Consider the following 115,343-nt stretch of genomic DNA (forward strand, 5'->3'; position numbering starts at 1 on the left):
TCCGAGCAGTGGCCAAGGTCGTCGAGCAGCGCGGCGACCATCTGCACACCGTCGTCGCCATCGACACCGCCACCGGCTCGATCGCCGGATTCACCGAACTCGTCATCCCGGGCGACGGCACGGGCGATGCCCAGCACTACGGCACCGGCGTACTGCCCGAACACCGCGGCCACGATCTCGGCCGCTGGATGAAGGCCGGGTCGATCCGACAGGCACACGGGAACTATCCGAACCTCGGCGGCCTCCTGACCGACACCGCCGACAGCAACACACACATGAGACGCATCAACGACGGCCTCGGCTACACACCCACGCACACAACCCACCAGCACCAACTCGACCTCTAGCGGCGCACCGACGGGCCGGACGAGGGAACGCCCTCGTCCGGCCCGTCAGACTCAGCCGGTGTGGTCCTCCACGGCATCGAGCAGTTCGGGCCAGAGCGCGCGCGGGCGGTCGTGGCCCATGTCGGGGACCAGGAGGAGTCGGGCGCCGGGCACCAGCTCTGCGGTGCGTCGCCCGCCGCTGGGGTCGATCAGTGTGTCGTCCAGGCCGTGGATCACCAGCGTGGGCACGCGGAGTTCGCGGAGCGCGTCCGCGCGCGAGCCGCTGAGGATCATCGCTCCGAGCTGTCGGCCGATGCCGGCGGGGTAGTAGGCGCGGTCGTAGCTGGCGGCCGCCAACTCACGCAGCACCGCGGCGTCGCCGTAGCGTTTGGAGGCCCACACCAGTTCGTTCTCGGCCGCCGCGATGTAGCCCTCGCGGTCTGCGGGCTTCGGGCCGAACAACACAGCCTGAGCTTCGGGGCTGGGCTGACCGTAATCGCTCTCGCCGGTCGAGGACATCATGGACGTCAGGGTCAGCACCCGCTCGGGGTGGGCGATGGCCATGGTCTGGGCGATCATTCCGCCCATCGAGGCGCCGACCACGTGAGCGCGTTCGACGCCGAGCGCGGTGAGCAGGCCGAGGGCGTCGTCGGCCATGTCCTGGAGCCGGTAGGGCACCATCGCGAGGGCGGCGGGAATGTCGCCCGAGCTCACGGCGGCGATGAACTTCCCCATGTCGACGGGGTGATCGTCGAACTTGGTGGACAACCCGCAGTCGCGGTTGTCGTACCGGATCACATAACGCCCACGGTCGGCCAACGCACGGCAGAAGTCCTCGTGCCAGGCGAGCATCTGGGCACCGAAGCCCATGACAAGCAGAACGGGGCTGTCTCCGGGGTCGCCAAAGGTCTCGTAGGCGATGGACACCCCGGGCGACACGTCAACGATCGGCATGCGGGGAGCATGCCATGATCGGCGTGCGGAGCACACTCGGATTTATCCCGTGTGACCTGCGACCTTCCTTCGGGGCACAGTAGTTGGAGAGCTCCCGGGCATGGTGCCGGTCTCGGCGATACGGTGGCGCCATGAGTGATCACTCCGAAGCGCCTGTCATGCCCATCGAGGCCTTTGAACCCCCTTACTACGTAGCCGTGTTCACCACAGTGCGAACCCAGGAACAGAGCGGCTACAGCGAGACCAATGCACGCATGGAAGAGCTGGTGAAGGACATCCCTGGGTACCTCGGGATGGACCACGCCCAGACTCCCGGCGGGCTGGGCATCACCGTCGGGTACTTCCGCGACGCCGAGGCTCTCACGGAGTGGCGGACCAACGCCGAGCACCGGGCGGCGCAAGAGCGTGGGCGAGCCGAGTGGTACCAGAGCTACACGCTGCACGTGGCCAAGGTGGAGCGTAGCCACGGGTTCCTGCGCGCGTAAATCAGGTGGGTCCCGGGCTGATCGGCGCGGCGGTGCTGTCACAGATGGGGAGGCTGTCTTGTCCTTGCTCTGAACAGTCCCTGTTTGGAGGCGAGAGATGAGTGCTGAGCATGTGCAGTTGCCGCCGGGCGTCGAGGTGGTCTCGACGCGGTCAGAGGCGGCGGCCTGGATCCCGGCGGGCGCTGAGGCCAGGACGATCCGGGTCACCCTGTCGCCCGGCGATCCCGGCGCGCCGCCGCACCGGCACCCCGGCCCGGTCTTCGGCTACGTCACCGAGGGCGAGATCCTCTTCGAGCTGGAGGGGCAGGAGCCCAGGGTGCTCAAGGCCGGCGACGCCCTGTTCGAGCCCGGGGGTGATGTGATCCATTACCAGGGCGCCAATAACCTCCCTGATGCGCAGTCACAACTGGTGGTGACGATGTTCGCGCCGCCCGGCACGCCGATTCTGACAGTGGTCGGCGCGCAGGAACTGGCGGAGCGACGGCATCTGCGGGTCACGCAATACTGAGCAGCGGAATCGCGCCGACGCCTGCTTCGCTCAGCCCGCACGGGCTGGGGGTTACTGCTGGTGTCGGCGCGGTCCTCTGCCTCGCTCGGATGGGAATTGACGCACAGGTGGTCAGTCCCCCTGATCCAGTGTCAGGAACGGAAGCCGATGACCCCGAACCCCGGTCGTTCCTGTGCGTGCCTCATCCAGCCGATGCACTGCATGACGGCGTCCACCACCTCGGGCTCCAACGGCGGTGCTTCGCCCGACTCGTCGACCGCCCGCTTGGTCGCCTCGAACTGCTCCAGAGCCTGGGCGATCTGACCGGGCGTCCACTCGCCGCAGCCCGGGGTGAAGGTGTACGGCAGTGGCGAGGGCAGGCCGCCGAAGCTGAACTCCTCGACGGACACCGCGGTGATGCCGAGAGCCTTCAGGCCCTGGTCGACGACCGAAAGCCAGTCCCCGCGATGCGGGGTGAAGCTGCTGTTGTCCAGGAACGAGCCGGTGAGGGAACACAGCCGCTTGTAGGCATAGCCGTACTGAAAGGCGTGGTCCTCGTCGCCGCTGAAGGGCCCGCCATGGACGACCGCCCGCAGTGCCTCGTACGCCTTGGGGGCACCCTGCTCGATCTCGTAGCTGAAGTAGTCGTCGTCGCGAGCCAGGTCCTCCCCGAACCTGTCGTTGATCACTTCCAGCAGCTGGTCGTCACGGGATCCGACCAGGGCACGCGTCGCGGCGACATCGAGCAAGTAGACACTCAGAGAAGAACTCATAGGACGAACCTACGGGATGCCACTGACAGCACCGTGGGAGCCAGTGAGGGGTTGGAGGCTGCCGCCTCCGCCACCCGCTCGTTGTTGTCGGTGAGGAGTTCCGCGATGACTGTCGGGGGCAGGTTCGGGTGGGTGGCGGCCAGGGGTCGGGCCCGCTCGTCGGTCAGGCAAGCCAGCAGCGCGGGTGCCGGGGTGTGCGGGTGCCGGGCGATTTCGCGGAAGGCCTTCCGCACCGGAGGCTGGTGCCGGGTCAGTTCCTCCAGCAGGGCGGGCGAGGCATCCGGGTTGGCCGCCGCTTTGGCCACCACCTGGACTCCGTGGCGGGCGACCATGGCGCGCAGGTGGGCGTCGGAGAGGCCCGGGTGGGGCGCGACGGACTTGGCCACCTTGGCGTCGGGGTCGGCGGCCAGCGCGTCGCGGATCGCGGCTGGCAGGTCACGCCGTTGCGCCACGAGCATCCGTACGGCCGGATCGGGTGATACGGCCAGCCGCGCCGTCTCATCCGGGGAGGCGGCCGCGATCCGCGGCAGCAGGGTTGAACCGATCCTGGTCGCTCGCGCCAGGTCGGCCAGCACGTCGAGCGGCACGTTCGGATTGTGGGCGAGTCGGCGCTGCACGTCGTGGCCGCGGTCGGCGGCCAGCGTACGGATGAGGGTGTCGTCGATCGCTGGATTCTCGGCGAGATCGGCCCGGACCCCGGGGATGGGGTCCTTGGCGAGTCGTGCCCCCACGCTCGGCGGCAGATCCGGTCGGATTGCGAGGGCGCTGCGCAGCAGCATGGAGGGGTGATCGGCGAAGCGGACGGCGGCGTCGATCGGGGTGGCAAGGTTGAGCAGCGCCATGCGCTGGATCTCGTGCACGGTCGACTGGTGAGAACCGTCGCAGGCGGCGCCCGCGAGTAGATCGCACTCAGGCCGTTGGCAGGACGACTCGTGCACGAACGGCGTTTCCTCGCGGTCGCAGACCAGGCACCGCTGCGCCGGTGGGATCCCTTCCCCGGTGATCAGCGTCTCCAGCACAGTCGGCGGCGTCGACTCGTTGGCCGCCGCCGAGCGGCGTACCTCTGCGTGGGGGTGGCGTGCGAGCCTGGCGGCCGTGTCGGAGGTGGTCCACAGTGCGAGTTCCGCGACCACCTGGATGTCCGGGTCGGCGGCGAGTGTCCGTATGACGTCGGGTGGTAGGTCGGGGCAGGCGGCGAGTTTCTCGCGGACCCGGGTGGCTGGGTGGGTTGCCAGGAAAGGAGTCCACTCCTGGCGGCCGGCTCCTTCGTCGAGGAGGGCGAGCGCGGCGTAGGGCTGGGCGGCGGGATCGATGTCGTCCGCGGTCAGCCTGCCCTCGTATGCCAGTTGGACGGCGATCTCGTCGCCGCGAGCGGCCAGCGTGGTCAGCTGCGCGGGAGTGAGGTCCGTGCGTGCGGCGAGCTCGCTGCTGAGGTCGGTGTCGGCGATGGTGATGAGCCGGTCGATCAGTTCGGGTGGCAGGGACGGGTTGGCGGCGAGTCCGTGCAGGACGTGGTTCACGGGCACATCCTGGTCGGACTTCCGCCGGATCGCTCGTGGATTTCGAGGTGAGGGCGCGCCTGCGCGGCCGCGCAGGCGCGCCCCTTCCTTGCCGCTGCTCATGGCTCAGCGACTCCACGCCGCTGCTCAGAGCTCAGCGGCTCCACCCGGCTTCTTGCCGATCCTCCTAACTCAGCGGCTCCACCCGGATGTTGCGGAACCGCACCTTGTTCCCGTGGTCCTGGAGGCGGATCGCGCCGGCTGACGGGCCTTCGGGTCGGCCGGCGCCGGTCGGGCCGTCGATCGTGATGTCGTCGTGGATCTTCTTGCCGTTCCAGACGACGGTGACCCGTGCGTCGGCCGTCTTGTTGCCGTCGGCGTCGAAGCGGGCCGCGCGGAAGGTGATGTCGTACGTCTGCCAGGTCTCCGGCGCTGTTGCGGCGTTGATGTCCGGAGCCTTCTTGAGATAGATCGCGCCGGCTTCGTTCGTGTCGAGCGTCGTGTCACCGAAGGAGTCGAGGATCTGGAGTTCGTACCGGTCCTGGAGGTAGACGCCGCTGTTGCCGCGGTCCTGGCCGGTCACGTCGTCCGGCAGGAGCGGGACGCGGAACTCCACGTGCAGCTTGAAGTCCTGGTAGGCGTCCTTCGTACGCAGGTCGCCGCAGCACACCTCCATCGACTGCTCCTCGGTGAGCGGCCATTCGACGGTACGTCCGTCCGTGTGCTGCCACTGACTCTGTGACGCGGCGGTGCCGTCGAAGAGGGAGACTCGGGCGCCGTGCGGGCGGACGGTGATCAGGTCCAGGTTGACGTGACCCGTGTCGCCGGAGTCGAAGCGGTAGGCGATGGTGTTCTTGCCTGCGCGCAGGGTGACCCGTTCGGCCTGGGTCGACCAGGTGTCCCAGTTGCTCGTCGACGCGAGCTCGGTCTGTCTCAGCTTCTTTCCGTTGGCGTACAGGGAGAGGGACTTGGTGCCCTGGAAGGGGTTGGGGCCGTTGGAGTAGCGCAGATTGACGTCGTAGTCGCCGGCCTTGGGGACGGTGACGTCGAAGGTGGTGGCGGCCTTGCCCTCGGTGCCGTAGCGATCGACGAAGCCGCTGCCCGAGTAGCCGGGGTGGTCGGTGTTGATTCCGGCCGTGCCGGTCAGCCGTGCCTCCTCGGCCTCGTACAGGGTCGCGGGCGGCGGCTGCTTGCCCGGCACGGCGTTGAGCGTGTACCAGGCCTCCGTGCTCCACAGTGCCTCGCCCGATGTGGACGCGAAGGGGCGGGGTGAGCGGACGTGGACGACATGGCCCGGCTTGAGGCCGTCAAGGCGCAGAGAGACCGTGCGGCCGTCGTCGGACAGGGTCGCCGAGCGGACGTCGAGCCGCTGCTCGCCGATCTTCGGTCCGCCGTAGTCCGATGTGGGGGTGTAGCGCCACTGCTCGGCCTGGTAGTGGGAAGCCAGCTTCTCCGCGGTGGCCTCGGACAGCGGCTGGGTGTACTCCAGGTCGAAGCCGCCCGGGACTGCGCGCATCTCCTTGATGTCGAAGGTGTTGCCGCCGTTGGGGGTCAGCTTCTGGAGGCCGAACTTCAGTTTTCCTTCCTGGCCCCAGTTGCCGTCCGCGCCGAGCCCGCCCGCGTAGACGACACCGTCCGGGCCCATGGTGATGCGGTTGACGCCGGCTTCGAGTCCCTGCGTGTAGCGGAACACGGCGCCCTGGTACTGGCCCTTCACCTTCTCCAGATAGGCGCGCTGGAGCCCGCCGTAGGTGACGTCGCCGAGGAGCATCTGCCCGGCGAAGCGGCCCTTGGTCAAGTACAGCGGTGTGCTGGGGGAGTTGGCGATCTCGTTCTGCGGCAGCCACAGCACCGGTTCGGTCACCGACCGGTCGTCGAAGGGGCCTGAGGGCTCGGTGTAGTGGTTGAAGAAGCGGTCCTGCTTGATGTGGACCAGCTTGGACGCCGGCAGCCAGCCGCCCTGGTTGTCGGTGGTGAAGATGTCGCCGCCGGGGCCCCAGCCGATGCCGTTGGGGGTGCGCAGACCGCCCGCGATCGGCTGGATCTTCCCTGTCTTCTTGCTGATCTTGTACGTGGTCCCACGGCCGGGGGCAGGCTGCGGGGTCGTGGTCGCGCCGCCGTAGTTGATGGCGACGGACAGGTTCACGTAGAAGTAGCCGTCGCGGTAGAGCAGACCGAAGGCGAACTCGTGGAAGTTGCCGCCGTAGGGCCAGGTGGCGACGGTCCGGTAGTCGTCGGCGACGAAGTCCCGGTTGGTGTCGACCAGTCGGGTCAGCTCGTGCTTCTGCGACACGTACAGCGAGCCGTCGACGTACTTGATGCCCATGGGCTCGCGCAGCCCGCTCGCGATCTTCTTCACCGTCACCTTGTCGCGACTGGTGTCGCCGGTGACGTTGTCGAGAAGGTACGCCTCGCCCGTGGTCGTCTGTGAGCCGCCCCAGGTGGTGATGGCCAGGCGTCCGTCGGGCAGCCAGTCCATGCCGGTGACCTGCGGCTCGAAGCCGTCCGGGCGCAGGTCGGTGAGGGTGAGGTCGGGGCGTACGTCGGCCAGCGGCAGACCGTCACCCGGGCTGTCCGCTCCGGACTCGCACTCCTTGCGTCCCGGGGCGGTCACCCGCACCACTCCGGCGTCGGTGCTCAGTGCCTCGCTCGGCACCGTGGTGAAGTCGTTCGCGGAGGGCGGCTTCCAGGCCAGTGCGAGGCGTTGCTCGCCGCCGCGTTCGAAGTAGTCGATGCGGAACGGGTGCGATCCGGCGGTGAGTTGGACGGATCCGTCCTTGGGCTCGGCGCCGTGCAGTCCGTCGTGGTCGATGACCGTCCGGTCGTCGATGGTGAGCCGGGATCCGTCGTCGCTGGTCAGACGGAACGTGTAGGACCCGTCGTCGGGTATGACGAGGTAGCCGGACACCTCGGCCGAGAAGTTGTCGGCGAAGCCGCCGAAGTCTCCGGTCGTGGACCAGTCCACGGTCGGCATCAGCTTGTCGTGGTTGGGGGTCTGACCCGGCTTGAGCTTGCACAGCTTGCTGAGCGGGACCTGGGTGTCGAACACCCGCAGGGTCACTCCCGGTTCCTGGGGCGGGATGTCATCGGGAGCCGCGGCGGACGGTGGCGCCGTCCACACGCCGCCGATGAGGAAGCTTCCGAGAAGCAGGGGGGTGAGGCGTCTTCGGGCATGGCGGAACCACCGTTGATGCATCGGTCCTCCAGAACGGACCGGAGGCCGCCGGATTGCACTCCGGTCGAGATACCCGCTGCGCGGGGGGTGCGCAGGAGGTGGTACTCGTGCGGTTGAGCGAAACCGTAGGGGACTTTCGCTGAGCACGTCCAGACTTTGTCATCAGCGAGTTCAAAGTCCCGTCGGGGATCCGGTACTGCACCGAACCGCGGCTCGATGCAGACTGTGCGTGCCGCTCGTGCGGTGGCCCTTGGACGTGCACAGACCCGACGGAGACCCGGATGGAACGACGTCAGCTGGAGTACTTCATCGCGGTCGTCGAGCATGGCGGTTTCACGGCCGCGGCCGCCGCGCTCCATGTCGCGCAGCCCTCGCTGTCGCACGCGATCCGCACCCTGGAGCGCGAATGCGGCGGGAAACTCTTCCACCGGCTCGCCCAGGGCGTCTGTCTCACCCCGGCCGGCGAGGCCCTGGTGCGGCCCGCCCGGCAGGTCCTGCGCGACCTGTCCACCGCGAGTTCCCTGGTGCGGGAGGTGCTCGGGCTCAGTGGCGGCCGGCTCGACATCGTTTCGCAGACGACGCTCTCGGTCGACCCGCTGGCCGACATGCTGGGCCGCTTCCACCGTGCGCATCCGAAGGTCAGCGTGCGTGTGGTCGATCCGGAGCGTGGGCCCGCCGTGGCGCAGATGGTCGCGGCAGGGGAGTGCGAGCTCGGTCTGGTGGACGCCTCCGTGCCCACGGCCGACCTGAGCGGGATCGACCTGCCGGAGCAGGAGATGCACGTAGTGCTGCCGGCCGACCATCCGCATCCAGCGGGCGACACCATCACCTCACCTCAACTGGCCGCGCTGGACCTGATCGTGACACCGCCGGGCACCGAGACCCGGGCGGCGGTCGACGACGTGTGCACCGCGCTCGGCGTCGCGCCACGCATCGCCGTCGAGACCGCGCACCGCGCGATGATCGTGCCGCTCGTTCTTTCCGGCGTCGGCGCCGCCGTACTGCCCGCCTCCATGGCCCGGGACGCCGCACTGCGCGGGGCGCGCATGCTGTCCCACCGACCGCGGCTGCTGCGCCACGGTCGACTGGTCTGGCGCTCGGGCCAACTCTCCCCGGCCGCCGAGGCGTTCGCGAACCTGGCGTCCGAACCCGCCCGGGACGGACGTACCCAGTAGGTATAGAAAATCTCTACCGCCGTCATTCAAAACCGGTTCACGTGAATTCAGGCGGCCTCGTTGACCCGCCGCGACGACGACTGACACCTTGGCTTCATCGCAGGCCGGGACGCCTTCAAAGGCCCCCAACAACGCCGTACGGAGCCGCTATTCAGGCTGCGAAAAGAGTCTGCGATTTCCCCGAAGAAGGTGTGAATTTTCCGCCGGGTCATCGAATCGGAGAATTGAATGAGTGAGTTCGACGCGGGACGGCACATACTTCCGCGGCCGGATGCCCGCAGCCCGCTGACGGCCGCCATGGACGTGCACGACCAGGAGACCGCCTTCACTCCCATCGGCCCGGTCCCGCCGCCCGACGGAGCACCGAACGTCGTGATCGTGCTCGTCGACGACCTCGGGTTCGGCACCTCCAGCGCGTTCGGCGGTCCGTGCGAGATGCCGGCCGCGGAACGACTCGCGGACGACGGGCTCCGCTACACCCGCTTCCACGTCACGGCCCTGTGCTCACCCACCCGCCAGGCCCTGCTGACCGGACGCAACCACCACTCGGTCGGCATGGGCGGCACCACCGAGATGACCACCGCGGCCCCCGGATACAACGGCTTCCGGCCGCGCAGCGCGGCGACCCTGGCCCAGATCCTCCAGGGCAACGGCTACAGCACGGCCGCCTTCGGCAAATGGCACCAGACCCCGCCGCGCGAGATCAGCCCGGTCGGCCCGTTCGACCGCTGGCCGACCGGCGAGGGGTTCGACACCTTCTACGGCTTCATGGGCGCCGAGATGAACCACTGGTACCCGCTGCTCTACCAGGGCACCACCCCCGTCGAGCCCGAGCGCCGGCCCGAGGACGGCTACCACCTCTCCGAGGACCTCGTCGACCACGCCATCGACTGGGTGCGCACCCAGCGCACACTGACTCCCGACCGACCGTTCTTCACCTACCTGGCGCTGGGCGCCGCGCACGCCCCGCTGCACGTCGGCCGCGCATGGCAGGAGAAGTACCGCGGACGGTTCGACCACGGCTGGGACCGGCAGCGCGAACTCACCCTGCAACGCCAGCGGGAACTCGGCGTCGTCCCCCCGGAGGCCGAACTCGCGCCCTGGGCCGAGGGCGTGCCCCACTGGGACGACCTCAGCGACAACCAGCGCCGGCTGTCGGCCAGGTTCATGGAGACGTTCGCCGCCTTCACCGAACACGCCGACGTCCAGGTCGGCAGGTTCGTCGACGCACTGGAGGAACTCGGCGAACTCGACAACACGCTCTTCCTCTACATCCTCGGCGACAACGGAGCCTCGGGCGAGGGCGGCATCGAGGGGACGATCGTCGAGCACCGGCTCGGACACGGCGTGGTGGACGACCCGGACGAGATGATCGACCACCTGGACGAGATCGGCGGCCCGCTCAGCTACCCGATCGCCCCGGCCGGATGGGCGCTGGCCCTGAACACCCCCTACCAGTGGACCAAGCAGGTCGCCTCGCACTTCGGCGGCACCCGCGACGGCATGATCCTGCACTGGCCACGCGGAGTCCCCGAGCGCGGCGGACTGCGCCACCAGTTCTCGCACGTCATCGACGTACTCCCGACCATCCTGGACTGTGCGGGCATCCCGGCGCCGTTCAGCGTGGACGGCGTGCCCCAGCAGCCCATCGAGGGCACGAGCATGCAGCACACCCTCACCGACCCCCAGGCGAGCGAGCACCGCCGGACCCAGTACTTCGAGATGTGCGGCAACCGGGGCATCTACCACAACGGCTGGATGGCGGTCACCCGGCACGGCATCCCCTGGGAGATGGTCCCGGACAAGGACCGGCGGTTCACCGACGACGTCTGGGAGCTCTACGACATCGACCACGACTGGAGCCAGGCGCGCGACCTCGCCGCCGAACACCCCGAGAAACTGCGCCGGTTGCAGGACCTGTTCCTCATCGAGGCGGCCAAGTACCAGGTCTTCCCCCTCGACGACCGGGTCACGGAACGCGAGAATCCCGCGATGGCAGGCCGTATCGACCTGCTCGGCGAGCGGACCTCCATCACCTACCGCGCGGGCATGCGACGGTTCACCGAGGAGACCACCCTCAACGTCAAGAACCGCTCGCACAGCATCACAGCGGACGTCGACCTGCCCGACACGGACACCCACGGCGTGATCATCTCCCAGGGCGGCCGATTCGGCGGCTGGAGCCTGTACGTCACCGACGGCAGGCCGGCCTACGCCTACAACTACTTCGGCATTAACCTGTACACCGTGCGCGGCGACGAACCCCTGACGCCCGGACGGCACGAGATCCGCCTCGAGTTCGACTACGACGGCGGAGGCCTCGGCAAGGGCGGCACCGCCGTGCTCCTCGTCAACGGCGAGAAGCACGCGAGCGGACGGGTGGCGCGGACCATCCCGTACTACTTCTCCTTCGACGAGACCCTCGACGTCGGAGTCGACCTGAGCACCCCGGTGACCGACGACTACCCCGCCCTCGACAACGAGTTCACCGGCACCATTCATACGGTCCGCATCGACCTGGACGACCGCAGCGCCGCGTCGTCCGAGTACGACGGAGGACTGCACCGGCGTGTGATGGGGGCGCAGTGAGCTGCTGCACGCCGTCCGGCGGCCGGGACGAGCAACGGGCTGCCCTCCTTACGGCGGCCGCCTCCCGGACGACGACCGAGGGCATGGTCGCCGTCCCCGCCGGCAGGTTCCTCATGGGCAGCCAGGACGAGCTCGCCTATCCGGCCGACGGCGAGGGCCCGGTCCGCACTGTGCACGTCGACGCCTTCTGGATCGACGCCCGCACGGTTACCAACGCGCAATTCGACGCGTTCGCCGCCGCGACCGGGTACCGCACCTCCGCCGAGCGCATCGGCTGGTCGTTCGTCTTCGCCGGGCTGCTCCCCGACGACTTCCCGCCCACCCGGGCGGTGGCGGCCGCCCCCTGGTGGCGCCAGGTCGAGGGCGCCGACTGGCGGCGTCCCGACGGACCGCAGTCCACCTGGGAGACCCGGCCCGACCACCCCGTCATCCACGTCGTCCGGGACGACGCCCGCGCCTACTGCGCCTGGGCCGGCAAACGCCTGCCCACCGAGGCGGAGTGGGAACGCGCTGCCCGAGGGGGACTGCACGCGAAGGTGTTCCCCTGGGGCGACGAGTTCGAGCCTGGCGGGCGCCCCCGCATGAACGTGTGGCAGGGCGACTTCCCCGACCGGCACCCCACCGTCGACGGCTGGTACGGCACCTGCCCCGTCGACGCCTTCGAACCCAACGGCTTCGGCCTGTACAACACCACCGGCAACGTCTGGGAATGGTGCGAGGACCGGTTCTCCCTCTCCCACGGCGAACGCCGGTACGTCACCAAGGGCGGCTCCTACCTCTGCCACGCCTCCTACTGCCGCCGCTACCGGGTCGCCGCCCGACAGGGCCTCTTCGCGGACTCGGCGACCGGAAACGTGGGATTCCGGTGCGCCCTGGACATGACCTGACCCCCCTTCACCCCACCCTCCCCACCATCCGCACGGCGCGAGACGCCCGGCGCACAAGGAGCAGGACCATGGCACAACGTGCAAGAAGGTGGCGCTCAGGCGCCGCGGCGACGGCCGCATTCGGCCTCGCCCTGACCGCGTGCAGCGGGGCGAAGGTCGGCGAGGACAACGCCGGGGCGGGCGGTGGTCCGGGGGAGTGCGGCACCTTCAACCTCGCTGTCAGCCCGTGGGTCGGCTACGAGGCGAACGCGGCCGTCATCGCCCACGTCGCGGAGAAGGAACTCGGCTGCAAGGTCGTCCAGAAGGACCTCAAGGCGGAGATCGGCTGGCAGGGCTTCGAGTCGGGCGAGGTCGACGCCATCGTGGAGAACTGGGGCCACGACGACCTGAAGAAGAAATACATCACCGAGCAGAAGACCGCCGTTAATCTCGGCCCGACCGGCAACAAGGGAATCATCGGCTGGTATATCCCGCCGTGGATCGCCAAGCAGTACCCGGACATCACCGACTGGCGGAACCTCGACAAGTACGCCGCGAAGTTCAAGACCTCCGAGTCGGGCAGCAAGGGCCAACTCCTCGACGGCGACCCGTCGTACCAGACCAATGACGAGGCCCTGGTGAAGAACCTGAAGCTGGACTTCAAGGTGGTGTACGCGGGCAGTGAGACCGCCCTGCTCCAGGCCTTCCGGGACGCCGAGAAGAACAAGAAGTGGGTGATCGGCTACTTCTACGAGCCGCAGTGGCTCTTCTCGGAGGTGCCGCTCGTCCACATCGACCTGCCCAAGCACACGGCGGGCTGTGACGCCGATCCCGCGAAGGTGGCCTGCGACTATCCCGTGTTCGACCTCGACAAGATCGTCAGCACCAGCTTCGCCAAGTCCGGCAGCCCGGGCTACGACCTGGTGAAGAACTTCACCTGGACCAACGACGACCAGAACACCGTCGCCAAATACATCGCGCTCGACAAGATGACACCGGAAGCGGCGGCGAAGAAGTGGGTCGAGGCGCACCCCGACAAGGTGAAGGCCTGGCTCGGATAACTACCGCTGCCGTGCGATGAGGGCCTGTGGCTACCGGTTGCGGGTGATCGTCTTGTGCTCGACATAACCGGTCAGGCCGACCTTGCCGTACTCACGGCCGATGCCGCTCGACTTGAAGCCGCCGAACGGACCGTCGAAGCTCATCGGGGCTCCGTTGAGGCTGACCGTGCCGGTGCGCAGCCGGCGTGCGACGGCGAGGGCCCAGTCGGGGTCCGTGGTCCAGATACCGCCGGACAGGCCGTACTCGGAGTCGTTGGCGATACGGACGGCGTCGTCCTCGTCGTCGTAGGCGATGACGGCCAGGACGGGGCCGAAGATCTCCTCCTGCGCGATCCGCATGGAGTTGTCCACGTCGGCGAACACGGTCGGGGTGACGTAGTTGCCCTGCTCCAGGCCCTCGGGGATCTCGGGACCGCCGGTCACCAGGCGGGCGCCTTCCTTGATGCCGATGCTGATGTAGTCGATGACGCGCTGCTGCTGGTCGCGGCGGATCATCGGGCCGATGAAGGTGTCGGGCGCGGACGGGTCGCCGACCTTCAGCGACTCCACCATCTCCTTCACCGCCGTGACGACCTCCTCGTAGCGGCTGCGCGGGGCGAGGATGCGGGTCTGAAGGATGCACGCCTCGCCGTTGTTGCCGAGCGCTCCGAAACGCAGGCCCTGCATGGCCGCTTCCAGGTCGGCGTCCTCCAGGACGAGGGCGGCGGACTTGCCGCCGAGCTCCAGGCCGACCCTCTTGAGGTGCTCACCGGCGATGGAGGCGATGCGCCGGCCGGCCCGGGTCGACCCGGTGAAGGAGATCTTGTCGACCCCGGGGTGCGAGACGAGGTACTCGCTGGTCTCCCGGTCCGCGGGAAGGATACTCAGCACGCCCTGCGGCAGGCCGGCCTCATGCCACAGCTCGGCCATGAGCGTCATGCTGAGGGAGTTCTCCGGGGACACCTTGAGCACGACGGTGTTGCCCGCGAGCAGCGCCGGGACGAGCTTGGCGATGGCGGCGGAGAACGGTGAGTTCCACGGGATGACCGCGGCGACCACGCCTATCGCCTCGCGCCGCACGATGGTGTCGAAGCCGACCGACGGATCGGCGGGCTCGACGATCTCCTCCCACCCGAACTCCTCGGCCGCCTTGAGGTAGCCGTTCACCTGCCGCGTCAGGAACGGCTGACCGGCCCTGGTGAACCAGCCTGCGGAACCGTTCTCCTTGGAGATCACCGCGGCGATCTCGTCGGCGCGTGCCGCCCGCAGGGCGTCGTAGCGGCGGACGATATCCATCCGCTCAGCGGGCGTGGTGTGCGGCCAGGGCCCCCGGTCGAAGGCCTCGCGGGCCGCGGTCACGGCCGCGTCCACGTCGGCGGGGGCGGCCTGCGCCACGCGGCCGAGGACGGACTGGTCGTGGGGCGAGAGGATGTCGAGCGGCAGCGCCGGGTCGCTGGGAGCGACCCACGAGCCACCGATGTAGAGCTTGTCGTGAACAGTCATGATCTCGATTCCTTGAGTGTGTGGACTGGCTGGGCGAGAGGGGTGAGGCGGCGGGGCGAGGGGAGTGACCGTCAGGCGGCCGGGTAGTCCGTGGAGCGGCTCACGTCGGCCCACTTCCTGGCCTCGGTCAGACGCGCTTCCTCCGACTCGACGGCGATGCCGAGGGCGTCGCTGCCGAGGAGGAGCCGGCGGGGCGGCTCGTCCGCTTCGACGGCGCGGATGATCGCTTCGGCCATACGGTCGGGGTCGCCGGGTTCGTTTCCGGCGTACTCGGCGAACCTGCGCTGCCAGGCGCCGACCGTCGACTCGTAGTCGGCGGTGACGGGCCCTGAGGGCTCCGCCGCTCCCTCCGCCCAGCCGGTACGGATGCCGCCGGGCTCCACGATGGTCACCTTCACGCCGAAGGGGGCGGCCTCGTTCGCCAGGACCTCGGAGAAGCCCTCGACCGCGAACTTGGCCGTCTGGTAGGCGCCGAGTCCGGGCGTACCACCCACTCGTCCGCCGATCGAGGAGATCTGCACGATGTGCCCGGACCGCTGGCGCCGCATGACCGGGAGCACCGCCCGCGTCACGTTGACGACGCCGTAGAGGTTGACCTCGACCTGTGCGCGGAACTCGTCCTCGTGAAAGTCCTCGATGGATCCGCTGGTGGCGTAGCCGGCGTTGTTGACCACGACGTCGATCGAACCGAATCGCTCGACCGCCGCGGCCACCACGTCCCGGACCTGCGACGGGGACGTGACATCCAGCGCGACTGTCTCGATCCGCTGCGGATACGCGGACCGCACGGACGCCAGCGCGTCCGGCTTGCGGGAGGTCACCACGACCCGGTCGCCGGCCTCCAGCGCCGCGAGGGCGAGGGCCTTGCCGAGGCCCTGCGATCCGCCGGTGATCAGCCAAGTTCGTGACATTGGGGATACCTCATCTCGTGGACTTGCCGCCCACTGGGCAGCGACTCCACTGTAGACGTTTTTTCCATAACTGCAACATCAATGTTGCAGTAACTGTATGTGATGCATCTCGACACAGGACGTTAGGTGGCCGAACGTCCACGATCCCGTAGAATCAGTCGATGATGAGAGCTGACGCCGCGCGCAATCTGAACGCCGTGCTCCGGGCCGGAGCCCGCCTTCTGGCGGAGGACCCGAGCACATCCATGGCGGCGATCGCCTCCGCCGCGGGCGTGGACCGCACTACGGTCCACCGCCGGTTCGCGAGCCGTGAAGCACTGCTCAGCGCGGTCTTCCAGGCCAAGCTCGACTCCGCGGAACGCGTACTCGACGAGGCGCGCCTCACGGAGGCGCCGGTCCCAGTGGCCCTGCACCGCTACGTGGAGGCGATCGTCCCCGTCAGCCGCGAGTGGCCGGTGGACACGCGCCGCATGATGCAGCAGGACCCGGAGGCGCGGGTCCGCCGTGAGGAGCAGAGCGCTCGGCTGGATGCGTTCATCCGCAGGGCGATCGACGAGGGCTGCATACGGGGGGAAGCCGACCCGACCTGGGCGCGCGCGGTCCTGGACCAGCTCGTCGACACTGTCGCCCACAAGTTCCACGACATGAAGCCCCCGCAGGCTGCCGACCTCGTGGTGGGGACGCTGTTGGGCGGGCTCGGGGCGGAGTCCTGATGACGGCTGTCGCCAGGGTGCGGCCCGGCGGACGACCGCACGTGACGCCGTTGCCGGCGGCCTGGAGTCTGGGTGGCATGCGCTTGAGGCTGTATCGAGTCGCGCCGGCCGTCGCATGCTTCACGTGGCCGGGCAGGTGACGATGATGTCCTCACTGCAGCAGAAGGTCCAAGGCGTCCTCGACGAACTCGTTGAGAGCGGGGCCGAGACGGGTCTGCAGATTGCCGTGTTCCACGAGGGTGCTCGTGTTGTCGACGCCGTGGCCGGCTTCGCCGACAGCCGGACCGGGCGCATGGCGACGCCCCGGACCCCCTTCTTCAGTTTCTCTGCCGGCAAGGTCATGACGTCGCTGATCGCTCACCTGCTGGTCAGGGACGGTGCCGTCGGATACGACACGCCAGTGGCCGACGTGTGGCCGGAGTTCGGTGCCCACGGCAAGGAGACGGCGACCCTTCGGCACGTGCTGACCCACTCGGTCGGCGTGCCGGCGATGCCTGGTGACATCGGCCCTGCCGACCTGACGGACTGGTCACGGGTCTGCGGCGCGATCGCCGACGCGGAACCGCGGTGGCGCCCTGGGACCGAGACGGGGTACCACGCATTCACCTACGGCTTCCTGGTCGGCGAGGTCGCACGCCGGGCCACCGGCAAACCGATGCGGCAGCTCCTGCACGAATGGATCGCCGTGCCCTTGGGCCTGGAAGGTGACCTGTACTTCGGTGTGCCCCGAGCCGACCTGGCCGGCCTGGCGCGACTCGAAGACGCCGTACCACCCCCGGTCGCCCCACCGGCCGGCGACGTCATTCTCGCGCCCTGGGAAATGCAGCCGACCGCGGCCATGGGCAATAGCGAGGAGATCCAGCTGGCGGACATCCCATCGGTCGGCACTTTCACCGCGCGAGGAATCGCCGCCATGAATGCTGCGATCCTCGACGGCCGCCTCATTGATCCACGCCAGCTCGACGAGTTGACGGCGGTGGCCTTCCAGGGCATCGACCAGGTCTTCGGCAACCAGGTGCGGCTGGCCCTGGGTTATCCACTCGGCCGTATCGGAACGCGGCCCGACGAGACGCCCACGACGTTCGGCTGGATCGGCGGTGGCGGCAGCTACGTGTATGCCGACACCGCCACCGGCACCTCCTTCGCCATGACCAAGACCCGTCTCACCCCGCACTTCAACACCGCACAACGACTCGCAGATCTGATCGCGGCTGAGACCAACCCACATGCTTGAGCACCGCCGAGCAGTCCCTACTCACCCAATTGCACATCGCCCAGCAAGACCTGCTGCCATTGGGCGTAGGGCGAGAGCGGGAAGAATCCGGTACATGCCCAGGCGGTGACGAACGGCTCCCACTCGTCCAGCGGTTCAGCGCTTACGTGCTTGATCCCGAGTGTCTCGCCGAGTGTGCCCTCTTTGGGCAGCTTCGCGGTGCGCGCATGCTGTATCCAGGGAACGGCTGTCGGCCCCTCGTCAAGCTCACCGGCCTGCGCTTCCCCCATCATGACTTGCTGCCACTGAGCGGTGGGGGAGAGGGAGAACGTCCCAGTGCACACCCAGGCCGTGACGAATCGCTCCCAAGCCGTAATGGGGTTGTGGTTCACGTGCTCAACCAAGCCTGAGGTGCCGAACGCGGCCGTCTTCGGGAGTTTTGCGGTGGGGGAGTGCTGGACCATCGGGAAGGTGGCGTCGTCCCCCGTCTCGCCTGGCTGTGTTTCCCCGAGCTGGAATTGCTGCCATTCGGCAATGTTGCCCACGAGACCGCCGTGGCCAGTGCACACCCAAATCGTCACGAAGGGTTCCCAGGCCGTAAGTGGATTGGGGTTCACGTGCCGGATGAAGAGGTGTTCACCCAGCTCGGCCACTCTGGGAAGCCTCGCGGTGTCTGAACCCTGAACCACAGTGTTGACCATCGCCACCTCCGCAGGTAGACGATTGTGTCCGCGGTGCGTAGCCGCACTGATAAGTGTTTCTCGGGCACTGCGGCTGTGCGAGTCGATCAGTGGCAGGGCACGGCAGCCGCGGCGCGGACCACGACGAGGCTGCCGCCCTACCACGTACGACGGCGCGCGGAGCCTGTTTTCGTCGGAACTCTCCCTCGTCGTCCCCGTTTGCGCATGATGGAGCGGCGCCTCAGTTGGTGCGATGAGGGGGATGGGGCGATGGGGAAGATTGGGCTGCTCTCGGACAATGCGATCTCCGGTGCATCCGGTGATGCGTTCGGGTTTCTGGCACATGCCCGTGTTCTGTGTGACGCGCTGGAAGGGACGGATGACCTTCCGCTCGCCGTGGGCATTTTCGGCCCATGGGGCATGGGCAAGTCGAGTTTCATGAATATCTGCCGCGACCTGCTGCGGCAGCGCGAGATTCCTGCCATCTGGTTCAACCCTTGGAAGTACGACCAGAAGGACGAGATCTGGCACGCGCTCATTCAGACCGTACTCACCGAAATGGCCATCGATCTGGAGAGGCGTCGGAGCGAGGCCGGCGAATCGAAGCGTGAGCGGTTGACCCAGACGCTGGCCACCGTACGGCAGTTGAGTCAGGCGGCTGCCTGGCTCCTCGCCCGGCGGGCCGCCGGTCCGCTGACCGGCGGCTTGCTCGCGGCCGATGACGTCGATCGTTTCCAAGACGCGATCACCGCCTCGGATGCCGCGGCATACCGCCATGTCAATCACTTCGAGGAGGACTTCAGGGAGGTCGTCCACCGGTACACCGACGGCGGTCGACTCGTCCTCTTCGTCGACGACCTCGACCGCTGTACCCAGGACGCGGCAATCACCGTACTGGACTCCCTGAAACTGTTTCTCGGCGAGGCGTCCTGCGTCTTCGTGCTGGCGATGGACCAACAGGTGATCACCGAGGCGGCCGGACGGAAGGCGGGCGGCGACGAACCGGACCTCGTCCGCGGCCAGCAGTACCTGGAAAAGCTGATCCACTTCCCCTACCACCTGCCCGGAGTGCCGTTCGAAGCGCTCTACCGGCAATTGCAGACGAAGCTCCGGCCACCGGAACTGGCCGGCTCGGGGGAACTCTGGGAACTGATCCAGTCCGCATTCGGCGCCAATCCCCGCCGGGTACGCAGATTCATCAATGGACTCAATCTCACCGCCGCGACCCTGGAGCTGCAACAGCCGCCGTCCGTACGGCGATTGCTGCACGCCGGTGTGCTGCTGGCATTACGGATGCTGTACCCGTCCTTCTTCCTCGTCCTCCAGGAAGATCCGGCCATCTGGTTCCGCTTCGACGAGGCCGAGGCCCGCAAGACACAACTCGGCGGCCGGGACGAAACGGTGGCCCAGGAGAATCCAGGCGTACGACGGCTCCTCGCGGACGTCTCCGCGCATCGCGCAGGGTTCGACTTCCCGCCACCGCCCAACGAGCAGGAGATCAGGCTGCTCACCGAGATCCTCACGGTGACGGGCGGTCTGCCCTCGGCTCCTGAGGAGCAGTCATGAGCAACGCCGCTTCGGAGCGGGACCTCTTCCAGGCCACCGGCCCCCGCCACGTCATCGGACTCGACATCGGGGATGGCGAGAGCGCCCTGTGCTGGGTGTCGACGGACCCGGCCACCATGCGGGACGAGCCGAAGGTCTTCGAACGGGACACGAACGAGAAGAGCATCATCACGGCGATCGCCTGGGAGTACGGGAAGAATGACGACGAGGGCGACGCCACCCGGTTTCTGATCGGCGAAGAGGCCGTGTTGTCCGAGGACTGCCTCCAGTTCAGCGTGAACTTCAAAACCGCCTTCGACTCCGAACACCAAGTCATGCCACGCCAGGTGCCGTTCTCCCAGGCGCTGCTCCGCGAGTTCTTCCACCGCCATCCCGAGGTCCGGGAGCACTGCGCCGTGTACGTGGGGCATCCCGCCGGATGGCCAATGGATGCCGTCGAGGCGTATGCGAAGCAGTTCGGACCTCTCGACGTACCCGTGCGACTCATGCCGGAGTCGCAGTCCGCGCTCGTCCACGTCCGGGACCGTCACACGGAGGACCGCGGCAACACAGTCGATCGCGACGCGCTGCGGGAAGTGCTCATCGTCGACGTCGGATCCTCGACGACCGACTTCACCTTCGTCGACGATCTCGAACCGCGCAATCTGCCGGTGGGAGCCTCACTCGGCTGCCGACGGATCGATGACGCACTGGCTGCCCTCCTGCGTGCGGAACTCGCCGAGGACAAGGAATTCACCGACGCCCTGGCGATGCCCGGCGGAGCACAGATGCTCCGGCTCGTGTGCCGCCGCGCCAAGGAGGCACAGTTCTCGTCCGGCAACGGGGGCCGGGACAACTTCCGCAGCATGCCGCAAGGGTGTGCCACCCGTTTCGCGCCGATCGTCCACAAGGGCGGCGGCCGACTGCGCGGAGTGGAGATTCCCCGGCTGGTTGCCGCCCCCGGAGGCTGGGCGGACGACTTCCGCGCCGTATTGGCCCAAGCGAAGCGAGAACTCGGCTCGTCCCGACCTCAGTTGATCATCGTGACCGGCGGCGGCTCACGTATGCCGGTCGTCCGGGAAGCCTGCGCCGAGGCCTTCCCGGACGCGGAGGTACGGAACGACCCGACCCCCTCGTTCACCGTGGCCCGAGGTCTGGCGAGCGCCGGCCGGCACCGGGTCGGCGTGGACCGCTTTCGGCGCGACATCCGAGCCCTGAAGGACCAGACCGACTTCAACAACGAAATCCGCGCCGCGCTCCTCGAATCGTTCGACGAAATGATCAGCCTGCTGCGGCAGCGCGTCGAGCTGGAAGCGGGGAACGGCGGCGCCCAGTCGTCCACACCGCTGGACGAGCAGATCCGTGAAGTGGCCGACCTCGACGCGGTGTTCCGGCGCCTGCAAGCGAGACTGGAGGCCTCGTTGACGCCGCTCGTCCTGGACATCTGCCGTGCCTACGGAATCCGGGACGACCGGTTTCGACTCGACCTGACGGTGCCGAACATCGTCAGCGTGAAGATGACGGCACGTATCCGTGGTGTCCTGCGGACGGCGGGGGCAGCACAGGGGATCCTGACGACCGCCGGAGGCGCGACCGTGGCCGGGCGCGTTCTCATGAACGGCGCGGTGCAGGCGTTCCGGAAGGGGGGCGCCGGCCCGCTCCTCTTCGCGGCCGGAGCGGTGGCCGCCGCCGGTGCAGTGGTCGTCGGCAGCGCCGCGGGAATCGAATACGCGGCACGGTGGCGACTGCAGAGGGCGCTGGAGACGGCCAGCCTGGAGCCGACCGAGATCACTCGCCTCGTGGAAGAGGTCGCCGAGTCGATCGCGGAGCAGATGGACGACCGGGCGAGGGAGGTCGAGCGCTTCGTTCTGTCAGCCGGGTGAGCGCTGAAGTCCGGGCCGTGCTCGCCTTACGAACTCACGGAAAAGGATTTGAGCGGGGCCGCGCCCCGTTGTTACTTTCGCGGTGGACCGTGAAGTCGTCGTATGGAGGTGAGCCCCGTGAACACAGCTACCCGTGGGTGCTCCCTCATCCCGTCACGGTCCGGCGGCTGACGTTCGGTGTCGCCAGGAGCGCCTGAGACAGAGGCACTCCTGGAGGAGATTCCGATGGACACGAAGCCCTGCACATCTGGCCTGAGCGAGAACGCGGTGATGATCACGCGCGTCGCGGACAGGCAATGGCATGCCCTGGAAGACGACCTGGTGGTCGGCCGCGGGTATGCGAAGCACCGGCCCGACGGACGCTTGTTCGTCAGCATCGACGCCTGGCACGACGCCGCCTTCGACCGGCTCGCCGAGGCGATGCTGGCGGCACTGCCGGCGCCGCTGTACACGGTGGTCGACGAAGCCGACGTCGAGCTGACGGCCGGCTGGCGGCGGGCCGGGTTCACGACCCGGCGCCGCGAGTGGGAGTACGCCGTGCCGACCGACCCACGGGTCACCGGGCTCGACGAAGTCCTGCCGCCCTCGGGCGTCACGATCCTGCCCGCCGGCCAGGCGGACTCGGGTCTCCTGCGGGCGGTGGACCGCGCGATCCGTGACGAAGTCGAAGCGACCGCCGGCTGGCAGTCGATGCCCGCGGAGGTGATTCCCCGCCCCGAAGGCGACACCATCGTCGACCCGTCGAAATACGCGGTGGCCGCGACGCCGGACCGCTACCTGGGCCTGATCCGGGTGGTGACGGTGAACCGGCCGCGCATCGGGATCGTCGCGGTCCGGGCCGGGGAGCAGCGCCGCGGCATCGCCCGTTCACTGCTGGCCCACGCACTGGGGACGCTCCACAACTCCGGCTTCACCGAGGCCTGGACGGAGGTCCACGAGTCCAACCGACCAGCCACGGCACTGTTCGAGGGCATCGGCGCCCGACCGATGAGCAGCAACCTGGAGCTGGTGCGATGACGAAGCACAAGAACGTCATCGAGGTCGAGGGCAAGGTCGTCGAGTGCCTGCGCAGCGCCATGTTCACCGTGGAGCTCGACAATGGCCACCAGGTGCTCGCGCACATCAGCGGCAAGATCCGCAAGAACTACATCAAGATCGTGCTGGAGGACCGCGTACTGGTGGAACTCCCGCCGTACGACCTGACGCGCGGCCGGATCGTGTTCCGGTACCGGAACTAGCGCCGGCCGGTAGCTGCCGCGGTGTCTGAGCCTCGGGCCTCGGTCATGGCATTTCCGTGACCGAGGCCCTGACGACGATCAGGCCTTGAGCCCCACACCGCCGAACATGGCCACCTCGGCCGGCAGATCCGTCTCGCTGTCGTCCGAGCGCCAGCGGTTGCAGGACACGACGCCCGGCTCGAGGAGTTCGAGGCCGTCGAAAAACCCGGCGATGTGTTCCGGTGTGCGCTGGGTCAGCTTGGGTGTGCCGTGTTCGTTCCAGAACGCCACCGCCGCGTCGACGTCCGGCATGTCCGGGCGCGTGATGGTGTGCGAGAGGGCGAGGTGGCTGCCCGCGGGCAGGCGGTCCATCAGACGGCGCACGATGCCGGACGCCTCGTCGTCGTCCTCGATGAAGATGACGACGCCGAGCAGCATGAGTGCCACGGGCCGGCTGAAGTCCAGGGTCTTTGCGGCCTGCTCCAGGATGGTGTCGACGTTGCGCAGGTCCTCGTCGAGATAGTCGGTGCGGCCCTCGGGCGTGCTGGTCAGCAGGGCTTCCGCGTGGGCCAGCACGATCGGGTCGTTGTCGACGTAGACGATGCGGGACTCCGGCGCGATGCGCTGGGCGACCTCGTGGGTGTTGTCGGCCGTCGGCAGGCCGGTGCCGATGTCGAGGAACTGCCGTATCCCGCGCTCGCCGGCGAGGTACTGCACGGCACGCCCGAGGAACTGCCGGTCGGCGAGGGCGTAGTCGCCGATGCCCGGGTGCAACGTACGGATCTGGTCGCCGGCGGCCTGGTCGACCTCGTAGTTGTCCTTGCCGCCCAGCCAGTAGTTCCAGATTCGGGCCGTGTGCGGCTGGTCGGTCTTGATTCGCTTGCGCGCCTCGGTCGAGGCGGCGGGAATCTCGGTCACGCGATGTCCTCCGGATCAGCCCGATTTGGGGTCAAGGAGCAACTTAGCGCCAGTAGTTGAGGGTGTGCGACTTCCAGCGAATACCTCTCGCTGCACCGCTCTTTACATCGATGTAATGACCGTGGTGCCATAGACAGCCGTCAGCTCATGCAGCGCTGTTCGCGAACCAAGCGAACCAAGCGGTCCAAGCCGTTCAAGCCGTTCAAGCCGCCCGCAGTCCAAGGCACTTCGAGAGATGTGGGGAGTCGCCGATGCGCGCTCGTTCCGTCACCACCTTGGTGACCGCCCTGTTCGCCCTGCTCGTCAGCCTGGTCTGGGTGCCGCAGGCCACCAGCGCCGCCACCGCCACTCAGCGGGTGGCCGACGCCGCACCGGTGGCAGCCGCGGCGGCAGGTACCTTCCGCAATCCGCTCAACACCGGACCCGACCCGTTCATGACGTACGCGAACGGGGCGTACCACCTCACCACCACGCAGGGCGACAGCATCAAGATGTGGCGCTCCTCCTCACTGAGCACTCTGCTCAAGGCCGACCCGATCACGGTGTGGAGAGACACCGACGCCTCACGCAACCAGCACATCTGGGCAGCCGAGTTCTACCGCTTCAACAACCGCTGGTACATGTACTACACGGCCGACGACGGAGTGGACGACCACCACCGGCTGTACGTCCTCGAATCGCAGGGCGACGATCCGGCCGGGCCGTACCACTTCAAGGCGAAGCTCACCCCGCCCAACCACACCAACGACTTCGCCATCGACCCCGGAATCCTCCAGCACAACGGCAAGCTGTACCTCGCCTACAGCGGCATCAACGCCTATCAGCACAACGGCCTCAACATCGCGCCCATGTCGAACCCCTACACCGTCTCCGGCAACGCCATCGCCCTGGACGGCGCCGGAGGTTGCCCCGAGGTCCGTGAAGGCCCCGAGTTCCTGTACCGCAACGGCCGCACCTGGATGACGTACTCGGCGTGCGACACCGGCAAGCCCGACTACCAGGTCTGGATGATGTCCCTGCCCAATGGCGCCGACCCCCTGGTGCCCGGCAACTGGACCCAGCACAGCGGGCCCGTCTTCTCGCGCAACGACGCCAGAGGCGTGTTCGGTCCCGGCCACCACGCCTTCTTCCGTTCCCCCGACGGAACCGAGGACTGGATCATCTACCACGCCAAGACCACGTCGGTCTTCACCTACAGCAACCGCACGACCCGTGCCCAGAAGATCGGCTGGCGTGCCGACGGCAGCCCCGACCTCGGTACCCCGCTCGCACTGGGCGCGACACAGGACCTGCCCTCCGGCGACCCCAGGTCGGGCAACTACTGGATCAACGACGACGGCCGTTCCAGCGGCAGCGGCACAGTGACTTACCAGGGTGCCTGGAATTCGGGCACCGGCTGCGCGGCGCAGTGCTTCTGGAGCGACGACCACTGGAGCGACCGGGCCGGCAACACCGCGACCTTCAGCTTCACCGGCACCAGGATCGCGCTGCTGTCCGTGAACGACACGGGCAACGGCATCGCGGGCATCCGCATCGACGGCGGCGCCGAACAACGCGTCGACTTCTACGGAGCGATCCGCACCGGTGAGACACTCCAGTACCTCAGCCCACGCCTGCCGTACGGCACGCACACGCTACAAGTCCGCGTCACCGGGGAACGCAACTCCTCCGCCGGGGCAGCGTTCGTGAGCGTGGACCGCGCCGAGGTCTACACCGACTGACAGTCCCCGCACCGGGGCGACGGCACCGAGCACGGGCCGCGCCCCGGCGGCGGGGCCGTCGTTCTCTGTGCGATGGCCTCGATGTCACATGCGCACGTACGTCTCGGTGTCCTCGGCGAAGTCCGTCAACGCCTGGTCGGTGAGAGTCGGTCGGGTCTTCTCGATGGCCCGCAGATAGTCCCCGGTGCCTGCGGGTGCGCCGTCCCCTTGAGTCACCTCGCGCTCGAAAGCGGTCTGGGCGCCCTTGCGAGCGGCGAACTCGATGTCTGCGGGCGTGAACATCGCGCTGGCCTCCACCAGGCGGTCGAGGTCGACGTGGATGGCCGCAGGTCCGAGGTAGCGGCGCCATACTGCCGATCGGGCTTCCGGATCCGGCGGGCCGACGGGGATGACGTAGTCGAAGCGCCCGGGGCGGAGGAACGCCGGATCGAGGCGGCGGACGGAATTCGTGGCGCAGATCAGGAGGCGGTCGTCGTGGTCGCGGAAGCCGGGGATGAGCTTGAGGAGTTCGTTGGTGACGCCGTGGCTGGGGTCGACGGCCGTTCCGGAGCGGGCGGCGGCGATCTCCTCCACCTCATCGATGAAGAGCACCACCGTCTCCAGTTCGGCGAGCTCGGTGAACGTCTCCCGCAGGGAGAGCGCCAGCCCGCCTTCGCGCGACGATGCGAGCCGGGAGGGGAAGAGTTCGACGAAGGGCCACTGCAGGCGTGAGGCGACCGCTCGGGCGAAGCTGGTCTTGCCGGTGCCGGGCGGCCCGAAGAGGATGACCGCCTTCGGTGGCCGCACTCCGTACTGCTCGGCCAGCGCGGGTCGGGCAAGCGGCAGGACGATCCGGCGCTCGATGGCTTCCTTCACGCTTTCCATGCCTGCGAGGCTCTCCCACAGACCGTCGGGAAGCATCCTCCCCCCGAGGTCCGCGAGGAGGCCCGCGTCGCTCGCGCCGAGCTGCTCCACCTTCTCGTAGAAGACGAGCCCCGCCCGGGAGCGGTAGCCGGAGTTCTCCAAGGCGGTGGTTCCGGTGACCCCTGGTGCGAGCAGCGCGCCGATCCGGCGGATCCCTTGTGCCCACAGGCGCCGCTCGATCTCGGCGATCAAGGCGCTCCCTATGCCGCGCCTACGCCAGGCCGAGGCCAGGGCCACCAGGACGATCCAGCCTCTCTCGCCATGGGCCTGTGCCACGGCGACGCCGACGAGTTCGTCGCCGACCACCGCCACCACCGCCGGGCCTCCGGACCTGGCCGAGGTCACGACTTCCGACAGAGGGAAGGCGCCGGTTGTCTCGTCCGCCTGCTGGTTCTGGTCCCAGATCTGGATGGCGCGGTCGAGGTCATCGTCGTGGAAGTCCCGCAAACGCCATGCCGGCATCGCCATCACCTTCGCGAAGTGCCATCACGGCTCCCCGGGGGTGGGGACGTGATGCTCCCAGCAACGGGACCTCGCCGAACAGCAGGCCGTCCGATTCACGGCTGACGACGGCCGGTCACGACGCCAGGAGCCTGCGCTTCTGCTCCTCGAACTCGGCCTCGGAAAGCACGCCTTGTTCCTTGAGGTCGCCGAGCTGCTTCAGCTGTTCGATCTTTGTGGTCATGTCGGGGGCCGGTGGCTCGGCGCTGGGCGCCGGCTGGGGTGCGGGGGCTGCCGCGTACGCATTCTGCTCCTGCGCCGCCCAGCGGCCCTGCTGGCGGCGGGAGACCCGGTTCGACACGGCGGTCGCCGTTCCGGCGACGACGGCGGTGCGAGCGACCCCGCGGAGGAGACCTGGCATGACCGTTTCCCTTCTCTGCGTCAACCGTGGCCGGCGTCAGCCGCGATCGACATCCGCCGCGAACGTCATCAGCCACGATCACTCGTTCAGCGAGCGGCCTCCGTCGCATCGAGCGCCGCGACGAACGCGTCCACCGGGATCCGACCGGACGCGACCAGCCTGGCACCGCCACGGCGCAGGGCAGCGGCGAAGGGCGCGGCCCACCGGTTCTCGTAGACGAGGATGCCCGCGGAGCTGCCCGGCTCCAGCGCGGTGGCCGCCTCCTCCAGGTCGTCCTGGCCCAGAAGGCCGGACGACGCGCCCTCGAAGACGGACAGGTCGAGCTCGCCGTCGCCGGTGAGGTCGGCGATCTCCATGCCGGTCACGGATCCGTCGGCGTCCTTCCGGACGAACATCAGGTCCAGGATCCGGATGATGCCGCGGTCCACGAGGTCGACCAGGAGGGGCAGGCCCTCGCCCGTCATCCGGTTGCCGGGGAACTCGACGACCAGGTAGTCGATCGGGCCAACGTCTTCAAGTTCGTCGCTCACGGTGTCACCTCTGGTGCTCGCGGCAGCCCCCAGTGACGCCCCGCGCCTCATCGGCAGCACCGGGCGGCCATCACCTCAATTGCAGCACCGGGCGGCGGCGACCGCACCTCGGTGTCCGTTCCAGGCCATGGCCGCAGGCGACGGGGTCAACCGGGCCAGGCCATGGCCGCGCGCGACCCGTGCAACCGTTCCAGGCCATCGCCGGGCATGATCGGTTCAACCGGTCACACGCCGCCGATCTTGCCCACCGCGTCACGGACGGAGTCGAGCGCGTCCACGAGGGCGTTGTTCCGCCTCCCGCGCGCCGCTCGGTCCTCCGGCACCAGCCGCGCGGCGACCTGCACGGCGTGGGCGTCCGGGTCGCCGAAAGCGGTCCGCGGGTCCTCTCCGGTCTCCTCGCAGTGCGTCGTGACCTCCTTGACCGCCTGGAGCACGATCGCCCGGTCCACACCCGGCTGCGTGACCAGCCGTACCTGGAAACGTGCCATCCACTTCTCGCGGTCCTTGTCCTTCGCCGCGTCCGTCGTCCGGTCCTTCTTCGCCACGTGCTCTCCCGGGTGATCGACAGCTGTCTGTCGTGAAGTTGGACGTTGAGATTCCGCAGCGGGTTGCGCGGGCGCGGGTAGTTGTCGGACTCCTGGCGCCCTGCGCTGTGCCACCCCCCGATCGGCGGGGCCCCGTCAGACCTCGGTATGACTTTCCGTCAGCACAGTGAACGCACAGCCACTCGTTTCACCTCTTGCACGGTGCACCCCCCCAACTGAGGAGGAACGCGCTGTGCGTTCACGCAGACGTATACGTACGAACCCTGCCGGGCCCATGGTCGTCGCGCTCGCCGCGGTCGGCACCGCGCTGGCCGTGCCGCTCTCACCCGCCTCGGCCGCCGAGCCGGCCGCACGGGCCGACCTCCGTGCCGACGTGAACCGCGACGGGCAGGTCGATGTCGGCGGCAGCACCGACACGACGGGAGAGGACACCTGGTCCTCGGGCAGGGGAGCGGTCTACCTGCCCAACATCGACGATGACACCAAGCGCTGCCCGGTCACCGGACCCGGCGGCAGGCCGCTGTCCGACGCCAAGCTGGCCGCGTGCAACGACGCCTCCGACACCAAGGTGAACGGCCCGGCCGACGCCGCCGACCTCGCCCGTATCCGCTCGGTACCGATGCGGGGCCTGCCGTCCGGCGCCAAGGGCAGATTCAAGGTCACCACCGGTGCCAAGCAGACCCGCGTCTACCTCAAGCGTGCGGGCAACTGGGTCATGATCACGCCGCAGACGAGCCTGTCGGCGGCCGAGCTGCGTTCCGGCGTGGAGTTCGGGGTCGAGGCCACCGACATCATCCGGGACACCCGGAAGTGGGACGGCAGGACGGTCATCCGTCTCACCGTGACGGCCGGCGGCCAGAGCACCTCCGACTCCGTCACCCTGCGCGTCGCTCCGCTCCTCACCCACCACCATCTGCAGAAGGCCCAGCAGATGATGGTCACCAAGCTGAATCGTGACGCGGACTGGAGCGGGCTCCAGGGCAAGTTCGTCACCGACCTGAAGAAGGAGGCGGAGAAGGCAGGCATCACCCGGCCGCTGGTGACGTTCGACAAGTATCAGGACCCCTGGGCGCAGGACTTCGTCGAGCCGGCGTACGTGAGCATGACCGGGACGAACGGGCGCCGGCACGTGATGCGTGTGATGCTGCGCTCCGCGCAACCGGACCGTGAGGCCGGGCGTGAGCTGTTCGAGAAGGTCCGCGGACGGGACATCGGGGTCGTGCAGGCCTTCGATGCGTCGGCACCGGCGGACTGGTCGCTCAACTCCATGGGGAACCTGGAGACCATCCCGCCGTACGCCCACAACGGCCGTTCGTTCCCGGCCGGACGGATCATCATGGGGTGGCGCAAGGACAGCGGCGAGCGGCCCTCGGCGACGATGCGCACCTTGCTGAAGTCCCAGGGATTCCAGGACCCGCTGCTCCTGGACACCTCCTGGCTGGAGGTCGGGCACGTCGACGAGTTCGTGCAGTTCCTGCCCGCCGACACCCCGCGCGGCTGGCGGATCGGCGTTGCCGACCCCGAGGCCGGGCTGCAGTTGCTGCGCGACGCCAAGCAGGCGGGCCATGGCGGCACCAAGATGTTCTCCGTCCCGGGCCTCGGCGGCTCGCCGCCGCTTCCGGACACCATCGACCAGGCACTGGCCTCGCGACACCTGGTGTCCGACAACAACATGGCGGCCCAGCGGATCGCGGCCAATCTGGAGATCCTCAAGCGTGAGACCGGCGTGACCGACGACGAGATCGTGCGCGTGCCGGCCCTTTACACCCGCGGGTCGATGGCCCGTACCGAGGGCGGCGACGACGTTCGCGTGCCGCGACTGACGCGCATGGGCGGGAACACGCCCCTGCCGGACGAGGTGAAGGAGCACGGCCAGCAGCGGTGGCTGTCCAGGGGCGGCAACGACTCCGCTCGGGCTGCACGGGCGACCGTCGCGACGAGCGCGTACGTGCCCGGAGCGGTCAACGGCATCCTGCTCAGCCGCGACCGCTACCTTGCGCCCCGCCAGTGGGGTCCCGTCATCGGCGGCAAGGACATCTTCACCCAGGCCGTCACGGCCGCCTATGTGAAGGCGGGCATGAAGGTGTCGTACATCGACGACTGGTACACGTACCACCTCGGCATGGGCGAGGTGCACTGCGGCACCAACACGCTGCGCGACGCGTCCGCCGCCTGGTGGAAGCAGTAGCGCCGGTTGCCTCGCCCTGCGGCCGGTGACGGCTGGGGCCGCTCGTCACTTCCGCGACTCGCGTGCGGGGGCGCCGAGCGGTCTCACCGGCCGAGGAGGCAGAGCGGAACGGCGCCTAGGACGGGCTGTCCGTCGCGTCCGCCATCGCCGGTTCTGCGGCCTTCTGACCCGGCAGCCTCCGGAGCCGTCCGACGAGGCCGCCGCCTGGTCCCCTGGTCCGGTGGCCCTCTACGCGCGGGTCGTCCGTGACGTCGTACCGCTTCACGTACGCCCCGAGGAACGCCTGCAACGTGGCGACCGCGGGGATGGCGATCAGGGCACCGACCGCGCCGAGGAGGGCCGTGCCGGCGATGACCGAGCCGAAGGCGACGGCCGGGTGGATGTCGACGGTCTTGGCGGTCAGCTTCGGCTGGAGCAGGTAGTTCTCGAACTGCTGGTAGACCACGACGAAGATCAGCACCCACAGCGCGTACCAGGGGTCGACCGTGAACGCGATCAGCATGGGCAGGGCGCCCGCGAGATACGTGCCGATCGTGGGGATGAACTGCGACACGAGCCCGACCCACATGGCCAGCACGGGCGCGTAGGGAACGCCCAGCGCTTCGAGCATGATGTAGTGCGCGACGCCGGAGACGAGCGCCATCAGGCCGCGCGAGTGGATGTAGCCGCCCGTCTTGGCGACGGCGATCTCCCACGCCCGCAGTACCTCGGCCTGCTTGGCGGGCGGCAGGACGGAGCAGATCGCGCGGCGCAGGCGGGGGCCGTCGGCGGCGAAGTAGAACGAGAACAGAGTGATCGTCAGCAGCCGGAAGAGGCCGCCGAGGACCTGGGCGGACACGTCCAGGACGCCGGTCGCGCTGTTCTCGACGTACTCGCGCAGCCACGCGGAGCGGAGCAGGCCTTCCTGGACGTCCACCCGCTTCAGGTCGGTCTTGAAGTGCGCGTTGACCCAGTTGATGACGGAGTCGAGGTACGCCGGGAAATCCTCGACGATCTTGATGACCTGCTCGGCGAGCACGGAGCCGAGCAGCGTGACGAAACCGGAGGTCGCGACCACGAGGCCGAGGAAGACCAGGAAGGCGGCAAGTCCTCTGCGCATGCCGCGCGCCGCCATCCGGCTCACCGCGGGCTCGATCGCGAGGGCCAGGAAGAACGCTATGAGGATGTTGATCAGCAGCCCGAGGAGCTGGTGGAAGGCCCAGCTGCCCAGCTGGAACACTCCGACCAGCAGCAGCGCGAGCACCATGGACCGCGGCAGCCAGCGCGGCATGCGGGCGCCGGGCCCGGTCGCCTGTCCGGCCTCTGGTCGGGGGTTCGGTGCCGGGTCGGATGCCGGCGCCTGCGGATAGGCCTGACCGGCCTCGTCTGTGCGTGCCACCGGGCAAGTCTCGCCCACCCCGCCTCGCGGCCGGACGGCGCCCCCGCGGTCGGCCCATCCGAGTACTCCCGTCGGCGTACGCGCACGGCCCTCCGCGCTCATACGGTGTTGTGGGTGACGACTCTCGACCGCCTCACCGGCCGGCTGCGCGGCCTCTCGCCCAGGTCCGTGGATTTCCTCGTCGTGGCCGTGGTCGCGTGGTTCACGGGCCTCGACGCCGCGTCGAACGACCCGGACTACCGGCAGGCGGACTGGCTCACCTGGCTGCTGCTCGCCATCTCGCTCCTCGCCCTGGTGTGGCGGCGGCGGTGGCCGGTGGCGGTCACGGTGGTGACGGGGGCGGCGTGCGCGGGCTGGGCGCTGTACGGGCACATCGGGGAACTGCTGAACCTCCCGGTGATCGTCGCGCTGTACACGGTCGCCGTACAAGGGGACCGGCGGCGCACGCTGTGGACCGGTCTGATCGCCTCCTTCACATCGGGCGCGATCGCACTGTGGGTCGGCAACGACGTGGTGAACCCGCAAGGGCTCGCGGTGCTGGAGATGCTGTGGCCGCTCGTCCCGCTCCTGCTGGGCGAAGTCGTGCGAACCCGACGGCAGTTGCAGACCGAGTACGCCGATCGGGCCGCCCGCGCGGAAGAGGACCGGGAGCGTGAGGCAACCCGGCGGGTGCACGAGGAACGCCTGCGGATCGCCCGCGACCTGCACGATGTCGTCGCGCATACAGTCACGGCGATGACCGTGCAGGCCGGCGTGGCACTGGACGCGTTCGACGTACGGCCCGAGGTGGCCCGGCACGCCATGCGGCAGGTGCGCGCGGCGGGCAAGGAGGCGGTCCGGGAGCTGCGGGCCACCGTCACCGTCCTGCGCGAGCCGGAGGGGGACCCGGTGGATCCGGTGCCCGGGATCGAGCGGCTCGCCGAGCTGGTCGACCGGTTCGCGGGCGGCACACTGGCGATCACACTCCGGCAGGAAAACCTTTCGGGCGGGGTGCGGCCGGTGGTGGGACTGGCCGCGTACCGGATCGTTCAGGAAGCTCTGACGAACGTCGTCAAACACTCCGGGGCCCGGCATGCCGTGGTTTCGGTCGTCGAGGACGGCGACCGGCTCATGGTCGAGGTCGTCGACGACGGCCCGTCAACCACTCCGTCGGCCTCCGGTGGCTTCGGGCTGGTCGGAATGCGGGAGCGCGCCGCGGCAGCCGGCGGCAGGATCGACTGCGGGCCCCTGGCCGGCGGCGGCTTCCGGGTACGGGCCGAACTCCCGGCCCGCGGCGGCGACGGCGGGAACAACGGAGGGAGCGATCGTGACGGTGCGCGTGGTGCTCGCGGATGACCAGACCGTCGTACGGGCGGGATTTCGGGCCCTGCTGGACCTGACCGACGACCTGGTCGTGGTCGCGGAGGCCGCCGACGGGCTCCAGGCCGTGGAGGTGGTGCGGCTGACCCGGCCCGACGTCGTCCTCATGGACGTCCGCATGCCAGGCGCCGACGGCATCGAGGCCACCCGCCGGATCGCCGCCGACCCCGCCCTCGACGGTGTCCGGGTGGTCATGCTCACCACGTACCGGGTCGACGCCTACGTCTTCGAGGCACTGCGACACGGGGCAGCCGGCTTCCTGCTCAAGGACCTCGAACCGGACGAGCTGCGCGCGGCGATCCGCACGGTCGCCGCCGGGCAGAGCCTCCTCGCCCCGGCCGTCACCCGATCGGTGGTGGAGGAGTTCGCCCGGCTCAAGGGCCCGGAGGCGACGGGCGCCGACCGGCTGGCCGTGCTCACCGAGCGGGAGCGCGAGGTGATGGCGCTGGTCGCGGGCGGACTGAGCAACGAAGAGATCGGGCGAGCACTGCTCATGAGCCCGCTGACCGCGAAGACCCACGTGTCCCGGGCGATGACCAAACTCGGGGCACGGGACCGCGCCCAACTGGTGGTGCTGGCGTACGAGACGGGACTGGTCAGGGCGGGGGAGGGCTGAGCGACCCGGCCAAGGGGCCGTGAGCTACTCCCGTGGGAGTAGCCGTCGACTCCCGGAGGCGGATGTCCGAATCTGCATGGCTTCCTACCGTCGACGGCATGATCGAAGCACGCGACCTCACGAAACGCTACGGCGACCGGTGCGCCGTCGACGGGCTGACGTTCACGGTCCGCCCCGGTCGGGTGACCGGCTTCCTCGGCCCCAACGGCGCCGGCAAATCCACCACCCTGCGGCTCGTCCTCGGCCTCGACGCACCGACCTCGGGCACCGTCACCGTGGCGGGGCGGCCGTACGCCGAGCTGCCCGCGCCCCTGCGCACGGTCGGCTCGCTGCTCGACGCCAAAGGCGTCCACGGCGGCCGCACCGCCCACCAGCACCTGACGGGCCTTGCGGCGAGCAACCGCCTCCCGCGGAGCCGCGTCGGCGACGTCCTCGACCGCACCGGGCTCACCGAGGTCGCCCACCACAGAGTCAAGGGCTTCTCGCTCGGCATGAGCCAGCGGCTCGGCATCGCCGCCGCACTGCTCGGCGACCCGCAGGTGCTGATCCTCGACGAGCCGGTCAACGGCCTGGACACCGAGGGCATCCGCTGGATCCGCACACTGCTCAAATCCCTGGCCGCACAAGGCCGTACGGTCTTCCTCTCCAGTCATCTGATGAGCGAGATGGAGCTGACCGCCGACCACCTGGTCGTCATCGGACGAGGGAGACTGCTCGCCGACACGACCGTGCGCGACTTCATCGAGACCAACTCCCGCGCCCATACGCTCGTCCGCTCCCCGGAACCGGAAAGGCTGCGCGAGCTGCTCCAGGCCAAGGGGGCGACCGTACGGCCGGAGTCCCGCGGCGGCTGGCGCGTGGACGGCCTCGACGCCCCGGTCATCGGCGACCTGGCCCGTGACCACGGACTCGCGGTCCACGAACTCACCCCCGCCCACTCCTCGTTGGAGGAGGTCTACACGGCCCTCTCCGAGGACTCGGCCGAGTACCGGACACCACCGGAGGCGAACCGATGACCACCCTCACGCATGCCCGAGCCGGTCTCCCGCAGGCGCTCGCCCATGAGTGGATCAAGTTCCGCAGCGTGCGCTCCCTGGTGTGGACGACCGTCGCGGCCACCGTCGTCCCCGTGCTGGGCGCGGTGTTCGTCGCGGCGACGGGAAGTCTGCAACCGGACGACACCGTGTTCGGCGCAGGCCTCACCCTCTCGGTCCCGGCCCAGATGCTCGTCGCGGTCGTCGGCGCGCTGGTCATCACCGGCGAGTACGGCAGCGGCACCATCCGCACCACCTTCGGCGCCACCCCACGCCGGGCCACCGTCCTGGCCGCAAAGGCGGCACTGCTCGCGAGCCTGACCTACGTGTCGGCACTGGTCTCCTGCTCGCTCGCCTACGTCGTCGGCGACGCGCTGCTCGACCACGGCAGGTACGCCCAAGGCGAGCCCCTGCCCGCCCTGTTCGGCATCGCGGATTCCTTCGCACTGGCCGCACTGCTGGGCCTGGCGGTCGGCACCCTCGTACGCCATTCCGCGGCCGCCGTCACAGCCGTCCTCGGAGTCCTCCTCCTGCCTTCGCTTCTCGGCCCGCTCTTCGGCGACGCCCAGCGCTGGATCGCCGGCACCTCCCCGACGGCCACCCTCCAGAAGCTCACCCAGACCTCGGACGCGACCGCGGAAACGGTCGGCAGCCTCGGCCCCTGGCCATCCCTGCTCCTCGTCGCCATCTGCACGGCCGCCCTGCTCCTGCTCGCGGCCCTGACACTGCGCAGGAGGGACGCATGACACGCCACCCCACGCCCGAGAGGACCTCGGCCATGCCGTGGTCCACCCCTGAGAAGGCCTCGGTCATGCCCTGGAGTCCCGCCCGCCTACGCCTGCTCATCGCCCTGGTCGTCGGCGACCTCCTCCTGCTGATCGGGGTCTCGGCCACGGACGCTGACCCTGCCGATTCCGCAGCGCGCGGCGCCCGGGTCACCGCGGAGAAGAAGGTGGGCGAGCGCCTGGTCGACCTGACGGTCGACTCACCGGCCCTCGGCCGCGCCGCCACGGTCCGGTTGCTGACCCCGGACGGCTGGCAGGATCGACAGCCGGGCGAGAGCTGGCCGACGCTCTACCTGCTGGTCGGAGGCGACGGCAACCACAAAGCCTGGACCGAGGACTACGACGCCCGCCTGCGCGAGCTGCCGCAACTGCGGAACGTGCTGGTCGTGATGCCGGAGATGCCGCTGTTCGGCTTCTACACCGACTGGTTCAACGGCGGCCGGGGCGGCCCGCCGGCCGTCGAGACCTTCCACCTCGAAGAAGTACGCCCACTCCTTGAGCGACACTACGGAGCCGGCACCCGTCGTGCGGCCGCGGGGGAGTCTCAAGGCGGATTCGGCGCCCTCTCCTACTCCGCGCGCCACCCGGGGATGTTCCGCGCCGCCGCGAGCTACAGCGGCTTCGTGCACCCGAGCCGGCATCCGCACGCGATCCGGGCCGCGATGACCTACCTCGGACTGGACTGGAAGGCCGTATGGGGCGACCCGGTCGCACAGCGGGCCAACTGGCACGCCCACGACCCCTACTACCTCGCCGACCGGCTCCGCACCACACCCGTGTACCTCGCCGGCGGCGACGGCACGCTCGGCGCCCTGGACCCGCCGGGCACGGAACCGGACCCGGAGATCCCGGGCCTGGAGGACCCGGCCGACCCGTTCCCGAAGGACGTCATCTCCCCGACCGAGACGATCATGGCACGCGAGTCGCGAGCCCTGGCCATCCGCCTGACCGCACTCGGCACGCCCCTGACGACGCACTTCTACGCGGGCACGCACTCACCGCCGTACTGGGCCCGTGAGTTCCGGCGCTCGCTGCCGATGCTGTTGCGCGCCTTGGAGGCGTGATGCCCGTGTTCCCACGGTCGCCCAACGCGGGGCCCCGCCGGTCCGAACCGGCGGGGCCCCGTGCCGTGTGCTAGCTGCTGGGCACCTTGTCCTCGAACGTGGTGCCGGCCGTGCGGTAGGCGCTGATCTTCGCGGCGACCTGGGCCGGGGTCAGGACCTGGTCCTTGACGTGGAGGACGTAGTCGACCTGTTCGTCGTAGGACCGTGCGGTGGTGCTGGTCTGGCCCGCGAGGTCGATCAGCCACTGGTTGAAGTTGATCGACATGGGGCGCTCGGGCAGGTAGGCGGCGTCATGGGTGCCGAAGAGCTGACCGTCGACGTAGTACTTGATGCTGCTGTTGTCGATGGTGAGCACCAGGTCGTGCCAGCCCGCGTAGCTCTGCCGGGACTCGGTGTGCTGGTTGACGGCCTGCCAGGGGTCGGGGTTGTAGGTCTCCCAGGATGTCGTGTAGAGGATGTTGGCCGGCTCGCCCCAGCCGCCGTTGGGCAGGTACTCGAAGTCGTACTCCGCGTAGTCGTCGGCCATGGGCGCCTTGAGGTCGTTGATGGTGAAGAACGTCTGGACGAGGTGGTCGCCGTCGGGCCCCGACAGAGGCGTGTCGGCGAACTTGACCCGGGCGGCGTAGGTGCCGTTCTTGAACTTCGTCGCCTTGGTGAGGACTTCGGTGTGCTTGGTGCTCTCGGCCGTGCCGGCGGTCGAGGTCCGCAGGTTCATGATCGAGTTGCCGCCGGAGCCGGCGAATGTGACGTTCTCGGGGGCCCATGTGGCGCCGGGCACCCCCGGTCCGCCGGAGTTGGCTCGCACGTTCCAGCCGTTCGCCGAGATCTTCGGGTCGCTGTAGCTGGTGTAGTTGAAGTCGTCGAACAGGCTCTGTCCGCCCGCCGGAGGATCGGTGGGCGGGTCGGTGGGGGGATCCGTCGGGTCGTTGCCCGCGGGGGCCGTCCCCCAGACCGTGCTGCCGGACACCTGGGCGGTGACCTTCGACCAGTCCGCGTACGACGTCTGCGACGGGCCGAAGGAGTAGTCGTCGCCCTGGTTGAGCGTCTGCCAGTCCGCCCGGTGGAAGCGCAGCTGCATGTCTCCGGTGTCGGCGCCGGGAGCGAGGGTGCCCGCCCCGGCGGTGAAGCCGATGTCCAGGTAACGGTCCGCGGTGGCGGTGGGATTGGCCAGGGTGCCGAAGGTGCCGGTGATGTTGGCGCAGCCCTTGACCGCCCAGGAGCAGGCGAAGCGGTAGGCGGTGCCGGCCGAGTCGGCCTTGAAGTAGTAGCGCACCTTGACGGAGCTGAGCGGCAGGGTGCTGGAGCCGGTGTTCCGGACCTTCAGCCACGGTTCGGCCTGGTCCGCGGTGACGCCGGTGGCGCTGGTCCGGTACTGGACCGTCACGTCGTCGGTCGCGGCGCTGGCGGTGCCGGTCAGGGCGGTGAGGCCGACGGTGCCCGTGGCCATGGCCACGGAGGCGGCCGCGGCGATACGCAGCCTGCTCGGAGCGGTTCGGGACTTCATGCGATTCCTTCCAACACGGGATGTGGGGTTCGTCGTGCTTGGGGGATCAGGGGTGGCGGCTGACCTCGAGGGCGTCGAGGCGCGGGACGTGCCGGTCCAGGCGGGAGCGGAAGTCCGTCCACTGCGTGGGGCCGCACCACGCGAGGTCCGCCAGGGCGGACAGACGGGGAAAGGTGAGGTATTCGAGGCGGTCCGGGGTCGCGGCGTACTCGGTCCACAGCTGGGCCTGCGTGCCCAGGACGCGGGCGGCGGCCTCGGGGGACGCCCCTTCGGGGACGGGATCGTGGGCGTGTACGCCGCGCAGTGCCACGACGGCTCCGGGTTGCGCCGGGTGTTCCTGGGGGCCGGCGCTCTGCGGGTAGTCGAAGTAGGTGGCGCGGTGGTGGGAGTTGATGACGTCGTGGCCGCGTTCGGCGGCGGCAAGGGCATGCGCGGGGTCGCGCCAGGCCATCACGGTGAAGTCGTCGGGGAGTTCGGTGCCGGTTTCGGCCCAGCCGACCGGGCGTCGTCCGTTTCGGGTGAGGAATGCTCCGACGCGGCCGAGGAACCAGCCGTGCAGTGCGGCAGGACTGCTCAGTCCCGATTCCCGGGCGCGCGCTCTGGCTTCCGGGCTCTCCTCCCACTCGACGGTGGGGCATTCGTCCCCGCCGATGTGGATGTAGGGGGAGGGGAAGACGTCCATGACCTCTTCCAGCACGGTGCGGCAGAAGTCGAAGACGTCCTCGTGAACCCCGAGGAGGTTGTCGCAGACTCCCCACCTGGTCCACACGTCCAGCACCCGGTCGGGTCGGTTGCCGAGGTGCGGATATGCGGCCAGGGCTGCGCGGACGTGGCCCGGCATTTCGATCTCGGGCATCACGGTGATGCCTCGCGCTGCCGCGTACCGCACCAGGTCGGCCAACTCGGCGTGGGTGTAGGCGCCGCCGTGCGGCACGCCGTCGTGGTCGTCGCTGCCGGCGCGGATCATGGACTGGGCGCGGTGGGAGCCGATCTCGGTGAGCTTGGGGAAGGCCGCGACCGGCATGCGCCAGCCCTGGTCGTCGGTCAGATGCAGATGGAAGACGTTGATCTTGTGCAGGGCCAGGAGATCGACGTAGCGGCGCAGGTACGACACCGGCTGGAAGTGCCGGGCCACGTCGAGCATGGCTCCGCGCCAGGGGTGCCGGGGGACGTCTGTGATCTCCACGCAGGGCAGTGACCAGCGCACCCCGCGCTGCGGTGACGCCGCCAGGGCCTGCGGGGGCAGGAGCTGACGGATCGTCTGCACGCCCCGCAGCAGGCCGGTGGTCTGTGCGGCGCGCAGCAGCACGGAGTGCGGTCCGACCGTCAGCCCGTATCCCTCGCTGCCGAGTCCGGTCAGGGCCGGGTCGAGGGCCAGGACGACGGCCGCGTCCTCGGCGGAGCGCAGCGGCAGGCCGGTGGCGGGGGCGAGCAGGGTGCGCAGCAGCTGGGCGGCGGGTTCGGCACCGCTGCTGATGCGCAGGCAGGTGTCGGGGCCGAGGGTGAAGTGGCCGGCTCTGGCATGGGCCTTGGTGGGGCGGGGGAGCAGGGAGAAGGTCACCGGCGGGGGTGCGGGCACAGCTGTCTCCGGGGGGTCGGGGTGCGGGACAGGACGTCTCTGGGGGGCGAGTGCAGGTCAGGAGTCTCCGGGGCGGATGCGGGGCCGGACGGGAGTGTCAGCCCTTGATGGCGCCGGCGGCGAAGCCGGCCGTCACATGGCGCTGGAGCAGCAGGAACACGGCCAGCGCGGGGAGGGCGAAGAGCGTGGAGGCGGCCATGGTGGCGCCCCAGTCCGTGCCGAAGACGTTCTGGAAGGACGACAGCCACACGGGCAGGGTGCGGCTGTCCTGGTGCTTGATGATCAGGAAGTTGGCATAGGTGAACTCGTTCCAGGCGGTGATGTAGCCGAACAGCGAGGTGGCCATCAGCCCGGGGGCGAGCAGCGGGAACGCGATGTGCCGGAAGGCGCTCAGCCGCGTACAGCCGTCGACCTGTGCCGCCTCCTCCAGTTCCGGCGGGATGGCGGCGATGAACCCGCGCAGCACCACGATGGTGAACGGCAGCGTCATCATGAAGTAGACCAGCGTCAGGGTGGGCAGCCGGTCGAGCATGTCGGTGTCGCGGGAGATGATGTACACCGGGATGATCAGCGCCTCCCAGGGCGCCATCTGCGCGATGAAGACCATCAGCATGAACTGCCGTCTGCCGCGCCACCGCATCCGCGCCACGGCGAACGACGCACCCAGTGCGACGAGCAGGGAGAGCAGGACGGCGGCCAGGGTCACGAAGATGCTGTTGCGCCAGAACAGCCCGAACCCGTCGGCGTCGACAGCGGCACGGAAGTGGTCCAACGTCCATGTCCGGGGCAGTAGTTGGGGACTGTCGGACTGGATGTCCCGGTTGGGCTTGAACGCGGTCGCGACCATCCAGTAGACGGGGAAGAGACACACCACGACGATCACTGCGGCGGCGATGTGCAGCGGCATGCGCCGAAGCCGCAGGCGTGCCGTGCTCACGGTGACGCCTCGCGGGACGCTCATAGGGCCTCGCCCTCCTGGCGGAACATCTGGCGGAAGTAGAAGACGAGCACGCCGGCCAGCATCAGCACGGTGACCATCGAGGCCGCCGAGCCGAGGTCGTAGCGCTGGCTCGACAGAGCGGTCTGCACGGCGTAGACGGGCAGGATGGTGGTGGCGTCGCCGGGGCCGCCGTTGGTCATCACCCAGATCTGCACGAACGCCTTGAAGGTCCAGATGACCTCCAGCGAGAACACCAGCATGAAGATCGGCCGGATGATGGGGAACGTGATGGCGCGGAAGATGCGCCGCGCCGAGGCGCCGTCGATGCGTGCCGACTCGTACAGCTCCGTCGGCACGGTGACCAGCGCCGAGTACAGGGTGATGGCAGCGAACGGCACCGACTGCCAGACGATCAGTACGACCAGGATCGTGAAGGCGGCCGTACCGTGGGCGAACCAGGGATAGCGGTCGAAGGACGTGAACCCCAGCTGCTGCAAGGCCCAGTTGACGATGCCGAACTCCGAGTGGAACAGCCACTGGAAGACCGTCGTGGCGGCGATCACCGGCATGGCCCAGGTCAGTACGAGCGCACTGAGCACGGCGATACGGCCCACCCGGCCCAGCCGCTCGATCACCAGGGCGACCAGGGTGGCGAGCAGCATGATCAGGCTGACGTTCACGGCCATGAAGAGGAACGTGCGGCGTACGACCTGCCAGAACTGGGCGTCCGTGAGCAGCGTCTCGTAGTTCCGCAGACCCACGAACCGGGCGTCGCCCTGGATGAGTTGACGCAGCTGGAAGTCCTGGAGCGAAATCAGCACCGTGCGGACCAGGGGGTACGCCAGCAGATACAGCATGCCCAGGATCGCCGGGGCGATCAGCAGATAGGGCCAGACTCCGCTACCGACGGGCCCGCCCCCGCCCCCGCGGCCCGGCCGGGGGAGCGGGGCGGCGGGTGGCGCGTCGGCTTCACGGACTACCGTCACGATGTCCTCTCCTCTCGGTGTACGGCGCGCACGGGTCGCTGCGTGCTGTGCGGCACGGTCGCGAGCGCACTGTTCGCTTCGTGCTGTGTGCGACACGGGCGCGCCGGACGCGACGTCGACGACGGCTCAGGACCCTGACGCCATGGCCGCGGTGATCGACGCGGACGCCTTCTCGGCCTCGGCCTGGGCATCCGCGCCGGCGAGCACGGCGGTCATGTAGTCCTTGATGGGGTTCTTCGCCTCTACGGCGGCCCAGCCGGGAGTGTTGGGCGTCGCCCTGCCGACGGCGGCACCCACGGCCATCGCGGAGGCACCCGGGTCGGCGGCGACCGCGTCGGCCAGGGTCGTCTTGTTCGGCACGTAGCTCATGGCGGCGGCGAGCTTGCGCTGCCAGTCGTCGCCGGTGAGTTCCTTGATGAACGTGAAAGCGGCGTCCGGCTTGCCCGACGCCGCCGGGATGACGAGGTCGGAACCGCCGATGAACACCGAGCCGGGCCGTTCGGCGGTCTTGCCGGGGATCGGGAAGAAGCCGAGCTTGCCCTTGAGGTCGGGATTGCTCGCTACGACGACATTGGCGCCGCCGGGCGTCGAAATGACCTGCGCCACCTGCCCCTTGGCCATCACCTCGGCCTGCGGCGGCTGCGCCTCGTCGGCGTCCTTGGGGCCTTCACCGAGAGCCTGGAGCCGCTCGTAGAACTCCATCCCGCGTACGGCCTCCGGGCTGTCGAGCGCGCCCTTCCAGCTGTCGCCCGACCCCGTGGCGAGGTCGCCGCCCTCGTCCCAGATGAACCCGGCCAGCGCGTACCACATCTGCCCCGGCAGGTAGATGCCCTGAGTCCCGCCCTTGTTGAGCTTCTCGGTCGCGGCGATCCACTGATCCCGGGTCTTGATGGCAGCGGCGTCGACACCGGCCTTCTTGAACAGATCGGTCCGGTAGATCACAACGCGGTTGGCCGCGTAGTACGGGATGCCGTACTGCTTGCCCTCGTACGCCCCCGGCTCGGCGAGCCCCTTGAGCCAGTCGCCGCCCCCGAGCTCGTCGACCTTGTCGCTGAGGTCGAGCAGTCCGCCGCTCTGCGCGAACTGGGCGACCTGGGTGTTGCCAGTCTCGATGACGTCCGGGGCGTCATTGCTCGCGAGCGCGGCGGTCACCTTCTCGCCGATCCCGTCCCACTCCTGGATCTGCACCTTCACGTCGATGTCCGGGTGGGCCTTCTCGAAGCCCGCGACGAACTCCTTCTGGAACTGCGCCGAGACGCTGTCGCGCATCAGCCAGACATCGATCGTCGTCCGGCCGTCGGCCGAATCGCCCGACGACCCCGAATCAGCGCCGCAGCCACTGAGGCCGCCGGCGAGCACCAGCGCGGAAACACCAGCAAGCATGCGGAGCTTCACAGTTCACCCCTGAGAGGAAAACGCCACGCCACCTGACCAGTTCGACGACTGGTCAGGTGACCTCTTGTTGGTCGATGAAGGTGGCATAGACCAATCGAGGCGTCAACCCTCCACGCTGGCTTGGGTTTTGGTTGCATGATTCACACGGAACAGTGCCCTGCTGCACGGTTGATGGCTACACTCCACCTGACCAGTACTCGACCAGTGGTAAGAAGTGGCGAGAGCTGGTCAGGTGAAGTCACGAACGGGTGGGGCGGGAGCAGCAGCATGAACGCTGGCGAGTCGGGGACGGTTCTCAAGCGAGAACGCGTCCGGGACCACATCCTCGAACTCATGGAATCGCTCAACCCCGGAGACGCCATCCCGTCCGAGCGCTCCCTGTGCGCCGCGCTGCACGTGTCCAGGCCGACTCTGCGCGCAGCCGTCGATGAACTGGTCGCCGCGGGACTCCTCGTGCGTGAGCACGGCCGAGGCATGTTCGTGGCACCGGAGAAGATCACACAGGAACTCGTGTCGGACCATCAGGCCATGGTGGTGCCCCGGGCATCCGGCGCCTGGACGAGCCGCCTGCTGGAGTTCACCACCATCGCCGCCGGCGCCCGAGTCGGCCGCAAACTGCACCTGTCACCCGCCGCCGACATCATCTACGTCGCGCGGCTACGGCTCGTCGACGGCGTCCCCATGGCCATAGAGCATCTGCACATCCCCGCAAGCCTGGTCCCCGCGCTGACCGCGCAGGAACTGGAGGCGGGCGACCTCTACGAGCACCTCCACGACCGCCACGGGGTCCAGGTCAGCGAAGCCGTCCAGACGATCGAGCCCACCGTCGTCAGCCAGGCCGAGGCCAAGATCCTCGACGTGCCGCACCTGTCACCGGCGCTCCTCTTCGAACGCCTCACCACCGACACCGACGGACGGGCCGTCGAGTACGTCCACTCGATCTACCGCGGCGACCGCTACCGCATCGTCACCCGCCTGACCTTGGGCCTGCCGACGGGCGACGAGCGGACGACCCCGACGGAATCAATCCCGGGCATCCCGCCGGGCGCCTTTCCGCAGCGCGAGGCGGTCGTGCTCACAGCTCAGGGCGATGTCCACGCCGACCGGTGACGGCAGAGCCCCCGACCCGTCAGCGCCCTGCGGCCTCCCACCACGCCAGGTTGGCGGCTGCCTGGGCGACCGGTTCGATGATCTCCCAGCACTCGGCGACCAGCCCGCCGTCGATCCGCCAAATATCGACGACGACAATCTCGGGTCCACCATCGGGGAGCCGTCGCCGCGAGTGCAGCACGACGTGATCGCCGTCGGCCAGCAGGTGATGGACCTCGACCTGCATATCGGCGAGCGGGATGAGCGCCGCCTGTACGGCGGCGAGCCACTCCGCTTTGGTCGAGGACGTCGAGTCCGGCCGGTGATGGACGAAGCCGTCGCTCAGCAACGGTTCGAGCGTCTCGACGCTGCCCGTCTCAAGAAGTTCCGCCAGTGCCCGCTGAATCATGCTCTTGCTGTCTGTGGTCATGGACGCAGTGTTTTCCGTGCCGATGACGAATGTCGATGAAATCGCATTTCATGGCGCACGGCTCCAAAATGAGTAGCCTCGATGACCATGCAGACAGTCGGAGACCTTCTACGGCAGTGGCGACATCGCCGACGACTCAGCCAACTCGACCTCGCGATCGCCGCCGACGTCTCAGCTCGCCACGTCAGCCTGGTCGAGACGGGCAAGAGCAACCCGAGCGCCGAGATGGTCCTCCGCCTCGCTGACCAGCTAGACGTGCCGCTGCGTGAGCGAAACCGCCTGCTGCTCGCGGCCGGCTTCGCACCCCGGTACTCCGAGCGCCCACTCGGTGACGACGCCCTATCGGCCGCCCGGGATGCGGTCGCGAGGGTCCTTCGGGCACATGAGCCGTACCCCGCGGTGGCGTTCGACCGCCGATGGAACATCGTGATGACCAACCGCGCGGTCGAGCCGTTCTTCACCGACGTCCATCCCGACCTTCTCCGGCCCCCGATGAACCTGGTGAGACTGGGACTCGACCCACGCGGATTCGCCCCCTTGGTCGTCAACCTGCACGACGTACGTGCGATGTTCCGCTCCCGAATCAGACGCCAACTCGCCATTGCTCCCGACACCGAACTCAACGCGCTCTACGAAGAACTACTGGAACCCAACACCGAGGACACGCCTAAACGGTCGGTCGAATCCGATGTCGTGATCCCGATGATTCTTCGTTTCGACGGACGCGAACTCCGACTGTTCTCGACCATCACGACATTCGGCACTCCGATGGACATCACCCTGGACGAGGTCGCGATCGAGTCGTACTACCCGGCGGATGCCGAGACCGCGGCCTACTTCGAGGAGTCCAACAGCGACGTGCGAGCTGCGGCTTACCCGGCGCTCACTGAACGATCGGTGCGAGCTTCGATCGGAACTGCCGCAGAAGCGCGGGCTGTTCGGTGATGCGCAGGCCGGGGATCAGGTGAGCGTCGCGCACCGTGCGCGCCAGTGTCTGCCCGACGTGGTCCCAATGGCTGCGGGTGTACGTCCGGCGTGGCACCGCCAGTCGCAGCAGTTCGTAGGGCGCGCTGGTGAGCGGATTGCCGTGCTCGTCCTCCGTGCCCAGGTACAGGGAGCCGAGTTCCACGGAGCGGATGCCGCCCTCCAGGTAGAGCCGGCAGGCCAGGGCCTGGCCGGGGAATTGGTGCGGCGGGATGTGCGGCAGGAGTCGGCCCGCGTTGAGGTAGAGGGCATGCAGACCCGGCGGCTCGACGATGTCGACGCCCGCAGAGCGCACGACCTGCGCCAGGTAGGCGGTGTCGTCGGCCCGGGCGCGCAGATACCCCGGTTCGGTGGCCTCGGTGAGGCCCTGGGCGACCATGTCCAGGTCGCGGCCGGCCAGTCCGCCGTATGTGGGAAAGCCTTCCGTGGCGATGAGCAGCAGTTCGCAGCGCCGGGCGAGTTCGGCGTTGTTCAGTCCGAGGAAGCCGCCGATGTGGGCGATGCCGTCCTTCTTGGCGCTCATCGCGCAGCCGTCGGCGAGCCTGAACGCCTCCTCGGCGACCTGGCGCGGGCTGTGGTCGCGGTACGCGGCCTCCCGCTGGGTGACCAGCCAGGCGTTCTCCGCGAACCGTGCCGCGTCCAGGATCAGGGGCACGCCGCGCTCCCGGCAGAGCGACGAGGTCAGCGTCAGGTTGGCCATGGACACCGGCTGGCCACCGCCACCGTTGTTGGTGATCGTCATGATCACCGCGGCGACCCGTGAACCGTCCGGTCCGTCCAGGACGGCCTTCAGACGAGCGGTGTCGATGTTCCCCTTGAACGGCTCTGTGCTGTCCAGATCCCGCGCCTCGGGACAGGGCAGGTCCCACGCCTCGCCCCCGCTCAGGGCGACGTTGGCTCGCAGGGTGTCGAAGTGCGTGTTGCTCAGGAAGATCTTGCCGGGCCCGAGGAGGGTCGAGGCCAGCAGCCGTTCCGCCGCGCGCCCTTGGTGCACCGGCAGAATGTGCGCGTAGCCGGTCAGCTCCCGGACGGTGTCGTGGAAGCGGTGGAAGGAGCGTGACCCGGCGTACGACTCGTCCCCCTCCATCCCTGCGGCCAGTTGAGCGGCTGACAGGGCGCCGGTCCCCGAGTCGGTGAGCAGGTCGACGGTGACTTCGTCGGCCCGCAGGTCGAAGAGGTTGTAGTGGACTCGGGCGAGCGCGGCCTGCCGCTGCTCGCGGGTGGTGACGGGGATCGGCTCGACAACCTTGATCCGGTACGGCTCCACGGTCGGTTTCCCTTCGGGACATGCGACATGCGACATGAGACATGCGTAGGTGCGCGGGTCGGGTACGGGCTCAGCTGATGCGGTCCGCGGCGCGGCGGCTGTCTGCCGGGCTTGAGGGTCCGGCGTCCTCCCGCGGCGGGAACACGCGGTACGCCTCGGGGGAGAGGTAGACGGTGATCCGCGGTGCCTGCCGGCCCGCCTGGACAAGGCTCAGGTACGGGATGAGGCCCACCCCCGCGCTCAGCCGCCGAGTGGTGAGCGCGGCGAGGGCACGGTCGAGCGGGGCGTTGTGAATCCCGTAGTGCCGCAGGAGTTCTACGGCGTGGTCGCGTGCCGCCCGGTCGTCGCGGACGTAGGCGCGGACGGGCACGTAGAGGCTGTGCCCGGTGGGACGGTCGGCGGCCGTGTCGGTGAACGAGTAGCAGGAGATGAGCGGAAGTTGGCTGAAGGGCTCGTCCCCGCCGATCCGGCGGCACAGCTCCGCGACACGTTCGGGAGACGCCCCGGGCGCGAGCCGGGTCGCGTCCGTCGCGTCGGCGGCCGTGGCGTGATGGTGGGCGACGTAGACCTTCACCCGCGGCTCGGCCCACGGGCCCACGTCCAGGGCGAAGAACATGAAGGTGGCCCGCTCGGGGAAGCGCGGGCGGAGGTAGCTCCGTACGGACTCGTAGGCCCGTCCGTGACCGAGTCTGGTCATGGCCTCGCCGACGGTCTCCATGCTCCGCTCGGCTCCCCGCGAGCCCGCGTTGAGGTACACCTTGAGCCCCGGGGGCCCGCTCGGCCGCAGCTCCAGGGCGCTCCACAGGGTCAGCGGCCCGTGCGGCGCCGGCGGGAGGAAGAGGTCGCTCACGCGTGTCAACTCGTCGAGGCGATAACCCCATTGCGCCGCCAGCCGTCCTACGGCCGCCCATGCCGCGCAGGCGTTGTCCGGCAGCGCCCGGGCGGCGCAGCCCGGCTCGACCAGCATGCGCAGCAGCGGGGGCCCGTCGGCAGGGAATGTCAGCGAGAACTCGACCGGCGTGTGATCGTCCGACACGAACGACGGTGAGGCCGGAGGGTCCGTCAGCGGCCGGTCGGCGGCCGGACCCAACAGATCGGTCAGCACCCGCTGGTGGGCGGTCCGCCGCTGCGCGTCGATGCCGACCAGATCGCACAGCCGTCCAAGCTGCCCGGCGGTGAAAGCGCCCAGCCGGTCCGGCTCGGAACGCTCCGCGGTCGCCGCCTCCGGCCTTTCGGTTCCCCGCAGCGGGCCGAACCCCGGGGCCCCTGTGCCCGCAGCCCGCTCAGTCGGTCCGGCACACGGTTCCGTGTACGCGTTCATACGTTCTCCCGATTCGGTAGTGCTCGCGGATCGGTGCGCGGGCAGGGCGCTACGCGGCCCACGCCGGCTTCCGATGGTTTTCCGGCCCTCGTCACGGGGCCCGGCACTTCCGTTTTTAGCCAGTTCCGGTTGTTCACGATCGGCGCGCTGGTGCTGAACAAACGCATGGTGAACAATCCGAATGACTCGGGGGAGGTACGTACAGGTGCCACGTGGAGAGCGTCCGCTGGCAGCGGACGGCGGACCATTGCTGGATTTCGCCGCGAAATTACGGAAGGTGCGGGAGGAAGCCGGCAGTCCCACCTACCGGGACCTCGCCAGGCGGGCGCACTATTCGATCGCGACACTCTCCGGAGCCGCATCGGGACGCCAACTGCCGACGCTGGCCGTCACCCTCGCCTACGTCCGTGCGTGCGGCGGTGACGAGGGCGAATGGGAGCGGATCTGGCGCAGGACGGCCGCCGAGTGCGCTTCCAATGCCGCCTCGGATCCGGACCAGGCCCGCGATTCGGCCTCTCCGCCCTATGTCGGGCTGGCGCCTTTCCAACAGTCCGATGCCGACACGTTCTTCGGCCGTGAGAACCTCACGAACAGACTGGTCGAACACCTGAGGAGAAAGAGGTTCCTAGTTCTGTTCGGGGCCTCGGGATCCGGAAAGTCCTCCGTGCTGCGCGCCGGAGTGCTTCCGAAATTCGCCGGAACCCCCGCCCTGATTCTCACTCCCGGCGCACGCCCATTGGAGGAGTGCGCGATCCAGCTCGCGGCCCGCGCTCACGTCAGCCCCGGGACCCTGCACGCCGAACTCGCGGCAGAACCACGCACACTGCACCGCGCGGTGCGGCAGATCCTGGCCGGCTCACCGATCCCGGCCCACGAACTCCTCGTCATCGTCGACCAGTTCGAGGAAGTGTTCACTCTCTGCCGCAGCACGGAGGAGCGCGACGCCTTCCTCGCAGCGCTCCTGCACGCCACCCAGACCCCCGACAGCAACTGTCGCGTCGCCCTCGCCGTACGGTCCGACTTCTACGCGCACTGCACCCGGCTCCCCGCTCTCGTCGAAGCCATGGTCGACGCCCACATCCCCGTCGGCCCGATGACCACCGACGAACTACGGTCGGCCATCGTCCGTCCCGCCACCCGCGCCGGACTGACCGTCGAGGGCGCCCTCCTCGCGACCCTCACAGCCGACGCCCACGGCCGACCCGGCGCACTGCCCCTACTCTCACACGCCCTCCTGGAGACCTGGCACCGCCGACGCGGCAACGCCCTCACCCTCGCCGCATTCCAGACAGCAGGCGGCTTCGAGGGCGCCCTCGCCCAGACCGCCGAAGCCTTCCACGCCGGCCTGAGCGACACCCAGCAGATGATCACCCGACGGCTCTTCGTGCGGCTCATTGCCTTGGGCGAGGGCACAGAGGACACCAAGCGCCGCGTAGCACGCCACGAACTCGACGACACCCCCGACACCGTGCTGGTTCTCGAACAGGCCACAAAGGCACGACTGTTGACCGTCGACCGCGATCACATCGAAATCACCCACGAGGCACTGATCCGCTGCTGGCCCCGGCTCGGCGGCTGGCTGAGCGAGAACCGCGATCAACTGCGCCTGCACCGCGCACTCACCGAGGCCACCACCGTCTGGCAGTCACTGGACCGCGACCCCGACACCGTCTACCGCGGAGTGCGTCTGGCCGCCGTGAAAGACCTCCCCAAGGACGCACTGACCTCACGGGAACGCGCCTTCCTCGACGCGAGCGAGAGGGCGGAGCAGGCGGAGGCCCTGCACGCACGCCACCGGGTCCGCCGCCGGCGCCGACTCGTCGCGGCCCTCGCCGTCCTCCTCGTCTGCGCCGTAACCGCCGTCGGATTCGCCGTACGCACCCAGCAGATCGTCGACGCGCAGCGCAATCACGTCCTCGCGCTCAAGGCGGTCGAGAACTCGATGGCGCTGCGGACCCGCGACAGCTCACTCGCCACCCAACTCGCCCTGGCCGCACACCAGGTGGAATCGACCCAGGCCACCCGCAACGGTCTCCTCAGCGTGCTGCCACGCACACTCACCGGACACGTCCGCGCAATGGCCGTCACCCTCGACGGCCGCACCCTGGCCACGGCGCACGACGACGCCGCCCTCCGGCTGTGGGACCTGACGGATCCCCATCACCCGGTCCATCTGGGCACCCACCACGACCACAACAAAGACGCCATCGCCATGGCCTTCAGCCCTCGCGGAAACACACTGATCGCCGTCGGCCGAGACAGGGCGATCCGGCTCTGGAACGTGACCGACTTCCGCAACCCGCGCCTTCTGTCGACGACGCGGACGCGCCACGCCGACATCGTCTTCTCGGTGGCCGTGAGCCCGGACGGCCAGACCGCCGCCACCGGCAGCTACGACGACACGATCCGCCTGTGGAACGTGAGCAACCCGGCCCGCCCCCGCCTCCTCGACGAACTGACCGGCCACTCCCGCAACGTCAAACCGGTCGCCTTCAGCCCCGACGGCACCACGCTGGCCTCCGGCTCCGACGACCGCAGCGTCCGCCTGTGGGACGTCGCCGACCCACGCCACGCGTCCACCATCGCCGTGCTCAAGGGCCATGACAACTTCGTCGACGCCCTCGCCTACACCCGGGACGGCCGTACCCTCCTCTCCGGCAGCGACGACCACACGGCATTCCTGTGGGACGTGTCCGACCCGCGCCACCACCGTCGGCTGGGCCGACTCGAAGGCCACACCGACGTGATCCCCTCAGCGGAGTTCACTCCTGACGGCCGCATGGTGGTCACGGCCGCACTGGACGGCACGGTACGTCTCTGGACAACGACCGACCGCTCGCGCCCCGCCGAACGGGCCTCACTGGCTGCCCTCTCCGGAGGGCTCGCGGCGGTACTCCCGCTCTCGGCCCACGGCACGATCGTCACACTGAGCAACGACCAGGCAGTCGAGATCTGGAACACCGACCCGAGCAGGGCACTCGCCCACGCCTGCGCGCATGTCCGCACCCCCATCAGCCGCGCCCAGTGGTCCCGCCACTTCCCCGGCCTCGACTACCGCCCGCCCTGCGCCGACCGCACATGAATCACCCTGCGGAGCACCGAGCACCCCACACGAACAGGCCAATCCCTCCCTTCTACTTATTTCGCAACGGCCCCTGAGAACCGAACGCACCCCCTGCGCGTGATACCGGAGAACGCGTTGGCATGCACAGGAGAGCGGGGGAAACGCGAGTGGGATCCACAGCACGCGCGAGAACGGCGGCACTGGCCGCAGTGGTGGCCGGGGCGCTGGTCACGGGGGCGTTATCGGCGGGCGGCCAGCCGGCGCAAGCCGCCGGCTCCGCAAGGCATGACGGGACGAAGACCCCGTCGAACGCGAAGCCCCCGGCGAACGTCACGCTGATCACCGGCGACCGAGTGGTCGTCGGCTCCGACGGCCAGGTGGTCCAACTCGTGCGCGGCAAGGGCCGCCAGAACATCGGCTTCTCGGTGCGACGCGAGGCGGACCACACCTACGTCGTCCCGCAGGACGCCCTGCGCCTGGTCGCGGACGGCGTCCTCGACCGGCGACTGTTCGACGTCGCGCAGCTGGTGAGGGACAGGTACGACGACACGCATCGCGCCACGTTGCCGCTGATCGTCGGCTATGGGAAGGACGGCGCCGACTCGCGAGACCTGGCCGGCGGTGACCCGTTCGCGGGCGTTGCCGTCCGGGAACGTCGCGCGCTGCCCGCGGTTGGCGGTGAGGCATTCAAGGCGCCCAAGTCCGGTGCCGCGGAGCTGTGGGCGGCGCTCACAGGCCGCACTTCGGCCCGTACGTCAAGCGGTGCAGCCGCTTCCGAAAGCCCCGTCGACCATGTCTGGCTGGACGCGAAGGTCAAGGCTTCCCTGGCGGAGAGCGTGCCGCAGATCGGCGCGCCCACCATGTGGAACTCGGGGTACACGGGCAAGGGCGTCAAGGTCGCCGTACTGGACACGGGCGTGGACCAGACCCACCCGGACCTCAACGGCGTCGAGATCGCACAGAAGAACTTCAGCGAAGCACCCGACGCCAAGGACCGTTTCGGGCACGGTACGCACGTTGCCTCCATCCTCGCCGGAAGCGGCGCGAAGTCGGGCGGCCGCTACAAGGGCGTGGCGCCCGACGCGAAGCTGCTGGACGGCAAGGTCCTGGCCGATGACGGCTTCGGACAGATCTCGAACATCGTCGCCGGCATGCAGTGGGCCGTCGACCAGGGCGCGCAGATCGTCAACATGAGCCTGGGCTCTCCCGACACCCCGGGCATCGACCCGATGGAGGCGGCCATCGCACGCCTCTCCGGCAAGGCCCTGTTCGTGGTGGCCGCCGGCAACGACGGCGACGAGCCCCGCACGCTCGGGTCGCCCGGCAGCTCCCCCGCGGCACTCACCGTCGGCGCCGTCGACAAGCAGGACCAGATCGCCGACTTCTCCAGCCGCGGCCCGAACCTCGACGGCACGCCCAAGCCGGACATCACCGGCCCCGGCGTGGACATCACCGCCGCCCTGACCACACAGAGCGAAGAGCCCTCGAGCGAGGGCTACATATCGCAATCCGGCACGTCGATGGCCTCCCCGCACGTCGCGGGCGCCGCCGCCCTGGTGCTCCAGCAGCACCCGGACTGGAGCGGAGCCCGGCTGAAGGCACTCCTGACCGGATCGGCCAAGCCCAACCCCCTGCTGAACGCCCATCAGCAGGGCGCGGGCCGGGTGGACCTGGCGCGCGCCGCCACGGCCTCGGTCGTCTCCGAACCCGGCTCCCTCGGCTTCGGCACACAGGCCTGGCCGCACGCCGACGACAAGCCGGCCGCCAAGACCCTCACCTACCGCAACTACGGCACCCAGGCCGTCACCCTGCGGCTGACCGCCACCGGCACCGACTCCTCGGGCCGCCCCGCCCCTGATGGCATGTTCACCGTCAAAGACTCCCAGCTCACCGTTCCGGCCGGAGGCACCGCGAAGACGACCGTCACCGCCGACACGAGCAAGGGCAGCGTCGACGGCGTCTTCGGCGGCACAGTGCTGGCATCGGGAGACGGCCAACAGGTACGCACCGGACTGGTGGTCGAGCGAGAGGTGGAGTCGTACGACGTCACAGTGCGGCACATCGACGCCGACGGCGCGAACCCGCCCACCTACGCGACGACGATCAACCCCGGCGACGGACTCGGCAAGTTCGTGGAGCTGCCGTACAGCGAGAACGGCACGGTGGTCCAGCGGCTGCCCAAGGGCTCCTACCAACTGGAGAGCCTCGTCTTCGCCAAGGACAACGAGGTGGGCTTCTTCGTCCAGCCGGTGCTGGACGTGACCCGGAACGTCACGGTCACCCTCGACTCCCGCAAGGCCAAGCCGTTCGCCGTGAAGGCCCCGGATCCGGCCGCGAAGCTCGTCACGTCCATCGTCGGCTACTACGACGAAGCCATAGGCGTGTCCAACACCTGGTCCAGCAACGGGATCCCGCCGATGCGCACCGCCGCCGTCGGCCCGGCATCCCCGACGATGCGGGCCCAGTTCAACGGAGTGTGGAAGAACCCCGGCGCGGCCGGCAAGAACGTCGACTACCGACTCGCCTTCAACCGCAAGGGCAGCTTCTTCACCGGTCTGACCCGCACCGTCACCCGGGCCGATGTCGCCGAGGTCAAGCTCGGCTTCGGCACCTCCGTCACCGGCGCCAAGGGCCAGCTCCACATCACGCCGCTCGACGAACGCGGCATGAACATCGGCATCCAGGACCCACAGGAACAGAACCTGCCGCAGTCCACCACGCACTACCTCACCACGGCCGACGTGCGCTGGTCCTGGACGGCCGCGCAGCTCAGCTCCAGCAGTGAGGTGCGCATGATGTTCTGGAGGAACCTGGTGACCTACAAGCCGGGCTCCACCCACACACTGAAGTTCAACACCGGCGTGGTCGGCCCGGACCTCGCGGCAGGGAGCCGGGAGGAGCAGGGCGCCGAGCGGACCGGCGACCTCATCAGCGCCAGGATCCCGCTCTTCAACGACGGCAGCGGCAACCTGGGATCCTCGATCGTCACCAGCGGCTTCGCCCGCCTCGAATCCGGCGGCCGCGTGCTCGGCGAGGGCCCTGCCACCGACTGGCTGAACGCCGAAGTGCCCGCCGCCTCCGCCCCGTACCGCCTGACGCTCGAGGCGAGCCGCTCCGCGCAGGACACCACCACCAGCACGAAGGTGACAGGCGTCTGGACCTTCACCTCGGCCCGACCCACGGCAGACCGCACCACCAGGCTCCCACTCTCGACGGTACGACTCGCGCCGAAGCTGAGCCTGCGCGGAACGGCTCCGGCGGGCAGCACGCTCACAGTGCCCCTGAAGCTGAGCGGCGCGGCCGCGGCGGCCGGCCAGGTCGCCACCCTGAAGGTGAACATCTCTTACGACGGCGGCCGAACCTGGAAGCCGCTCACGGTGACGACCAACCCCCAGGGCGCACGCTCGGTGACCGTGAAGCACCCGGCGACCGCCAAGGCCGTGTCGTTCCGGGTGGATCTGAAGGACAGGGCTGGCAACACCGTGCGCGAGACGATCATGAACGCGTACCGCCTGGCTCCGTGAACTGACCGACGGCGACGACCGTTCGCACGGCCGCGTCGAACCCTCCGGCCTGGCCTCCGCGCTCGCGGGGACCAGGCCGGATCCATGCACATCTGTCGGGACGAGACGTATCGTCTTGTCAGATCCCCTCTCATGCCGTACGGTCCTCCACATGGGTTCCCTGTGAGACAGCCGGCGCCGATCGCGTAGAGCACCGCTCCGCCATCGCCGCGCCCCACCGCGCCCTCTCATCCACCCGATCCGGCCAGGGCAGAAGCCAGGGGCCAGGAGGGAACCCGCGCATGCGCACCTCACAACTCACCCTTCACCACGTCACCAAGCGGTACCCCGGCCGCACCGTCCTCGACCAGGTCTCCTTCACCCTCAAGCCGGGCGAGAAGGCAGGACTCATCGGCGAGAACGGCTCCGGCAAGTCCACCCTCCTGCACCTCATCGCGGGCCAGGAACGCCCGGACAGCGGCGAGTTGACCGTGACCGCCGCCGGTGGCATCGGCTACCTGCCGCAGACCATCCCCCTGCCCGCGACCGCCACCGTCCAGGACGTAATCGACCTGGCCCTCGCGGACCTGCGCGCGCTTGAAGCGCAGCTGCGCCGGGCCGAGCAGGCCCTTGGCGACGACGCGGACGCGGAGGCGCTCACCGAGTACGCAGCTCTCCTCCAGCGATACGAGGCACGCGATGGCTACGACGCCGACCATCGCGTAGACCAAGCCCTGCACCACCTCGGCCTCCCCGCACTCCGCCGCGACCGTCGACTCGGCACCCTCTCCGGCGGCGAACGCTCCCGGCTGGCCTTGGCCGCCGTCCTCGCCGGCCGCCCGGAACTGCTGCTCCTGGACGAGCCGACGAACGACCTGGACGACCAGGCCGTGCAGTGGCTGGAGGCGCAACTGCGCGCACACCGCGGCACAGTGCTCGCGGTCACCCACGACCGTGTCTTCCTGGAGCGGCTGACCACCACGGTCCTGGAGGCCGAGGCGGGAAAGATCGCCCGATACGGAGACGGCTACGCCGGGTACCGCATCGCGAAGGCCGCGGAACGCCGCAGCCGGCTCCAGGCGTACGAGGAGTGGCGAGCCGAGCTGGCCCGCAACGAGCGGCTCGCCGCCGGCCAGGCGATCCGTCTCGGCGGCATCCCGCGCAAGGCCCCGCTGGCCAACTTCGGCCACGGCGGCTTCCGGGCCCGCGGCCGGGCGCACGGTGCGATGGCCCGTATCCGCAACGCCCGCGAGCGCGTCGACCGGCTGACGGCGAACCCGGCGGCGCCGCCACCACAGCCGCTGACCTTCACCGCGCGCATCGGGACGCCGGGAGCCGACGTCGACATGTCGGCGCCGGAGCTTCCCGCGGTACAGCTGTCGGGCGTACGCGTGGGAGACCGCCTCCACCTGGATTCCCTCACCCTGGACCCTTCCGGTCGGCTGCTGGTCACCGGCCCCAACGGCGCCGGCAAGACCACGCTGCTCAAGGTGCTCGCAGGCGAGCTGCGTCCCGACGAGGGCTCGGTGCAGGTACCGGGCCGGGTGGGTCATCTACGCCAGGACGAGACACCGTGGCCACCGCACCTGACGGTGGCGGAGGCGTACGCACTGGGCCGCGTGGGCTCAGCCGACGAGCACACGCACGCCCTGCTGTCCCTCGGTCTCTTCCGCCCGGGGGAGCTGCGGCTGCGCATCGGCGAGCTGTCGTACGGCCAGCGCCGCCGCGTGGATCTCGCACGGCTGGTGTCGGAGCCCGCTGATCTCCTGCTGCTCGACGAACCGACCAACCACCTCTCGCCGGCGCTGGTGGAGGAACTGCAGGGCGCACTGGCTCACTACGCGGGCGCGGTCGTGCTCGTCACGCATGATCGCGCGTTGCGCAGGGGGTTCCGGGGCGAGCACCTGCACCTGCCGGAGGCTGCCTGGGTCCGATCGGGCTGACGCAAGGGCGGTGCGGGCGACCTGGCTGCGCCCAAGGGAATCTTCACCGGCGGACCCGAGTTGCCCCTACGACGATGTCAATGGGGGACCGCCGTCCCCGCAGGGAGGAAACGGGAGCCGATGAGCCTTCGTCAGTACGAGTACGCTCTGGCCGTTGCCGAGGAGGGCTCGGTGACGGCGGCGGCGGAGCTGCTGCGGGTCGCTCAACCGTCGGTGTCCCAGCAGATCCGAGGCCTGGAGCGGGAGCTCGGCGTGCAGCTGTTCGACCGCACGCCGACCGGGCTGGTGCCCACGGTGGTCGGCCGAGCCTTCTTGCGGGAGGCGGAGATCGCGGTGAGCGCGGCGCGGCGCGCGAGGGCGACAGCGCGGGCGGGTGCCGATGAGCTGGTGGGCGACCTGGTTGTCGCGGTTCAGATGGGCTTTGCCGCCCGGCAGCTGCCGGGCGCGTTGAGCGCGCTGCGTCGCCGCTTCCCGCGGCTGGAGGTCACCGTCTTCGAGGAGCTGAGCCACGCGGAGCTGGAGCGGCTGTGCCGCCGGGGCCTGCTCAACCTCGCCCTGATGGCGGCGTGCGAGCGCAGCCCCGCCGACGCCCACCACCTCGGCGACGAGGAGTTCGTCGTGGTGCTGGGCGCCGGGCACAGGCTGCTCGCCGCGGACCGGGTCGACCTGCGCGAGCTGGCGGGGGAGTCGTGGGTGAGGTTCGACCGTGACAGCGCGCTCGACGCCGTACTGCTGAACGTGCTGCGGGAAAACGGCCTGACCCCGCACACGGCCGCCCGCGTGTCCCAGACGGCGACGGCCGTGCGCTGGGCCGCCCACGGGCTGGGGGTGACCCTCGTCCCGGCCTCCGCGGTCCCCCACGGTCACGAGCACCTCGCCCGCCCGGTCTCCCCGGCCGTGCCCCAGCCCGTCCTCGCCGTGGTCCGACACGGCGCGGGCCCGGCGGAGACGGCCCTGCTCGAACTTCTCCGCAAGGAGACCTGGTCCGAGTCCGCCTCCCTCTCACCGATTTCCTGACGGCCGAGAAGGAGGCGGCGTCGCGGAATTCATCTCTATCGAAGCCGACATTTTCTGAATTCCGTGCGCGTCATCCCCTGGGGAATTCACCACCGTCCACGACGAGATTGCTCGCGGTCAGCCAGCTCGTCCGGTCGGACACGAGGAACAGCACCGCGTGGGCGATGTCGTCGGGCTGCCCCTCACGTCCCAGCGGCGGGGTGTTGGTGGCCTGGCCGGGCCCGTCGTTCAGACGCGCCCACTGCTCCCGCGTCGCCTCGCCGCCGGGGGTGGCGGTCCTGCCGGGAGACACGGTGTTGACCCGGACTCCGAAGGGGGCCAGCTCCGCGGCCAGTCCCCGGCTGTAGTTCTCCAGTGCCGCCTTGGCCGCCGTGTAGTGCAGGAACGGAGGCGGCGTGGGCGGAACCGCCGCCGAGGAGACATGCACGATCGCTCCGGAACGCCGTTCCCGCATCCCCGGTGCCAGCAGCGAGTCCAGCCGCACGGACGACAGGAAGTTCAGGTCCAAGGCGTCCTGCCAGATGTCGTCGGGGATGGCGAAGGCTCCCTTGTACGGCTGCGCACCGCCCGCGTTGTGGACGAGGACGTCCACCCCGCCGAGCATCTCGTGCGCGGCCGTGGCGAGCGCCTCCGCGCCGGCCCGCGTCCGCACGTCGGCCGCCACGAAGCGGGCTCCCTCCGGCACCGAGTCCGTCGCCGACCTGGCAGTCGTCAGCACCTCGGCACCGGCGTCCAGGAGCTGGCGCACGACGGCCGCCCCGATTCCGCGAGTGCCGCCCGTGACGAGGGCCCGCTTCCCCGTGAGTTCTCGCGTTCCAGAGCCGTTCTCGATTTTCGTCATGCCGCTGTTCCTCTCAATTGCATAAGGGGTTTACCTCGCCGAGCCATTTCAAGGTACGAGCGGAAAAGAGGAGGAAGCAAAGACGAAAAGACAGCACCTGCCATAGGGGGTTCCTATGCCCCTGGAACCACCCGCCGCCCCAGGTCACCCCCAGCCGAGCCCAAGCCCAGCACTTGCTGAACCTATCGAAACTCGATAGATTCCCATCGCAACTCGATGGAAGGAGGGGGCATGGGAAAGCTGACAGTGCGTGCGCTGCGTGCCGTGCTCGTGGTGGTGCTCACCGGCACGGTGTTCGTACAGGCCTCGATGGTCTGGGTGTTGGCCAGTGGAAACGATCCGGAGGACGGGTCGCTCCCGCTGACGCCGTTGCGCGTGATCACGATCCTTGGCATGGTGGCGGCCCAGGTCGCCCTGGTCAGCGTCTGGCGGCTGGTGTCGATGGTGCGCCACGGAACCGTGTTCTCCCATGCCGCCTTCCGGTACGTGGACGCCGTGATCGGCGCGATCGTGGCGGCTGCCCTGCTGTGGTTCGCGGTCACGGCCATCAATGCGCCCGGCCAGCGGGACGACCCGGGCGTCACCGTCATCATGGGCGGGGTCGGCCTGGCCATCCTCGGGGTCGCGCTCATCGTGCTCGTACTGCGGATGCTGCTCGCCCAGGCCGTCGCGCGCGACGTCGAAGCGACTCAGATGCAGGCCGAGTTGGACGAGGTGATCTGATGCCGATCGTCGTCGACATCGACGTGATGCTCGCCAGGCGGAAGATGTCCGTGGGCGACCTCGCGGAGCGCGTAGGCATCACACCCGCCAACCTGGCAGTACTCAAGAACGGCCGTGCCAAGGCGGTCCGCTTCGCGACACTCGCCGCACTCTGCGAGGTGCTCAAGTGCCAGCCGGGCGACCTGCTGCGCTGGGAGGCCGAGGAAGCCGCGGGCGGATGACGGCTCCAGGGTGAGCGGGAAGACGGCCGGCATCACCGGTCGTGACACGGGGGCGGACCGAATGGTCCGCCCCTCCGCGTGACCCCTGTCTCACCCGACCGGCACCCCTTGGCTATGCAACGAGTTGCATAAGAAGATCGAGGCATGGCGCTCGAGCACGCGATCCTCGTCTCCCTGCTGGAAAAGCCGGGCTCCGGCTATGAACTGGCCCGGCGGTTCGACCGGTCCATCGGATACTTCTGGACCGCCACGCACCAGCAGATCTACCGCGTGCTCAAGCGCATGGAGAGCGACGGCCTGCTCGCCGTCCGCGGGATGCCGCAGCAGAGCCGGCCGGACAAGAAGGAGTACTCCGTCGTCGGCCCCGGCCGCGCCGCCCTCTCCCAGTGGCTGCACGAGCCGATCGAGCCCGAGAGTATCCGGCACGAGCTCGCCGTGAAGATCCGCGGCGCGGCCTTCGACGACCCGTCCGCGCTGATCCGCGAGGTCGAACGCCACCACCAGGTGCACAGCGACCGCCTCGCGCACTACTTCGCGGGCGAGCTCCGCGACTTCACCGGCCCGACGGCCCCCACCCCGCTCGACGCCGGTCAGGAACTCCAGCATGTCGTCCTGCGCGGCGGCATCGCCTACGAGCGGATGACGATCGCCTGGCTCGACGACGTACTCGCCACCCTCCACAGACTCGGCACGCCGCACCTGCACCCCTGAGCCGCCGGCCCCGGCCGCCCGCGCGCCACGCCGCCGGGCCACCGCCGCCCGAGCTCCGCGACCTTCTTTCCCACACCCTCACCCTCAACCCACGGAAGGCGACCTCCATGGCCGACTCCCTGCTCTTCAACCCGCGCACGTACGACCCGGCGCAGTTCGACCCCGAGACGCGCAGGCTGCTGCGCGCCACCGTCGACTGGTTCGAGGACCGCGGCAAGCGCAGGCTCATCGAGGACTACCGCACCCGCGCCTGGCTTGCGGACTTCCTCGCCGTCGCCGCCAAGGAGGGCCTGTTCGCCACCTTCCTCACCCCGGCATCCGCCGCCGGCCACGAGGACCAGCGCTGGGACACGGCCCGGATCGCCGCCCTCAACGAGATCTTCGGCTTCTACGGTCTCGACTACTGGTACGCATGGCAGGTCACCATCCTCGGCCTCGGACCGGTCTGGCAGAGCGACAACACCGCAGCCCGCACCCGCGCCGCGGAACTCCTCGCGCAGGGTGAGGTCTTCGCCTTCGGCCTCTCCGAGAAGACCCACGGCGCCGACATCTACTCCACCGACATGCTGCTCACGCCGGACGGCAACGGCGGCTTCAGCGCGACGGGTTCCAAGTACTACATCGGCAACGGCAACGCCGCCGGGCTCGTCTCGGTCTTCGGCCGACGCACCGACATCGATGGCCCCGACGGCTACGTCTTCTTCGCCGCCGACAGCCGCCACTCGGCGTACCACCTGGTGAAGAACGTCGTCGACTCCTCCAAGTACGTCAGCGAGTTCCGCCTCGAGGACTACCCGGTCGGCCCGGACGACGTCCTGCACACGGGCCGCGCCGCGTTCGACGCCGCCCTCAACACCGTCAACGTCGGCAAGTTCAACCTCTGCACCGCCTCGATCGGCATCTGCGAGCACGCGATGTACGAGGCGGTCACCCACGCGAACAACCGCATCCTGTACGGCCGTCCCGTCACCGCCTTCCCGCACGTGCGCCGCGAGCTCGCCGACGCGTACGTCCGCCTCGTCGGCATGAAGCTGTTCAGCGACCGAGCAGTCGACTACTTCCGCTCCGCCTCGCCGGACGACCGCCGCTACCTGCTCTTCAACCCGATGACGAAGATGAAGGTGACCACGGAGGGCGAGAAGGTCATCGACCTCATGTGGGACGTGATCGCCGCCAAGGGCTTCGAGAAGGACACCTACTTCGCCCAGGCCGCCGTCGAGATCCGGGGACTGCCCAAGCTCGAGGGCACGGTCCACGTCAACCTCGCGCTGATCCTCAAGTTCATGCGCAACCACCTCCTCAACCCGGCCGAGTTCGCGCCCGTACCGACCCGCCTCGACGCGGCCGATGACACCTTCCTCTTCGAGCAGGGTCCCGCCCGCGGCCTGGGCTCCGTACGCTTCCACGACTGGCGCCCGGCCTACGACGCATACGCGGCCGTACCGAACGTCGCCCGCTTCCGCGAACAGGCGGACGCCCTGTGCGAGTTCGTCACCACCGCGGCCCCCGACGAGAAGCAGAGCCGCGACCTCGACCTCCTCCTCGCCGTCGGCCAGCTCTTCGCCCTGGTGGTGCACGGGCAGCTGATCCTGGAGCAGGCCCGCCTGACCGGCCTCGACGAGGACGTCCTCGACGAACTCTTCTCCGTCCTCGTCCGCGACTTCTCCGCCTACGCCATCGAACTGCACGGCAAGGACTCCGCCACCGAGGCTCAGCAGAACTGGGCGCTCGGCGCGGTCCGGCGTCCCGTCGTGGACGAAGCACGTTCGGGGCGTGTCTGGGAGCGGGTCGAGGCTCTGTCCGGGGCGTACGAGATGGCGCCCTGACACCGCACCCCGGAGGGCTCGTCGACACGTGACGGTCATGACCCCCGAGGCCGGCGACGCCTGCGCTGTGGCCTCCGCGCGATCAACTGCGCGGAGGCCACGGCGGCAGGCAGTGCTCAAGCCCTGCCGGGCAGCGATCCGGTGTGGGTTCCCGCAGACTCCTCGCCCTCGTACGACAGGGACTGGTGCTCGGCGCGAGGTGCGAAATAGTCGGCGTCCTTCGGCCGTTGCGCGCCCGGGCGCGGACGCGGCGCCGGCTCGAGATGGGGGATGTGCTTGGAGCAGTGCACATACGCCTCCTCCACCGTGATGTGCACCCAGAACTCCGGCCTGCGCCCCGGAGCGGAATCCACGGGAAGACTGGGAAAGGCCCGCCGCTGATCCTCGTCCCGGTGCAGCCGAGCCGCGCCATTGACATGCAGGCCTATGTGGTCACCGGAGAAGTCGACGAACAGCAGGCCGATGTGCGGGTTCTCGGTGATGTTCCCCGCACTGGCGAGGACCCCGTTCCCTCGGTACTCGGGGTAGGTGAGCGTGCTGCCGTCCAGCACGGTGACGAATCCCGGAGGACCGGCACGGAACGTGACGTCACAGGCTCCGCCGGCGTCCGCCGTCGACAGGAACGCCATGGTCTGCCGCCCTATGAACTCAGTCATCTGCGGGGTCAGACGGTCCTGTACCTGGCGGTCGTAGAAAGTGGCGGCCTGGTCGGCGGTGCCGAGGAGATGCTGCAGGCGGCGCTCGCCGACGGATCCGGTGGACTTGTGGGGGTGAGTCACGGAATGCGCTGCCTTCCTATGGCCTTCGGCTGGGCGTGGGGGAGCGACGGCACTCTAACGCTGGATGGAGCACGGTGTCGTACTCGGTACAGGTGAGCGACTGACGGCGCAGGCATAGGTCGCTACTCGACCTCAATGCACACGAAGCCTCTTCAACGTCGCGCCGGTTCGTCCGCAGTCGCAAGCACGCCCAGGATCACCAGGACCACCACGACGAGCAGGAGCAGTAGAGCGACTGCGGCAGGTGTGGGGTAGTTCCACAGGATGAGAGTGAGGCCGCCGGCGCCGATGACGGCGCCTGTGGTGCGGGGCTGGTTCCTGCGAAGCCACCGCCCGACAGCCCCTGTCGTCAGCCCGGTCCGGGTGAGCGCATGCCCGGCCGCTTCGGTACTTCGGGCTGCGCCCTTGCGCACAGCGGCCGCACCGCGGCCCGGTCCGTACAGATACCCCGCGATCACAGTGATGAGAGCCGTGACGAGCACCGTGAGGGTGACCTGCCGGAGGAACCTCACCAAGGTGTCGTAGGCGGCTGCTGCGGCATCCTGCGACAGGGTTGTCTGAGTCACCGCATCCAGACAGATCTGGCGCATGATGGCCAGTCCGACGAGAAGCCCGCACATCAGGACGCCCGTGCCGATGCCGGCGGCCATCAGTGCCACCCGGTGTGAGGGGGCCGCCCAAATGCCCAGCCCGCCGAGCACGACAACCGTCAGGGGCAGCCACGGGGCGACAGCGGCGAGCCAGCGGGCCCCCTGCCGGGCCTCACTGAGATTTTCGTTCCGAACCAGAACGATCGACTTGTCGGCCCCGGGAATGTCCTCTGCCTTGACAAGCGTCACGCCGATCAGCTGCTTCTGCAATTCTTCAGCCACAATGCCGGCGTTCAGCGTGACGGTGTCGCCCTTCACCGCAAGCGCCCCGCTTCCGTCACCCGTGAGGGCATTCGTCGCGACGGTGTGTGCACCGCGGTGGATGCTGTCCCATGCGTCAGCAAAGGCCTCGCTTTTCACCACCTTCTCGACCACGAAGCGTACGGCGGTCGTCAGTCCGCCCTTCAGCTGTTCATCGAGCGATCTGGCCGCGTCGACAAGGAAGCGGGGTGCGTCATGGTCGGCCAAGGTGTCGGCGACCGCGTCGGTGATCTTGCGAGCGTCGATGTTCTCAGCCACTTCGTCAGTGACACGATCAACGACCAGCTTTTGGATGGCGGGGTCCCTGGCGAGGGGCGACACGGTCTGCACATACCGATCAACGTCGGTGACCTCGGAATTTACCCATGTGGCTATGACGCTGACAGGCGCGAGCAGAACGGCCAGCGTAAGAAGCAAGGATGCTGCACAGAGCCGCAAGCGCCTGTGTCGCCGGCCGAGAGTGCGCCGGAGTCGCTCGTACTCCGCTCGTTCGGCATCGTCCAGCGGGCCGCTCTGCTCACGTCGCCCATTCCCCTCCGGGTCGGAGGCGGCGGGTGGGTCCACGGCGAACCTCCCTCCGCCGCTGTGCGCCCAGGGGGCGGAGGCTGTAAAACCGGCCGGCCCCAGTCACTCCCTCCATCCTCGTGCATGGGGAAGCGGGACGCAGCTTGCAGAGGAATAGGGCGGTGACCGCAGGTCAGCAGAGTGTGGCGATGATTCAGCGCCAGTCATCGATCACGTAGGCGTCCGAGTGGCTGTAGCCGGGTTCGTTGGGCTTGTGCATGGTTACGCCTTGCAGCCAGGTACGGAAACCCCGGTCGACCATGCGCCGGTAGGCATCCTGGCGGGCCAGGTTCACTCCGGCGTCCAGTTGCCCCAGGCCCTTCTCGACGGCCAGATGCTCGCACGCAGTCAGCAGTCGTTCGAACCGGTCCGCGGAGTCCGGGCCAGGGCGCACGGCGCCGAATTTGACGAAGCACACGTCCTCACCGGCTTCCGACCCCGCTCCGCAGTGGCAGACAGCCAGACCGTCGAGGTCGGAATCGGCGCCCTCGAGGAGGATGGCGTCACCGAGCCCCTGCGCCTGTGCGGCCACGATCTCGCGGTCCAAACTCAGGCCCTCGTACACAGCTCCCGTCAGTGCGCGACTGAGGTTCAGTGCCTCGGGACGCTCGGCAGCGGTCAGCTCGCCGTACAGCGCTCGGCCGGGGACTGCGGCACGGACGGCGACCTGTTTTTTCATGATGGCTGTGAGGAACCGGGGCCAGAAACCGTACCGGCGATAGAGCTCGAGGTGCTTGGGGCTGTGCGCGAAGGTGAACAGGCCGAGGTGGCGGTTCTCCCAGGTGTCGAGGCAGGCCATGACCGGTTCCATGAGGCGCCTGCCGATGCCCTGGTCCCACAGATCCGGACGTACGGTCAGCGGGCCGAAGTACCCGACGCTGCCCCAGTCGGCGGCGAAATTCGATCCGACGACCTCGCCCTCGACGGTGGCTGCGAAGGCCGCCTGTGGATCTGCCGCCCAGCGGGTACGGACATAGTCGGCGGTCCCGAAGAACGTCTCCGGCTCAGGGACCCCGAGGAAGGTCCCGAAGGCGACCCTGAAGATCTCGTCGGCCCGATCCAGGTCCGGCTCGGCCAGCGGGCGGACCGACACCGAGGCGGCGAAACTCGTTCGCTTCGCTGAGGGCATGATCGCTCCTCCCTCCCGCCCCCAGTTCCATCGCACCACGGACGTGCACCGCGGGCGAAGCGACAGGTCCGGCGAGGAGCGCTGTGCGATGCCCGCAGCGGTCTGCTGCTGTGAAGCATGAGCCGATGCCCGCCGAACGGATCAGGGCCAGACGCCGGAGAAGTCGATCTCACGGGCCCACTCGGGATGGTCTATCAGCGGGTTCCGATTGCCCTGGATCTCCGCGATGGCCGCGTTGCGGTGCAGTTCGTACTCGGTGACCGCCTCGCTCTCGTGCCAGCGCAGCAGGACGGGCAGCCGGTCCTCGGGGAACTCGCGCGCAACGTCGCCGACCTGCCCGGGATAGCGGAGCAGGAAGTACAGGGTGGCGCGGGCGACCACGCCCTTGCCCTCCTCCGGCTCGAATCCCACGCTCTCGCGCATCCCGCACGCCTCCCGTTCCGCTTCCTCGAAGTTGGGGAAGTCGAAGTACGGGAAGTTGCCGCGGAAGCTGTTGCAGCCGACCTCGCAGGCGAACAGATGATGCAGGTCGCCTCGCATCGGTTCCTGCTTGTCGAACCACGACTGCGGCACCACGTGTTCACAGTTGAACGGCATCGATGCCTCCAGTGCATCGAACTCCTGTTCAAACTCGGCCGGTCCCGCCGTGCTCTCCAGCAGCAGGAGTTCCTGTACGCGAGTCAGGCGGGCCTGGGCCACGGCCGCGTCGGCCCGTATGAGCTCCTCAGCGGAGAAGTCCTTGCCCGAGTAGATGCTGCGCAGGCGTCCGTCCTTGTGCAGGTCGACCCACGGATAGACCAGCCTCATCGGCTTGTACCTCGGTTGGGGCTCGTGGCTGTCCGCCAGTAGTTCTGTCAGAGCGCGGCGCAGCGCGTCGCCGGTTTCGGTGCGGATGTTCGCGTAGTACGCCTCCCGCGCGGCTGCGTCCGCGACGCGGTCGTAGTACGGCCGTTCCCGTGCGACCCGATGGTTGGTCAGAGCCGCGTCGACCTCTTTCTCGACCGCTGACACAACGTCCGGAGACCTCACCGGCGGCTGCGGCGTGGCCTGTGGAACCGATGCAGGAGCGGGCTGCGGGGCCAGGACGGCGGGCGACTGGAACGACGGGGCATCGAATCCGATGCTGATCCGCAGGGGCAGCAGGAACTGCGTTGCGTTGGCGGTCTCCTGGGCCGCTCGCGCTTGGGAGCCGTTGGTGGCCGGCACGGGGGACTTGCCGTTGAAGGGGGCCATCTGTGTGGCGCTCGGCACGGGAGGCGGGGTGAGTCCGGCGGTGAACACCTCGTCACGCAGCCGTGCCGCCTCTCCGCTCAGGGGTATCTCGTGCAGTGCCCCCAGCACACGGCTGATCCGCACCCCTTCGTTGGCCCGCCAGGCCAGTTGCTGCTCGCCCATCTCGGGCTGCCACACCGCTCCGTCGACACTGAGGGGCCGGCCCTCGGCGTCGGTCTTCGGGACGGCGGAGTGGTGCAGGGCGACGACTTCCCATTGGTCGTTGAAGACGGGAGAGCCCGAAGAACCCTCACGGGTGTCGCACTCGTAGTGCAAGAACCGCTCCAGAACGTCGACTATCTGGTTCTCGCGCAGAGCGATCTGCTTGGGCTCGCCCCTGGGGTGCTGAATGATGTTGACGAACTCCCCGATAAGGATCTTCCCCTGGGCTTCGCTGAGTACCAACCGGCCGAACGACGACAGCGCCTCTCCCTGTGCGCCACGCGGAGCCACGGCGACGAGGCTGTAGTCGAGCGCCCGGTCGGTGACGAAGAACCGAAGTGGCTCCAGCTCGAATACCGCCGGAACGAGTGGGCTGCCGTCGACGCTGTCCTGGAACGCGAAGGCGACCTTGCTGCGAGTCGCGTCTTCCTTGTCACGCAGTACGTGATTGTTGGTGAGCAACAGGGAGGGCGAGACCATGAATCCGGTTCCATGCCCACCCCCGGGTCCGCTGATGGTGATCCGGCCGACCGAACGCGAGACCTGGACACCCTCTTCGAGGAATGCGACCGGGGTGAGGTTGTTGCGCCCGATCAGGCGCTCCAGCCCCAGCGCGTCACTGGTGAAACCCTCCGGGGGCAGCCCCAGAGTGCTTCCCGCACTGCTGGCCGGTTCCGTCTGCGTCCGCTCGATCGCCCGCGCCATGGCCCAGTCCGCCCCGAGACGTGCCAGCCGCTTCTCGACCCGCTCGGGGGTGTCCGCATACAACACGCCACGCGATTCCAGAACGGACTGATTCCCCTCACGCCGTTCGGTGCGGTTCGCATAGCGGGCTGCGGCCATCGTCAGTTGTGACAGGTAGTCTGATTGTCGTTCGGATGCGAGTTCCGCCGTGGCCATGATTCGCCTCCAGGCGTCTGGTGATGGTGGCGGTGGTGTCCGAGGCACGTGTTTTCCGCAGACAGCCCGACGCGTCCGATGACATTCGGCTTGCCGGGACACACACGGACGAATTCCTACGCCTCAGCCCACGCGCTCCGGCGGCAGCCGTCCGCCCACCGGCAACAGGTCAATGAAATTGTGTTCAGCCGCGGGCGCGTACCGTACGAGGCCCGTGTTGTCGGGGGCGGGGACCGTCACCTGCGCCACCGCCTGGCGAGCGACGTCCTCCAGGGTCTCGGCCACTGTTCCGTGCCAGTAACCCCTGTCGCGCAGCGGGTCGCCCGTCGGCTCCTCCGGGGGCGGCGAGGGGGACAGGCTGACCGGCAGGTACAGCTGCCGGACGCCTTTGTCCGCGCAGGCCTTCGCGAGCAGCCGACCGGTGAGACCGTCGCCGCCTCTCTCGCCAGGAGCGAACTGCTCCAGCATCACCAGTAGCGGCCCCTCGCCGACGCACGGCCAGGCTTGAGGCAGGGAGAAGGGCGCGCCCTCCGGTTCGCCGCTGTCCCGCGGTCCGTACCGGCCGTCGGTCTCGCCCTTGGGCTCGGGGCGCACCATGCCGTCGAAGTAGGCCCAGCGCCAGCCCTCGGTCCGCCCGTCGGCATTGCCGGCCAGAGCGCCCTCTTTCCAGGCATCCGCGTATTCGGGGTCACGCACGAGCGGAGTCCTGGGCACATTCGGCGGTGAGCTTATGGCCTTGTCGTAGCCGTCCTGCCAGCCTTCGACACCGATCGGCACGAACACGCCGGGCTCGGTCGGTACCGAATGCGGATTGTGCTGAGTCATCACCGATCTCCCTTCACCAATTGGGCTTGGCGACATTGCCGTAGGACCAGGTTGAGCTCTTCGACATCTCGAAGTGCAGATGCGGTCCTGTGGAGTTGCCCGTGCTGCCGACCAGCCCGAGCTGCTTTCCGGCGCTGACCTTCTGACCGGTCCTCACCTGACGTTGTGAGAGATGGCAGTAGGTGTACATGTGGCCGTTGTCCGCGCGCAGCCCGATCCATTGCCCGTACGCTCCGCCGGCCTTGTTCGACCATGCGATGGTGCCGTTGCGCACGGCGACCACAGGTGTGCCGGGCTTGGCGGCGAAGTCCTGGCCTGTGTGGCGGCCGATCCCGTCCGGCTCCGGTTTCCAGGCATACGGACCGCGCGCGTAGAAGCCGAAGGTCACTTTGTGCCCGGGCACAGGCGACGGGACCCGCTTTCTGGGATGGGAAGCAGCGGGTGCGCCCTTGCAGTTGACTTTGAAGTGGGCGTGGTGGCCGAGGGTGGTGAGGGAGGTGCAGCCGGGGTTGCCGTCGGCGTCGGTTCCTTTGAAGCCCTGGGCGAGTTGTTCGGCGCGGTAGGCGGCTTTGGTCTGGGCGCCGAAGAGGCCGGTGGGGCCGTCGGGGATCTTGCGGCCGCGGGCTATGAGTGCTTTCTGTACGGTGCGTACGTCCTCGTTGCGTTTACCGAACTGGACGTTGGACAGGGCCACCATGACGGCTCCTAGTACCAGTGGGGAGGCCGGTGCGGATCGGCCTGCTGGACGCGGGCGGCGAAGTTCGATCCGGACTTGTTCACGTGGTAGCGGGCGCGCACATAGTTGACCGTGGCGCACATGTCCGCGACCACGTCGTAGGGCGTGGTCGCCGTATCCGCTTGATGATGGGTGGCGAACGTGGGGGGAATGCACTGCGTGGCGCCTCTGGAACAGTTCCGCGGATGGCCGTCGGACATGATGGGGCCGTGCGCGTTCGCATCCGTTCGGTTCACCCGGAACTTCGGATGATTCGACGCGGACTCGCGCTTGGCGATGGTGGCCAGAGCGGGCACTCCGAACCGTGGGTCCATTCCCGTCAGTGCACACGCCTTCTTGGCGTAGCGCCGCATGGCCGGCTCGCCGGAGTCGTCGTTGGGATCGAGGTAGGTCACCTTGGCGAGGGGCAGATTGCCGTTCGCGGTGGCCGGGACGCCTGTGCAGTTGACTTTGAAGTGGGCGTGGTGGCCGAGGGTGGTGAGGGAGGTGCAGCCGGGGTTGCCGTCGGCGTCGGTTCCTTTGAAGCCCTGGGCGAGTTGTTCGGCGCGGTAGGCGGCTTTGGTCTGGGCGCCGAAGAGGCCGGTGGGGCCGTCGGGGATCTTGCGGCCGCGGGCTATGAGTGCTTTCTGTACGGTGCGTACGTCCTCGTTGCGTTTACCGAACTGGACGTTGGACAGGGCCACCATGACAATTCGCCTTCTCTCGTCATGCCCTGCGGGGTTACGGAAAGCCGCCGTGCTTTGTCGCCGAGATGCAGAGCGGCGGTGCCGGGCGCGTCGACTCGTTGGTCCGGACACCGGGGGCGGGCATTGGCCGGTGAGGGCTGGGTCGCGTTGCCCCCGATCGGTGATCTCGGAGTCGCAGGTGGCTGACAGCGCATCGGGGGAAGTGTCGAATAGCAAGGCGTCATCGCGACCGGAGCGGGCCGGCTCGCCACGGAAGGTGTGCACCAGGGGGACCGCGTCAGGGCTTTGCCACGGTCGCCCAGTGCCGCCCTGGAGCTGGCCCCCGCGCCAGCGCGCGGTCATTCGCCGCTGCCTCATGATTCGCGGGTCGCGTACCGGCAGTCCGACCTCCGTGTGCCAGGCTGTGGCGCTTAGTGAATCGGTCGCCGGGGCGTAGGCACACGACCTCTTCGATGGCGCTGTGGCGGTCATACCCGTCGTCCTTCCGTCCGCGCCGAAGATGGTCAATTCGACGCTACGGAACCGCCGTCAGTCCCGCGTCATCCTGGCGTCATCCCCACCCGTCGGGGCGGGAGCATGCGGGCGAACGCGGGGGAGGGCTCGACGCCCAACTCGTCGTGCAACAGGCACCGGAACGCGTGGTAGTGACGCAGAGCTTCAGCGAGATTGTCCTCGGCGAGATGAGCCGAGACGACCGCGCGATGGGCGCTTTCGCGGAGGGGCTCGCTGCGGACGCTTGCCCATGCGGCCTCCAGCGCCAGCGCGGGCTTCCCCTGCCGGGTCAAGGACTCGGCGAGCGCGTCGAGCGCGTGCAGGCGCAACTGACGCAGGCGCTCACGTTCCAGAAGCACCCAGTCCTCGTCCCAGCCCGGCAGCAGGTCCTCGCCGGACAGCATGGCTAGCGTCGGACCGCCGTTGAGCGGACGCTCGCACTCCTGTATGAGGTCGAGTGCCGTTTCGGCGAGGGCGTGCACGTCCACATACAGGTCCGCTGCGGGCAGGAGATAGTCGCCGCAGCAGCGCATCAGCGGCGGGTCGCTGCGAGGCAGTTTCCAAAGGGTGGTGCGCAGGCTGCCTCGAGCGTGCTCCTCGGATACCTCCGGCCACAGCGTTCCGGCCAGGACAGTGCGCGACACCCGGCCTCGGAGCCCCACGAACGCCATCAACCTCTGGCCGTTGCGGCACAACTCGACGGCCTCGGACCCGAATTCCAGTCGGAACGGGCCGAGCAGGCGCAGCTGAGGGAGAGACACCAATTTGATCGCCTGGCGTGCGGGCGCGCTACAGCGCGGAATCGTGCCGTGCACTTCGAGGGGTAGGCGCGTGCTCCGAAGAAGCACGCAGTTATCAGTTTCAGACGTTCGAACACGTGGTGCAACCTGGCAAGGTCGAGGCCCAGGCGTGCTTTGCTATGGGCCTCTACGCGTGGACCTGCGCCAGTGCGGTGAGGATGCGGCGGGTCTTGTTATCGGGGTTCTCGGAAAGCGTCACCCCGCGCTCCCGCACCGCGTCATTCAGCTTTCGCTGCTTGCGCTCGGCCCGCACCGCGAGTTCCTCGGCGTTGTCGCCGTCTTTGGGCTTCACCCGTATCGACGCCTCCAAGAAACCCAGACCGGCCACTGACCATGCCTCCAGGTCCACGTCCAGGTCATCGAGCGGAACGTCGTCGAACTTCGTCGAGCGAACCGGGCCCAGCGCGACCAGCCCATCGAGCCGGACTGACGGAGTGCAGGCGCGCAGGAACTGGTCCTGCACGGCGTCGATCGCCGCTGCGGGATCGCCACCGGGTGCCGTCGCGCTGGACAGCGCTCCGGGCGTGTGATCATGCACCAGAGAGGCGGCCAGCACATGTCCACTCGATGACCAGTCCTCCTCGATCTTGTACGTGAACGGCTCCGCCTCGAACGGATCAGAGAACCTGCCGACGAGCTGCTCCCGGCTGCATGGCCGCAACTTGGCGGTCAGGTCGTCCTGACCGCCACCAGTCCTGAAACGCAGGATCACGCCGCCGTCCAGTAGGGGCACCCGCCCCGCGGCGATGCCGTCCCGGTCCTCCGCGAACCAGATGCGACGCACGGTCATCGGACGACCCGATGTGCCGAGGGCCGACAGCGCCGCTGCCACGTCGCCCTCGACGTTCACCTTTATCTCGATCGGCAACAAGCCCATCGCGATCCTCCCGCATTGCTTCCCGGATGCCGCGGCGACCGAGTCGGTTCGAACGCATCGGTTCCTCGCCGGCAACCTCCGAAGTACGGTGCCCCAATTGGTGGATCTCATCCGGGGCGTGTCAGCTGCCCAGCGATGCTCGGCATCTGTCCTGTTTTCAGGCTATCCACACCACGGTCGAGTCGCAGTCCGGGTGCCGACCGCCCGGCCTGGCCTTGTCGCTGACCCGCGTTGAGATGACCCGCGAGTGTCCCTGACGAGTGGTCAGGGCCCCGGGCCCGGCTGCGTCGGCCTCTGCGATCACAGTGGCTTCGGTAGTGGCCGTGAACCGAGCCGGTCCGTCATCTCAGAGGGCGAGGGGATGAAGTCCGGCACCCGTCTTCGGCGGCAACCCTCCCACAATTCGTAGTCGAAATGTTGCGCACAGTGATGGGGTGCGCGAAGGGTGTGGTTGAACGTGAGACCGAAAGCGAGACGGAGGGGCCTTGAACGGCGAAGTCCTGATGCGACTTCAGCCGAAGCCGAGATGCGACCGCCATTCCCACGGCCTACGCTTCAAGAGGCGGCAGTCATATGTCAGCAGCATCTCTGACCACAGCGTCCGGGAGAGCTGCCGGCGACGCCGCACTCGACGACTCCGCGTCGGCCGATCGGCCGGGGATCGTCTCAACAGTTCTCCGCTCGCCATGCAGTCTGCTTGACACGTCGGAAGCAAGACATGAATGGATTCGCCGACCGGCTCATGATCCGGTATCAGGATCCGGTCAAAGTCGACGAGCTTCTGGTCCCCCTCGAGGATGCCGGCATGACTCGGGTCAGGACCCTGTTGGCCGCAGTCTACGAACCGGGGGTTCTGGAGGTCCGGTCAACGGGGGCGCCCTTGGTGACGGGGCGTCATTTCCAGGTCCCCATCACGGTGCCGCTCACCGTCCGGGGCAGTTGGGAGAAGGTTCTGCCCGCAGCCGAACGGGCCCGGACCGATTTCGAGATCCCTTCGACGACGCCTGCGCACTGGATCGACCTGGCCCTGGACATGTTCGTGCCGACGCAGGTGGCGCCGACATCCGGCGCGCTCGAAGCGATCGGCTCCGAGGCGGTCGCCCGGCTCACCGAGGACGACTTCGTGGCAAAGTTCGGCCGGACGGGACTCGACGAACTTCTTCGTCTGACCGGCGCTGCCGACTTTGGAGAGCTCCAAGCCAACTCGGCACGCCTGTACGAGTTGCGCTACGCCGAGCCGGCGCCGTTCGATCCGGCCGCGCCGGCTCGCCGCTTCCGGCTTCGGGTCTCGGTGCTGTTCTTCGCAGACTTCGATCTTGCGGCCGCACTGCGCAGGTTGGTCAGCAGCAGACACGCGCTGGATCAGGTGAGCGCGCGGCCCGACGCGTACGACGGGGGCGAACTGCTCGCCGCCAGTGCCTGGCTCGCGGTGTTCCCCGCACCGCCCCAGACGCCGGACCCGGCATCGGTGACCGAGGAGCAGGTGTCCGACGTGCTGGCGGCCGAGGGCTTCGTGGCCGCATTCGAAGACCTGAGCACCCAGTGAGGCGGACAGCGTGCACAGAAAGACACATCTCACGTGAGGAGCGGTCGATGCCGGTCAAGTACATCACCGTCGAACCCAGGAGCGATCTGTTCGCTCCTGCCACGAGGGCCTTCGGCGACATCGCCGTCGTAGGCAAGGGCGGCATCGGTACCGACAAGTCGCCCGCCAAGGACTTTTCGTCGCCCGACGAGGCGGCGAAGGCATATCCGGGCGGCACCACCAAGCTGGCGGTGAAGGCCGAAGTTGGCAAGAACACGATTGTCGTCCCGCTCGCGGTGTCGAGCGTGCCCCCGGGCACGGTGTTGCGCATCGGGGCGGAGGCGGACGAGGAGGAGCGCACGGTCACGAAGGTTGCCGCTGCGGCGGCACCCCCCAACGCGTCCGAACTGACCTTGGACCAGGTGTTGAAGAGGGACCACGAGGCTCAGGCATCGGTACGCCAGCGAGGTACCGAGCTGGAACGAGCCATCGGCATCGCGTTCCGGCAGTCGCCGCCACCGACCAAAGTGTGGGGCGTCCAAGTGGACTTCGACACACCGCAATGGGCGGAGGCGTTCCGGGATGAGGTGGCGAAGCTGGATGTCCAGATCGTGACACTGGCCAACACCCCGCTCAACGACGGCAACAGGCCGGCGGTGGAAGAACTGGCGAAGCACGTGGCCGGGCCCCAGGGAGACGGCAAAGAACGCATCGGAGTGGCGATGCTCGACCGCGCACTCACCGCGGAGCAGGCGGTCCGGCTGAACCAACAACCCGTGAAGAACGAGCGGATGTTCCTGGTGGCCCACAAGTCCGACGACGATGTGGCTGCAGCTGCCGCCGGGGTCATCGCCGGGCAACGGCCGCACATCTCGATGCTGCTGAAACCGATCAGCATCTCGATGCCCGACACATTCTCCGAGTCGGACATCGACAAGTTCGTGGACGGCCGGATCAACTGGATAACCAGGCCGGTGCTGATCCCAGGCGGCGCGCTGTACCTGGGTGAGGGCCTCACCGCGGACAGCAGTGGCAACAAGGCCTACGTCGACACGGTCCGCACGCTGGACGACGTCAACTTCCGGATCAAGGCATCCCTGATCCAGGGGATCGGGAACCTGCGGGTCAGCCGCGTCGGGCTGCGCTCCGTCCAGACGCTGGTCGAATCGGTCCTGTCGCCCTTGGTGCTCCAGGAGGTCATCGAGGACTTCAGTGTGGTGATTCCACTGCTCACGCTGTTCGACAGGGACGAGTCGACGTTGACTCCCGCGGAGCGCCAACAGATCAAGGAAGCCCGCAGCAGCCGGGTCGTGCCCATGAGCGTGGTCGTGGTCTACGCGGGCGCCATTCACCGGCTCACCATCGGCCTCGTCTTCACCGGGTGAACAAGGGAGCTGACAGATCATGCCCGGAGCCAAGTGGGACACCCGACTGGCAGTGACGCGGGACGGAGAGCCGGTCACGCCCATCGACTCGTTCAACCCCACCTTCAACGTCCCAGTCCAGCCGCTGCACTCGCTGGAAGCGGACAACGTCGCCTACGTGGTCCAGCCCAAGGCCTTCACGTTCACGATGGCCGTCAAGGCGATCGGGCCACCGGTCGCGACCCTTACTGACATGGCGCTGAATCACTCCAAGTTCGCCATCAGTGTCCAGCAGCAGACCGGCGACGACTGGTCGTTCCAGTCCATCGCCTTCACTGACTGCTACATCACCTCGGCCGCCAGCACCGTAGTGGTCGACGGCGCCCCCACCACCACCTTCAACTGCATCTGCCTGCAGACCACTGCCAGTCGTAACGCCTAGCAGGGCGCGCGGAGGCCGTCATGTCGATCCCCGACGAGGAACACGTCCCATCTCCTCAGGACCCCGACACCCTGATGGCGGAGTCCCAGGTCGACTACTACTTCCCGGTCGAGGTGGTCCTGGTCGGGGACAGCACGCAGGAGATGAAGGACGACATCGTCCAGGACGTCTGGAACGCGCTCTACCGCGCGCTGGGCTGAGCGGTGGCCGGAATCCGAGGAGCAGTGATGCCGCGCAGAGTGTGCTACTTCCCGATCACGGTAAGGATCGGAGAACTGGCGGAACCACAGCTCGAGGAACTCGGGCGAGCCGTCGGCACGGCACTCACCGCCCGCATGGACGCGGCGCGACACCAACTGCACGCCGCAGCCGCGGGACAGGGCGACGCGCAGTTCAGCGTCCGGCCGCACCTGCCTGAGTCCGTGCACTTCGACGGCGACCCCGGTGAGGACCGTCGGCACGCGCTGGAACGGGTACTGCTCGACGCCGTCGCCTGCGCCGTCGCCGCTCTGCAGCCCTCCGAGGGGCTGCCCACCCCGGCTTCGTCGCCCGGAGCATTGGTTCTGGCCGAGCCGGTTCGGACGGTCGCCACGGGCATCGAGGACTCCACGACCGTCGGTGACGTCGGTGACGCCGACAGCGTCGATGACACTGCAGGCACCGCGGAATTGATTGCCCCCTCGAACGCTGAGGTCACGGACGGACACTACGGCAGCCTGCGGCTCGCCATGGCGCTGCCGGGCGATGTCGTGGACGCTGAGGACCTGCCGAGGACCTCGACCGGGCACGGCCCGGAACCCGTTCGTCTGCCGGAGGCCGCCGCGGTGCCCACGGCGTCGGCCCCGTCTGCCGCCGCGCCCACCGGGCCCGCGCCCACCGGGCCCGCGCCCACCGGGCCCGCGCCCGCCGAGCCGGAGCAGTCCGGCGCAGCGCCGCCCGCACTCGAGCCCGCGACCTTGGCCCGACCGGACCGGTCCGAAGAGCCGGGCAAGCCACCAGCAGCCGAGCCGGAGACTCGTGAGTCGGCAAAGGACGAAGTGGCCGCAGGTCCCAGCGTGTTTGAGGGGCACGTAGTGATGCACCTTCTCGGCGGCCGGGTGGTGACCGTCGGAGGAGCCGACCGCCATGTCAGGGCCTCCAGCATGATCAGGGCGGTCCAACTTGGCGCGGGCATCTTCGGCACCCAGTCGTTCGTCATTCTGGAGGGTCCGGTGGGGGAGCCGGACAGTCGACTCTGGGCGCTCGCCACCACACCCACGGTCTCGGACAGGGAGCTGAAGCGCATTGCCGAGGGGTGGCCGCTCAAGGGCGGCGACCTGCAGATGGTCACCGTCGGCGGCGGAGAGGTTCTCAGAAGCGTGATCGACGATGCCGGCCGACGTTACGTCGTTCACACAGTGGTCTCCAAGGAGGGGAACTTCCTGACCCCCGATCCGGCTGCCGGCACCCGGCTGGCCGAGCGACTGCGCACGGGAGGACCGAAGCTCGCGCCGGCCAAAGCTCGGGAGCTGGTCTTCGGCGACCTGGACGAACTCGTCGAGCAAGTACTGGAGGGTGCAGACGACCGCCTCCAGGAAGCGGCCGACCGCCTGGCGCTCCTCGGCGTGGTCGCCTTCTCCCTGGTCGACTGGCAGACGAAGGCCCGCTACCTGGAGGTCCTGGTGCAGGCCTGGACATGGGAGAAGCACGAACTCGCGATCGTCGAGATCATGCGGTCGCTGGAAAGCATCGCAGAACTGGACGCCGTACGAGCCGTGCTGGCCCAACACAAGATCGACGAACAGCTCTTCCGGGACGTCGGAGACACCCTGTGGAGCCTGCTCACGACGGTTGGCGAGCGCTTCGGGAACCACCGCCGGTTCACCGTGGGCGAGCTGTCGACGCTGTTCGACGAGGCGTTCCAGACCCCGCCGGAGGTACGCGAGTCGCTCCGGCGCAGCGTGCTGGAGGGCGGCACGCTACGGCTGGGCATGTCGGTGCTGCTGCAGATCGAATCGGCAGCGGTGGCGGTCGTGGACATGCTCCTCGGGATGATCGAGGGCCTGGCGCTGATGGTGAGCAGGCCGGCCCAGATGATCGAAGGGCTCGGGCAGCTCGTACGGCTGCTGCTGATGTTCGAGCTGGCAGGTCTCGGCTACCGGCCCGCGCAGGCGGAATGCGCCGAGGTGGTCAAGCACATCGGCCCCCAACTGGTCCATGGACTTCAGGGCGCGGCCCTGCTGCACATCGGGGAGAGGGTCATTGCCAAGATCAAGTGGGCCGTCGTGGTCGAGGTCGGATCCTGGTTCGTCGGCTTCGGAGAGATCAAGGCGGCGGCTGCCGCGGTCGGACTCACCGAGAAGCTGGCGCTGGTGCTCCGCATCCTCACAACGCTCGGCAAGGTGGCCGAAACTGCCGAGGGCGAGGTGGTCGCGGCGCGACTGGTGCGGCTCGCCACGGCGATGCGAGCCGGCAGCGACGTGTTGCGGGTCGTCAAGGAGGACAAGGACATCCTGGCGCTGCTCTACCACCTGCCGGTCGACGACCAGCGCCGGCTGGTCTCGATGCTGGAGCGGTTCGAGGTGCGAGAGGGCAGCACACTGGCCGAGCTGGCCGCGCATCCGGAACTGGGACCCGCCCTTGAGGCGGCGCAGCGCAAGACCGAACTCCTGCACACCTTCGCCATGAAGTCGGGCGGCCTCTCGGAGGAACTGGGCCGCGCCTTCCGTCACCTGGCGGGCCCGCACGGCTTCGACACGCCGGAACTCGCCCGGCTCGCCGCCATGCTGGAGGACGGTGAGGGCAGCGTGCTGCTGGCGACCATGGAGCACATCGGACTTCCGCGGATCGGGCCGGGCCGCGAGGTCGAGCTGGACCTCCTGACCGTGCTCGCGTCCAAGCGGATGCGGATGGACGCTGTCCGGGAAGTCGGCTTCGACGTGGTGCGGGCGGCCGTCACCAGATCTGCGGGCGACGTCCGTCTGCTGGACGCCATCTTGCTGGACCTCGCACGCCTTCGGAACGAAGCCCGTGAGGGCGACCGCATGGCCGAATACGCCGAGTTGCTGTCCCGGCTGACCCAGGACGATCCGGTGGCCTGGAGCCGCGTGGCCGGCGGTGCGGCCATGCGGGCGGGCGACGCGGCAGGCGCGGCGCAGCGAGCGGTGGTTCTGGAGCGGATCACCGCCCTCAGGGGCCGCTACCAGCAGGGCGCGGTGGAATCGGCCGTCATCAAGCGGCTCCTGGACGGACTGGTACGGCGGTCCCGCAAGGATCCCTGGCTGGTGACGGAGATCCTCGACCGGTTCGAGGCCCGACGCCTGGATCGCGCCGGAAGCTACGCCGACGAGGCGGACCTCGCCGCGGCCTGGAAGGACGCCGAGAAGTGGGCGGGTCACGACGAGCGGGCGCTGCTCCACGAGCCGGACGAGGTACCACCGGACGCCCTGAGCCTGAGCGAGCAGCGGCACCAGCGCACCACTCAGGGTGGTCGGCCGTCGCAGGAACTGGCGGACAACATGGCGCGTGCCCACAACCCGCGTCCGCCGGGCCACGAGACGCATCACATAGTGCCGGAGGGTGACCCGCGTGCCGAAATCGCCCGCCGCATCCTCGACGAGGCGGGGATCGCATGGCGCAACGCCGCCGAGAACGGGATCCACCTGCCCCGCACGTCCCTGGACCCACGCACTGTCCCTCAGGCCTACACACGCCACCCCACGCTGCACACCGATGCGTACTACAAGGAACTGACCCTCCGGCTGATCGAGGCCAAGCACAACGGCACCGTCCGCGAGACCCTCGCCGCGATCGGGGAGGAGCTGCTGAACGGCCAGTTCTTCCATGTCGAGGACAACGCCACCAAGGGGCAGCGGTTCGCCGAGCTGCTCATGGAGCAACGAGCGGACATCGACTGGCTGACGGACGAAGAGTTCCTCGACATCGTCGAGGCCGCCGACCGTCGCACCACGAGAGCGAGCAGGAGCAAGCCATGACAGCCGGAGTGAACGTCCCCGTCCTGATCGGCCCGGTGCCGCTGCTCACCGTCACCAGCCTGACCTTGAACGAGGGCTACCAGGTGGCCCGCATCGCCGGCAGCAAACTCGCCCAGCTCGTGTCGCCAACCACCCGCACCATCGCGGTCGAAGCGGTGCTGGTCGGAGGGAGCCGGCTCATTTTCAAGAAGCTGCTGGAGGCGATGGCGCTGACCTCGCGGGCCTTGGCTCCGGCCACCGCACCCATGATGAACCTCGCCGGTCTGCCCGTGGTCTGCGGTATGACCGTCTGCCTCGACATGCAGATCAGCAGCCTGCGGTTCACCCAGTCCAACCAGAAACGAGATGCCCTCGACGTCAGCATCACCCTGGAACACGTACCGCGCTCCACGCTGACCGCTGTCATCGGCGAGGCCCTGGACATCGCGTTGGCCGCCGGCACGGCAGCCGTCCCCAGCGTCAGCGGAATGGTGCCGGTCGAGCGCCAGCTGGGAGGCACCCTGTGAACGCCCTCGAATTCCACCGGCTGCCCGTCGCCCCTGACGAGGGGCTTCCGCAGGCGTTCAGCTGCGTCGTGGGCGGGACAGGGTACGACTTCGGACTGTACGCCGTTCTGGACAACACCGGCGAAGATCCTCCCGGGACGCTGTACGACCTGGCGTCACCGGGCAGCATCACCGAGCCGGCCTCGCCCCCGGGGTACCTGGTGCTCCGGGTGGCACGCCGAGGGCCCGACGGCCCCCGCGTGGTCTTCCTTCGCAAACTGGTTCCCGAGCCGGACCTCGTCCACCATGCCGACCGGCTGGCGATCCGTCTCCTGGAGGCGAAGCTGGCCAGGGGCAACCTGAACGGCCGTGGCCACTACGGCAGCAGCATCGTTCTGGGGGTGGCGCAGCGATGGGCGTGATCCTCTGGTACGGGATCAACTTCCCCACCCTCGGGCTGAAGGTGTCCAACGACGTCTCCGGCGGCATGATCCTGTCCGACGCAGAAATCACGGTGAACTACGGCCTCGGGCAGCCGGGGGACTTCGAGGTCCACCTGTCCGCCCTGCCCCTCTCCGCCCACCGGAAACTGACCGGCGCGCTCACCGGCGAGCGCGGCACCGTCGGCGGCATCCCCATCGAGATCACTCTCGGCTATCTGGAGAACCCTCTCTCGCGCAAGCCTGTTCTCGTCGGACGGGTGGACGCCATCACCGCCTCCAAGCGCTTCCCGCCCCTGGGCATGAGACTCACCGGGTACGAGGAGGCGTCCTTCCGCCTGATCACTGTGAACGTCGACAAGAAGAGCGGCAAGCGGGAACCGGCCCACTTCTCCAAAGAGAAATGCACACCAGCCGATGCGGCCAAGGCCATAGCTGAGGCTGCCGAAGTCAAGCTCGTCGGTGACGTGACCCCCACCGGACCCGAGCAGCCGAGCATCAGCGCCGACGCGCCGCACGCCTTCGGGCTGCTGGAGCGGATCGCCGACCGCTACGGCGCGGAACTCCTGGTGCAGGACGGCGAGGCCCAGTTCGGGACGGCCGTCACCCACCCGCAGACAAGCGGACTGCCGACGGTACCCGACCTGTCGGCCCTCCTGTCCCTGATCATGCGGGAGGACAGCCTGGTCACCCTCAGCACGAGCACACGCCTCGCGGAGTTCCAGCCGGTGCGCATCGGAGCCACCGGAAAGCAGCGGGTGACCGCCGATCCGCCGGCCGAGAACCCAGTGCCGGCCTTTGACTTCACCGCTCTGGGAGTTCCCGGGCTGCGAGCCGGAGAACTGGTCGCGGCGAGCGTTGAGGGTTATCAGAACCCGCTGAAGGGCTACCGCATCATCCAGCTCACGCACTCCTTCTCACCTCGCACCGGCTATGTCTGCACCGGTCGGGCCGCGCCCTTCAAGAAGGGCGAAGGAAACCGGGGTACGACCGAAACCGTGCGCAAGGGCAGCCCCCTGGCCATCGCCGACGCCATCGCGGCCAAGATCCGCGACGACCACACCATCACCCCTTCGGTCGACATCGGCCAGATCCGGTCCGCCGACCCAGCCGGACGGGTGGCCACCGTGACGTACGGCCAGGAACCGGGCAAGGCAGTGGCCGCGCCGAGCGTCGACCTGCCGATCGAGCCCAACGGCCCGGCGCTGTACGACAAACCACTCGCCACACCGTTCGCCTGGCACAAGGTCGGCCTGTCCGTCCCGGTGTACGCGGGCATGCGTACGCTGCTCAACCAGGTGCACGACGACCGCGAGGACGCCGTCATCACCGGTTTCCTGTGGGCCAACGACGCCGCTATGGACCGCCCTGCGGCCCAAGCCGGAGACTGGTGGCTCTGTCTGCCCACCGAACTGTCGGCCGGTCCGGACCCCCGGCCCATCAACAAGGGCGTCAACGACCTCACCACCGTCGACGGGCACCGGGTGGTGGAGGCGATCGGGCTGAAGATCTCCGTCGGCGCCGGCGAGTGCTCCGATGTCGGTCACCGCCCCACTCCCGGACCTGCCGAGGAACTCCTGCTGAGCCACAGCTCGGGCGCCCAGGTCCGATTCGACAAGGACGGCAACATCACCGTGTCCGCGGGGCCCGGCAAGGACGTCAAGGTCTCGGCGAGCGGCGGTGCGATCTCCCTCAGCGCCGGCGGCGCGACCCTCACCGTGGGGAAGGGAAAGGTGGCGATCAGCTGATGGCACTAGTCCTCGTCGAAGGCGCCGTTCTCACGTGCTCCCACGGCGGCCGGCTGCGACTGACAGGCGGCAGCCGGCACCTGACGGTACGTGGCAAAGGCGCGCTCACCGTCGGATCCGAGGCCGGAGTCACGTTCGGCTCCGCCGCAAATCCGGTACCCGGCATGGTCGTTCCCTGTGCCTGCGCAGACCCCACCGGCCGGCCGGCGCCCTGCGTCACGACGGCCGCCCTGCCGCCCGGCCAGTCGCACAAGTTGTCGGTCGGCGGCACACCGGTGCTGCTGTCCACCGCACGGGGCGTCACCCTCCCGCCCGGGGCCCCACCGGGCACCTGGAGCGTGGCCGACCCCGGACAGAACCTTCTGGAGGCGATCTCATGAGCATCCCCGGTACGGGTCCGGCTCCTGGCACCATCCCCGGATTCGGCCAGGAACCCGGTCTCGACCTTGGGGGGCTCGGGTTCACCGTGCCCGGTGCCGCGCTCCCCGACCCGGCGGGCGCGCCAGGGCTCGGTCGCAGCCTCGCCATGGACGAGGGTGACCTTGTCATCGACAGCACGACCGGCAATCCCGCGACCGTCGAAGGACTGGACGCCCTGAGGCAGGCATTGACGCTGACCGTGGAGACCCAATTGGGCAGCGACCGGCTCCACACGACCTTCGGCTTCGACCGCCTCGCGGTGGGCCGCTATCCGATGAGCCGGCTCGCACGCAAGGAGTACATCCGGCTGGAACTCGTCCGCTGCCTGGCCGCCGACCGTCGCATCACCGACATCCGCGAGGTCTTCTTCCAGGACGACCCCCGCTTCTTCGAACTCCGACCCCGCGCCCAGGGATTCTCCGGTTCGCGCCCCGCGCACGATGTCCCGTCCAGTCGGTCCTACACGGCCTACGTGATCATCGAAACCGTCGCCGGCGACACGCTGACGCTCCAGTCAGGAGGACGCCTTGAATGACCACGACACCTATGGCGTGACCGCGGACGGATTCGTGGTCAAGGGCATCGACCGCATCGTCGCCGACCAGCAGAGCCGCGCCCGTGCCATGTTCGGCGACGACGTGGACCTCACGTCGGGCAGCCCTCTGCGCAAGATCCTCGATGCCGCCGCCGTACACGTCCATGAACTGTGGCAGGGCCTGGAATCCCAGTTCTACGCCAACTTCGGCACCACTGCCCAGGGCGCGGCGCTCGACCTCCTCGGCACCGACCTCGGAGTGCCCCGGCGCATGCTCCAGGCCACCGGCGAGGTGGAACTCACCCTCAGCGGCACCCCGCCAGACCAGACGCGGGTCCTGCCGCCGGGCACCGTCGTCGAGACGGAGGAACCGCCCAGGAAGAGTCTGCGCCTCCTCACCCCGGTCGTACTGAGAGCCGGCGCACAGCCGGTGCGCGCGATCGTCCGTGCCGTCGAGCGCGGCCCCGACGGCGATCTGCCGGCAGCCCGGAAACTGCGGATCGAACCCGTCTGGGCGCGTACGCATCTCAACCTCGGACCTGCCCATGTCGACGTCACCAACCCCGAGGCCATCACCGGAGGGGAGCTGCTGGAACCCGATGACGTCTATCGCGCCAGGCTGCTCGGCGTACCCCGCACGCTCTGGACCCAGGACGCCCTGGTGACCCGGATCCTGGACCTTCCCGGCGTCCGTGATGCCGCGGTCTTCGACCCGCTCGGCGGCGTGGACCCCTCGGACGGCCGGTTCGGCAGCTACCGCTTTGGACAACACGTGTTCTCCGGCAGCAGCCAGACCGGCTCCCCGTACCAGTTCGACGTCGTGGTGGCCGTCGAGCCCGGCTGGCCGTGGTTCAGGGAGGAGGGTGACATCCCGGCCGTGCACGACGTTGTGATGGACACCGTGCGCCAGTGGCGGCCGGTATCTGTCTTCCCCCGCGTCAAACCGGCCAACCAGGTCGACGTCGGCATCCGGGCCACGTTGGTGACCGATGCCGGACACAATGCCGACGCCATCAGGGGCCAACTCCTGGCCGCCCTGCACGAGGGCGTCGACCGGCTCCGGCTCGGCCGCGCCGTGCTCCACTCGGACGTCGTCCTGACCGCCCGGTCGACCCCGGGTGTGGTCGACGTGCAGAACCTTCGACTGCGCCGCAAAGCCCCGGTGTTCGGCGGCGTCATCCACCGCGGCGCGGTGTTCGGCAGCGCCCAAGAGCTCTCCGTCGGCGAGAACCTCCGGCTGGCGGCCGACGAGGTTGCCCGGTTTGCGATAGACAGCCCACTGATCGACATCCAGGTCTCGAACCTATGACCATCGACTTCCTCGGCATCATGCAACGCGGCCTCACCCCGGCCTACGACCGGGGCATGGAGCGGCTCGACATCACGCTCGAACCGGTCCCCGGGACACGGACACTGCTCGCCAGATACGGCTTTGAGGAGTACCTGAACCGGTACGGGCGGTTCCCGGACTCACCTCGCTACCTGCTGGCCCCTCGGCGGGAGCCCGCCGAACCGCTCACGGTCCGCGTCTTCTTCACCCGGGGCACGCCGCAGGGCGCAGCCCCCGAAGAGTCCGTCGACGTGCCGGTCCCCGTGGGCTGGCCAGCCGACCGGACCATGGCCGTGCCCCTTCCCGTCCGGGATGGCGAACGGACCCACCAATGGACACTCACCCGAGTCGAGCCGCTGGCTCCCGCCCCGCCGACGTCCGATGCCTGGCGTCTCACCGCACTGCTGGGCAACCTCGCCAAGGCCCTGTGGGTGATCGGGCACGACTACGAGGACCTGAGCGGACGCCTCGCCGAGGTCGCCGACCAACGCAGTGCTCGCACCGCGCGCGGCGCGAGCCTGGACCTGCTGGGCCTGGACCTCGGCGCGCCCCGCTTCCCTCCCAGGCCGCACACCTGGGACGAGGACACCGTGGCCCTCTACCACCTGGACGAGGTGGCCGGGGACGACGCCACCGTGGTCAGCGTAGGCGAGCGGTTCGGCGCCCCCAGCCACCGGTGCACCAACACGGGTGCCCGTGGCGGGCGTACCGGCCGGTTCTCACGAGCCTTCTCTTTCTCCGGCGCCGCCCGCGTCACCCTGGCCACCGACAGCCCGGACTTCGCCGTGGGGACGGAGACCTCCCTCACCGTCGAGGCGGTCGTCCGCCCGGAAACCGGCACCACCACGACCGGCGCGGTCGTCGCCAAACGCGCGGTGCTGAACACGGCGGCCTCGCCCGGCTGGGCCCTGACCATCGGCCCGTTCAGAGAGGTCGACCACAATCTGCGGCTGTCACTCGCCGACGGCGACGGCCGAACGGTAGAGCTGTACGCGGACCGGGACCTGGGCGACGGTTCCTTCCACCACGTGGCCGCGGTCGTCGAGCGATTGCCATCTCCCGCTGGAGCGCCCGCGGGCCCGCCACCGGCCCTCACCACACTGCTCCTCGACGGCCACGAGACGGTCAGGCAACGCGTGGCGCAGCTCGGCGCCCTGACCAGTCCGCACCCGCTGATCCTCGGCCAGGGACAGGAATCGGCGCCTGACGGCACCACCGCCCTCGCCCAGTTCACCGGCCTACTGGAGGAGGTGCGCATCTCGCGCACCGCTCGCACATCGTTCGCTCCCGTGACGGGGGAGGATGACGAGCACTACCGGGCGCGCCTGCACCTCTTCCAACGCTGGCTTGTACCCACCAAGGACGGCCTCCAGCATGCCCTCAATGAGACCCTCAAGGAGGCGGGGCCCCTCACTGACGACCCCCGCCTGACCGCGGACCCGGCACCGTTCGAGGTGCGCGAGGCGGAGGGCGGCCCGACGGGCGGCTCGCTGGTACTGCGCGTGCTGCCCGGCCCCCTGCGACGAGGGCAGAGCATCGCCGCCGACGGCGACCGCGGCAGCGACGAGGCCCAGGCAGTCGGGATCGCCGACGAGGAGGGCGACTTCGACGACGCCTGGCTGTGCCGGTACACCGGCGAGGACGAGGCACGTCTCGCGTTCGCCCCGGGCGAGCAGAACCGCCTGATGCAACTCCGTGTGAAGGAAGCGCTGGACATCCTCATGGAGCGCGCCGAGTCGGCCCTGGCGGGCAGGCCGGGCAGACTGCACGTCCTGCGTGCCCACGACCCGGCCGCCACCGACCTGTACAGGGTCGGAAGGGCGCTGCTCCTACGTCACGACACCCTCAACTCCGGGGAACTTGCCGTGCACGCCCACGCGGCCGGATTCGGCTGGGTGCACCACACGCTGGACGGCCTGGTCCACGTTGCCCAGCCGGCCGGTTCGGCCTTCCGGATCGTCACCGGGCCGGCCACGCCCGAGCCCCTGCTGGGTACGGACGTGCCGGCCGACGGCCATCTGGACCTCGACCTGGAGCCGAGTCCGGCTCGGCTGGCCGGGGCGGAGGTCCGATGGACGGTCACCCGCTCCGGCGCGGGGGACGCCGCGGTCAGCCAGGGCGCCACGGCCCGCCTGGACGCCCGCGCCGCGGGAGAAGTGACGGTGCAGGCCGAGGTGAAACAGGGCGGACACACCCGAGGGGTCGGCCGGATCGTGCGCATCGGCCTCTCCGCCGCCGGGCTCGCCGCTGGACAGTCGATCAGCCGCGCGGGCTTCGTCGATGTCGGCGCGCAGGCCACGGGCGGACCGTCCGCGGACAGTTTCGACCCACTTCACCTCGTCACACGTACCGACGACCTGGCGGTGCCGCCCCGCCCCGTCGAATACGGCACCGGCATCGCCAACCGGCGGATGCAGGCCGGAACCTCTCGTGCCCTCGACCGGCTGCTCGACCAGTTCGAGGGCATCCCCCACTCACTCCAGGTGCTCAGAGCGTTCGACCCCGAAGGCCCTGGCCCCTTCCGCGAGGGCAGAGCTTTGGAGCTGCGCAGTTCCGCCTTCACCGGATCTGCCCTGGCAGCGCGTGCTTTCGCCGCGGGATTCGACCTCATCGCCGTCCCGACCGACGACACACCCCCAGTACCCGGCACCGAGAACCGCATCGAGGTCACGGTCGCCTCCGGCGACCAGGTGGAGCTGAGCGGTCCCACCGAGATCAGCGTCGACGAAGCTGCGACACTCAGCGCACTCGGCCACGCCGAGCCCGTCGACGCCTGCTTCGACGACGGCGGCGGCCGGCTCTACCTCTCCCTCCAAGGGAGTCACCGGGTGACGTCCTTCGCCGTCGAGGCCGAACGCGAGGAAGACGCGCCCATGCTGACCCTGGCACGTTCGGAGCCCGTGGTGCCCTTCCCCGGCCCGCTCGCCTTTGTCGGCGGACGTCTCTACGTGGCCCATGAGCGGTCGGACACGGTCCAGGCCCTCCATCCGGTGACGCTTGCTGCGGAACCCGTTACCTTGACCGGGCCGCGTCCCGTGGCACTGGGCACCGACGGTGAACGGCTGTATGTCGCGTACGCCGGTGACAACTCGGTGCACGCGTACGACCCGGACAGTGGCCAGGAGACCGCCGGGGCGACCCTGCCGGGAACGCCTCGTGCCCTCGCGGTCGCGCCGAACAGCCAGGGGCTCGCAGTTCTGCTCGGGGGCGGGCGCATCCAGTGGCTTGGCCGCCCTGGCCTTGCCCCGCACGACGCCCCGGTCGACACGGGTGCCGTCGACGCGCCCGCCGCGGTCTTCTCACCCGATGGAAGCCGGCTCTACGTGGGGTGCGTCATCGATGCCCCGCCGACGGGACGCACCGGTGCCGTCCAACGGTATGCGGCCGACGCACGCACACCGGAGGCGACCATCGGCCGCTTCCCGCACGGCACCCTGCCCGTCGCGCTGCGGACTGTCCCGAATGCCGCCTTCGTGTACGTCGCCACTGCCGGAACCGGCTCCGTGACCGGGCGCCTCCATCTGATCGATGCGGCGAGCGGCACCCTGCTGCCCACCGTGTTCGCAACGGGTGGTGACAGCCCGGCGCTGGCGCTCAGCCCGGACGAGGCACCGTACCGGCCGTGCGTGCTGACCGCACCGCGGACGGAGGCAGCCGTGTTGCTCGCTGACCCTGCACCCGTGACCGAGAGTCCAGCACGGCCGCCACGCCTGGTCGCCCGGCGTCTGCTGGGGCCCGGAGGTGAGCAGGAACTGGCCTGGTCGGTGCTGCCGGAGGGCCCGGGACAGGCCGTTCTCCCTCCGACCAGTCGCCCCTCCGTTCGAGTCAAGGGCCTGGTACCGGGTCTCGTCGCGGTACGAGTCGGCTACTTCGACGCGAACCGGCTGCGGCCTCATCAGTGCGAGGTGCGGCTCAATCCGCGGCTTGAGGCGCTGCCCGACTTGCGTATGAGTAAGGACCGCTACGACCTGCTGTTGAACATCCTGAACTGGTTCCATCCCGTGGGAGTGGAGGTGCGGACCGCGCGTCTGCGCCGACAAGTCCCGGAACTTTCCGGTGCCGACGCCGACTTGATGCCCGCCTACACCTTCCCTACCTACCGCACGGCCGACCGACACCCCTCCCGATTCACCCACCCGGACAAGGACAAGGACGATGACCACTCCGTACGTCCCTAACTTCTCCCACGTCGACTGGATCGACAACCAGGACCGGGTCCAGGCAGGCGGCACGAATGGGTTCAATGCCCGGTTCCACGATCTCACGGCGGAGTTCGCCTCCCTGGCGGACGTCATCAACCCGTTGATCGAGGCACTGTCCCCTCCCGAGTCTTTCCTGACCCTGATGCCGGTGCTCGCTCCTCGCCGCCTTCCCCTCGGGGCACCGGGCACGGAGGGCGGCTGGGAGTTGGTCGGTGACCTCGCGCAGAAGCCGGAGGGCCCACGGGAGGCCCACGGCATCATGAACGTCAGCCTCCCCGAAGGCGCGGAGATCAAGTCGCTCAGGGTCCTGGGCGAGGAGGGAACGAGCACTGGAGCTCTGCCCACCGTCCGTCTGCAGCGGCGTGCGCTGGAAGGCAACACAGCGGCCGAGATCGTTGTCGCTACCGCCTTCGACCAAGCCTTCGCAGCCACGGACGAGACCGTCGTCAGGAACCGGACGCATCGGCACTTCATCACGGTCGACATCGTCGACGCGCCCGACGACGCGGTGAAGTTGCACTGTTTCCAGATCATGTACCGGTCCCGGACGAACTGAAGGAGGAGAGCACGATGGCGTCCATCGGTCCCCCCAACACTCAGGAAGGTGCCAGCGGCTTCGACCCGACAGGGGAGAACCCGCCAGTCAAGTTCGGCGTATGGGGGGATACTTCCAAGGGCCACGCCGTCATTGGCAGCAGCGGCAAGCCCGGCACCGGCGCAGGCGTGTTCGGTGTCAACGTCACCACCAGTGGCTTCGGGGTATTGGGCCAGGTCAACGGCGACACCGCCGTCGGGGTCGCGGGCCTCGGTTCCACGGGTACCGGTGTGTCGGGTACGAGCACGAGTGGTACGGGTGTCAAAGCTTCGAGCCCGGGGGGTGTGGCTATTCGTGCGGAGGGCGACACGGGCGTCGTTGCGTCCGGGACTCGGATAGCGGGTGAGTTCACCTCTGCGGGTACCGGTGTGTCGGGTACGAGCACGAGTGGTACGGGTGTCAAAGCTTCGAGCCCGGGGGGTGTGGCTATTCGTGCGGAGGGCGACACGGGCGTCGTTGCGTCCGGAACTCGGATAGCGGGCGAGTTCACCTCTGCGGGTACCGGTGTGTCGGGTACGAGCACGAGTGGTACGGGTGTGATGGGCTCGAGTCCTGAGGGTGTGGCGATCCGCGCGGAAGGCGATGCAGGCATTGTCGTCTCAGGAACCCGGATAGCCGCTCAATTCACCGGCGATGTCGGTATCGGCACCGGCACACCCGAGGCCGCACTGGAAATAGACCGCGGCGAGTCCGACGCCGTCGCTCTGCACCTGCGGTCCTCCGGCCCTGGGTGGGGCTCCGGTCTGCGACTGAGTAACACTGCCGACGTGGAGGGTGTCTATGGAACGTTTGCAGGGGAGGACGGTGGATGGCACTTCACTGACGTGCTTGCGGACTCCGACCGGATGGTGATCGACTCCCAGGGCTTGATCGGCATCGCAACGGATGACCCGCGGGAGCCCCTGCACGTTCACGGCGCCATCCACAGCTCGGGAGACCTGGCAGGGCTGTCGTTCATGGACCGTCAGGTCGACGGCTACGTCGCGAATCCCGGTTCTCAGGGGAGTCGCTGGATGTGGTACGCGTTCGAGGGTGGTGCGCGGCTCTGGTCGGGATCGGATCGGCTGTCGGTCCACCCCGGGGAGGGCGGTGGCCTCGATGTCGCCCGCCGCATGCGTATCCGGAAGGGCAACGACGGCTCCGCGGGACTCTGGTTCCACCAGAACGATGCAGGGGACCGGGCGTTCGTCGGGATGTCCAGCGACAACACTGTCGGGTTCTTCGGGGTCGGTGCAGTCCAATGGGGCATGCAGATGCACGTGGAGACCGGTGTGACGACCTTTGTCGGCCGACTGGAAAAGCTCGGCGGCGGCTTCAAGATCGATCACCCGCTGGACCCGGCCGGCAAGTATCTGTCGCATTCCTTCGTCGAGTCACCCCGGATGACCAACCTGTACGACGGGACCGTCGTCACCGATGAGAACGGCGACGCGAAGGTGGTCCTCCCCGACTACTTCGAGGCGCTCAATCGTGACTTCCGCTACCAGCTCACGCCGGTGGGCGAGCTGGCCATCGCCGCAGTGACCGGGGAGATCCGGGACAACAGTTTCACCATCCGCACGGACAAGCCTGGAGTCAGGGTGTGCTGGCAGGTGACAGGCGTGCGGCAGGACGCGTGGGCCAACGTGCACCGCATCGTCCCGGAGGAGGAGAAGCCGGAGGCCGAGCGGGACCGCTACCTGTGTCCAGCAGTCCACGGACAGTCGGCTGACAGGAGTGTCCTCGCCACCGTCACGGCAGGCAGGTGACTCCGGGAAGGATGAAGACCATGCAAGTTCAGATGCAGGAGCGGCTTGCCGGCCTCAAGCAGGACTTCGAGAAGGGCGAGCACCAGTTGCACAGCCTGGTTCAGCAGGAGACGGCGCTCAAGGAATCCTTGCTGCGTGTCAGCGGTGCAATTCGCGTGCTGGAAGAACTGCTGTCCACCGATCAGGAAGACACCGGGGGCGAGGGAACCGCCGGTGTCAATGAGGCCCGAGGCGACGGGCAGCGATAACAGGCCGCCTTTCCGATGGAAGGGTCATCACGATGGACAACGACGGGGACGTGGCCGGTCAGATGCGGTCCGCCTGGTGCGCGCGGCTCGGCGCCCACATCGCGGAACTACAGTCACAGATCAACAGGATCGCGAAGCTGGGACTGTCACCCGCCGACGCCGAAGTGGCGGCGAAGGCCGATGAGCAACTCGCGGCGGCGCGGCACGTCCTGAGCGAGAAGCACACATTCGTCAAGCGGATCACAGGACTGTACGCGGATGCTGCCCTGGCCAATGTCCATGAAGCCGAGGTCGCGATTCTACGGCTGCTGCCGGCCGGCGAGCTGGGATGGCGAGGGTCGCGGATCATCACCCAGGCCCGCCTGCACCTGGCTGCTGACGACCAGCGACTGGTGAACCTGGAGGCCGCGCTCGAGCGGAACAGTAACCTCCTCACTCCTGATCTGCGGGAGCTGGCCGTGAGCACCCTCCACGCAGCGCAACAGGCAGAGGAGGCGGAGCGAGCGAGAGTGCGCAGTTTCAGCCAGATCGTCGCCGCCTCCGTCGTGATCATGACCGTCATTGCCGTGTTGTTCGCCGTGTGGGGCTACGTCGTCCCTGGAGTCGCGGAGAAGTTCTGTTTCACCCCACCGAAGGGAATGGTGTGCCCCATCGGTCACTCGGCCCAAGGCGGCGACCTGCTTCTGGTGTTGTTCATAGGCGCTCTCGCGGCCGCGCTCGCGGGCGCCGTGTCACTGCGCACCATGCACGGCACGTCGGGGCCTTACCGCATCGCGGTGCTACTTCTTGTACTGCGCCTGCCGGTGGGTGCGTTGAGTGCGGCCCTGGGCATTCTGCTGATCAGCGGTGAATTTCTGCCTGGTTTGAGCAGCCTGGACAGCGAAGCCCAGATCGTCGCATGGGCGGCGGCGTTCGGAATACTCCAGGAGACGGTGACCCGCGCGGTCGACAAGCAGGGCCAGCTCGTCCTGGACAATGTCAGGGCTCCCAACCGGGGATTCGAGCACTGATCACCGACTGAGATCCCGTCCTAGAGGTGTCGGTGTGTGGTGAGCCAGTCCTGCAACTCTCGATGGCGGTATCGGTAGCCCATTCCTGAGATGTGTAGGAGGAGGCCGGCTTCGTAGGCCCAGTACAGGAAGCTGGCGAGGCGCCCAGGGCGGGTGTCGAGGGGTGCAGCACGGGAAGATCAGGCATCGGCGGCATGCTCTGGCTCGGAGCCGGGCAACGCAGATGCGTCCGAGTGCGATCCCGGTGGCGACCGAGGAGGCGTGGCTAGTCGGGGTCCAGGGGGAGTTCGCAGAACCGCGATCAGGGGTCCGGTCGCGAGCGCGTATTGGAGATCGGCCTTTGCTGGGTGGCGGGGATCGGTCGAGTTGGTGTCGCCAAGGGACGTGGTGAAGCCGACCTGACAGGGCCGAAGAGCTCGGCTCCTATCCCGAATACGAGCCCGTCGATGAGGCGGGTCGTGAGACCCCTCCGATCCCGGAGATGAGTCCCAGCGAGAGGCCCCACGCGAGGGTCTCACGGCGGCGGGCGGGGCTGCGGTCCCGGTTGAGCGTGTTGGGCTAGGCAACAGCGGAGCGGCTGGCCTGCCAAGGGGCCGCGCGGGCACGGCCATCGCTTGCTCGCCTACCTGGCCGCTGACTCCCCCCTTCAGGTCGGCGGCACCAACCTCGCCCTGCACCTGCTCTGACCACCGGCGCCGGGTGTCGGGAACCTACTGGAACGGTGGCCGTGGCCGCCGGAAAGGCGGTGTCGCCGACTGGTGAAGTCCGCTATTTCTTCGGCCCTTGATGCCAATGCGCAATGCAATCCGGTCGCCCGGACCCACGGCCCGACCGGGCGGTACGGCCAGGCTTGATCGGCCATTGCGCGAAGACGTCCGCGGCTGGTCGGTGAGATTGGTCAGCCCGAAGACGTTCTGTTCGGACGGGGTGCCTGGCGAATTGGCCTGTGTCGGCTCAGTGTTCGAGGAGTCCGGTGACTTGTGTCGAGGGTTTGACACAAGATTCCGACCGGGGCATCTTGTACCCACTGCTTGGTACAAGATGACGATGGGGGATCTCCACGTGCTCGACACCGTCCCGCTCCAGTCCCGGCTGCTCGACCACGCCGACCACTACGCCAGATGGTCCGGCCTGGCCATCGGAATCGTGGTCGCACAGCAGTTGGTCACGATGGAGAGCGACGACATCACGACCCCCCTGGTGCTGGCCATCACGGCATTCGGCCTGTGCGCGGTGGGCGGCGTCCTGCTCGGCGATGCCCTGACGCTGCGTCCCCAGGAAGCGGTACGCACCGCGAGTCTCGCCCCGCGTCTGATCCGTGACCATGTGCCGCCCCGCATGGCACCCCTGTTGCTTCTGCAAGCAGCCTCCCTCGTGGGCCTCCTGTTCATGGGTGCCGCAACGGCGTCCTCCGGCCCCGACCGGATAGGTGGCGCGGGACGTGTCATGGTCGTCGCCTGCGAAGGGGTCAGTACATCCCTCGGCCCCTGGCCCGGCCTGCACTACAGCGGCCCTATGTTCGCAGCCCTGGCGGTCGGAACCCCCGCCTGCATCTGGGCCCTGCGTCGCATCGCCTTCGGGCCCGGCGACTACCAGCAGCGCCGCGATCGCGCGTGGGCGATCATGGGAGCCTGGGGGCTGCTGGTGTCGAGTCAGGTGATCCTCGTCGTCCTGATGCTCCTCATCGCGCTCACGGACGGGGCCTGCGCCGGCCCGCTGGGCGCCGTCACCATCGTGGCGATCTGCCCCCTGGGCCTGCTGAGCGTGTTCACGTTCGGATGGTCCCTGGTGACTGTGGTGGCACCACGGGCGGTTGACGACCAGGCGGCGGACGATGGGATCTTCGACGATGAGTGAGCGCGCAGTCCGTGTCGACACCACCAGCCAGGTGCCACCGTACGAGCAGATCCGTGCCCAGCTGGCCGCACTGATCCGCACCGGCCAGTTGACCGATGGCGAGCGCTTGCCGACCGTGCGCCAGCTCGCCGCCGACCTCGATCTGGCGCCGGGCACCGTGGCCCGCGCCTACCGCGAGCTGGAGGCCGCCGAGCTGATCCGCACTCGCCGCGGCGCGGGCACCAGGGTGGCGGCCCTCCCGTCCGAACCGCACGCGCACGATGCTCACCAACTCGGCACTCTGGCCCGTGATTTCACCTCTGCTGCCCGGGCCCTGGGTGCCGGCACGGAGGACATCCTGACGGCCGTCCGCAACGCCCTGAACTCAGAGCCTGATACTGCCCCGGCCGCCGTGGACAGCGGAAAGGGTGGCCCGAGGACCACCGAGGCATCGGTGAAAGTCACGGCAGTACGGCACAGGCTTGAGCGGCAGGCGTAATCGACGGACGCCAGGAGCCTCAGGGAAGGCCGCCCCGGCCCACCCGAACTTTTCCTACCCTGAGCGAGGCTTTGAAGGGTAGGCGGGAGGAATGCAACCCATCCCGGAGCGAATGGACTGCTGATCCGGGCTGCCGCCCCATCGTGGAATCAGTGGTTCTCCGAGGCGTATCGGTATGTCGTCTCAGTTGAACAACTGTTTCAGGGCTTGCTGGTGACGGTCTGACACGCATTGCTGCAGAGAGTGAGAAGGCGATCGAGCAGGATCTGGCCTGTCGGATTACGGCTTGCAAGGGCTATGACCTGCAAGACTGGCGACGTTGGGACAAGCCTGCAGCCCACAACACTCACGACCGGCAACACCTCCAGTTTTCTGCCCGTCGCCGCGTCCTGGACGTCTTCCACGTCGTCAAGCGCGCCGCGACCGACCCGCACGGCATGGTCCGAGCCACCGCAGTGGAAACGCCCGGTCAGTACTGGGGCTGGCGCGAGGAGGCGCGGCTCGCGGTCCGGCAAGCCATCGAGGACACCGAAGGATCAGTCCGGGCCCTGGCTGTGGAAGTGCTGGGCCACCCGCGACGACAGCCGCGCGCACTTCATCGCCTAGGGCAGGGCCCGTCGAGGCGGATTCGGGTTGATTCACACCGTTGGCCCTTCAGGACGTGGGGACCCCGGGCGCTGTGTCCCCTCGGTACACATTGCGGTACGGCGCGCTCGTGTCCTCGCCGTCATCTGGCGGCACTACTGGCCGGGCGGTTGCTCAATGGCTGACGGAGACAGCCGACGAGTTGCCCATGTCCTGCGCGGACAGACCTCGCTCGCGCAGCCGGACGATGTGGTCGGCGGCTGCGGTCGCATCCGTCCGGCTCGCGCGGCCATGCGCGCGCTCTTCCGCTCGTGCCTTGTGAGCGGCTTCCAGACCGGGGGGGGCAGCGTGCAGCCGTAGTCGGCGCAGGACGGCTGGCCGTGCCGGACGCGGCTGCGCTCCGGACGGCGCGGCGATTGAGCCCGCTTCCTCCCTCACAAGTTCGACACACAGTGGTGACACATCGTCAAACCCCGTTCACCGAAGCCATGATTGAGCAATCATGTAGCGACTCGACGTGGTTCGCGGCAAGCAAGGGGGAGGCCACATGAGTGAGGAAGCGCACGGGTCCCCGGAACCGGTGTTCATCTCGTATGCCCACGACGACGACAAGCACAGCGGACGTGTGCGGGAGTTCTACCGCTTCCTCCGGTCGTGCGGGATCGCCGCCGACCTGGATCTGCCCGCGGGGGAACGCCGCCAGGACTGGGCTCTGTGGATGCTGCGCGGCATCCGTGACAGCCGTCATGTGATCGTCGTCGCTTCGCCGGAGTACAAGCGGAGGGCGGAGGGCGACGCCGGGCCGGGTGACGGCGCGGGCGTGCAGTGGGAGGCCCGGCTGCTGAGAAGTCTCGTGTACGAGAATCCCGACGCCGCGCTGAAGAAGATCGTTCCGGTCGTCCTGCCCGGAGGTTCGCCCGATGACCTGCCGGCATGGCTCGGCGGCACCACCCATACCCGCTACGACGTCGAGGGGTTCACCGTCGCGGGAGCAGAGGGCCTGCTCCGAATGCTGACCGGTCAGCCGTTCGAGACCGCGCCGCCCTTGGGGCCGGTGCCGGCGCTGCCCCCGCGTGAACCCGCTGGCATGACGGCCCGGCCTCTGACGCTGCCCGCGCCGGTCAACGTGCCGGCGCCGGTATCGGCACCGCAGCCGCCACCCGCGACGTTCGTGCTTCCGGACCAGAAGGCTCTCCTCGACGCCCTGGCCGCCTGCCCGCCGCTGCACCGGCTCGGCACCCGGCACGAACTCCTGGAACTGATGGGAGGGTTCCTCGGACTCGGACGCGTCTTCGACGTGCCCGAGTCGCCGGACACGCGGACGCATCTGCGCGCGCTGGACCGCCGGATCAGACGTACGACGCTGACCGCGGACGCGGCGCTGAAGGCGATGTATCTCGCGCTGGAGGAGATCGCGCCGGACGACGTCGGCACGCAGCGAGTACGGGAGCTGCTCGTCGCCTGCGGACTGGTGCTCGGGGAGGCGTGAGTGTCCCTCTGGCGCCGCCCCCTCGCCGGGCGCCTCGGAACGCGTCAGGTCAAGCGCCTGGGCGGTGGCCGGCACTGGAAGGCCGACCGTCAGCTGGAGGCGATCCTGCTCAGTACCGACGGGCTGCACGAGCTCGCTGTACGACAGGAGCTGCTGCTTCTGACGGGTCAGCGCATGGGCCTGGATTCCCCGCTTGTCGTGCGCGAGTCCCCGGACCCCGAGACGCATCTGCGTGCCATCGTCCGAGGCGCCCGCAGGGCCGAGGCGCTGGACGCGCTGCTCCACGCACTGTCGGTCGTCAGGCAGAACGACATCGGCACGGCGTGGTTCAGGCTCGTGGTCGAGGTGCTCACCAGGCCGAACGGTCCGCTGCCGGGCTCCTGTGTGCTCAGTATCGTCGCTGAGCTGCGTGCTCATCCGTTCGAGTTCGGGCGCACCGCTGTGATCCAGTACATGACCGAACGCCGGGCCGGTGGCCGGCCGTTGGACTGCCGCCCCGTCCTGCCGGACGTGTTGTTCCAGCTCTACGACGCCCGGGAGCGCCCTTCGGATCCGGATGCCCCCCAAAGGGACTTTCTCGGGTTTCTCCGGTTGCTCGCCGCAGAGCCGGACCGCACCAGCCGGCTCGAAGCACTTGTCCTCCCTCTCCTCGACGGCAGCCGCGGAGACCACTTGGCGCCGGGTGCCGCCGGAGTGCGGGTGAGCGGCGAGCGCCAGGTGGTCATCCAGATACGTGTCGAGGAGGAGGACGCGCCGAGCGACGTGCCCTACACCCAGCGCTCTTACTCGCTGCGTGGTTTCCACTACGAGGGAATCGTGGGCTCCAAGCCGGACTTCCACTGCTCGTGGCCCTCGCCGGGGTCGTTCACCGGCGCCGAACTGAAGCTCCGCGGTTACGAGTTCCTGTCCGCCTGGCGCGCACGGGAACAGGTGGACTGGGGCGCGAACAAGCGGGTGGAGTTCCTGCTTCCGGACTCGCTGCTCGGCTATCCCGCCGAGTTGTGGTCCAGCGTCGCGGGCGACAGCCCCCTCAGCCGCAGGTGCCAGGTTGTCGTCCGCTCCCTGAGGCGTTACAGGGACGACTTCCTGCACGACGAGTGGCGTCGGCGCTGGGAAGCCCTCGACCGGGACAGCGCGAGCGGCGACGCACTTGAGCGCATCGGCTGGATGGGGCCCGCTGCCGCGACTGCGCCGCCCTGCGGCAGCGCGAACTCCGCTGTCGAGGGCTGGCGTTCGCCGGACAGCAAGTACCAGCCGCTGCACCTGACCGGCCCCGCCGATGTCGAGGACTGGCTGCGACTCAACGCCGACCTTGCCTGCCTGGGGCTCGGCCTGCCGTACGACCCTCACGATCCCCTGATCCGGGACGCGGTGCTCGAGGCCCTGCTGGAGGACGGCATTCCCGTCATGGTCTGGCGGCGCGACGCGGGCGACCCCGCCCACCTGCTGAACGAGCTGCGTGACGCCAGACCACCCGCACTGCTGGCCGAACTGCCGGCCAGTGTTCTGGAACTGCGCAAACGCAATCGCCGTGATCCGGCGAGCCTGGGTAAGCAGATCACTCTCCTGTGGGACGACCCGACATGTGTCTTCAGGAAACAGGACAGCCCGATGACCGGCACCCGGGGCGCCGGCGAAGGAGCAGCATGACGCAGACACAGGACTGGTGGGTCTACGAGGGGACCGGTACCCCCCACGACGGCATTGAGCGTCTGCCCGAGGCGCCTCCGTGGCGGGCCTTCCGCCAGGGAGACGCGGAGCTGTTGGACACACCGCAGGTGCCTGACGACGACGCCCACCTCCGGCACCTGGGCCGCAAGGGACAGGGAGAGGCGTACCAGGCCGGCGACCGCGCGAAACACCTCGTGAATCTCGCACTGCACCTGCGTCGCCCCCTGCTGCTCACCGGCAAGCCCGGGACCGGCAAGTCCACCCTCGCCTACGCCGTCGCGCACGAACTGAAGCTCGGACCGGTGCTGCGATGGGCGATCACCAGCCGGTCCACCCTCAAGGACGGGCAGTACGAGTACGACGCCGTGGGTCGCCTCTACGACGCCGGGCTCAGCAACGCCGGAGTACTGAACAGTCCCGGAAGTGAGCGCCCCAAGCCACCGGACATCGGCGAATATCTCTGGCTCGGACCGCTCGGAACGGCGTTGCTGCCGTGGCGGCGGCCGCGGGTGTTGTTGATCGACGAGATCGACAAGAGCGACATGGACTTCCCCAACGACCTGCTGAATGTGTTCGAGGAGGGCGAGTTCGTCATCCCCGAGCTTGCGCGCCTCGGGAAGGGGAAGCAGTCCGTGATGACCGCCGACCGTGAGGTGGCGGATGTCTGGGGCGGTCAAGTGGCCTGTACCCAGTTTCCGTTCGTGGTGCTGACCAGCAACGAGGAGCGAGAGTTCCCCATGGCGTTCCTGCGCCGCTGCATCCGGCTGGAGATCGGGCCGGCGGATCACAAACAGCTGACCGGCATGGTCGCGGCGCATCTCGGTGAGCCGGGCGTCGGCGGGAACAACGGATCCGTCGAGGTGCGGGCGAAGATCATCGCCCAGTTCCTGGCAAGGCAACGGGAGATGGGCACACTGGCCAATGACCAGTTGCTCAACGCGCTGCTCATGGCGGAACGGGGACTGTGGGACACCGAGGTGGGACAGTCCTTGATCGATGAGGATCTGTTGCGCCTGCTGGATCGAGGCTGAGCCGATCGTGACGGGGGCCACGGGAGCCGTGCCGGGGGACGAGGAAGCCGCGACGGAGGCCGGGTCCGTCGGGCAGGGTGACGTGCTGCGCGAAGAGCTCGCACGCCTCCTCGACACCGGAGGCGCCCCGGACGCCGGCGACGCGCTCGATGTGCTGTGGATCGCCCGGCTCAGCGGCCTCGACCCGGTCGACTGGTCCTCACTGCGCAGCGGCGCCGACCCCACGGCACCCGCACCCCCCGCCGACGCGGCGCCACCGCCGCCGGAGGAGATCCCCGCGGCGCCACTCCCCGACTCCGAGCCCCTGGCAGGCATTCACCTCCCCGGTTCCCACGGAGCAGCCCCCGTCCGCCCCGGCGGCGCACACGCCATCCGCGTCGCGCAGCCCCCGGCTCTCGCCGACGCCCTGGCCCTGACCCGGGCGCTGCGCCCGCTGCGACAGTGGGTGCCATCCGCTCGCTCCCGTACGCTCGACGTGGCGGCGACCGCGGCGGCTTCCGGCGACACCGGCCTGCTCCTGCCGATCCTGCGCCCGGCCACCGAGCGCCGCTTCTCCGTGGACCTGTTGATCGACACGGGCACGACGATGACGGTGTGGCATCGCCTGGCCGATGAGTTACGCACCTTGTTGGCCCGGCACGGCGCCTTCGCCGACGTACGTGCCTGGGCGCTGAACACGGACGGTCCGGAGCCCACGCTCGCGCCGTTTCGGAGAGGAGCGCAGGCCGCATCGCCGACCCGGCACTGGAAGCAGTCCTTGGCGGACCCGGCCGGCCGGCGCGCGGTGCTGGTCCTGACTGATGGTGTGGGTCCCGCCTGGTACGGCACGGAGTTGCCCGCGGCCCTCGCCGAGTGGTCCGCCCGGCGCCCGGTCGCCGCGCTCCAGGTCCTGCCCAGCCGACTGTGGCACCGCACGGCGTTGCGCGCCATGCCCGTGAGGGCGCGAGGCGTCGAGGCCCAGCGCGCCGCGATCGAGGTACGGTCGTCGGGGCCGTTGCCGGGTGTCGCACGCGGGCGGGCGGGCGCGGAGGACCGGGCGCGTATCCGCTGGCTGCCTACCGTGGAGGTCTCGGGCGACTGGCTGAGTCCATGGGCCAGGCTGGTGTCCGGCCGCACGGTGGAGTGGGTGCCGTTGCGGGCGGTACCGCTGACCGTCAGGCGTCCGGGCCCCGCTGATCCGGTGGGCGTGCCGAACACCCCGGCGGGCTGGGTCGAGCGCTTCGAGGAGGGCTACTCGCCGGAGGCGTTCGGTCTGCTGCGGTTGCTGGCCGCCGCTCCGCTGAGCCTGCCCGTGATGCGGCTGGTCCAGCGCACCATGATCCCGTCCTCCACACCCATGCATCTCGCCGAGATCTTCCTGTCCGGGCTGCTGGTCCGCCGCAGTCCGGCCGAGCCCGGCGAGGACCCGGACGGTGTGCTCTATGACTTCCGCGACGGGGTGCGCGAAACCTTGCTCGAACGGCTCACCCGCACAGAGTCCTTGCTGGTGCTGGAGCAGGTCATCGACGGGGTGAGCGAGCGGGTGGCGGCGACGTTCGGAGGAGTCACCGACTTCGGCGCGCTCGTGACCGCCGTGGAGGAGAACGGCGGGCTGGACGGCCTGGAACTGCCGGAAGGAAGCCGGGCGTTCGCGGAAGTGGCGCTGGTGGTCATCGGCGGAGTCGGCGGTGACTATCGGGAGGTGGCCGCGAAGCTGGCGAGACGGCACAGCGGGGCGGTGGCTTTGTCGGAGCCGCCGCCGGCCGGACCGGTGCCGAAGGAGCGGGAGAAGCCCCGGCGCCGGAGACGACTGCTTCCGTGGCTTCGGTCGAGGACCGTCACGATGACCGTGGGGAACGTCCAGGTGAGCGTCGGCGTCGGCGGCGACCTGGAGGCAACCCGGGCGCCGGAGACGTTGCCAAGCCGGGTCCCCGAACTGCCGCCGTTCCACATGCACCGCAGTGAGAGCAGGGACGTTGTGCGGGTGCTGTTCCAGGGCTCTCGCGCGGGAAGCGCACGCTATCCCGTCCGAATGAGGGCGACGTGTGTGATCGAGGGGGAGGCGGGCGTCGGCAAGACCGTCCTGGCCGCCGACTGCGCCGAGCGTCTGGCCCCGGATTTCACCATGGTCAGATGGATCCGCGCGGACAGCCGCGAGACTCTGCTGGGAGACTTGGCGAGGTTCGCCGACGACCTGGGAATCCCCCGTGTCGAAGAGGTGAACCCCTCCATTCCCGCACGGCGCCTTGCCGACTTGCGTGCCTATCTGACCCGGCATCCCGGCTGGCTGCTGGTCTATGACGGCGTCAACTCCACGACCTTCGCCTCCGATCCCGGCGATCCCGTCGAGTTGCAGGGGCTGTGCCTGCCCCCCACCGGGTACGGCAGCGTGTTGGTGACCTCGACGGATCGGACATGGTGGCCGACGGCGGCGGACCACCTGGAGCTGACGGATCCCGACCCCGAGTCGGCCCTGACGTACCTCCGGGCGATGCTTGCCGAGCACAGGGGCAAGGCGTGGAAATGGAGCGAGGAACTGGCCGATCTCGTCGGTGTCGTGGGAACGCGAGTGTCGGTCCTGGCGCACTGCGTCTCGAAGCTCTACGAGGAGAGTCAGACAGTCGGCAGTCTCGCGGTGGAAGCCCTGGTGGGCCGCAAAGAGGTCGGCCAGCTGATGGGTTCGCTCGTCTGGATCACTCGGCGCGGTGGCTTCGTCGCCTCTGGCGTCGCCGTGCGGTCCGACGCCGTGCTGACCTCCGGCTTTGACCCGGCCTCCGGGCCGTTCCGGATTCATCGTCCGGACGGCCGGGCCTTCTCGGCCGGCCAAGTGGTGACGCGTGACAGTGTGCCAGGGCTCATCATGTTGCGAGTGGAGGCACACCTTCTTCCGGAACCACCGCTCTCCCCACCGGGCAACCGGGTGGTGGGTGCGGCCTGGTACACGACCGGGCGGTCCTCGAAGAAGCCGGTGTGCACGGTGGCCCTTACCGCCTCGCAGCCGGGACGCAGCGTCAAGGGGGCTGCGCTTTTCGACAACGCCGGAAACCTGCACTCCATCGTGGCATCGGACCGCGGGACTGTTTCGGAGTGGCGCCTCACGCCGCTGCTCATGGCCGAATTCATGGCGGTGGGCAAGCCGGGAGCGGTGATGCATGTTCGGGACCGTCAGCCCGAGGCCGGACTGCCCGTCAAACAGCCGAAGCAGGGGCCGCTGTTCTATCTGAGCTATGCCCGCACACCAGCTGTTCGCGTGCGGGCGCCCAGCCGTGAGCATCGATTCTTCGACGATCTGGTCCGGCAACTCGCGGAGCTGACCCACACCCCGGACGACGCCCTCGGCTTCATCGACACTACGCTGCCCGCAGGTAGGGAATGGGAGAAGGCGATGAAGGAAGCGTTGGCGACGGCCAGTGTATTCGTCCCCCTCTACTCGCCCCGTTACTTCAGGAGCGCCCAGTGCGGCATGGAATGGGATGCCTTCGGCCGGCGCCAGGAACGCGACAGCCGTCTGCGTGGCCGTCACAGTTCCGCGATCGTACCCGTGCTCTGGGCTTCCACCGATCCCAGACATCTGCCGTCGGTCAGCTGGGGCATCCAGTACACCAGCCAGGAGCTCGGCCGTGCCTACGCGGACAGAGGCATGCTGGGGCTGATGGAGTTCGGCGGGCGCGGTGCATACGAACGCGGGGTCCGGCATATCGCCGAGATGATCGTCCGGACGGCAGACGCGACCCCTCTGGCACCTTGCGACCCCGGCCTCTTCGAGAGCCTGCACAACGTCTTCGAGGACGAGGAGTCTTAGACAACGAACCCCTCGGCGGACTCGACCGTGTCGGTGTGGGCTGGGGCTGTCTCTGCGACAGGCGAACAGGTCAACCCGCACGTCCATTCCCTTGCACAGCCGTCCGACAGACCTCCCGTAACGGGATATCAGTCGGGGTAAGCCGGCCGCGGCCACGGCACCGGCAGACCTACGGGGCGTGCGAGGCCGACCTCGACCGCGACATCAACGCGGCGGTCAGTGTCACCGAAGCCGCCTGGCCGACGGTGTCAGCCTGGTGAGCGACGGTAGGACGATGCCCCCAGCGAGGTCGTCGACTACCGGCCCGGCCCGCCCCTTCGCGAACACCTCGGCCGCACGGCCGCCGCTCGCCTGGCCAGTACGCCCCAGGAAGGTGAGAAGTGAGTCCATGTTCTATCTGCGCACCCAGGTCGACTAGGACAGCACCACTCTCTACCGCCTCTTCCATCAAGGGGACCGCCCCTATCGGAGCGACCGCGACTACGAGGCCTCGAACGCCATGCCCGCTGCCCCACTCGTGCTCGACGCACTCCTGACACCAAGCACCCAAGCCCAGCACATTCGATGGTCCAGGTTCCGGATGATCCGAACGACGAAGCTTCCAGGTCAGGCACGTGCCCGATTGTGTCGACCGCGGCTGTGCCCCCGGTATGCAGACGGATCTCAGCAGCTGCGGGTGAGCCAGCCGTACAACCTCCTGAATGACTGCAGCCCACGGCCCACGGCCCACGGCAGCCCGCGCGGCGTGACTCCCCCGGGGGAGCGGGAGCTACCGCATTCGGCGGCCGGACGACGTCGATCGGGGCGCGAGCCTGAAGGGCGGTGTGACCGTCGCAGACACCGGGTCCCTGGACTCCCCACGGCCAGCCGGTGACGATGCCTCGGCAGGCCGCGAAGGATCTGGTGCGATCATGCCTGCAACCCCTCACATGTCCAGGACGACATGGGAGTCGGGCCGGGCGCAGCAGATGAGCACTTCACCGTCGGCGGGAGCCTCCAGCGGAGTGGTCTCGTAGGCGACATCGCCCGTCAGAAGGGGAGTCACGCAGGTGTGACAGACCCCTGTACGGCAACTCCAGCGCACCGGGACATCGCATGCCTCGGCGAGTTCGAGCAGGCTGCCGCCGGTGTCGGGGAACGGCGTGGAGATGCCGCTGCGGGCGAAGGTCACCTCCGGACCGGTACCCGGCGCCCCCGGCGGCTGGTGGGGCTGCCGGTCAGTCTGCTCCCGCAGGCCAGGGGTGATCGCACCCAGCGCGCCGAAGAGCTCCGAATGAACCGCGGACGGATCGAGGCCGGCGGCGGACAGGGCGTCCTTCACAGCGGACATGAAGGAGGCCGGCCCGCAGACATACGCAGTGGCGTCGCGCGGCACCCCCAGAGCGATCACGGCGTCCTTGCTCAGGCGGGCATGGATGATGTCGCCGTCGGTCGTCCTCGAAGCGGACGCGGCACCGCTGTAGAAGATGAACTCCCGGGCGTGTGGCAGCGAGCCGATCAAGGCGTGCGCCTCGGCCGCCAGCGGGTGTTCCTGCGAGCTCCGGGCACTGTGGATCCACCAGACCTCACGCTCGCTGCGGGATTCTGACAGTTCGTGCAGCATCGCCAGCACCGGAGTCAGCCCGATGCCGGCGGAGACGAGGAGAACGGGAGCCGTGCCCGGCTTGAGCACGAAGTCCCCTCGGGGGGCTGCGACGTCGACCGTGGCCCCTGGCCGAAGCTTGGTCGTCAGGTACGTACTGGCGACGCCACGAGGCTCGTGCTTCACGCTGATGCGATAGCGGCCGTCCACGGCGGCCGAGGACAGAGAGTAGCTGCGTACCGGCGCAGGATCCGCGGCCCCGGGAACGCGGAGCGTCAGGTGCTGCCCACCGCGGGCAGGAGGGAGCCGCGAGCCGTCCGGGGCGGCCAACTGTATCGAGGAAACCGTGGCGGTCTCGTGCACCACCGAGGCGACCCGCAGACCCCTGAATCCCTCCCAGGCCGGTTCGCCACCCGTGGCTTCCGCCGCCGCGCCCCCGTGCTCCGCCGCCGCGAGCAGTTCCTGGAAGGACCCCAGCCAGCCAGGGCTCAGCGCGGGAATCCGCACAGCGCGGTGCAGCTTTTCGATATCCCGGTCGGGCAGGTAGAGCAGCGCATCCGTATCGGTCACGCTCAGCGCTCCCGGCCCGGAACTGATCTTGATGATGTCGTCGCCCGCCTGGATGCGGCCCTCTCGAAGGACGCGCATGTAAAAGCCTGGACGGTGATGGCTCACCAAGAGGGCAGGCAGAGAGGGCTCTCCCATGCGCAGCCCCACCCGGTAGCAGGTGACGCGTGGCTGGGTGACCTCGAACTCGGCCTCGCCGATGCGGAATCGGTCGCCGATGCAGACCTCGTCGTCCGCGAGGCCTTCGACGGTGAGGTTCTCACCGAACTGGCCGTACTCCAGGTCGTCCCGGCGCAGGTGGCGTTGCCAGTGCCGGTAGGAGTCGATCTGATAGACGAGGACTGCCCGCTGTTCCCCACCGTGGCCGGCTTTGTCCCCCTGGCCGTCGCCGTCGAGGTTCAGACGCCGCGCCATGACCGGCCCGCGCACCGGATACTTCCAGACACCGGTGTAGACGGTTCGACCCCGCCACGGCACGTTCTTGGGCATCCCGACATTCACCGACAGCAAAGACGGCATGGCATCTCCTTCCGCACCAGGGCGCCGCCACGATCATCCGTGCTCACTTGCCGGGGTCTCGTGCCTCGTCGAGGTTGAGGTCGAGGTTGCGGTCCACGCCGTGCGAGACCACCTTCTGCCCGGACTCCAGCCTCAGCCGCACGCCGCCGAGGGAGACCTCGATCTCGTCCGGCTCTAAAGACACCATCCCGCAGACACGGCCCACCTCGTCCCAGGCATCCTCGTACGACCACGTGGCACGGTTCCCGCCGCCGATGTCGTAGTAGCAGCATCCGCACTCGTACATGACCAGAGAGCGCTCGCTGGCAGCGACTACCTGATCGCCGATACGGACAACGAGATGCTGGCTGGTGGAGCGGATGTCCCAGGAACCGGCCCACTGCCTCTTGGAGCAAGTGGCCCGTATTGTCAGGATAGCCCTGTCGTCCGGTTTTCGAGCAGGGAATGACCGCCGCTGAGCAGCGAGATCTCGGCGACGGCCACGTCCTCGGCGAAGGCGAGCGTCGTTTCGGGAACGAAGATCTCCGTTGCGGCCCCATACCGTGAGCACGGGCACTCCGGCTCTCCCGCCGATCAGCATGCAGCTTGGCGTACGGCGGGAGGTTGCCGGCATAGTCGGCGATTGGTCGATCTCTGCTGTGCCGAGTGGGCGCGCACGGCTTCCAGAACTCCTCCGCGAAGCCGACCTCATATCTGTTGCCGTTCTGGCTGGTGGTCGCGCTCAGGGCCGCCGGGTTTGCCAACGCCAGTCGCCGGCCGATCGGCGCCGCGTAGTCCCGCACGTACAACGCGTACCGGTGACATCCAGCTGATCGAGAAGGCCAGTCGTCAGCCCCGTGAGCGTTCCAGCGTGTGCTCGAAACCGTCGACGGAGGGCGCGTGCTACAGACCCTTTTGCAGGTCATCCTGCTTGAGGGACCTGAGGCACGCTGATGGGCACCAACACCGTAGCGCCGATGCTCAGGATGCACGTGATCTCACCCTTCCCGCCGGCCGAGGACGGGCCAGACTGGTCGGATGGACGAGACGATCCTGAGGGTGAGACCCGCCCGGGCTGGTGACGAGCGCGGCATCGCCGTTGCGTGGCTCGACAGCGGGCGGTATTACGCCGCCTTGTATCCGGACCTTTCCAGATACCGTCAGGTGATGTGGCGACGACTTTCGAGCGGATACTGCCCACGCCGGTGCGTCCTGAGCAGTGTCGGCTGGTGGCAGAAGCGTCTGGCGAGGTAGTCGGTTACATCGCCGCGAGGCTGCATGCCGCGGCCGGGCCGCCGGAGGGACAGTTCGATCGCGACCGCACTCAGTCGAGCGTGTGGGTCGATGCGCTCATGGTGCGAGCTTCCGATCATCGCCGTGGTGTTGGAAGCAGGTTGCTGGAGGCTGTCGAGGACTGGGCCATGAGTCGGGACACAGCGACGATCGAACTCGATACCTTCGCCCGCAGTCCCTTGTCCGTCCCTTTCTATGAGCGTCTGGGCTATGTGGACGAGGTCGAGCGCGGAGCGGAAGAAGTCCGTGGGCGGGCTGCCCTGCTGCTGCCGAACCCACCGCGCGTACCAGCGACGGCTCCGCGCCCGTCCCAGCATGTGCCGGTTGATCCGCCGGCCGTAGACGGCGCGCGGCAGCCGCTGGAACAGCGGACCGGCGACGAAGTTCCACAGCAGCTCCAGCAGCGTCCCGCCGCTGGCCTGGTCGCGCCCGCCGAGCCACCACAGCGTCTGTGCCGTACGCGACCAGGCGCGATGCTGTGCGTAGCAGTGGTTGCGCAGCTCGGTGTGGCGGTGCTCCCTGAGCCCGTCGAAGGCAGGAGCGGTGACGACGGAGCGCAGCAACCGGTAGCTGTGCAGCCGCAGTTCACCGGTGCCGGGCGGCATGGTCTCCTTGAGCTGGTTGGTCAGCAGCTCGAACAGCTCGAGCGGCGGTGGATCGGCGCCGTCAGGAATCTGCGGGATGTACGCGTGAGGGGCGAGCACCTCGATGCGCCCGCGCATCCGCGATCGCAGTCCGGAAACGATCCGCCGTCCCGCATCCCCGCCCTCGGGCTCGTGAAGGAGTACGACCGGCACTCGGCTACGGGTGCGCCGTGACTGGACCACCAGTCTGTCGAATGCCTCGATGAACCGGTCGACGCCGGGATAGGCCGGAATACGACTCTGCGGATCCCCCATGGCCATGGGCTGGCCCTCCTCGTGCCCCTGGAACCCAGGACTGTCGTCCTCAACTGATCTACCCAAGCAGGGAGTTGGATCACATTGAGGGCTTTTGCTGCTTTCCCTCCGGGCCTTTTCGAGGATGGGCGGATCCGTACGGCCCGGGAGCGTGTCCGTTCCTGGAGCAGTACGCGAGCGCGGCGCGTTCCCCATCGAACCGCTCAGCACCTTGCACGGCCGGGGCATCCAATCCCGGGTAGAGGGCCCCGGTCAGGCTCACCCCTGGGCGCGCGCACCCTGAGTAGGGGACAGGCCATCGCGGTCGCGAGGCGCTGCGGGTTCAACCTGACCGAGTGCGCCACTTCTCTTTCCTCGGTGACGACGTCCGGCAGCTGCTCGGCTCAGGCACTGGGCCGGATCTCACTGGCCAAATGGCGGGTGAACTGCGGTGAGGCGCTCCTTATCGCCGGGCGCCGCAACTCAGGTGCGGGCCGTGCGTTGCCGGCACCCACGTCTCCCCGCCGACGTCCTTGGCGCAATGCCCGGCAGATCATTTCTGAGATTTCACGCGTTCAGCGGCATAGCGGAGTACCTCCACGCTTGTCCTTAGGAATGGAGGAGCCGACGCGCAGGATCGGCCCGTGGAAGCAAGGTGGCGATGGATGCCGAGGCGCAGGACGTATTCCACAAGTCGGCGGCGCACCGGTCGTCAGCACTGGTGACGACCGCAGTACTGTCTCGACGAACCAGAGTCCTACGTCCGCCAGATCATGTACCGGCAGCAGGTCTACCGCTGCCAGACGCAGTGGCGACGACGCGGGCTGCGTGCAGCCGACCCGCCGCAACGCTGGGCCCCGCCGACCGCTCCTGGCCTGGCTGCGCACCCTCACACCCGAACTTGCTGCCTTCAGCCCACATGAGGCCCAGCAGGCGCGCCGCGCCGACTACTCGGAAACGGGCGGGCGGCGTGATCCGACCGGCTTTGTACACGGTCGGCCATCGCCGCGCAGTGGCAGTTCGCCTGCGACGTGCTGTTCGAAGCGGCAAGAACTCAAAGCCAAACCCGACGGCACTGACGCGCATCACCAGATGCCTGCCGGCGCCGGTTGAAGCGAAGAGGAACCACCCGCATGAAAGTGCCCCAAGTCTCCGTCGTCGTCCCCTGCTACAACGAAAGCGAGGTGATCGACGCCTTTCACACGGCCTTGGTCGAGGCTCTGGAGCCGACGGGGAGACCTTTCGAGATCTGCTACGTCGATGACGGCAGCAGCGATGTGACAGGGGCGCGCCTGCGATTCCTCGCGGCAGCGGACTCCCGGGTGCGCTACACATCCTTTAGCCGCAACTTCGGCAAGGAGGCGGCGATGCTCGCCGGTCTCCGTATGACCCGCGGTGATGCGGTGGTGCTGATGGACGCGGACCTCCAGCATCCGCCCGAGCTCGTCCCTCAGATGCTGGACTTGTACGAGAGCGGCAGCGACCAGGTGGTGGCCCAGCGCGATCGCACCGGAGAAGGAGCTGTCCGCACGGCGTTCAGCCGCGCCTATTACCGCATGGTCCGGCGCTTCATGGAAGTCGAGGTGGCTGACGGCGCCGGCGACTTCCGGCTGCTGTCACGCCGCGCCGTGAATGCCGTGCTCTCCTTACCTGAGCGCAACCGTTTCTCCAAGGGGCTCTTCTCCTGGATCGGCTTTGAGGCCGTCAGTTTCACCTACACCAATGTGCAGAGAGCGGCCGGGCAGTCCAAGTGGGGAGGACGTCGGTTGCTCAACTACGGCATCGACGGCCTGCTCTCCTTCAACAGCCGGCCCTTGCGTATGGCGATCCACACCGGTCTTTGGCTATTCCTGGCCGCACTGGGCTACGCCCTGTGGATCATCGCGAACGTCGTACTCCACGGTGTGGACACCCCTGGTTACGCGACCCTAGTCACGGTCATCGTCGGACTCAGCGGACTGCACCTGGCCACCCTCGGCGTTGTGGGCGAATACGTGGGCCGCATCTACCACGAGTCCAAACGGCGACCGCACTATGTCGTGAGCGAGACCGACGAATCCGACGAGGCGACCACCACCGCCCCCACCCTCGCCCATGGCCTCGAACCGATCGCACAGGCGCCCTTGCATTCATGAACGCACGCGGACTCAGGCAATTCGCATCCTTCGCCGCGATCGGTGTCGTCAACACGGCCATCTACTACGCCGTGTACATCACCGTGAACCTCCGGCTGCCCTATCTGGCGGCGCATGCCGTGGGCTACGCCGTCGCGATGAGCGCTTCCTTCCTACTCAACTCCTGGATCACCCTGCGCACCAAGCCGACCTGGAGGGGCTTCGCCCGGTATCCCCTGTCGGGTGCGGTCAATGTCGTGGCGAGCGGCGTCGTGCTTCATCTGGCGGTGAGAGTACTGGGCATGAACGAGAACGTTGCCGCCCTGGTCGCCGGCCTGCTGGCCACACCGCTCTCCTTTCTCGTGGCCCGCTGGGCCATCACCGCAGGTCGGCCCTTCACGCCGCCCGCGGCTGGGACCATCCGACCGCACACGCACGAAGGGCAGCGGTGACATGACCATCGAGGCGACCAGCGCACCCCGTACCAAGTCATCCATCGACCCCGGCGGTCCCCGACGGACTTCGATGACCCGGTGGCGCACACTCCGCCTGTCGGCACTGTCCCTGCCACCGCTCACTCTCCTCGCGATGGCGTCATGGTTAGGCCGCCACGTCCGCCCCAGCGCGGACGAGTGGTGCTTCATCCCCAATGTTCGCGACCACGGCATCACCGGCCTGATTGGCACCTTCTATTTCACCGACAACGGGCGTCTCGGCAATGGACTGCTCGTCGGCCTGTACGCCCAATTCCCCGTCGCCGGACACCAATGGTTCGCGACCGTCAGCGGCGTGATCATGCTGGCGCTGCTGTGGACGGTGACCGCCCAACTCCTGCGCGCCGCCGCTGTGGAGGCACCCCCGGGCACGGCACTCCTGGCCGCCTCCACGATGACAGCGGTCTTCCTCTTCGCGACTCCGAACACGTACAAGACGTTCTACTGGCCCGCGGCCTCCGTCTCGCACACCCTGGCACCCGTGCTGGCGTGCGCGGCCGTGATCCCGCTGTTGCGGGCCCGTGGCAGCCGTGGGCGCTACATCGCCCTGGCCACCGCGCTGGCGGTCGGCGTCTTCATGGGCACGCTCTCCGAAGAGGCCTCGGTTGTCGCCCTCGTGACGTTGTCGGTTCTGGTGCTGTCCGCCCACCACATAGTCGTGCCGAGGCTACGACGCTTCGTCCGGGCCTGGTCGCTGACCGCGATGGCCGGTATCGGCATCGGCACACTCCTGCTGGTGACCTCTCCCGGATTCCGCACCCGCCGCACGCGCTACGACGCCGACCGGACATCCATGCTCGCCCCCGACAGCCTCATGAACTCCCTGCGCGGATACGTACGCATCTTGGAGACCGTCTTCACCACGTGGCAGTACCTCGCTGCGATCGCGGTCGGTGTGCTGATCGGCCTGCTCGTCCGAGGCAGGACCGATCGGCACGGCGTGTTCCTGCCGTACCGGCCGTTATTGCTCACGGCCCTTGGGGCCATCACTGTCCTGGTGTCCGGATACCTCTGCACCGTCATCACGTATCCCGTCTTCGGGGCGAGGGTGGTGACCACGGAACGCACCTGGAACGACTATCTCCTGCCCTACATCTTCGTGTTGACCGCAGCCGGCGCCTTTGCGGGCCGAGCGGTGCGCCGCCGTGGCCGCCGCACCGGAGTCACCGTGAGCGCGACCGCAGCCGCCGCAGTGTGCACCGCCGCCGTACTGGCCCTGTTCGTTCCGTTGCACGGACTCGGCGAAGATATGCGGGTGCGGGCCGCGAACTGGGACCAACAGGACCGATACCTGCGCGAGCAGGCGGAGCACGGCGCGACCGTGGCACCGTACAAACCGCTCCCGGTGTCCAAGATGCTGGAGCCGTTCAGCAACGGGGGGCGCAAGGTGTGGCCGGCGCAGTGCGTCGCCGACTACTACCACCTGGAAAAGGTCACCCACGCCGTCGACCTGCCCGGCCGCGGAGCCGCTCCTACAGGTCGGGGCACCCGATGATGCTCAACGTGACCGGCCACGAAGGGCTTCAGGGGACGCGCAGCGGCAACTGCGCCCATGTACGTCTCGCGCGTCAGATCCTCGGCGCCGATGCCCAGCCTGGTGGCGCGGAACTCATTGATCGCCTGGGGCCGATGAGCAGCGTCCAGTCCTCCAGAGGAGACTCCAGGGCAGCCTGGGATTCCGGCAGCGAGGAGCAGGTTCTGGCCCGTTTCCGGCGGCCGGTGTTCAGCCGTCGGGAACGAGCCCATTCCCCGCGAGGAAGGAACCGGCGGCGCCACCTTCGGCGCGCTCGCGCTCCTCGTCTTCGTGCCGGTCTCGGCGAGCGCCGCCACCGGTGACTTCTCCTGCCACTACATCGGTCTCGACGGCACACCGCAGTCGGCCACTCTGCACGACCCGGCCAGCCCCGGCTGCATCGCCCTGCCGGAGGTGGCGGACCCGGGTTCTTCCGAGCTCGCGTTCGCCCCGCACAACGACACCGACGAGTGGGTGATGGTGTTCACCGAGCCGTACTGCACTGGGGACTCCTGGACGCTGTGCCCGCACGGGAATCCCGCCACGGACCGGCTCACGATGCGTTCGGTGTTCATGACCGGCCGCCACTGACGACGCATTTTGCCCTCGTCATCCACGGGGCCTGCTGAGACACCATTTCTTTATCGTGCGATGGGGCCGGCGGCGGTGAAGCCGGTCGCCAGAGGGTGCTTGTCCATGAGTGCCTGTCTCGGTGGCTGCTGCCGTCAGCGATACAGGAACACGCCGTTCGGGCGCTCCTGACATGTGCCAGGAGCGCCGCAGTTGGTGCGAACCTACCCTCGCAGCAGTCGCAGGCACTGCTGCCGGCGGCGCCGGATCCCGGTATTCACAGGAGGAGACAATGCTCAAAGCCGTATTGGGCCTGTTTGTGGCGGTGGCGGTCGTGTTCGCGGTGGCGCCGTTCGCCGGCGCTGACCAGACCGCGACGATTGCCTGCTGCGGTGGTACGGGCAGCTTCTAACAGGGGCCGCTCCACCGTCATTTCGCTGTTGGGGGGAGGGCCGGTCGGATTGCTGGCGGGCCTCCTTCAGCAGTGCGGCTGCCTTGCCACGGGAAACCCCAAATCGGGGCGACTCGGGGTGGGCTCACAGCTGCTGCCCCTGACTGATTCTTACTCCAGGACGCTCTCCGCAGGGCTCTTCGCCGTTGCGTGACCGTCGCGATGTCGTTCTCCATGCAGTTGGGCCAGTCCAACTGGGGGAGTGTGTCGTGCAGATTCGGATCAGTGTCCCGGCGGACGAGAGCGGCGTGACGGTCCGCGACCTTTACCGATGGCTGCGGCTGGACGATGACGTCAGGCGCCATGGAGAGGTGCAGTTGGTGCCCGCTCAGCACGTGAGCGGGACCATGGGAGCGATCGAGGTCATCGATCTGGTTCTCGGACAGGGAATCGCAGCCCTGAATCTCGCCTTGGCGTATGCCGCATGGCGCAGCGCCCGCCCCGAGGCCCCGCCGGTGACTGTCTCGGTCGACGGTGTGTCGGTCACGGTCCGGGATGGCTCTGAGGAGTCGGTGCAGCGCATTGTGAGCGTGCTGCGTTCCCTGCCGTCGGCGGGGGCTGCGGTGCAACACGACCCTGGGACTGAGTGATGGGGTTGCCGGACCCGCTCAGTTCTCGTGCTGTGCTGATCGGGGTGGGTGACTACGAGGTCCTGGAGTCGCTGCCGGCGGTCCGTAACAACCTTGCTCAACTCGCTGAGTTGCTCAAAGACACCACAGTGTGGGGGCTGCCCGCTGATCACTGTGCGGTGCTGTACAACCCACAGACCAGTCATGAGGTCCTCGACGTAGTCAATGAGGCTGCTGCCCTGGCGCGGGACGCGTTTGTTGTCTACTTCGCGGGCCACGGGCTGATCTCCTCACAGGCGGATCTGCACCTGGCCCTGCCTGGATCGGATCCGGGGAGGTTGTACCGGGCGGTCGATTACGGCCTTCTCCGGCATGAGTTGGTGGACACGTGCTCCGCCACCAGCCGTGTGGCGATCTTGGACTGCTGCTACAGCGGGCGTGCGCTGCAGGGGCACATGGGGGTGGTACCCGACCTGGCGGATCAGGCGAGGGCCGACGGCACCTATCTGATGACGGCCTCGGCTGAGACCAAGCTCGCCTGGGCTCCCGCAGGGGAGCGGTATACGGCGTTCACGGGCGAATTGGTGAAGGTGCTCGCCGAAGGGGTTCCTGGTGCTGGTGCGTTACTGACCATGGACACGCTCTTCTGGCAGGTGCGGCGTGAACTGTCTGCCAAGGGACGTCCGGTCCCGCAGCAGCGGGCGCGCAATGCCGGACACGGCATCGTGCTGGCCCACAACCGCGCGGTGCGCAGAACGGACCCGGCCAACGAGGAGGATGACTGTGGTAGCGGGCGGCATCAAGCTCCAGCGTCCGCGCTGCAGCAGCCGGCCCCGGTACCTCCTGCTGTTTCGGACAAGGGCGGCAGGCGTCGGGTTGGTGTGCTGAGCGCCGTCGCGGGTAAGCCGCTGCGGAAGGTGCGGCTCGCCGTCCTGCAGCGTGAGCTGGCGGCGCAGAGCGCGGTCGTGCTGCGAAGCGAGGAGCCCCTGGGCAGGCGTCCCCTTGCACGTGGCTGCCTGAAGACGCTGTTGTACGTACTGTGCGCGTACCTGGTCTCGGCGGCGTGCGTGGAAGCGATGGCGGTGCCTGACACCTGGCCGTTTCTGGGCATTTTCACGTCGATCCTGGCCGTCGGCTATCTCGTGACGATGGTGCGCCATGAACGGCGGCTACGGCATCCGCCCGATGCTGTGTGCATCGGTCCTCGGGAGATCTACATCGAGCGCTTCGGGCTATGGATCCACGTGCCCTGGTCGGCCATCCGCTCGGTTCACCCGACCCGGGACGGGCTCTATCTCGAACTGCTCCTCGACTCGTCGCTCGCGAGCAGACATGTGCGGATCGTGCTGCCTCGCGCGGCGCGCCGAACGCCTGAGCTGCTTCCCCTGTGTCCCTACGGCTGGTTCGGCTACGAGAGTGCCGAACTGCTCTCCGTGCTCAGC

The 115,343-nt window shown here is 68.6% G+C and carries 92 protein-coding genes (2 of these 92 cut by a window edge); 59 read left to right on the forward strand and 33 right to left on the reverse strand.

Annotation, left to right across the window (positions count from 1 at the left end):
• Positions 1-347: the 3' end of a GNAT family N-acetyltransferase gene (locus CP983_RS43150; protein ID WP_150506072.1), read on the forward strand. The gene continues 535 nt to the left of window position 1, outside the view; 347 of the gene's 882 nt are visible here — the last part of the coding sequence; its start codon lies beyond the left edge, outside the window; it ends in the stop codon at positions 345-347.
• Between the two features lie 51 nt (positions 348-398).
• Here CP983_RS43150 and CP983_RS43155 read toward each other — a convergent pair whose 3' ends face one another.
• Positions 399-1,280, reverse strand: a complete 882-nt coding sequence (locus CP983_RS43155; protein WP_150506074.1) for an alpha/beta fold hydrolase — start codon at positions 1,278-1,280, stop codon at positions 399-401.
• Positions 1,281-1,411: 131 nt separating this feature from the next.
• On the opposite strand from CP983_RS43155, the gene CP983_RS43160 reads away from it, so the two are divergent.
• Together CP983_RS43160 and CP983_RS43165 are read left to right on the forward strand one after the other, a co-directional pair.
• A complete protein-coding gene (locus tag CP983_RS43160) occupies positions 1,412-1,765 on the forward strand; it encodes an antibiotic biosynthesis monooxygenase family protein (protein WP_150506075.1) in 354 nt (117 codons plus the stop codon).
• Between the two features lie 97 nt (positions 1,766-1,862).
• The gene (locus CP983_RS43165; RefSeq protein ID WP_150506077.1) at positions 1,863-2,273 is read left to right on the forward strand and encodes a cupin domain-containing protein; all 411 of its coding nucleotides are present in this window, start codon (positions 1,863-1,865) and stop codon (positions 2,271-2,273) included.
• A 131-nt stretch (positions 2,274-2,404) separates the two neighbouring features.
• Here CP983_RS43165 and CP983_RS43170 read toward each other — a convergent pair whose 3' ends face one another.
• The 3 genes from CP983_RS43170 to CP983_RS43180 form a co-directional block, all read right to left on the reverse strand.
• Positions 2,405-3,025 (reverse strand): DUF7691 family protein, encoded by a 621-nt coding sequence (locus tag CP983_RS43170; protein WP_150506079.1) that lies wholly within the window; start codon positions 3,023-3,025, stop codon positions 2,405-2,407.
• Entirely contained in the window at positions 3,022-4,545 is a 1,524-nt protein-coding gene (locus CP983_RS43175) for a hypothetical protein (protein WP_150506082.1), read from the reverse strand. Before CP983_RS43175 ends, CP983_RS43170 begins: the two co-directional genes overlap by 4 nt.
• Before the next feature lie 166 nt (positions 4,546-4,711).
• The gene (locus CP983_RS43180; RefSeq protein WP_150506084.1) at positions 4,712-7,720 is read right to left on the reverse strand and encodes a 3-keto-alpha-glucoside-1,2-lyase-like domain-containing protein; all 3,009 of its coding nucleotides are present in this window, start codon (positions 7,718-7,720) and stop codon (positions 4,712-4,714) included.
• Positions 7,721-7,980: 260 nt separating this feature from the next.
• Here CP983_RS43180 and CP983_RS43185 point away from each other — a divergent pair, with 260 nt between their 5' ends.
• The 4 genes from CP983_RS43185 (at position 7,981) to CP983_RS43200 (ending at position 13,390) form a co-directional block, all read left to right on the forward strand.
• The gene (locus tag CP983_RS43185) at positions 7,981-8,874 is read left to right on the forward strand and encodes a LysR family transcriptional regulator (protein ID WP_150506086.1); all 894 of its coding nucleotides are present in this window, start codon (positions 7,981-7,983) and stop codon (positions 8,872-8,874) included.
• A 228-nt stretch (positions 8,875-9,102) separates the two neighbouring features.
• The gene (locus CP983_RS43190; RefSeq protein ID WP_150506088.1) at positions 9,103-11,463 is read left to right on the forward strand and encodes an arylsulfatase; all 2,361 of its coding nucleotides are present in this window, start codon (positions 9,103-9,105) and stop codon (positions 11,461-11,463) included.
• A complete protein-coding gene (locus CP983_RS43195) occupies positions 11,460-12,350 on the forward strand; it encodes a formylglycine-generating enzyme family protein (protein WP_373309848.1) in 891 nt (296 codons plus the stop codon). Before CP983_RS43190 ends, CP983_RS43195 begins: the two co-directional genes overlap by 4 nt.
• Positions 12,351-12,418: 68 nt before the next feature.
• Positions 12,419-13,390 (forward strand): ABC transporter substrate-binding protein, encoded by a 972-nt coding sequence (locus tag CP983_RS43200; RefSeq protein ID WP_150506091.1) that lies wholly within the window; start codon positions 12,419-12,421, stop codon positions 13,388-13,390.
• A 30-nt stretch (positions 13,391-13,420) separates the two neighbouring features.
• Here CP983_RS43200 and CP983_RS43205 read toward each other — a convergent pair whose 3' ends face one another.
• Both CP983_RS43205 and CP983_RS43210 read right to left on the reverse strand, forming a co-directional pair.
• Positions 13,421-14,872, reverse strand: a complete 1,452-nt coding sequence (locus tag CP983_RS43205) for an aldehyde dehydrogenase (protein ID WP_150506093.1) — start codon at positions 14,870-14,872, stop codon at positions 13,421-13,423.
• A gap of 71 nt (positions 14,873-14,943) precedes the next feature.
• The gene (locus CP983_RS43210) at positions 14,944-15,783 is read right to left on the reverse strand and encodes an oxidoreductase (protein WP_150506095.1); all 840 of its coding nucleotides are present in this window, start codon (positions 15,781-15,783) and stop codon (positions 14,944-14,946) included.
• 161 nt (positions 15,784-15,944) lie between these two features.
• Here CP983_RS43210 and CP983_RS43215 point away from each other — a divergent pair, with 161 nt between their 5' ends.
• Positions 15,945-16,496 (forward strand): TetR/AcrR family transcriptional regulator, encoded by a 552-nt coding sequence (locus CP983_RS43215; protein ID WP_308403370.1) that lies wholly within the window; start codon positions 15,945-15,947, stop codon positions 16,494-16,496.
• Positions 16,497-16,641: 145 nt separating this feature from the next.
• Positions 16,642-17,730, forward strand: a complete 1,089-nt coding sequence (locus CP983_RS43220; RefSeq protein WP_189748930.1) for a serine hydrolase domain-containing protein — start codon at positions 16,642-16,644, stop codon at positions 17,728-17,730.
• A 17-nt stretch (positions 17,731-17,747) separates the two neighbouring features.
• Here CP983_RS43220 and CP983_RS43225 read toward each other — a convergent pair whose 3' ends face one another.
• The gene (locus CP983_RS43225) at positions 17,748-18,362 is read right to left on the reverse strand and encodes a hypothetical protein (protein WP_150506097.1); all 615 of its coding nucleotides are present in this window, start codon (positions 18,360-18,362) and stop codon (positions 17,748-17,750) included.
• Positions 18,363-18,659: 297 nt separating this feature from the next.
• On the opposite strand from CP983_RS43225, the gene CP983_RS43230 reads away from it, so the two are divergent.
• From CP983_RS43230 to infA, 4 genes are all read left to right on the forward strand, one after another.
• Positions 18,660-19,955, forward strand: coding sequence for a KAP family P-loop NTPase fold protein (locus tag CP983_RS43230; protein WP_167537850.1), 1,296 nt, complete (start codon positions 18,660-18,662; stop codon positions 19,953-19,955).
• Positions 19,952-21,817, forward strand: coding sequence for an acetate and sugar kinases/Hsc70/actin family protein (locus tag CP983_RS43235; RefSeq protein WP_150506101.1), 1,866 nt, complete (start codon positions 19,952-19,954; stop codon positions 21,815-21,817). The genes CP983_RS43230 and CP983_RS43235 overlap by 4 nt, the downstream gene beginning before the upstream one ends.
• Positions 21,818-22,042: 225 nt before the next feature.
• Positions 22,043-22,834, forward strand: a complete 792-nt coding sequence (locus CP983_RS43240) for a GNAT family N-acetyltransferase (RefSeq protein ID WP_150506103.1) — start codon at positions 22,043-22,045, stop codon at positions 22,832-22,834.
• Complete coding sequence (infA, locus tag CP983_RS43245) at positions 22,831-23,055, forward strand: translation initiation factor IF-1 (RefSeq protein WP_030967176.1); 225 nt, start codon at positions 22,831-22,833, stop codon at positions 23,053-23,055. Before CP983_RS43240 ends, infA begins: the two co-directional genes overlap by 4 nt.
• 78 nt (positions 23,056-23,133) lie before the next feature.
• Here the strand turns inward: infA and CP983_RS43250 are convergent, their stop codons facing one another.
• Positions 23,134-23,952 (reverse strand): SAM-dependent methyltransferase, encoded by an 819-nt coding sequence (locus tag CP983_RS43250; RefSeq protein WP_150506105.1) that lies wholly within the window; start codon positions 23,950-23,952, stop codon positions 23,134-23,136.
• 251 nt (positions 23,953-24,203) lie between these two features.
• Here CP983_RS43250 and CP983_RS43255 point away from each other — a divergent pair, with 251 nt between their 5' ends.
• Positions 24,204-25,673, forward strand: a complete 1,470-nt coding sequence (locus CP983_RS43255) for a glycoside hydrolase family 43 protein (protein ID WP_150506107.1) — start codon at positions 24,204-24,206, stop codon at positions 25,671-25,673.
• Positions 25,674-25,757: 84 nt separating this feature from the next.
• Here CP983_RS43255 and CP983_RS43260 read toward each other — a convergent pair whose 3' ends face one another.
• The 4 genes from CP983_RS43260 to CP983_RS43275 form a co-directional block, all read right to left on the reverse strand.
• Positions 25,758-27,044, reverse strand: a complete 1,287-nt coding sequence (locus tag CP983_RS43260; RefSeq protein WP_208852852.1) for an ATP-binding protein — start codon at positions 27,042-27,044, stop codon at positions 25,758-25,760.
• Positions 27,045-27,153: 109 nt separating this feature from the next.
• Positions 27,154-27,438 (reverse strand): SHOCT domain-containing protein, encoded by a 285-nt coding sequence (locus CP983_RS43265; protein ID WP_107906309.1) that lies wholly within the window; start codon positions 27,436-27,438, stop codon positions 27,154-27,156.
• An 86-nt stretch (positions 27,439-27,524) separates the two neighbouring features.
• A complete protein-coding gene (locus CP983_RS43270) occupies positions 27,525-27,968 on the reverse strand; it encodes a DUF6325 family protein (protein WP_189748889.1) in 444 nt (147 codons plus the stop codon).
• Positions 27,969-28,192: 224 nt separating this feature from the next.
• Entirely contained in the window at positions 28,193-28,513 is a 321-nt protein-coding gene (locus CP983_RS43275) for a hypothetical protein (protein WP_125526190.1), read from the reverse strand.
• A 274-nt stretch (positions 28,514-28,787) separates the two neighbouring features.
• Here CP983_RS43275 and CP983_RS43280 point away from each other — a divergent pair, with 274 nt between their 5' ends.
• A complete protein-coding gene (locus tag CP983_RS43280) occupies positions 28,788-30,701 on the forward strand; it encodes a protein-arginine deiminase domain-containing protein (RefSeq protein ID WP_150506111.1) in 1,914 nt (637 codons plus the stop codon).
• 115 nt (positions 30,702-30,816) lie between these two features.
• On the opposite strand, the gene CP983_RS43285 is transcribed toward CP983_RS43280, so the two are convergent.
• Complete coding sequence (locus CP983_RS43285) at positions 30,817-32,079, reverse strand: AI-2E family transporter (RefSeq protein ID WP_150506113.1); 1,263 nt, start codon at positions 32,077-32,079, stop codon at positions 30,817-30,819.
• A gap of 114 nt (positions 32,080-32,193) precedes the next feature.
• Between CP983_RS43285 and CP983_RS43290 the strand changes: the two genes are divergently transcribed.
• The 5 genes from CP983_RS43290 to CP983_RS43310 all read left to right on the forward strand — a co-directional run bounded on the left by CP983_RS43290 (position 32,194) and on the right by CP983_RS43310 (position 36,937).
• Entirely contained in the window at positions 32,194-33,414 is a 1,221-nt protein-coding gene (locus CP983_RS43290; protein ID WP_150506115.1) for a sensor histidine kinase, read from the forward strand.
• The gene (locus tag CP983_RS43295; protein WP_150506117.1) at positions 33,386-34,054 is read left to right on the forward strand and encodes a response regulator; all 669 of its coding nucleotides are present in this window, start codon (positions 33,386-33,388) and stop codon (positions 34,052-34,054) included. The genes CP983_RS43290 and CP983_RS43295 overlap by 29 nt, the downstream gene beginning before the upstream one ends.
• A 98-nt stretch (positions 34,055-34,152) precedes the next feature.
• Positions 34,153-35,070 carry an ABC transporter ATP-binding protein gene (locus CP983_RS43300; RefSeq protein WP_150506119.1) on the forward strand — a complete coding sequence of 306 codons (918 nt, stop codon included), beginning with the start codon at positions 34,153-34,155 and terminating at the stop codon, positions 35,068-35,070.
• Positions 35,067-35,834 carry an ABC transporter permease gene (locus CP983_RS43305; protein WP_150506121.1) on the forward strand — a complete coding sequence of 256 codons (768 nt, stop codon included), beginning with the start codon at positions 35,067-35,069 and terminating at the stop codon, positions 35,832-35,834. The genes CP983_RS43300 and CP983_RS43305 overlap by 4 nt, the downstream gene beginning before the upstream one ends.
• 65 nt (positions 35,835-35,899) lie before the next feature.
• On the forward strand, positions 35,900-36,937 hold the full coding sequence (locus tag CP983_RS43310; RefSeq protein ID WP_150507259.1) for an alpha/beta hydrolase: 1,038 nt from the start codon (positions 35,900-35,902) through the stop codon (positions 36,935-36,937).
• A 70-nt stretch (positions 36,938-37,007) separates the two neighbouring features.
• On the opposite strand, the gene CP983_RS43315 is transcribed toward CP983_RS43310, so the two are convergent.
• The 5 genes from CP983_RS43315 to CP983_RS43335 form a co-directional block, all read right to left on the reverse strand.
• Positions 37,008-38,441 (reverse strand): cellulose binding domain-containing protein, encoded by a 1,434-nt coding sequence (locus CP983_RS43315; protein ID WP_150506123.1) that lies wholly within the window; start codon positions 38,439-38,441, stop codon positions 37,008-37,010.
• A gap of 46 nt (positions 38,442-38,487) precedes the next feature.
• Positions 38,488-40,020 carry a beta-N-acetylhexosaminidase gene (locus CP983_RS43320; RefSeq protein WP_150506125.1) on the reverse strand — a complete coding sequence of 511 codons (1,533 nt, stop codon included), beginning with the start codon at positions 40,018-40,020 and terminating at the stop codon, positions 38,488-38,490.
• 97 nt (positions 40,021-40,117) lie between these two features.
• Entirely contained in the window at positions 40,118-40,981 is an 864-nt protein-coding gene (locus tag CP983_RS43325; protein ID WP_150506127.1) for a carbohydrate ABC transporter permease, read from the reverse strand.
• Positions 40,978-41,946: a carbohydrate ABC transporter permease gene (locus CP983_RS43330; protein ID WP_150506129.1), complete on the reverse strand. Its 969-nt coding sequence runs from the start codon at positions 41,944-41,946 to the stop codon at positions 40,978-40,980. The genes CP983_RS43325 and CP983_RS43330 overlap by 4 nt, the downstream gene beginning before the upstream one ends.
• 126 nt (positions 41,947-42,072) lie before the next feature.
• The gene (locus tag CP983_RS43335) at positions 42,073-43,341 is read right to left on the reverse strand and encodes an extracellular solute-binding protein (protein ID WP_150506131.1); all 1,269 of its coding nucleotides are present in this window, start codon (positions 43,339-43,341) and stop codon (positions 42,073-42,075) included.
• Positions 43,342-43,608: 267 nt separating this feature from the next.
• Here CP983_RS43335 and CP983_RS43340 point away from each other — a divergent pair, with 267 nt between their 5' ends.
• The gene (locus CP983_RS43340) at positions 43,609-44,451 is read left to right on the forward strand and encodes a GntR family transcriptional regulator (protein ID WP_150506133.1); all 843 of its coding nucleotides are present in this window, start codon (positions 43,609-43,611) and stop codon (positions 44,449-44,451) included.
• Positions 44,452-44,470: 19 nt separating this feature from the next.
• Here the strand turns inward: CP983_RS43340 and CP983_RS43345 are convergent, their stop codons facing one another.
• Positions 44,471-44,860 (reverse strand): nuclear transport factor 2 family protein, encoded by a 390-nt coding sequence (locus CP983_RS43345; RefSeq protein WP_150506135.1) that lies wholly within the window; start codon positions 44,858-44,860, stop codon positions 44,471-44,473.
• An 87-nt stretch (positions 44,861-44,947) separates the two neighbouring features.
• Here CP983_RS43345 and CP983_RS43350 point away from each other — a divergent pair, with 87 nt between their 5' ends.
• Entirely contained in the window at positions 44,948-45,805 is an 858-nt protein-coding gene (locus CP983_RS43350; RefSeq protein WP_150507261.1) for a helix-turn-helix domain-containing protein, read from the forward strand.
• Here the strand turns inward: CP983_RS43350 and CP983_RS43355 are convergent.
• Together CP983_RS43355 and CP983_RS43360 are read right to left on the reverse strand one after the other, a co-directional pair.
• On the reverse strand, positions 45,744-47,147 hold the full coding sequence (locus CP983_RS43355; RefSeq protein WP_150506137.1) for a tryptophanase: 1,404 nt from the start codon (positions 47,145-47,147) through the stop codon (positions 45,744-45,746). The two genes, CP983_RS43350 and CP983_RS43355, sit on opposite strands and share 62 nt — an antisense overlap.
• Positions 47,148-47,181: 34 nt before the next feature.
• Entirely contained in the window at positions 47,182-48,432 is a 1,251-nt protein-coding gene (locus CP983_RS43360) for a tryptophan dimethylallyltransferase family protein (RefSeq protein ID WP_150506139.1), read from the reverse strand.
• A 181-nt stretch (positions 48,433-48,613) separates the two neighbouring features.
• On the opposite strand from CP983_RS43360, the gene CP983_RS43365 reads away from it, so the two are divergent.
• The 4 genes from CP983_RS43365 (at position 48,614) to CP983_RS43380 (ending at position 57,959) form a co-directional block, all read left to right on the forward strand.
• Complete coding sequence (locus CP983_RS43365) at positions 48,614-51,514, forward strand: nSTAND1 domain-containing NTPase (protein ID WP_373309846.1); 2,901 nt, start codon at positions 48,614-48,616, stop codon at positions 51,512-51,514.
• 149 nt (positions 51,515-51,663) lie between these two features.
• Entirely contained in the window at positions 51,664-55,020 is a 3,357-nt protein-coding gene (locus tag CP983_RS43370) for a S8 family peptidase (RefSeq protein ID WP_167537852.1), read from the forward strand.
• A gap of 281 nt (positions 55,021-55,301) precedes the next feature.
• Entirely contained in the window at positions 55,302-56,942 is a 1,641-nt protein-coding gene (locus CP983_RS43375; RefSeq protein WP_150506145.1) for a TlrC/CarA/OleB/SrmB family ABC-F type ribosomal protection protein, read from the forward strand.
• A 120-nt stretch (positions 56,943-57,062) separates the two neighbouring features.
• Positions 57,063-57,959 carry a LysR family transcriptional regulator gene (locus CP983_RS43380; RefSeq protein WP_150506147.1) on the forward strand — a complete coding sequence of 299 codons (897 nt, stop codon included), beginning with the start codon at positions 57,063-57,065 and terminating at the stop codon, positions 57,957-57,959.
• 70 nt (positions 57,960-58,029) lie between these two features.
• Here CP983_RS43380 and CP983_RS43385 read toward each other — a convergent pair whose 3' ends face one another.
• On the reverse strand, positions 58,030-58,800 hold the full coding sequence (locus tag CP983_RS43385; RefSeq protein ID WP_150506149.1) for an SDR family oxidoreductase: 771 nt from the start codon (positions 58,798-58,800) through the stop codon (positions 58,030-58,032).
• 231 nt (positions 58,801-59,031) lie between these two features.
• Here CP983_RS43385 and CP983_RS43390 point away from each other — a divergent pair, with 231 nt between their 5' ends.
• The 4 genes from CP983_RS43390 to CP983_RS43405 all read left to right on the forward strand — a co-directional run bounded on the left by CP983_RS43390 (position 59,032) and on the right by CP983_RS43405 (position 62,281).
• Positions 59,032-59,523: a DUF2975 domain-containing protein gene (locus CP983_RS43390; protein WP_150506151.1), complete on the forward strand. Its 492-nt coding sequence runs from the start codon at positions 59,032-59,034 to the stop codon at positions 59,521-59,523.
• Entirely contained in the window at positions 59,523-59,744 is a 222-nt protein-coding gene (locus CP983_RS43395) for a helix-turn-helix domain-containing protein (RefSeq protein WP_125524141.1), read from the forward strand. The genes CP983_RS43390 and CP983_RS43395 overlap by 1 nt, the downstream gene beginning before the upstream one ends.
• Before the next feature lie 144 nt (positions 59,745-59,888).
• Positions 59,889-60,455: a PadR family transcriptional regulator gene (locus tag CP983_RS43400; RefSeq protein WP_150506153.1), complete on the forward strand. Its 567-nt coding sequence runs from the start codon at positions 59,889-59,891 to the stop codon at positions 60,453-60,455.
• 107 nt (positions 60,456-60,562) lie between these two features.
• Positions 60,563-62,281 (forward strand): acyl-CoA dehydrogenase family protein, encoded by a 1,719-nt coding sequence (locus CP983_RS43405; protein ID WP_150506155.1) that lies wholly within the window; start codon positions 60,563-60,565, stop codon positions 62,279-62,281.
• A 116-nt stretch (positions 62,282-62,397) separates the two neighbouring features.
• Here CP983_RS43405 and CP983_RS43410 read toward each other — a convergent pair whose 3' ends face one another.
• The 9 genes from CP983_RS43410 to CP983_RS43450 form a co-directional block, all read right to left on the reverse strand.
• Positions 62,398-63,060 carry a pyridoxamine 5'-phosphate oxidase family protein gene (locus CP983_RS43410; protein ID WP_150506157.1) on the reverse strand — a complete coding sequence of 221 codons (663 nt, stop codon included), beginning with the start codon at positions 63,058-63,060 and terminating at the stop codon, positions 62,398-62,400.
• Between the two features lie 152 nt (positions 63,061-63,212).
• Positions 63,213-64,535 carry a hypothetical protein gene (locus CP983_RS43415; protein WP_229914895.1) on the reverse strand — a complete coding sequence of 441 codons (1,323 nt, stop codon included), beginning with the start codon at positions 64,533-64,535 and terminating at the stop codon, positions 63,213-63,215.
• A gap of 154 nt (positions 64,536-64,689) precedes the next feature.
• Positions 64,690-65,664 carry a GNAT family N-acetyltransferase gene (locus CP983_RS43420; RefSeq protein ID WP_167537853.1) on the reverse strand — a complete coding sequence of 325 codons (975 nt, stop codon included), beginning with the start codon at positions 65,662-65,664 and terminating at the stop codon, positions 64,690-64,692.
• A gap of 141 nt (positions 65,665-65,805) precedes the next feature.
• Positions 65,806-68,100 (reverse strand): endonuclease, encoded by a 2,295-nt coding sequence (locus CP983_RS43425; protein ID WP_229914894.1) that lies wholly within the window; start codon positions 68,098-68,100, stop codon positions 65,806-65,808.
• Between the two features lie 21 nt (positions 68,101-68,121).
• The gene (locus CP983_RS43430; protein WP_150506159.1) at positions 68,122-68,823 is read right to left on the reverse strand and encodes a hypothetical protein; all 702 of its coding nucleotides are present in this window, start codon (positions 68,821-68,823) and stop codon (positions 68,122-68,124) included.
• A gap of 13 nt (positions 68,824-68,836) precedes the next feature.
• Complete coding sequence (locus CP983_RS43435; protein WP_150506161.1) at positions 68,837-69,520, reverse strand: peptidoglycan DD-metalloendopeptidase family protein; 684 nt, start codon at positions 69,518-69,520, stop codon at positions 68,837-68,839.
• Positions 69,521-69,528: 8 nt separating this feature from the next.
• Complete coding sequence (locus CP983_RS44910) at positions 69,529-70,245, reverse strand: peptidoglycan-binding protein (RefSeq protein ID WP_244364967.1); 717 nt, start codon at positions 70,243-70,245, stop codon at positions 69,529-69,531.
• Positions 70,246-70,784: 539 nt separating this feature from the next.
• Positions 70,785-71,498 carry an AfsR/SARP family transcriptional regulator gene (locus tag CP983_RS43445; protein ID WP_229915113.1) on the reverse strand — a complete coding sequence of 238 codons (714 nt, stop codon included), beginning with the start codon at positions 71,496-71,498 and terminating at the stop codon, positions 70,785-70,787.
• A gap of 166 nt (positions 71,499-71,664) precedes the next feature.
• Positions 71,665-72,414 carry a hypothetical protein gene (locus tag CP983_RS43450; protein WP_150506163.1) on the reverse strand — a complete coding sequence of 250 codons (750 nt, stop codon included), beginning with the start codon at positions 72,412-72,414 and terminating at the stop codon, positions 71,665-71,667.
• Positions 72,415-73,132: 718 nt separating this feature from the next.
• Between CP983_RS43450 and CP983_RS43455 the strand changes: the two genes are divergently transcribed.
• From CP983_RS43455 to CP983_RS43560, 22 genes are all read left to right on the forward strand, one after another.
• Positions 73,133-73,960 (forward strand): hypothetical protein, encoded by an 828-nt coding sequence (locus CP983_RS43455; protein WP_150506165.1) that lies wholly within the window; start codon positions 73,133-73,135, stop codon positions 73,958-73,960.
• A 47-nt stretch (positions 73,961-74,007) separates the two neighbouring features.
• The gene (locus tag CP983_RS43460; protein WP_150506167.1) at positions 74,008-75,324 is read left to right on the forward strand and encodes a hypothetical protein; all 1,317 of its coding nucleotides are present in this window, start codon (positions 74,008-74,010) and stop codon (positions 75,322-75,324) included.
• 19 nt (positions 75,325-75,343) lie between these two features.
• A complete protein-coding gene (locus CP983_RS43465; RefSeq protein WP_150506168.1) occupies positions 75,344-75,745 on the forward strand; it encodes a hypothetical protein in 402 nt (133 codons plus the stop codon).
• 20 nt (positions 75,746-75,765) lie between these two features.
• On the forward strand, positions 75,766-75,945 hold the full coding sequence (locus CP983_RS44225) for a hypothetical protein (protein WP_167537620.1): 180 nt from the start codon (positions 75,766-75,768) through the stop codon (positions 75,943-75,945).
• Positions 75,946-75,972: 27 nt separating this feature from the next.
• A complete protein-coding gene (locus tag CP983_RS43475) occupies positions 75,973-79,719 on the forward strand; it encodes an AHH domain-containing protein (protein ID WP_189749618.1) in 3,747 nt (1,248 codons plus the stop codon).
• On the forward strand, positions 79,716-80,225 hold the full coding sequence (locus CP983_RS43480) for a hypothetical protein (RefSeq protein ID WP_150506172.1): 510 nt from the start codon (positions 79,716-79,718) through the stop codon (positions 80,223-80,225). Before CP983_RS43475 ends, CP983_RS43480 begins: the two co-directional genes overlap by 4 nt.
• On the forward strand, positions 80,222-80,626 hold the full coding sequence (locus CP983_RS43485) for a hypothetical protein (protein ID WP_150506174.1): 405 nt from the start codon (positions 80,222-80,224) through the stop codon (positions 80,624-80,626). The genes CP983_RS43480 and CP983_RS43485 overlap by 4 nt, the downstream gene beginning before the upstream one ends.
• Positions 80,617-82,392, forward strand: a complete 1,776-nt coding sequence (locus CP983_RS43490) for a hypothetical protein (RefSeq protein WP_150506176.1) — start codon at positions 80,617-80,619, stop codon at positions 82,390-82,392. Before CP983_RS43485 ends, CP983_RS43490 begins: the two co-directional genes overlap by 10 nt.
• 164 nt (positions 82,393-82,556) lie before the next feature.
• A complete protein-coding gene (locus tag CP983_RS43495; protein WP_150506178.1) occupies positions 82,557-82,772 on the forward strand; it encodes a hypothetical protein in 216 nt (71 codons plus the stop codon).
• Complete coding sequence (locus CP983_RS43500; protein WP_150506180.1) at positions 82,769-83,347, forward strand: GPW/gp25 family protein; 579 nt, start codon at positions 82,769-82,771, stop codon at positions 83,345-83,347. The genes CP983_RS43495 and CP983_RS43500 overlap by 4 nt, the downstream gene beginning before the upstream one ends.
• Positions 83,340-84,656, forward strand: a complete 1,317-nt coding sequence (locus CP983_RS43505) for a baseplate J/gp47 family protein (RefSeq protein ID WP_150506181.1) — start codon at positions 83,340-83,342, stop codon at positions 84,654-84,656. The genes CP983_RS43500 and CP983_RS43505 overlap by 8 nt, the downstream gene beginning before the upstream one ends.
• A complete protein-coding gene (locus CP983_RS43510) occupies positions 84,653-88,855 on the forward strand; it encodes a LamG-like jellyroll fold domain-containing protein (protein WP_150506183.1) in 4,203 nt (1,400 codons plus the stop codon). Before CP983_RS43505 ends, CP983_RS43510 begins: the two co-directional genes overlap by 4 nt.
• Complete coding sequence (locus CP983_RS43515; RefSeq protein WP_150506185.1) at positions 88,833-89,435, forward strand: hypothetical protein; 603 nt, start codon at positions 88,833-88,835, stop codon at positions 89,433-89,435. Before CP983_RS43510 ends, CP983_RS43515 begins: the two co-directional genes overlap by 23 nt.
• A gap of 14 nt (positions 89,436-89,449) precedes the next feature.
• Positions 89,450-91,222 (forward strand): autotransporter outer membrane beta-barrel domain-containing protein, encoded by a 1,773-nt coding sequence (locus CP983_RS43520; protein WP_150506187.1) that lies wholly within the window; start codon positions 89,450-89,452, stop codon positions 91,220-91,222.
• 11 nt (positions 91,223-91,233) lie between these two features.
• Positions 91,234-91,470 (forward strand): hypothetical protein, encoded by a 237-nt coding sequence (locus CP983_RS43525; RefSeq protein ID WP_167537855.1) that lies wholly within the window; start codon positions 91,234-91,236, stop codon positions 91,468-91,470.
• A 32-nt stretch (positions 91,471-91,502) separates the two neighbouring features.
• Complete coding sequence (locus CP983_RS43530) at positions 91,503-92,480, forward strand: hypothetical protein (protein WP_150506191.1); 978 nt, start codon at positions 91,503-91,505, stop codon at positions 92,478-92,480.
• 1,047 nt (positions 92,481-93,527) lie between these two features.
• Positions 93,528-94,337, forward strand: a complete 810-nt coding sequence (locus tag CP983_RS43535; RefSeq protein ID WP_229915112.1) for a hypothetical protein — start codon at positions 93,528-93,530, stop codon at positions 94,335-94,337.
• Entirely contained in the window at positions 94,330-94,815 is a 486-nt protein-coding gene (locus CP983_RS43540; RefSeq protein ID WP_150506195.1) for a GntR family transcriptional regulator, read from the forward strand. The genes CP983_RS43535 and CP983_RS43540 overlap by 8 nt, the downstream gene beginning before the upstream one ends.
• A gap of 1,132 nt (positions 94,816-95,947) precedes the next feature.
• The gene (locus CP983_RS43545; RefSeq protein WP_150506197.1) at positions 95,948-96,889 is read left to right on the forward strand and encodes a TIR domain-containing protein; all 942 of its coding nucleotides are present in this window, start codon (positions 95,948-95,950) and stop codon (positions 96,887-96,889) included.
• Positions 96,890-98,539 (forward strand): VMAP-C domain-containing protein, encoded by a 1,650-nt coding sequence (locus CP983_RS43550; RefSeq protein ID WP_150506198.1) that lies wholly within the window; start codon positions 96,890-96,892, stop codon positions 98,537-98,539.
• Positions 98,536-99,591 (forward strand): AAA family ATPase, encoded by a 1,056-nt coding sequence (locus CP983_RS43555; protein WP_150506200.1) that lies wholly within the window; start codon positions 98,536-98,538, stop codon positions 99,589-99,591. The genes CP983_RS43550 and CP983_RS43555 overlap by 4 nt, the downstream gene beginning before the upstream one ends.
• A 7-nt stretch (positions 99,592-99,598) precedes the next feature.
• On the forward strand, positions 99,599-103,372 hold the full coding sequence (locus tag CP983_RS43560; RefSeq protein WP_150506202.1) for a TIR-like protein FxsC: 3,774 nt from the start codon (positions 99,599-99,601) through the stop codon (positions 103,370-103,372).
• 925 nt (positions 103,373-104,297) lie between these two features.
• Here CP983_RS43560 and CP983_RS43565 read toward each other — a convergent pair.
• Both CP983_RS43565 and CP983_RS44230 read right to left on the reverse strand, forming a co-directional pair.
• Positions 104,298-106,040, reverse strand: coding sequence for an MOSC and FAD-binding oxidoreductase domain-containing protein (locus CP983_RS43565; protein ID WP_150506204.1), 1,743 nt, complete (start codon positions 106,038-106,040; stop codon positions 104,298-104,300).
• A gap of 43 nt (positions 106,041-106,083) precedes the next feature.
• Positions 106,084-106,227, reverse strand: a complete 144-nt coding sequence (locus CP983_RS44230; RefSeq protein ID WP_167537856.1) for a hypothetical protein — start codon at positions 106,225-106,227, stop codon at positions 106,084-106,086.
• 1,021 nt (positions 106,228-107,248) lie between these two features.
• On the opposite strand from CP983_RS44230, the gene CP983_RS45300 reads away from it, so the two are divergent.
• From CP983_RS45300 to CP983_RS43600, 7 genes are all read left to right on the forward strand, one after another.
• A complete protein-coding gene (locus CP983_RS45300; RefSeq protein ID WP_425282264.1) occupies positions 107,249-108,130 on the forward strand; it encodes a GNAT family N-acetyltransferase in 882 nt (293 codons plus the stop codon).
• A 1,199-nt stretch (positions 108,131-109,329) separates the two neighbouring features.
• Positions 109,330-110,325: a glycosyltransferase family 2 protein gene (locus CP983_RS43575; RefSeq protein ID WP_150507271.1), complete on the forward strand. Its 996-nt coding sequence runs from the start codon at positions 109,330-109,332 to the stop codon at positions 110,323-110,325.
• On the forward strand, positions 110,322-110,756 hold the full coding sequence (locus CP983_RS43580; protein ID WP_150506208.1) for a GtrA family protein: 435 nt from the start codon (positions 110,322-110,324) through the stop codon (positions 110,754-110,756). Before CP983_RS43575 ends, CP983_RS43580 begins: the two co-directional genes overlap by 4 nt.
• Position 110,757: 1 nt before the next feature.
• The gene (locus CP983_RS43585) at positions 110,758-112,293 is read left to right on the forward strand and encodes a DUF6056 family protein (protein WP_150506210.1); all 1,536 of its coding nucleotides are present in this window, start codon (positions 110,758-110,760) and stop codon (positions 112,291-112,293) included.
• Positions 112,294-112,602: 309 nt separating this feature from the next.
• Positions 112,603-112,902 (forward strand): hypothetical protein, encoded by a 300-nt coding sequence (locus CP983_RS43590; RefSeq protein ID WP_229915109.1) that lies wholly within the window; start codon positions 112,603-112,605, stop codon positions 112,900-112,902.
• A 639-nt stretch (positions 112,903-113,541) separates the two neighbouring features.
• Entirely contained in the window at positions 113,542-113,922 is a 381-nt protein-coding gene (locus CP983_RS43595) for an effector-associated constant component EACC1 (protein ID WP_150506214.1), read from the forward strand.
• Positions 113,922-115,343, forward strand: the 5' portion of a protein-coding gene (locus CP983_RS43600) for a caspase family protein (RefSeq protein WP_150506216.1). The gene runs 78 nt beyond the window's last position; only the first 1,422 of its 1,500 coding nucleotides appear in the window; the start codon lies at positions 113,922-113,924; its stop codon lies off the right edge, out of view. The genes CP983_RS43595 and CP983_RS43600 overlap by 1 nt, the downstream gene beginning before the upstream one ends.

Origin of the sequence: Streptomyces chartreusis (assembly GCF_008704715.1) — a bacterium.
GTDB classification, from domain to species: Bacteria; Actinomycetota; Actinomycetes; order Streptomycetales; family Streptomycetaceae; genus Streptomyces; species Streptomyces chartreusis.

Excerpts from the sequence above, each read along its gene's own strand:
- CP983_RS43155 (WP_150506074.1), bottom strand. The coding sequence starts at position 1,280 with ATGCCGATCGTTGACGTGTCGCCCGGGGTGTCCATCGCCTACGAGACC.
- CP983_RS43160 (WP_150506075.1), top strand. The coding sequence starts at position 1,412 with ATGAGTGATCACTCCGAAGCGCCTGTCATGCCCATCGAGGCCTTTGAA.
- CP983_RS43165 (WP_150506077.1), top strand. The coding sequence starts at position 1,863 with ATGAGTGCTGAGCATGTGCAGTTGCCGCCGGGCGTCGAGGTGGTCTCG.
- CP983_RS43170 (WP_150506079.1), bottom strand. The coding sequence starts at position 3,025 with ATGAGTTCTTCTCTGAGTGTCTACTTGCTCGATGTCGCCGCGACGCGT.
- CP983_RS43180 (WP_150506084.1), bottom strand. The coding sequence starts at position 7,720 with ATGCATCAACGGTGGTTCCGCCATGCCCGAAGACGCCTCACCCCCCTG.
- CP983_RS43185 (WP_150506086.1), top strand. The coding sequence starts at position 7,981 with ATGGAACGACGTCAGCTGGAGTACTTCATCGCGGTCGTCGAGCATGGC.
- CP983_RS43190 (WP_150506088.1), top strand. The coding sequence starts at position 9,103 with ATGAGTGAGTTCGACGCGGGACGGCACATACTTCCGCGGCCGGATGCC.
- CP983_RS43200 (WP_150506091.1), top strand. The coding sequence starts at position 12,419 with ATGGCACAACGTGCAAGAAGGTGGCGCTCAGGCGCCGCGGCGACGGCC.
- CP983_RS43205 (WP_150506093.1), bottom strand. The coding sequence starts at position 14,872 with ATGACTGTTCACGACAAGCTCTACATCGGTGGCTCGTGGGTCGCTCCC.
- CP983_RS43210 (WP_150506095.1), bottom strand. The coding sequence starts at position 15,783 with ATGTCACGAACTTGGCTGATCACCGGCGGATCGCAGGGCCTCGGCAAG.
- CP983_RS43215 (WP_308403370.1), top strand. The coding sequence starts at position 15,945 with ATGATGAGAGCTGACGCCGCGCGCAATCTGAACGCCGTGCTCCGGGCC.
- CP983_RS43220 (WP_189748930.1), top strand. The coding sequence starts at position 16,642 with ATGTCCTCACTGCAGCAGAAGGTCCAAGGCGTCCTCGACGAACTCGTT.
- CP983_RS43230 (WP_167537850.1), top strand. The coding sequence starts at position 18,660 with ATGGGGAAGATTGGGCTGCTCTCGGACAATGCGATCTCCGGTGCATCC.
- CP983_RS43235 (WP_150506101.1), top strand. The coding sequence starts at position 19,952 with ATGAGCAACGCCGCTTCGGAGCGGGACCTCTTCCAGGCCACCGGCCCC.
- CP983_RS43240 (WP_150506103.1), top strand. The coding sequence starts at position 22,043 with ATGGACACGAAGCCCTGCACATCTGGCCTGAGCGAGAACGCGGTGATG.
- infA (WP_030967176.1), top strand. The coding sequence starts at position 22,831 with ATGACGAAGCACAAGAACGTCATCGAGGTCGAGGGCAAGGTCGTCGAG.
- CP983_RS43255 (WP_150506107.1), top strand. The coding sequence starts at position 24,204 with ATGCGCGCTCGTTCCGTCACCACCTTGGTGACCGCCCTGTTCGCCCTG.
- CP983_RS43260 (WP_208852852.1), bottom strand. The coding sequence starts at position 27,044 with ATGGCGATGCCGGCATGGCGTTTGCGGGACTTCCACGACGATGACCTC.
- CP983_RS43265 (WP_107906309.1), bottom strand. The coding sequence starts at position 27,438 with ATGCCAGGTCTCCTCCGCGGGGTCGCTCGCACCGCCGTCGTCGCCGGA.
- CP983_RS43280 (WP_150506111.1), top strand. The coding sequence starts at position 28,788 with ATGGTCGTCGCGCTCGCCGCGGTCGGCACCGCGCTGGCCGTGCCGCTC.
- CP983_RS43300 (WP_150506119.1), top strand. The coding sequence starts at position 34,153 with ATGATCGAAGCACGCGACCTCACGAAACGCTACGGCGACCGGTGCGCC.
- CP983_RS43305 (WP_150506121.1), top strand. The coding sequence starts at position 35,067 with ATGACCACCCTCACGCATGCCCGAGCCGGTCTCCCGCAGGCGCTCGCC.
- CP983_RS43310 (WP_150507259.1), top strand. The coding sequence starts at position 35,900 with ATGCCCTGGAGTCCCGCCCGCCTACGCCTGCTCATCGCCCTGGTCGTC.
- CP983_RS43315 (WP_150506123.1), bottom strand. The coding sequence starts at position 38,441 with ATGAAGTCCCGAACCGCTCCGAGCAGGCTGCGTATCGCCGCGGCCGCC.
- CP983_RS43325 (WP_150506127.1), bottom strand. The coding sequence starts at position 40,981 with ATGAGCGTCCCGCGAGGCGTCACCGTGAGCACGGCACGCCTGCGGCTT.
- CP983_RS43340 (WP_150506133.1), top strand. The coding sequence starts at position 43,609 with ATGAACGCTGGCGAGTCGGGGACGGTTCTCAAGCGAGAACGCGTCCGG.
- CP983_RS43345 (WP_150506135.1), bottom strand. The coding sequence starts at position 44,860 with ATGACCACAGACAGCAAGAGCATGATTCAGCGGGCACTGGCGGAACTT.
- CP983_RS43350 (WP_150507261.1), top strand. The coding sequence starts at position 44,948 with ATGCAGACAGTCGGAGACCTTCTACGGCAGTGGCGACATCGCCGACGA.
- CP983_RS43355 (WP_150506137.1), bottom strand. The coding sequence starts at position 47,147 with ATGTCGCATGTCGCATGTCCCGAAGGGAAACCGACCGTGGAGCCGTAC.
- CP983_RS43360 (WP_150506139.1), bottom strand. The coding sequence starts at position 48,432 with ATGAACGCGTACACGGAACCGTGTGCCGGACCGACTGAGCGGGCTGCG.
- CP983_RS43365 (WP_373309846.1), top strand. The coding sequence starts at position 48,614 with ATGACTCGGGGGAGGTACGTACAGGTGCCACGTGGAGAGCGTCCGCTG.
- CP983_RS43375 (WP_150506145.1), top strand. The coding sequence starts at position 55,302 with ATGCGCACCTCACAACTCACCCTTCACCACGTCACCAAGCGGTACCCC.
- CP983_RS43380 (WP_150506147.1), top strand. The coding sequence starts at position 57,063 with ATGAGCCTTCGTCAGTACGAGTACGCTCTGGCCGTTGCCGAGGAGGGC.
- CP983_RS43385 (WP_150506149.1), bottom strand. The coding sequence starts at position 58,800 with ATGACGAAAATCGAGAACGGCTCTGGAACGCGAGAACTCACGGGGAAG.
- CP983_RS43390 (WP_150506151.1), top strand. The coding sequence starts at position 59,032 with ATGGGAAAGCTGACAGTGCGTGCGCTGCGTGCCGTGCTCGTGGTGGTG.
- CP983_RS43395 (WP_125524141.1), top strand. The coding sequence starts at position 59,523 with ATGCCGATCGTCGTCGACATCGACGTGATGCTCGCCAGGCGGAAGATG.
- CP983_RS43400 (WP_150506153.1), top strand. The coding sequence starts at position 59,889 with ATGGCGCTCGAGCACGCGATCCTCGTCTCCCTGCTGGAAAAGCCGGGC.
- CP983_RS43405 (WP_150506155.1), top strand. The coding sequence starts at position 60,563 with ATGGCCGACTCCCTGCTCTTCAACCCGCGCACGTACGACCCGGCGCAG.
- CP983_RS43420 (WP_167537853.1), bottom strand. The coding sequence starts at position 65,664 with ATGCCCTCAGCGAAGCGAACGAGTTTCGCCGCCTCGGTGTCGGTCCGC.
- CP983_RS43430 (WP_150506159.1), bottom strand. The coding sequence starts at position 68,823 with ATGACTCAGCACAATCCGCATTCGGTACCGACCGAGCCCGGCGTGTTC.
- CP983_RS43435 (WP_150506161.1), bottom strand. The coding sequence starts at position 69,520 with ATGGTGGCCCTGTCCAACGTCCAGTTCGGTAAACGCAACGAGGACGTA.
- CP983_RS44910 (WP_244364967.1), bottom strand. The coding sequence starts at position 70,245 with ATGGTGGCCCTGTCCAACGTCCAGTTCGGTAAACGCAACGAGGACGTA.
- CP983_RS43450 (WP_150506163.1), bottom strand. The coding sequence starts at position 72,414 with ATGGGCTTGTTGCCGATCGAGATAAAGGTGAACGTCGAGGGCGACGTG.
- CP983_RS43455 (WP_150506165.1), top strand. The coding sequence starts at position 73,133 with ATGAATGGATTCGCCGACCGGCTCATGATCCGGTATCAGGATCCGGTC.
- CP983_RS43460 (WP_150506167.1), top strand. The coding sequence starts at position 74,008 with ATGCCGGTCAAGTACATCACCGTCGAACCCAGGAGCGATCTGTTCGCT.
- CP983_RS43465 (WP_150506168.1), top strand. The coding sequence starts at position 75,344 with ATGCCCGGAGCCAAGTGGGACACCCGACTGGCAGTGACGCGGGACGGA.
- CP983_RS44225 (WP_167537620.1), top strand. The coding sequence starts at position 75,766 with ATGTCGATCCCCGACGAGGAACACGTCCCATCTCCTCAGGACCCCGAC.
- CP983_RS43475 (WP_189749618.1), top strand. The coding sequence starts at position 75,973 with ATGCCGCGCAGAGTGTGCTACTTCCCGATCACGGTAAGGATCGGAGAA.
- CP983_RS43480 (WP_150506172.1), top strand. The coding sequence starts at position 79,716 with ATGACAGCCGGAGTGAACGTCCCCGTCCTGATCGGCCCGGTGCCGCTG.
- CP983_RS43490 (WP_150506176.1), top strand. The coding sequence starts at position 80,617 with ATGGGCGTGATCCTCTGGTACGGGATCAACTTCCCCACCCTCGGGCTG.
- CP983_RS43495 (WP_150506178.1), top strand. The coding sequence starts at position 82,557 with ATGGTCGTTCCCTGTGCCTGCGCAGACCCCACCGGCCGGCCGGCGCCC.
- CP983_RS43500 (WP_150506180.1), top strand. The coding sequence starts at position 82,769 with ATGAGCATCCCCGGTACGGGTCCGGCTCCTGGCACCATCCCCGGATTC.
- CP983_RS43510 (WP_150506183.1), top strand. The coding sequence starts at position 84,653 with ATGACCATCGACTTCCTCGGCATCATGCAACGCGGCCTCACCCCGGCC.
- CP983_RS43515 (WP_150506185.1), top strand. The coding sequence starts at position 88,833 with ATGACCACTCCGTACGTCCCTAACTTCTCCCACGTCGACTGGATCGAC.
- CP983_RS43520 (WP_150506187.1), top strand. The coding sequence starts at position 89,450 with ATGGCGTCCATCGGTCCCCCCAACACTCAGGAAGGTGCCAGCGGCTTC.
- CP983_RS43525 (WP_167537855.1), top strand. The coding sequence starts at position 91,234 with ATGAAGACCATGCAAGTTCAGATGCAGGAGCGGCTTGCCGGCCTCAAG.
- CP983_RS43530 (WP_150506191.1), top strand. The coding sequence starts at position 91,503 with ATGGACAACGACGGGGACGTGGCCGGTCAGATGCGGTCCGCCTGGTGC.
- CP983_RS43535 (WP_229915112.1), top strand. The coding sequence starts at position 93,528 with ATGGGGGATCTCCACGTGCTCGACACCGTCCCGCTCCAGTCCCGGCTG.
- CP983_RS43540 (WP_150506195.1), top strand. The coding sequence starts at position 94,330 with ATGAGTGAGCGCGCAGTCCGTGTCGACACCACCAGCCAGGTGCCACCG.
- CP983_RS43545 (WP_150506197.1), top strand. The coding sequence starts at position 95,948 with ATGAGTGAGGAAGCGCACGGGTCCCCGGAACCGGTGTTCATCTCGTAT.
- CP983_RS43555 (WP_150506200.1), top strand. The coding sequence starts at position 98,536 with ATGACGCAGACACAGGACTGGTGGGTCTACGAGGGGACCGGTACCCCC.
- CP983_RS43565 (WP_150506204.1), bottom strand. The coding sequence starts at position 106,040 with ATGCCGTCTTTGCTGTCGGTGAATGTCGGGATGCCCAAGAACGTGCCG.
- CP983_RS44230 (WP_167537856.1), bottom strand. The coding sequence starts at position 106,227 with ATGGTGTCTTTAGAGCCGGACGAGATCGAGGTCTCCCTCGGCGGCGTG.
- CP983_RS43580 (WP_150506208.1), top strand. The coding sequence starts at position 110,322 with ATGAACGCACGCGGACTCAGGCAATTCGCATCCTTCGCCGCGATCGGT.
- CP983_RS43585 (WP_150506210.1), top strand. The coding sequence starts at position 110,758 with ATGACCATCGAGGCGACCAGCGCACCCCGTACCAAGTCATCCATCGAC.